Source organism: Leptospira kobayashii, from assembly GCF_003114835.2.
Classification (GTDB): domain Bacteria; phylum Spirochaetota; class Leptospiria; order Leptospirales; family Leptospiraceae; genus Leptospira_A; species Leptospira_A kobayashii.
Genome location: NZ_AP025028.1, coordinates 795,344 through 910,686, shown reverse-complemented (window position 1 = coordinate 910,686; position 115,343 = coordinate 795,344). Strand labels below are relative to the sequence as shown.

Annotated in this window: 85 protein-coding genes and 1 riboswitch (2 of these 86 running past the window's edge); of the genes, 26 read left to right on the top strand and 59 right to left on the bottom strand. The window is 41.6% G+C overall.

What is annotated here, in order from left to right; genetic code table 11:
• Together DI077_RS04025 and DI077_RS04020 are read right to left on the bottom strand one after the other, a co-directional pair.
• A protein-coding gene (locus DI077_RS04025) for an adenylate/guanylate cyclase domain-containing protein (RefSeq protein ID WP_109020683.1) crosses the window boundary here: on the bottom strand, positions 1-560 show its start. The gene continues 1,765 nt to the left of window position 1, outside the view; only the first 560 of its 2,325 coding nucleotides appear in the window; its start codon is at positions 558-560; its stop codon lies beyond the left edge, outside the window.
• 191 nt (positions 561-751) lie between these two features.
• Complete coding sequence (locus DI077_RS04020) at positions 752-1,513, bottom strand: Lp29 family lipoprotein (protein ID WP_135354897.1); 762 nt, start codon at positions 1,511-1,513, stop codon at positions 752-754.
• A gap of 428 nt (positions 1,514-1,941) precedes the next feature.
• Here DI077_RS04020 and DI077_RS04015 point away from each other — a divergent pair, with 428 nt between their 5' ends.
• Genes DI077_RS04015 through DI077_RS04005 form a run of 3 tightly spaced genes read left to right on the top strand, consistent with a single transcriptional unit; the run spans position 1,942 to position 5,640 of the window.
• Positions 1,942-2,226, top strand: a complete 285-nt coding sequence (locus DI077_RS04015) for a cysteine-rich CWC family protein (protein WP_242935346.1) — start codon at positions 1,942-1,944, stop codon at positions 2,224-2,226.
• Positions 2,227-3,198 (top strand): ribonucleotide-diphosphate reductase subunit beta, encoded by a 972-nt coding sequence (locus DI077_RS04010; protein WP_109020685.1) that lies wholly within the window; start codon positions 2,227-2,229, stop codon positions 3,196-3,198.
• A 42-nt stretch (positions 3,199-3,240) separates the two neighbouring features.
• Positions 3,241-5,640, top strand: a complete 2,400-nt coding sequence (locus DI077_RS04005) for a ribonucleoside-diphosphate reductase subunit alpha (RefSeq protein ID WP_109020686.1) — start codon at positions 3,241-3,243, stop codon at positions 5,638-5,640.
• A 764-nt stretch (positions 5,641-6,404) separates the two neighbouring features.
• Here DI077_RS04005 and DI077_RS04000 read toward each other — a convergent pair.
• The 15 genes from DI077_RS04000 to DI077_RS03930 all read right to left on the bottom strand — a co-directional run bounded on the left by DI077_RS04000 (position 6,405) and on the right by DI077_RS03930 (position 22,475).
• A complete protein-coding gene (locus DI077_RS04000) occupies positions 6,405-7,571 on the bottom strand; it encodes a hypothetical protein (protein ID WP_109020687.1) in 1,167 nt (388 codons plus the stop codon).
• Positions 7,571-9,730, bottom strand: coding sequence for a TonB-dependent receptor plug domain-containing protein (locus tag DI077_RS03995; protein ID WP_109020688.1), 2,160 nt, complete (start codon positions 9,728-9,730; stop codon positions 7,571-7,573). The genes DI077_RS04000 and DI077_RS03995 overlap by 1 nt, the downstream gene beginning before the upstream one ends.
• Positions 9,731-9,832: 102 nt before the next feature.
• Positions 9,833-10,009, bottom strand: a riboswitch (cobalamin riboswitch).
• Positions 10,010-10,066: 57 nt separating this feature from the next.
• The gene (locus DI077_RS03990; protein ID WP_109020689.1) at positions 10,067-10,732 is read right to left on the bottom strand and encodes a fatty acid desaturase CarF family protein; all 666 of its coding nucleotides are present in this window, start codon (positions 10,730-10,732) and stop codon (positions 10,067-10,069) included.
• A gap of 77 nt (positions 10,733-10,809) precedes the next feature.
• Positions 10,810-11,610: a tryptophan synthase subunit alpha gene (gene trpA / locus DI077_RS03985; RefSeq protein ID WP_109020690.1), complete on the bottom strand. Its 801-nt coding sequence runs from the start codon at positions 11,608-11,610 to the stop codon at positions 10,810-10,812.
• Positions 11,607-12,797, bottom strand: coding sequence for a tryptophan synthase subunit beta (gene trpB / locus DI077_RS03980; RefSeq protein ID WP_109020741.1), 1,191 nt, complete (start codon positions 12,795-12,797; stop codon positions 11,607-11,609). Before trpB ends, trpA begins: the two co-directional genes overlap by 4 nt.
• 394 nt (positions 12,798-13,191) lie before the next feature.
• Positions 13,192-14,937 carry a proline--tRNA ligase gene (locus DI077_RS03975; protein WP_109020692.1) on the bottom strand — a complete coding sequence of 582 codons (1,746 nt, stop codon included), beginning with the start codon at positions 14,935-14,937 and terminating at the stop codon, positions 13,192-13,194.
• Positions 14,938-14,963: 26 nt separating this feature from the next.
• A complete protein-coding gene (locus DI077_RS03970) occupies positions 14,964-16,673 on the bottom strand; it encodes a site-2 protease family protein (protein WP_167837159.1) in 1,710 nt (569 codons plus the stop codon).
• Positions 16,670-17,827 (bottom strand): 1-deoxy-D-xylulose-5-phosphate reductoisomerase, encoded by a 1,158-nt coding sequence (dxr, locus tag DI077_RS03965; RefSeq protein ID WP_109020693.1) that lies wholly within the window; start codon positions 17,825-17,827, stop codon positions 16,670-16,672. Before dxr ends, DI077_RS03970 begins: the two co-directional genes overlap by 4 nt.
• 17 nt (positions 17,828-17,844) lie before the next feature.
• Complete coding sequence (locus DI077_RS03960) at positions 17,845-18,756, bottom strand: CDP-archaeol synthase (protein WP_109020694.1); 912 nt, start codon at positions 18,754-18,756, stop codon at positions 17,845-17,847.
• The gene (locus DI077_RS03955) at positions 18,753-19,466 is read right to left on the bottom strand and encodes an isoprenyl transferase (RefSeq protein WP_109020695.1); all 714 of its coding nucleotides are present in this window, start codon (positions 19,464-19,466) and stop codon (positions 18,753-18,755) included. The genes DI077_RS03960 and DI077_RS03955 overlap by 4 nt, the downstream gene beginning before the upstream one ends.
• Positions 19,467-19,489: 23 nt before the next feature.
• Positions 19,490-20,038, bottom strand: coding sequence for a ribosome recycling factor (gene frr, locus DI077_RS03950; RefSeq protein ID WP_109020696.1), 549 nt, complete (start codon positions 20,036-20,038; stop codon positions 19,490-19,492).
• Positions 20,028-20,777: a UMP kinase gene (pyrH, locus tag DI077_RS03945; RefSeq protein ID WP_109020697.1), complete on the bottom strand. Its 750-nt coding sequence runs from the start codon at positions 20,775-20,777 to the stop codon at positions 20,028-20,030. The genes frr and pyrH overlap by 11 nt, the downstream gene beginning before the upstream one ends.
• The gene (tsf, locus tag DI077_RS03940) at positions 20,767-21,363 is read right to left on the bottom strand and encodes a translation elongation factor Ts (protein ID WP_109020698.1); all 597 of its coding nucleotides are present in this window, start codon (positions 21,361-21,363) and stop codon (positions 20,767-20,769) included. The genes pyrH and tsf overlap by 11 nt, the downstream gene beginning before the upstream one ends.
• Entirely contained in the window at positions 21,363-22,238 is an 876-nt protein-coding gene (gene rpsB, locus DI077_RS03935) for a 30S ribosomal protein S2 (RefSeq protein WP_109020699.1), read from the bottom strand. Before rpsB ends, tsf begins: the two co-directional genes overlap by 1 nt.
• A gap of 3 nt (positions 22,239-22,241) precedes the next feature.
• Positions 22,242-22,475, bottom strand: coding sequence for a hypothetical protein (locus DI077_RS03930; protein WP_109020700.1), 234 nt, complete (start codon positions 22,473-22,475; stop codon positions 22,242-22,244).
• Between the two features lie 122 nt (positions 22,476-22,597).
• Here DI077_RS03930 and DI077_RS03925 point away from each other — a divergent pair, with 122 nt between their 5' ends.
• Entirely contained in the window at positions 22,598-23,425 is an 828-nt protein-coding gene (locus tag DI077_RS03925) for an SGNH/GDSL hydrolase family protein (protein ID WP_109020701.1), read from the top strand.
• Positions 23,426-23,466: 41 nt separating this feature from the next.
• On the opposite strand, the gene vapC is transcribed toward DI077_RS03925, so the two are convergent.
• The 6 genes from vapC to DI077_RS03895 all read right to left on the bottom strand — a co-directional run bounded on the left by vapC (position 23,467) and on the right by DI077_RS03895 (position 27,899).
• Positions 23,467-23,868: a type II toxin-antitoxin system tRNA(fMet)-specific endonuclease VapC gene (gene vapC, locus DI077_RS03920; protein ID WP_109020702.1), complete on the bottom strand. Its 402-nt coding sequence runs from the start codon at positions 23,866-23,868 to the stop codon at positions 23,467-23,469.
• Positions 23,865-24,095 (bottom strand): toxin-antitoxin system, antitoxin component, encoded by a 231-nt coding sequence (locus tag DI077_RS03915; RefSeq protein WP_109020703.1) that lies wholly within the window; start codon positions 24,093-24,095, stop codon positions 23,865-23,867. The genes vapC and DI077_RS03915 overlap by 4 nt, the downstream gene beginning before the upstream one ends.
• Positions 24,096-24,200: 105 nt before the next feature.
• Positions 24,201-24,950: an SDR family oxidoreductase gene (locus DI077_RS03910; RefSeq protein WP_109020704.1), complete on the bottom strand. Its 750-nt coding sequence runs from the start codon at positions 24,948-24,950 to the stop codon at positions 24,201-24,203.
• 52 nt (positions 24,951-25,002) lie between these two features.
• Complete coding sequence (locus DI077_RS03905) at positions 25,003-26,523, bottom strand: HDOD domain-containing protein (protein WP_109020705.1); 1,521 nt, start codon at positions 26,521-26,523, stop codon at positions 25,003-25,005.
• Between the two features lie 321 nt (positions 26,524-26,844).
• Complete coding sequence (locus DI077_RS03900) at positions 26,845-27,330, bottom strand: bleomycin resistance protein (RefSeq protein WP_109020706.1); 486 nt, start codon at positions 27,328-27,330, stop codon at positions 26,845-26,847.
• Positions 27,327-27,899: a MarR family winged helix-turn-helix transcriptional regulator gene (locus DI077_RS03895; RefSeq protein ID WP_217351562.1), complete on the bottom strand. Its 573-nt coding sequence runs from the start codon at positions 27,897-27,899 to the stop codon at positions 27,327-27,329. The genes DI077_RS03900 and DI077_RS03895 overlap by 4 nt, the downstream gene beginning before the upstream one ends.
• Positions 27,900-27,942: 43 nt before the next feature.
• Between DI077_RS03895 and DI077_RS03890 the strand changes: the two genes are divergently transcribed.
• Both DI077_RS03890 and DI077_RS03885 read left to right on the top strand, forming a co-directional pair.
• Positions 27,943-28,695, top strand: a complete 753-nt coding sequence (locus tag DI077_RS03890) for an EAL domain-containing protein (protein WP_109020707.1) — start codon at positions 27,943-27,945, stop codon at positions 28,693-28,695.
• Between the two features lie 43 nt (positions 28,696-28,738).
• Entirely contained in the window at positions 28,739-28,915 is a 177-nt protein-coding gene (locus DI077_RS03885; protein ID WP_167837160.1) for a hypothetical protein, read from the top strand.
• Positions 28,916-28,930: 15 nt separating this feature from the next.
• Here DI077_RS03885 and DI077_RS03880 read toward each other — a convergent pair whose 3' ends face one another.
• From DI077_RS03880 to DI077_RS03835, 10 genes are all read right to left on the bottom strand, one after another.
• Positions 28,931-29,377, bottom strand: coding sequence for a carboxymuconolactone decarboxylase family protein (locus DI077_RS03880; protein WP_109020708.1), 447 nt, complete (start codon positions 29,375-29,377; stop codon positions 28,931-28,933).
• 76 nt (positions 29,378-29,453) lie between these two features.
• Complete coding sequence (locus DI077_RS03875; RefSeq protein WP_109020709.1) at positions 29,454-30,515, bottom strand: SMP-30/gluconolactonase/LRE family protein; 1,062 nt, start codon at positions 30,513-30,515, stop codon at positions 29,454-29,456.
• 53 nt (positions 30,516-30,568) lie between these two features.
• On the bottom strand, positions 30,569-31,876 hold the full coding sequence (locus DI077_RS03870; RefSeq protein ID WP_109020710.1) for a PP2C family protein-serine/threonine phosphatase: 1,308 nt from the start codon (positions 31,874-31,876) through the stop codon (positions 30,569-30,571).
• A gap of 31 nt (positions 31,877-31,907) precedes the next feature.
• Positions 31,908-33,731 carry a methyl-accepting chemotaxis protein gene (locus DI077_RS03865; protein ID WP_109020711.1) on the bottom strand — a complete coding sequence of 608 codons (1,824 nt, stop codon included), beginning with the start codon at positions 33,729-33,731 and terminating at the stop codon, positions 31,908-31,910.
• The gene (locus DI077_RS03860) at positions 33,732-34,580 is read right to left on the bottom strand and encodes an SDR family oxidoreductase (RefSeq protein WP_109020712.1); all 849 of its coding nucleotides are present in this window, start codon (positions 34,578-34,580) and stop codon (positions 33,732-33,734) included.
• A 12-nt stretch (positions 34,581-34,592) separates the two neighbouring features.
• On the bottom strand, positions 34,593-36,383 hold the full coding sequence (locus DI077_RS03855) for a sensor histidine kinase (protein ID WP_109020713.1): 1,791 nt from the start codon (positions 36,381-36,383) through the stop codon (positions 34,593-34,595).
• 2 nt (positions 36,384-36,385) lie between these two features.
• A complete protein-coding gene (locus DI077_RS03850) occupies positions 36,386-36,754 on the bottom strand; it encodes a bactofilin family protein (RefSeq protein WP_109020714.1) in 369 nt (122 codons plus the stop codon).
• Between the two features lie 10 nt (positions 36,755-36,764).
• Positions 36,765-36,986, bottom strand: a complete 222-nt coding sequence (locus tag DI077_RS03845) for a tetratricopeptide repeat protein (protein WP_174705642.1) — start codon at positions 36,984-36,986, stop codon at positions 36,765-36,767.
• Positions 36,986-37,369 carry a holo-ACP synthase gene (acpS, locus tag DI077_RS03840; RefSeq protein ID WP_109020744.1) on the bottom strand — a complete coding sequence of 128 codons (384 nt, stop codon included), beginning with the start codon at positions 37,367-37,369 and terminating at the stop codon, positions 36,986-36,988. Before acpS ends, DI077_RS03845 begins: the two co-directional genes overlap by 1 nt.
• Before the next feature lie 160 nt (positions 37,370-37,529).
• Positions 37,530-37,727 carry a hypothetical protein gene (locus DI077_RS03835; RefSeq protein WP_109020716.1) on the bottom strand — a complete coding sequence of 66 codons (198 nt, stop codon included), beginning with the start codon at positions 37,725-37,727 and terminating at the stop codon, positions 37,530-37,532.
• A gap of 306 nt (positions 37,728-38,033) precedes the next feature.
• Here DI077_RS03835 and DI077_RS03830 point away from each other — a divergent pair, with 306 nt between their 5' ends.
• Positions 38,034-38,471, top strand: a complete 438-nt coding sequence (locus tag DI077_RS03830; protein WP_135354899.1) for a hypothetical protein — start codon at positions 38,034-38,036, stop codon at positions 38,469-38,471.
• A 330-nt stretch (positions 38,472-38,801) separates the two neighbouring features.
• Complete coding sequence (locus DI077_RS03825; RefSeq protein ID WP_109020718.1) at positions 38,802-39,386, top strand: tetratricopeptide repeat protein; 585 nt, start codon at positions 38,802-38,804, stop codon at positions 39,384-39,386.
• 22 nt (positions 39,387-39,408) lie between these two features.
• Here the strand turns inward: DI077_RS03825 and DI077_RS03820 are convergent, their stop codons facing one another.
• The 8 genes from DI077_RS03820 to DI077_RS03785 are packed head-to-tail and all read right to left on the bottom strand — an operon-like array spanning position 39,409 to position 54,376.
• Positions 39,409-40,122, bottom strand: a complete 714-nt coding sequence (locus tag DI077_RS03820) for a hypothetical protein (RefSeq protein ID WP_109020719.1) — start codon at positions 40,120-40,122, stop codon at positions 39,409-39,411.
• A gap of 6 nt (positions 40,123-40,128) precedes the next feature.
• Positions 40,129-43,224: an efflux RND transporter permease subunit gene (locus DI077_RS03815; RefSeq protein WP_109020720.1), complete on the bottom strand. Its 3,096-nt coding sequence runs from the start codon at positions 43,222-43,224 to the stop codon at positions 40,129-40,131.
• Positions 43,194-46,283 carry an efflux RND transporter permease subunit gene (locus tag DI077_RS03810; RefSeq protein WP_109020721.1) on the bottom strand — a complete coding sequence of 1,030 codons (3,090 nt, stop codon included), beginning with the start codon at positions 46,281-46,283 and terminating at the stop codon, positions 43,194-43,196. The genes DI077_RS03815 and DI077_RS03810 overlap by 31 nt, the downstream gene beginning before the upstream one ends.
• Before the next feature lie 2 nt (positions 46,284-46,285).
• On the bottom strand, positions 46,286-47,776 hold the full coding sequence (locus DI077_RS03805; protein WP_109020722.1) for an efflux RND transporter periplasmic adaptor subunit: 1,491 nt from the start codon (positions 47,774-47,776) through the stop codon (positions 46,286-46,288).
• 34 nt (positions 47,777-47,810) lie between these two features.
• Positions 47,811-48,401 carry a tetratricopeptide repeat protein gene (locus tag DI077_RS03800; protein ID WP_109020723.1) on the bottom strand — a complete coding sequence of 197 codons (591 nt, stop codon included), beginning with the start codon at positions 48,399-48,401 and terminating at the stop codon, positions 47,811-47,813.
• Positions 48,402-48,407: 6 nt separating this feature from the next.
• Positions 48,408-49,097 (bottom strand): lipoprotein, encoded by a 690-nt coding sequence (locus DI077_RS03795; RefSeq protein ID WP_109020724.1) that lies wholly within the window; start codon positions 49,095-49,097, stop codon positions 48,408-48,410.
• Positions 49,098-52,766, bottom strand: a complete 3,669-nt coding sequence (locus DI077_RS03790; RefSeq protein WP_109020725.1) for an Ig-like domain-containing domain — start codon at positions 52,764-52,766, stop codon at positions 49,098-49,100. It lies immediately after the preceding gene.
• Positions 52,763-54,376 carry a TolC family protein gene (locus DI077_RS03785; protein WP_109020726.1) on the bottom strand — a complete coding sequence of 538 codons (1,614 nt, stop codon included), beginning with the start codon at positions 54,374-54,376 and terminating at the stop codon, positions 52,763-52,765. Before DI077_RS03785 ends, DI077_RS03790 begins: the two co-directional genes overlap by 4 nt.
• 404 nt (positions 54,377-54,780) lie before the next feature.
• On the opposite strand from DI077_RS03785, the gene DI077_RS03780 reads away from it, so the two are divergent.
• Genes DI077_RS03780 through DI077_RS03770 form a run of 3 tightly spaced genes read left to right on the top strand, consistent with a single transcriptional unit; the run spans position 54,781 to position 62,775 of the window.
• Complete coding sequence (locus tag DI077_RS03780; RefSeq protein ID WP_109020727.1) at positions 54,781-55,377, top strand: hypothetical protein; 597 nt, start codon at positions 54,781-54,783, stop codon at positions 55,375-55,377.
• Positions 55,374-62,183, top strand: a complete 6,810-nt coding sequence (locus DI077_RS03775; protein ID WP_242935345.1) for a TIGR04388 family protein — start codon at positions 55,374-55,376, stop codon at positions 62,181-62,183. Before DI077_RS03780 ends, DI077_RS03775 begins: the two co-directional genes overlap by 4 nt.
• A gap of 28 nt (positions 62,184-62,211) precedes the next feature.
• The gene (locus DI077_RS03770) at positions 62,212-62,775 is read left to right on the top strand and encodes a tetratricopeptide repeat protein (protein WP_109020746.1); all 564 of its coding nucleotides are present in this window, start codon (positions 62,212-62,214) and stop codon (positions 62,773-62,775) included.
• Positions 62,776-62,800: 25 nt separating this feature from the next.
• On the opposite strand, the gene DI077_RS03765 is transcribed toward DI077_RS03770, so the two are convergent.
• Positions 62,801-63,445, bottom strand: a complete 645-nt coding sequence (locus DI077_RS03765) for an MORN repeat-containing protein (RefSeq protein WP_109020747.1) — start codon at positions 63,443-63,445, stop codon at positions 62,801-62,803.
• A 157-nt stretch (positions 63,446-63,602) separates the two neighbouring features.
• Here DI077_RS03765 and DI077_RS03760 point away from each other — a divergent pair, with 157 nt between their 5' ends.
• The 8 genes from DI077_RS03760 to DI077_RS03725 all read left to right on the top strand — a co-directional run bounded on the left by DI077_RS03760 (position 63,603) and on the right by DI077_RS03725 (position 82,662).
• Complete coding sequence (locus tag DI077_RS03760) at positions 63,603-64,490, top strand: class I SAM-dependent methyltransferase (RefSeq protein ID WP_109020748.1); 888 nt, start codon at positions 63,603-63,605, stop codon at positions 64,488-64,490.
• Between the two features lie 431 nt (positions 64,491-64,921).
• The gene (locus tag DI077_RS03755) at positions 64,922-65,518 is read left to right on the top strand and encodes a hypothetical protein (protein WP_135354901.1); all 597 of its coding nucleotides are present in this window, start codon (positions 64,922-64,924) and stop codon (positions 65,516-65,518) included.
• Positions 65,515-71,793 (top strand): TIGR04388 family protein, encoded by a 6,279-nt coding sequence (locus tag DI077_RS03750; protein ID WP_109020750.1) that lies wholly within the window; start codon positions 65,515-65,517, stop codon positions 71,791-71,793. The genes DI077_RS03755 and DI077_RS03750 overlap by 4 nt, the downstream gene beginning before the upstream one ends.
• Positions 71,786-72,223 carry a hypothetical protein gene (locus DI077_RS03745; protein ID WP_109020751.1) on the top strand — a complete coding sequence of 146 codons (438 nt, stop codon included), beginning with the start codon at positions 71,786-71,788 and terminating at the stop codon, positions 72,221-72,223. The genes DI077_RS03750 and DI077_RS03745 overlap by 8 nt, the downstream gene beginning before the upstream one ends.
• A gap of 426 nt (positions 72,224-72,649) precedes the next feature.
• The gene (locus tag DI077_RS03740) at positions 72,650-77,164 is read left to right on the top strand and encodes a peptidase M23 (protein ID WP_109020752.1); all 4,515 of its coding nucleotides are present in this window, start codon (positions 72,650-72,652) and stop codon (positions 77,162-77,164) included.
• Between the two features lie 9 nt (positions 77,165-77,173).
• Entirely contained in the window at positions 77,174-77,689 is a 516-nt protein-coding gene (locus tag DI077_RS03735) for a hypothetical protein (protein WP_109020753.1), read from the top strand.
• Between the two features lie 483 nt (positions 77,690-78,172).
• A complete protein-coding gene (locus tag DI077_RS03730) occupies positions 78,173-82,198 on the top strand; it encodes a peptidoglycan DD-metalloendopeptidase family protein (RefSeq protein WP_135354902.1) in 4,026 nt (1,341 codons plus the stop codon).
• Positions 82,195-82,662 carry a hypothetical protein gene (locus tag DI077_RS03725; RefSeq protein ID WP_109020755.1) on the top strand — a complete coding sequence of 156 codons (468 nt, stop codon included), beginning with the start codon at positions 82,195-82,197 and terminating at the stop codon, positions 82,660-82,662. Before DI077_RS03730 ends, DI077_RS03725 begins: the two co-directional genes overlap by 4 nt.
• 631 nt (positions 82,663-83,293) lie before the next feature.
• Here DI077_RS03725 and DI077_RS03720 read toward each other — a convergent pair.
• Entirely contained in the window at positions 83,294-84,376 is a 1,083-nt protein-coding gene (locus DI077_RS03720; protein ID WP_109020756.1) for an integrase core domain-containing protein, read from the bottom strand.
• A 497-nt stretch (positions 84,377-84,873) separates the two neighbouring features.
• Here DI077_RS03720 and DI077_RS03715 point away from each other — a divergent pair, with 497 nt between their 5' ends.
• Positions 84,874-86,040, top strand: a complete 1,167-nt coding sequence (locus DI077_RS03715) for a YheT family hydrolase (protein ID WP_423241758.1) — start codon at positions 84,874-84,876, stop codon at positions 86,038-86,040.
• A 201-nt stretch (positions 86,041-86,241) separates the two neighbouring features.
• Here DI077_RS03715 and DI077_RS03710 read toward each other — a convergent pair whose 3' ends face one another.
• Positions 86,242-87,630 carry an SBBP repeat-containing protein gene (locus DI077_RS03710; protein WP_109020758.1) on the bottom strand — a complete coding sequence of 463 codons (1,389 nt, stop codon included), beginning with the start codon at positions 87,628-87,630 and terminating at the stop codon, positions 86,242-86,244.
• 152 nt (positions 87,631-87,782) lie between these two features.
• Here DI077_RS03710 and DI077_RS03705 point away from each other — a divergent pair, with 152 nt between their 5' ends.
• Entirely contained in the window at positions 87,783-89,420 is a 1,638-nt protein-coding gene (locus DI077_RS03705; RefSeq protein WP_109020759.1) for a 7TM-DISM domain-containing protein, read from the top strand.
• A gap of 321 nt (positions 89,421-89,741) precedes the next feature.
• Here the strand turns inward: DI077_RS03705 and DI077_RS03700 are convergent, their stop codons facing one another.
• The 3 genes from DI077_RS03700 to DI077_RS03690 form a co-directional block, all read right to left on the bottom strand.
• Positions 89,742-95,384: an AAA family ATPase gene (locus tag DI077_RS03700; RefSeq protein ID WP_109020760.1), complete on the bottom strand. Its 5,643-nt coding sequence runs from the start codon at positions 95,382-95,384 to the stop codon at positions 89,742-89,744.
• Between the two features lie 97 nt (positions 95,385-95,481).
• On the bottom strand, positions 95,482-96,249 hold the full coding sequence (locus DI077_RS03695) for an SDR family NAD(P)-dependent oxidoreductase (protein WP_109020761.1): 768 nt from the start codon (positions 96,247-96,249) through the stop codon (positions 95,482-95,484).
• 87 nt (positions 96,250-96,336) lie between these two features.
• Positions 96,337-97,596, bottom strand: coding sequence for an AfsA-related hotdog domain-containing protein (locus DI077_RS03690; protein WP_109020762.1), 1,260 nt, complete (start codon positions 97,594-97,596; stop codon positions 96,337-96,339).
• Between the two features lie 194 nt (positions 97,597-97,790).
• Between DI077_RS03690 and rocD the strand changes: the two genes are divergently transcribed.
• Positions 97,791-98,984: an ornithine--oxo-acid transaminase gene (gene rocD / locus DI077_RS03685; protein WP_109020763.1), complete on the top strand. Its 1,194-nt coding sequence runs from the start codon at positions 97,791-97,793 to the stop codon at positions 98,982-98,984.
• A gap of 3 nt (positions 98,985-98,987) precedes the next feature.
• On the opposite strand, the gene DI077_RS03680 is transcribed toward rocD, so the two are convergent.
• The 4 genes from DI077_RS03680 to DI077_RS03665 are packed head-to-tail and all read right to left on the bottom strand — an operon-like array spanning position 98,988 to position 101,983.
• On the bottom strand, positions 98,988-99,707 hold the full coding sequence (locus tag DI077_RS03680; RefSeq protein WP_109020764.1) for a metallophosphoesterase: 720 nt from the start codon (positions 99,705-99,707) through the stop codon (positions 98,988-98,990).
• 10 nt (positions 99,708-99,717) lie between these two features.
• Positions 99,718-100,209 carry a DinB family protein gene (locus DI077_RS03675; protein ID WP_109020765.1) on the bottom strand — a complete coding sequence of 164 codons (492 nt, stop codon included), beginning with the start codon at positions 100,207-100,209 and terminating at the stop codon, positions 99,718-99,720.
• 22 nt (positions 100,210-100,231) lie between these two features.
• Complete coding sequence (locus DI077_RS03670; protein WP_109020766.1) at positions 100,232-100,780, bottom strand: LOG family protein; 549 nt, start codon at positions 100,778-100,780, stop codon at positions 100,232-100,234.
• A gap of 39 nt (positions 100,781-100,819) precedes the next feature.
• A complete protein-coding gene (locus DI077_RS03665; protein ID WP_109020767.1) occupies positions 100,820-101,983 on the bottom strand; it encodes an ABC transporter substrate-binding protein in 1,164 nt (387 codons plus the stop codon).
• A 122-nt stretch (positions 101,984-102,105) separates the two neighbouring features.
• Between DI077_RS03665 and DI077_RS03660 the strand changes: the two genes are divergently transcribed.
• Complete coding sequence (locus tag DI077_RS03660; RefSeq protein ID WP_109020768.1) at positions 102,106-103,563, top strand: NAD-dependent succinate-semialdehyde dehydrogenase; 1,458 nt, start codon at positions 102,106-102,108, stop codon at positions 103,561-103,563.
• A 30-nt stretch (positions 103,564-103,593) separates the two neighbouring features.
• On the opposite strand, the gene DI077_RS03655 is transcribed toward DI077_RS03660, so the two are convergent.
• From DI077_RS03655 to DI077_RS03635, 5 genes are all read right to left on the bottom strand, one after another.
• On the bottom strand, positions 103,594-104,124 hold the full coding sequence (locus DI077_RS03655; RefSeq protein WP_109020769.1) for a nucleoside 2-deoxyribosyltransferase: 531 nt from the start codon (positions 104,122-104,124) through the stop codon (positions 103,594-103,596).
• Positions 104,125-106,116: a methyl-accepting chemotaxis protein gene (locus DI077_RS03650; protein ID WP_109020770.1), complete on the bottom strand. Its 1,992-nt coding sequence runs from the start codon at positions 106,114-106,116 to the stop codon at positions 104,125-104,127.
• A 111-nt stretch (positions 106,117-106,227) separates the two neighbouring features.
• A complete protein-coding gene (locus tag DI077_RS03645; protein WP_135354903.1) occupies positions 106,228-106,914 on the bottom strand; it encodes a tetratricopeptide repeat protein in 687 nt (228 codons plus the stop codon).
• A gap of 96 nt (positions 106,915-107,010) precedes the next feature.
• Positions 107,011-108,444: an Lcl domain-containing protein gene (locus DI077_RS03640; RefSeq protein WP_135354904.1), complete on the bottom strand. Its 1,434-nt coding sequence runs from the start codon at positions 108,442-108,444 to the stop codon at positions 107,011-107,013.
• Between the two features lie 76 nt (positions 108,445-108,520).
• Positions 108,521-109,219: an LIC_11490 family protein gene (locus DI077_RS03635; RefSeq protein WP_109020773.1), complete on the bottom strand. Its 699-nt coding sequence runs from the start codon at positions 109,217-109,219 to the stop codon at positions 108,521-108,523.
• A gap of 66 nt (positions 109,220-109,285) precedes the next feature.
• Here DI077_RS03635 and DI077_RS03630 point away from each other — a divergent pair, with 66 nt between their 5' ends.
• Together DI077_RS03630 and DI077_RS03625 are read left to right on the top strand one after the other, a co-directional pair.
• Positions 109,286-110,557, top strand: a complete 1,272-nt coding sequence (locus DI077_RS03630; RefSeq protein ID WP_242935343.1) for a hypothetical protein — start codon at positions 109,286-109,288, stop codon at positions 110,555-110,557.
• Positions 110,557-111,021: a chemotaxis protein CheX gene (locus tag DI077_RS03625; RefSeq protein ID WP_109020775.1), complete on the top strand. Its 465-nt coding sequence runs from the start codon at positions 110,557-110,559 to the stop codon at positions 111,019-111,021. Before DI077_RS03630 ends, DI077_RS03625 begins: the two co-directional genes overlap by 1 nt.
• Here DI077_RS03625 and DI077_RS03620 read toward each other — a convergent pair.
• The 3 genes from DI077_RS03620 to DI077_RS03610 are packed head-to-tail and all read right to left on the bottom strand — an operon-like array spanning position 111,018 to position 114,740.
• Positions 111,018-112,031, bottom strand: coding sequence for a tetratricopeptide repeat protein (locus tag DI077_RS03620; RefSeq protein ID WP_109020776.1), 1,014 nt, complete (start codon positions 112,029-112,031; stop codon positions 111,018-111,020). The genes DI077_RS03625 and DI077_RS03620 overlap by 4 nt on opposite strands.
• 26 nt (positions 112,032-112,057) lie before the next feature.
• Positions 112,058-112,882, bottom strand: coding sequence for an LIC_11485 family protein (locus DI077_RS03615; RefSeq protein WP_109020777.1), 825 nt, complete (start codon positions 112,880-112,882; stop codon positions 112,058-112,060).
• A 1-nt stretch (position 112,883) separates the two neighbouring features.
• Positions 112,884-114,740 (bottom strand): OmpA family protein, encoded by a 1,857-nt coding sequence (locus tag DI077_RS03610; RefSeq protein ID WP_109020778.1) that lies wholly within the window; start codon positions 114,738-114,740, stop codon positions 112,884-112,886.
• A gap of 51 nt (positions 114,741-114,791) precedes the next feature.
• On the opposite strand from DI077_RS03610, the gene DI077_RS03605 reads away from it, so the two are divergent.
• Positions 114,792-115,343 carry the 5' portion of an ABC-F family ATPase gene (locus tag DI077_RS03605; RefSeq protein ID WP_109020779.1) on the top strand. The gene runs 1,089 nt beyond the window's last position, so 552 of the gene's 1,641 nt are visible here — the first part of the coding sequence; the start codon lies at positions 114,792-114,794; its stop codon lies off the right edge, out of view.

Genomic DNA, 115,343 nt, shown 5'->3' with positions numbered 1-115,343 from the left:
TAGTCGACGAAGAAAATATCGAACATCAGAATGTTGTTCGTGTCTTTGAAAGTTTCAATGATATTTGCATAGTATTTCCAAGGGAGAGGCCAAGTACCTTGCAATCTCTCCAAAGATTCGGTAGTAATACCGATGATATTGATATCCTTACGCGCCTTAGCTGGTGGTTGGTAAGCGATGTATTCGATCCTTCCCGTATCGCCTTCTTTTTCAGACTTTGTAGTGGAACCTCGCAAGAACTGAAAACGAGTGGAGATCGAATTTTCCTCCAAATCCTTCAACGGTTGAAATGTATTGACCAATGTATACATAAACATGGCAATCACATAGGACAACCAAAGTGCGCCTGACTTTTGCTTGTCGGAAGAAACCTTGTCAATGGTTTTGTAAACGAAATAGGAACTGGCAAGGAGTATCGCCATTCCCCCCAAAAGGAAACTGTATTCGTATTCCCAGCCGGCAAGAATAACAGACGTTATCACTCCACCGGAACCGATTACAGCGAAAAATAAGATGATATAATCTAATATCGAGAGTGATTTAGATTCTTTGTTGGACATAGAGCCTCTTTTCCTAAAGGGAGAATTTCCTTGCCATCCTCCAATAAAAATTAATAAGACTCAAATGTTTTTGATACGGTTTTTGGAAAAAATTTGCTTTTTCCGAAGTTGCAAATATGAAAATCCTTCCCAACCGATTCCCGATCGAGCAAAACCGCCGGGAGGAAAGAAAAAGAACTTCCTACCTTTGCTTACGGCTTTTGAATCAAAGTCGGAAATTCCGCCGAAAAATCAATCACGTCCGGTTCGTACAAACGCGGCATAAATCCTGCCTCCGGGTTTCGGTTAAAAGCTCCCTGTTCCTTTTCTCCCCACCACCCTGCAATCACTTCATATTTGTTCCTAAACACGCGAGTGTTGATCAGATTCAACCCGTGATCATAGATATAAAATTTGGAATCGGCTTCCTGCACTTGCCAGAAAGGAAAAGTGCCCAGAGTCAGCATAAAGAGATGAGCTGTTAATAAAAATCGCGGATCGAAATCTTTGGGAAATGCGGGACCGTGAACACCCACCACATAATAATCCACGTCCCTTTTCTTGAGATACATTTTGCTTTCTTCGCCTTCTTTTTGAATCTCCACAACCTTAGTGATTTCATCGAACCCCGACCTTTTCACCTCATTCAAGTAGTTCATCACGAATTCCTTTACTTTTTCCGGAGGAACAGATGTGTCGATTCCGCTTGTGGGAAAAAACTCGGCAGGCTTTCCTATTTTTGAAGATGCTTGGATCCTGTTTTTATAATCTAACACGGCAGTGGTGGTGGTTCTGCGACCGGATGAGTAAGAAGAATACTGATAAGGATAAAATCCGATGAGCGCGACTTTCAGACCTTTGTCTGCAGGAAGGGCTAGCATGGATTGGGGTTTCGGTTTGCGTATAAAATGAATGTTGCAACTGACGAGGGAAATTAATAGAAGGAACAGAAAGAAAATTTTCATTTGACTCATAATGATTTTTATTTTTCGGACAAACTAACAGGAAAAATATGAAGATCGTCGTCCGCAACAAAAAAACAATCTTACCGAGTATCGTTCGTTTGTTGCAATGAAGTTCGGAAAAATATCCCTGCAGGCCAAGGGAATTTACCTACATTTGCTTATATCTTTCGGCAAAAGATTTTTGATTCAAAAAATCAAAATTTTGAAAATAGTTCCGGATAAAGTACATTGACATAATATGTCTCTTTAGGTTTACTTGGATTCATTCCGGGAGGAATTGGGGTGCAAATCCCCTGCTGACGGCGCAACCGTGATTTCAGACTGATTTTTTAGTCTGAATAAGTCGGATCTTCCCATGAAAGCATCGCCCGTTTCCCGAGCTTTCGTACCGAAAATTTTCTTTTCAGGGCCCCGGACAGTATTACCCGGAGATTGCCTTGGAAGACCTGACTCATCATCGTAAATTATTTCAATCTGCTGCTCGCAAAGAAGAAGGCTCATCAAAACACGAAATCAAGTTTTGCCCCAGATGCCTTGCAAAATTCGAATGCAAAGTCGGCTCAATCGCACTTTGCCAATGTTCCGGATTTTCCCTTTCTACTGAAGAAAAAGATTATATCTCTGCACAATTCGACGACTGCCTTTGCCGTGAATGCATACATATTACTATTTTAGAATATAATACTATTAAAATATACAAAACAATTACCTGGAGTTTCTAAATGTTGAAGGAAGAAGAAATACTACTGAGGGAAAACAAAGACAGATTTGTCATTTTTCCGATCAAATTTCCCCGTATTTGGGAAATGTATAAAAAACAAAAAGCATGTTTTTGGACTGCGGAAGAAATCGATTTGAGCGGCGATCTCGAAGACTGGAAAAATCTGGATTCCAATGAACGTCATTTTTTATCCCATGTTTTGGCTTTTTTCGCTGCAAGTGACGGAATCGTAAATGAAAACTTAGCGGTGAATTTTATGAACGAAGTGCAGATTCCGGAAGCACGTTGTTTTTACGGATTCCAGATCATGATGGAGAATATTCATTCGGAAACCTACTCCTTGTTAATTGATACTTATATTCGGGACGGAAAGGAAAAAACAAGATTGCTTCATGCTTTGGAGACAATACCTGCCGTTCGAAAGAAAGCGGACTGGGCATTCCGTTGGATTCAATCGGACAATTTTGCGGAACGACTCCTTGCATTCGCTGCGGTGGAAGGGATTTTTTTCAGCGGAAGTTTCTGTTCCATCTTTTGGATGAAAAAACGGGGACTACTTCCCGGTTTAAGTTTCAGTAACGAACTCATCAGCCGGGACGAAGGCCTCCATTGTCAATTCGCATGCCTACTTTACCAGATGATCCAAAACAAACCAAGCGCGGAAAGAGTGTATGAAATCTTCGGTGATGCGGTTGCCATCGAAAAGGAATTTATCACCGAGTCCCTTCCTGTGGATCTGATCGGAATGAATGCCAAACTCATGCAGCAATACATAGAATTTGTCGCCGATCGTTGGTTAATCGAGCTAGGGTATGAAAAACTTTTCTATGCTACGAATCCATTTGATTTTATGGAGTTGATCTCTCTGGAAGGGAAAACGAATTTCTTCGAAAAACGGGTGGGGGATTATCAAAAGGCGGGAGTTTTAACCGCGAAAGAATCCAATGCATTCTCTTTGGATGAGGATTTCTGATCATTCGAATTCATTTTGGCAATATATACAAAGGGGAAATAGATGTTTGTAATCAAAAGAAATAATAAAAAAGAAAGTGTTAAATTCGATAAAGTGACCGCTCGTATTGAAAAATTATCCTACGGACTCAGTCCTCTTGTAAGCCCTGTGGATGTGGCAAAACGAGTCATCGAAGGAATCTATGACGGAGTCACAACAACAGAGCTGGACAATTTGGCTGCGGAGACGGCAGCCTCTTTTACCACCAAACACCCGGACTACGCTCTTCTTGCCAGTAGAATCGCAGTGAGCAATCTTCATAAAAATACGGAAAAATCATTTTATCAGACGATGAATGCTCTTTTCCATTATATAGATCCGAAAACGGGAAAACGAATGCCCTTACTCGCAGATGATGTCTGGGAAGTGATCGAAAAAAATGCGGAACTTCTGGATAGCACAATCATTTATGATCGGGATTTCGGATTCGATTACTTCGGATTCAAAACTTTGGAAAAATCCTATTTGCTTCGTTTGGATGGCAAAATCGTAGAACGCCCCCAACATATGTACATGAGAGTTGCAGTAGGCATTCATAAACATGATCTGGAAAACGTAATCAAAACCTATAACCTAATGAGCGAAAGATGGTTCACTCATGCGACTCCTACTTTATTCAACGCAGGAACTCCCAAACCTCAGATGAGCAGCTGTTTTCTTTTGACTATGAAGGACGATAGCATCGACGGGATCTACGATACATTGAAACAAACCGCAAAAATTTCCCAAAGTGCGGGAGGGATAGGACTTGCCATTCACAATATCCGCGCTACAGGATCCTATATCGGTGGTACAAACGGAACTAGTAATGGAATCATTCCCATGTTACGCGTGTTTAATGATACTGCTAGGTATGTGGATCAGGGAGGAGGAAAAAGAAAGGGAGCTTTTGCAATTTATTTGGAGCCATGGCACGCGGATATTTATCCTTTCCTGGATTTAAAAAAGAACCATGGAAAAGAAGAAATGCGCGCTCGGGATTTATTTTATGCATTATGGATTTCCGATCTGTTCATGAAGAGGGTGGAAACAGATGCGGAATGGAGTTTGTTTTGTCCCAATGAAGCTCCCGGACTCAGTGAAACTTGGGGAAAAGAATTTGAAGAACTGTATGAAAGATATGAAAAAGAAGGCCGCGCGAGAACAAAGGTGAAGGCCCAAGATCTTTGGTTTACCATTCTGGAAGCACAGATCGAATCGGGTACTCCTTACCTTCTCTATAAAGACGCAGCGAATGGGAAAAGCAACCAACAAAACTTAGGTACGATCAAATCCAGCAATCTATGTACTGAAATTATGGAGTATACCAGCCCCGAGGAAGTTGCAGTCTGTAACCTGGCTTCTCTCGCCTTACCAAAGTATGTTGCGAACGGAGACTTCGATCATAATAAACTTTATGAGATCACATATCAAGTCACAAAAAATCTGAACAAAATCATTGATGGGAATTATTACCCTATCGAAGAAGCAAAAACTTCCAATTTACGCCATCGTCCTGTAGGAATCGGAGTGCAAGGACTCGCAGACGTATTCATTCTACTGAGATTGCCATTTGAAAGTGAAGAAGCAAAAGAACTCAATCGTGATATCTTCGAGACGATTTATTTTGCTGCAATGACTGCAAGTAAAGATCTGGCTATGGAAGAAGGCGCTTATGAAACCTTTGCAGGCTCACCTTTATCCGAAGGAAAGTTCCAATTCGATCTTTGGAATGTAAAACCATCGGAACGTTGGGATTGGGAAAGTTTACGCAAGGAAGTGATCAAACACGGAGCACGAAATTCCCTTCTTGTCGCACCGATGCCGACTGCATCGACTTCGCAGATACTGGGAAATAACGAATGTTTCGAACCTTACACCTCAAACATTTATTCCAGACGAGTACTAAGCGGCGAGTTCATAATAGTCAATAAACACTTGTTAAAAGATCTTGCGGAGCTCGGGCTTTGGTCGAATGAAATGAAAAACAAAATCGTTTCCGCAAACGGTTCGATTCAAAATATCCCGGAAATTCCGAAAGAAATTCAAGAGCTTTATAAAACTGTTTGGGAAATCAAACAAAGGAGTATCATTGATATGGCTGCAGATAGAGGAGCTTTTATCTGTCAGTCTCAATCATTGAATCTTTTTGTGGAAAATGCGACTCCTTCCAAACTGACTTCCATGCATTTTTATTCCTGGAAGAAAGGTTTAAAAACAGGAATGTATTATTTGAGAACCAAAGCAGCTGCGCAAGCGATTCAGTTTACGGTAGAGGCGGGCAAAGGAGAAGAACTTTTGTCCAAGCTTATTCCCGTAGCGAAACAAAGTCCAAAACAGGCAAATAATATCGATGATATCAATCCTGAATTCGTGGGGGAAACATGCACAATGGAGGAAGGCTGTATCGTTTGCGGAAGTTAAATTATTAATAGATTATAATATTCTTTTCCGGATTGATTGAGTTGCCAATAAAAACAACCGAGATATTATGGTATCAATTCCGGGAGGAATTGGGGTGCGATTCCCCAACTGACGGTGCAACCGTGATTTCGGACTGATTTTTCAGTCCGAATAAGTCGGATCTTCCCATGAAAGTATCGCCCGTTTATCGATCTTTCATACCGAAAATTTTCTTTTTCAGGGCCCCGGACAACTTTGTAATGGGATCGTGAATTATGAGACAAACTAACAATATTTTATACTTTCACCGACTCCCGCTCATTCTTTGGAGTTTAACGAGTAAAAAACCTAACAATCAAAACGATTATCATTGCAACTAGCATTTTATTTGCAAATTGCAGTCAACCACCTTCATTCGGAACGACAGATGCAATAACTTCCACAGATACGGCAACGGATGCACCCGCTCATACAGGCTCGGGTTTCCAGGACAAGGCGAAAGCGATCAACGGCGTGAAAGGTGCGGGACTCGGTGGCGTTAGTACCGAGTCCCGCACTCATTAGATAAACCACATCATTCGGGGGTCCCCTTACGATAGCGAAGACTATAGATAAGATATAAGAATCCTAAACCACGAGGAGTTTCTTATGGGAAGACCTGAATCACAAAACGCATGTTTTGCTTACAGTTGCGGGCCAGCATGGGATTTTCAGCCTACTTCCTCCCTGAAATGTAAGTTCAGAATATTATGATACTCTACTTTTATAATAAATTTTTAATCAGTTCAATCGGACAGTTCGATGAAATCAAAAGGTTGCAAATCCACCGAGATGGGAGTCGGAGAAAGCAGATTGCTATTGTTTTTCGTATCATACATACTTACTCCCGGTCTCTCAAACTCCTTATTGCCTACATATAAGATTCCATCCCGCGCAATCAAAAGAGAAGACAAGCTGGCATCCGTCGATGTCGGAATGGAAAGTAGTGTATTTAATTTTTGTCCGTTGGAAGGATTAAAAACCTGTAAAGTTTTGTTAAAGGAAGCGTCCAGCACACTCGCATAACCTAAATTATCATTTGCAATTTGAACGGCAAGTATATCTCCTCCTGCTGTCTTCTCATCATACAATATTCCAGGTAAAAAGGTTTTGGAAGAGAGACGAAATGCAGTCACTCCTCCGTCCATTGCACTTAAGAAACCCAATCTATTGGCCGTAGCAAAAACCAAATGATCTTCCCCGAATAATTTGACAAACTGAGGTTTTCCCAACGGATTGGGCACGGGAAACTCGTAAGTTCCGATCACTTGATCTGCGATCATATCAATCTCCACCAAAAGTGAACGGCCGTAAGGTGGAAAATATCCGCTAGGATCATTCCTATCCAATCTTTGCAAACAGACATAAAGACTATTTCCCACACTGATCATCCCTACCATCTCAGGCAATCGGTCTGGGGAGGGACTCGATTCCGAATAAGAACCCAGATCAATGTTGCCGATGATCGATCCTGTTTCCGAATGAAGGATTCTTAAAAACCGGGAACCGTACAAACTGACAAATGCTTTGGAATGGCTGACCGATAAAATGATGTCCTGGGGATTCGTAGCTTCACCTATTGACCATTCGGCGGTAGTTTGATAACTCAAGTTGGGATCCAATATCTGAATACTGTCTTTACCCAAACGATTGACTACATAGACCTTTCCGTTTTGAAAGCGTGCGACTGCATCCGAATGAATGGGGGTAAGGCCGGGATAGGAAGATTTTAATTCGGGGCTCATTACCTTAAACCTGCCTCCTCCGCCGAAATCCGTCGTCACAATACCGATATTAGTCGGAATGTTCGATACTAAAAACAAACTCCAAATAGGTGGTCTTTTTAAGTCGGAACAAAATAGGAAATTTCCGAAGAGAACAAGATAGAATCCGGAAAGAATACTTTTTTTCATCAGAATCTACCACTCAAAGTAACATGCCAATTTCTTCCAGGAAGTGGATAACCGACGATATCCTCCACTCTTTTGTCTCCGATATTTCTAAAATCGAAGCTTAAGAGCAGTTCCTGCATACCTGAGTTCTTTTTCGGATTTTGGATTCCATCTTGCAAAGAATCGGCTTCCTGTTGGTAAAGAACTTGGGTATAGTATAAATTCCAAATCTGTCTTGATGGCTGGTAATTCACATATTCATTGGTTCTATCTTTGAAAACCGCTCCTACGTATACGCCTTCCACACCTAACTCCCATTTGTCTGCTTTGTAAGCGATAGTACTTGCAAGTTCGTGCAAAGGACGAAGAGGAAGAGTTCTTCCGTTCAGATACAAAGCCTGAGATGTATTGATCGCTTTTTGATATGTATAATCAAACACCAATTTCCAATGTTTGTATTCCGTTTTTTGAGAGACTTCCACACCGTCGATCTTTGCGGAATCCACATTTTCGGGTCTTAAGGTAAATTGCGAATTCGGCAAAAACAGAATCATGTCCTGAATCCGCCTTCTAAAATAAGAAACGCTTGTTTGCGATTTCAAATCCTTTTGCGTGTAACGGAGTACGGCACCTCCGTCTATATTATGACTTTTTTCAGGTTTCAATTTTTCATTGGGAAGAATCGTTCCCACTTCACCGAATAATTCCAAAAAACTGGGAATCCGATTTTGTTTGGCGATATTTCCCTTTAGATCGAATCCCCAATTCGCATTGTCTATAATTTTGACGAGTAATCCTGCTTTCGGATTTGTAAAGGCAGTCTTTTTATCACCCGAGGCAAAGGGATTCTCTCTTCTATACCAAGGTTCATCCGATTGAAACCGGTCCAAATAATTTTCCCAGGCGATCCCCGGTGTAAGTATCAATCTATCCTTGAACAACCGAATCTCATCTTCAATCCGTAAGGTGGTATAATTTCGGAATTTTTCGGGTTCATATTTCAGATCTATGTTAGTGACTGTACTTCTGGATCTTTCAAAAGATTCCTTTTCTATCCCAGCGTGAATTCGAAGAATCTGAAAATAATCCAATAAATAAAAAGTAGGGATGATGTGACCGCCAAACTGGCGCATATTGGCAACAGAATTGGGTGTTCCGCTGGAAAATTCCGATTTCGGATCGTATAAATTATCGTCTGAAAAAGATCCGAACACTCTTGTTTCCAATTGCAAAATCCCACCGAGTAAACCCTTCGTATTGGTGGTGAGGGACGAAGTATTACGCAGATATTTTCTGTGTACTTGTCTCGTTTGATTGGAAGCAGCGCCGGGGATTCCATGCATTCTGTAATTGAGATCATTCCAAAATTTGATTTTTGTTTTTCCGATTTCTCCATCCAAACCGATCATACCGGAGGAACGTTCGTATTGTGCGTTTTTTCTTCTATCAATCGTATCATCCAAGGGATTGACAAGTATGGTTCCATGAGGATTCAAATAAGGAAAGTTTTGATCCGACTTTTCTCCCAGAAAAAACAAACTTGTTCCTATACCTCCGTAAGTGGCGGAATGTGCAATAGACGCCTTACCTGTGTTATAGCTTCCTCCTCCGAGATTGATCCTGGTTTTAGGAGGACCTCCCGGAGCGCGGGTTACCAAATTTACACTTCCTCCGATCACAGAGCCGGTAAAACCTACGGGCGCACCGCTTCTGTAAACTTCCACCGACTGAAGATTTTCAAAAGGCAAGTCGGCCAAATTCACTTCTCCTCCTTGGGTATTATTGAAAGGAACTCCATCTATATAGATTCTGGATTGATTCGGATTCGTTCCTCTTAAGGAAAGAGTGGAATAAGACCCAAGTCCTCCGTATCTTCTGATTCTTACGCCAGCTTCTCTTTCCAGTACATCAGGAAGACTCGTATAACGTGATTTATATTGGTCAAGGTCGATTGATGTTTGAAATCCGGTGGGATTTTTTCTGAAATTCTCGGGAGTGTTCTTGTTTTCCGTTTTCCCGATGACTTCGATAGGTTTGTCTTCTTTTTTTTCGGGAGAATTCGTTTGAGAAAATATTTCCGAGGAGATAAAAAGAAAAAATAAAACCGGGAAAATATGCAAAACACGGGCGTTTAACCGCTGTATTGTTTCATAGACCGTTTTTTCTTTTTTTAAAAACAAAACTCTCTCCCGAAACTTGGGAGAAACATCAGGAAAAACCGCCCTTTCGTTTATCAGGCAAATCGAATTTCCTGTCTGGTGCTAACTCCCGAAAACCTGACATCTAAGAACTGTTTGTGGGTAGGTATTCTGGCTTGCACCGAGTAAGACGCCTTCCCATCACGGACAGTGGCAATATGTCTTACTTTTTATAAAGGTGATTACAGCTGCGGGTACAGCTCCGGTTTTCCACCGGATTCCCTTTCCCAAAAGTTCTATACCCAGAATTTAGAAACTTATCTGGGACGCAAATACATTAGTTTGTAAGAAGATAGGGCTAAGCCGAATCGATCGGACCTATCTCTCTTTATTTACAATCAAAGCCGCTTCGATTGAAGTTTTCAATCTAGGAAAAAATTTTATAAATTCAAACAGAGGATTTAACCAACCGCAAGTGATACAATAATAGGAGGAAAAAGGAGGAGTGTGATGCATAGAATGCATCTTTTTCGGCAAGATCATACCTGAAGTCTGCAAAATCCGAATCCATCCGGGAGGATTTTCCAAATGAGCCCATTTGTGAAATTGATTGGTAAATACGATTGAAGTTATGGAAAAAAGAAAAGAAAAAGAAATCCAAACAGAAATACTATCGAAGACAAAATAATAGATTCCCATGACAGGCAATACCACCAAACAAGTGTTCCCGTTTGTTTCGAAAAAATCATGTTTCGTAATGTCAGTCGGATCAACGTGATGCATTCGAAAGGGTTGGATGAAAGCGGGGCCGAAATAAGCCGTATTTTCATCTCCGAAATTATCACATAGAAAATGAACCATCCCCGATAAAAAATCGGCTATAATATATCCTATGCCCAAGCTAAGGATCAGATAAACCGAAGACATCCAAGGCTCTCCCGAAAAGGAAGCAGCGAACAAAGGGAATGTCTTCTTTACGAGAAAAATCAAACCGATGAGAAAAAGGAATACGGAACCGATTTCTAATTTTCTATGAAGATTCATAATCTCATAAAAAGAGTTTTGATTTTTTTACCGCAATAAATTTCCTAAAAGAGAGTTACTATTTTTTAAATCCGAAACTAGCTAAAACTATTACGAATGGAAGAAGTGTAATCCCGCAGAGCTTTCACACACCCTGCCAGATTTTTTCCGTTTTCCTCGATGATTCTTTGCACCGCAGAACCAATAATGATTCCATCCGCATAATGGGCGATTTGCGAAGCTTGTTCGGGAGTGGAAATTCCGAATCCCGCGCAAATGGGAAGATTCAAAATATCCTTTAGAAATTTAATCCTTTCTTCCAAATCCACGGAAAACTCCCGCCTTTCCCCTGTTACACCAAAGGAAGTTACGTAATAAATGAATCCCGAAGAAGTTTTTTTCATCATCTGAATCCTGGACTTTACGGTTGCAGGTGTAATCAAATGAATCAAATCCATATCTCTTTTCGCAAGTTCACGAAAAAGAAATTCGCTTTCCTCCGTATCAAAAGGTAAGTCGGGAATGACTAATCCTTCGATACCGGATGCCTTCGCTTGATTTAAGAAAGATTCGATTCCGCATCTGTAGATCGGATTGAAATAAGTCAGATAAACCAAAGGAGTTTCGGGGCGATGTTCATGAATCGCCTTTGTGACCGAAAATATTTTTTCGAATGAAAAAGGATTTTTAAGAGCCCGCGCATCTGCCCTTTGAATCACAGGACCGTCCGCAACCGGATCGGAAAAAGGAATTCCCAATTCCAAAATATCGGCTCCCGATTCCAAGATGGCCTTTCCGTATTCAACGGACGCTTCGTAATCAGGGTCGCCTAAAGTAAAAAAAGGAATATAAACGGACCGAACCGATTTGGTCTCAAAATATGTTTTAATCTTACTCAAATCGTATCTCCTCCCAAAAGTCGCAAAACTTCCGTTACATCCTTGTCCCCTCTTCCCGAAAGGCAGATGATAATGTCTTTTTTCCTTCCTAGTTTTTTCGCCACGTCTTTTGCCACATGAAAGGCATGAGCCGTTTCCAAAGCGGGAATGATTCCTTCGATCCGGCTTACCTCCAAAAAGGAAGCTAACGCCTCTTCGTCGGTAACCTGACGGTATTCCACCCGATGAGTTTGCGCCAAATGAGCATGTTCCGGTCCGACACCGGGATAATCCAACCCTGCTGATACGGAATGCGCAGGAACTATTTGACCGAAATCATCCTGGATGATAAGAGTTTTTGTTCCGTGCAAAAATCCTGTTTTGCCGTAAGTAATCGTCGCAGAATGCTGCCCCGGCTTGGAACCGAGTCCGCCTGCCTCCGCGCCGAAAATTCTCACCGATTTGTCTTTTAAAAATGGTGCAAACATTCCAATCGCGTTGGAACCGCCGCCCACACAGGCAACGATAGCATCCGGTAAAGATTTGTTTTCTTTTTTGAATTGTTTGCGTGCTTCCGTTCCGATCACGGCTTGCAAGTCACGAACAATCGTAGGAAAAGGATGAGGCCCTATTGCCGAACCTACTATATAATGAGTTGTAGATACATTCAAAGCCCAGTCTCTCATCGCTTCGCTGGTCGCTTCTTTCAAAGTCGCTTCTCCCGAAGTGACAGGAAGAATTTTTGCACCTAACATTTGTATTTTTTTTGCGTTCAGGTTTTGTCTTTTGACATCGACCTCGCCCATATAAACGACGGTTTCCAGTCCGAACATAGCGCCTACGGTCGCAGTTGCCAAACCATGTTGGCCCGCCCCCGTTTCCGCGATGATTCTTTTTTTACCCATATAACGTGCGATAAGCGCCTGGCCGATAGCATTATTGATTTTATGTGCGCCTGTGTGATTCAGATCTTCCCGCTTCAACCATACTTTGGCACCACCCCAATGTTTTGTTAGGTGTTCAGCATAAGTTAGAGGGGAAGGTCTTCCTACGTAGTTTTTCAAATAGTAGGAAAGTTCCTTTTGGAATTTTTTATTTTTCCGAAGTTTCGAATAAGTCGCTTCCAGTTCTTCCAACGCTTCCGTCAAAATCTCCGGCGAGTAACGACCCCCAAATTCTCCGAAATAACCAACTTGATCACGTGCCATAATTTCCAAATGTACAGATTCGTTTCTAAGGGAAACTGCCTTTTGCAATTTAGAATTTTCGGCAAAAGTTGGGCGCCTCGTCCGGCTCTCCGCTCCAATCTTTCCCTTACGGGAAAGGATTTCCGCTGCGATCCGGGGCGCGGGAAAACCGGATTTCGTTGTTGGGGTGATTGGGTTGATTCCCGTCAGGGTGCTTCAATTCGGGAGGTATATAAGAAAAGGATGGATGATATAGTTGGAATAGGTAAGAAAGAATACCATCCCCGCCCTATCGACATTGGGTGGGGTTAACCACCCGCCACCCAATGGCTCCCGTCTATCACACTCATTCCGTAAGCGCGAGCCGATTTCAGGGTTTTGTCTTTTTTCTTTCGAAAAGTTCGCCTTTTTGCCCTTAAGGCAACTTAGCTGCCAGTTCTTTCCTTAAATTTCCCAAAAGAGTTTTCACTTCCGACACAAAGTTCTCTTCTGTTGTGAAATGATGAGTCGTCTCCTCCATCGTCTTCCGATTGAGTATTGTGATCTCATTTTTCTCAAGAAACCCTTTACCTACTGTTAGTCGAACAGGAAATCCGATCAATTCGGAATCTTTGAACTTGAAACCGGGACCAAGATCACGATCGTCCCAAAGCACCTCTACCCCGCTTGTTTTCAACGCGGAATAAATTTTTTCTATTTTTGCAATGTCTTCGGGATTTTTTGCAATACTTACCAAACATACTTCGAAAGGCGCGATGGAGATCGGCCAATAAATTCCTTTATCATCATTGCACTGCTCGATAACAGTCGCCATACAACGATTCACTCCAATTCCGTAACAACCCATGGTTGTAGTGGTCGCCTTCCCTTTATCATTCAAAACCGTGATATCAAATGCTTTGGAATATTTTTGTCCCAGTTTGAAAATATGACCTACTTCGATTCCCTTTTCCGCTTTAAGGGGAGAATTGCAATTCGGACAAGGATCACCCGGAAGACTTTGGGAAAGATCCAAAACTTGAACTTCTTCCGATTTAAAATATTTGGATAGAGTTACGCCTTTTCTATGTTTATCAAACTCATTTGCGCCTGCCACATAGGATTCATTCCAATCCACCAAACTATCCACAAGCACGAGTAAATCCTTCGACGGAGCCAATCCCGGTCCGATAAATCCCGCCACCAAACCTAACTGCGTGAGTTCCGACTGAGACATCGGCCGCAGCTCATTTGCATTCAAATGGTTTTTCAGTTTATTCTCATTTAACTCGCGCTCACCTCTAAGGAAAACCAAGACATATTTTCCGTCATAAGAGAGAGCAACCGCCTTCAAACAATTTTCAGGCTGAATCGAAAGAAAGTTCGCAACATCCGCAATGGATTTTTGTCCCGGAGTTTCAACGACCTTTTCCTCTTCATTTATAGGTTTAGGATTTTTTACAATAACAACGGGAGTCTTTTCTATATTACCGGAATAACCGCAAGAATCGCAAAGGGTAAGCGTTTCTTCTCCGATGGGGGACACCACCATAAATTCTTCCGACGCAGAACCACCCATATTTCCCGAGTCAGCTTGCACTGGAATCGTGCTAAGTCCCAACCTAGCGAATATTTTGCGGTAAGTCGCACGCATCTTTTGGTAAGTTTCATCCAAAGATTCATCGTCCAGATGAAAGGAATAAGCATCTTTCATAGTAAACTCACGAGAACGAATCACACCGAAACGGGGACGGATTTCATCTCTGAACTTAGTATGAATTTGATATACATTGATCGGTAGATCCTTATAGGAACGAACCATCGGTTTAACCAAAACACAAAACGATTCTTCATGGGTGGGCCCGAGGCAACTCTCGCTATCATGACGATCCCTCAACCGAAACATTTCTTTACCCATCTTATCCCAACGTCCCGACTCTTTCCAGATTTCACTCGGTGTCAAAATCGGAAGTTGAAATTCAAGTGCACCTGCATCGTTCATTTCTTCCCGAACAATGTTTTCGATTTTCTTCAAAATCCTTAAACCCAAAGGTAGATAACTATAAAGACCGGAAGAAGACTTACGCACAAGACCTGCGCGTAACATCAATTTATGGGAAGCGACGACCGCATCTTGGGGATCATCTTTGGTTGTGGGAATTAGATAAGAACTAGCCTTCATTTTTTAAGAATATACCTTTATACATATTAAAAGAAACGCATCACATCGTTGAACGAAACAAAGAGTCCGAGTCCGATGAGAAAGAAAAAACCTACCCTGAAAATCGCCTCAATCGCCTTGCGGGGAAGAGGTCTTCCCGTAATCGCTTCGTAGGCATAAAGTACGATATGTCCCCCATCCGCCATAGGAATAGGAAGAAGATTCATCACCATAAGTGCCAATGAAATTTTGGCAACAAAGTCCAAATAGGTCGCCCAACCGTATTCCAAACTGATACCTGCAAATTGAACGATACCTATGGGACCGGAAAGATTGTCCTTAGGGGACAGAAATCCGGAAAATAATAATTTAATTCCCGTTAGAGTCATCGCTACATAATCATAAACTTTTTCGGAAGAAGAAACAAAAGCAGTAACGATACCCGTTTCTCTTTCCATTTGTTCCGCCTGAAACTTCATGGAAGGACGAAATCCCAAAAGTCCGATCGGCTTGAGATGAAGTTCCGAAGAATATTTCATATTTCCAACCCAGACATTCTTCCGAACATCTCCTTCCTTTTGAAAATAAGCAATCAAGTCGTTCGCATGAGCGAAACTCTTATCTTCGATTTTCAAATTGGAAAGTCGGTTTTCAATTTCAGGATCATAACTGTCCAATCGCAAATAAGGAACGTTCAATTCCGGGAAACTGGGATGTCTCGTATCTATAAATTCAAATACTTGTGCTCCCAAAACGGGGATATTAACAGTGGTTAGTTCTGTGGCCCAAGGAGTGAGAAGAGGATATGTTTTCCGATCCACTAAAACAGGTATGGTTTCATTCTGATGTTTACCAAGCTCTGCCTGCAAATCCGGAATCGTATAAACATCCGTTCCGCCTACTTTTAAAATCACATCGCCGTCTTTCAAATATTTCAAGGCACGCTTGCGAAGACTTTGTTCCCTTTCCGCACGTTCCCTTTTTTTCAAATATTCTTCCGGAATCTCATCCTTTTTTTCCTCGATGATTCCTTGAAAATATTCGGAGGATTTGTCTTCATTATCCAATATGCTTGCAAGTGCATGACCTGCTTGTTCGGCATAAGTAAACGTAGCGACTACACGTCTTTCTCCGAACGGTTCCACTCCGATAGTAGGCCGCCCTCCCGCAGAATATAAGTTAGGTACGATTTCCAAATTACTTTTTTTGCCTTCTCTCTCGTATTCCAATTGAATAGGATCACCGGTGGTAAGGCTGATATTAGCAAAAATATCTTCAAAGTTTTCCGTCTTTTTACCGTTCACGGACAGGATACGATCTCCCGTACGAAGCCCTGCCAAATATGCGGGGGAATTGATCTGATTGGAAGCTTCGATGAAAATCCTATTGGAAGCAGGACTATCGCCGGAAAGATCGAGAATAAACAACAAAAGAAAACCTAACACTAGGTTAGCGAATGGTCCTCCGAGTACGGGGATCATACGTTTCAAAGGAGGGGTTCCTAAAAGTTCTCCCGGACGGCCGCGCAATTTTTTACCATAATCGTCTCCTCTGAAAAGCACATAACCGCCGATAGGGATCGCTGTGATTTGATAAATGGTTTTGCCGATTCTTTTTTTCCAAATTCCTTTTCCGTAACCGAGCGAAAAAATTCGCGCTTCTACTCCGACGAGTTTTCCACAGAGAAGATGCCCCAACTCATGAATAAAGATGGAAACAGCTAACATTAATACTGCGCCTAAAATTAGAATGATCATACATGTACTCCTTTTAGGTACTTTCCGTTTACAAACGATCTGGCTTCCCTATCCTTTTCGAAAAATCCATCCCAATCTTCGGGATATGTAATCACCAGTTCGTTCAAAGTTTCTTCAATAATTCGGGGGATCTGGACAAAAGGAATCTTTTCCTCTAAAAACAGAGACACCGCAGTTTCATTCGCTGCGTTAAAAATCGCAGGTGCCGCACCGCCTGTTCTACCGGCCTGGAATGCGAGTGCCAATGCAGGATACCGATTCGGATCGGGATTTCTGAAACTCAAATTTTTCCAGGAATGGGGCTTTCTATCAATCAAAAGTTTAGGTGTTTTATTTGGATAAAATAACGCATGTGCTACGGGATATATCATATCAGGATGGCTCGTATATTGTAAACAGGCGCCGTCCAGGGTTTCTATGATTCCGTGAGTCAATGATTCGGGATGAATTACCACTTCGATCTGATCATAGGAAAATCCGAATAGAAAATGCGCTTCAATCACTTCCAGACCTTTATTGACAAGACCTGCGGAATCCACAGTAATCTTCGGCCCCATAGACCAGGTAGGATGATTTAACGCCTGTTTAATGGAAACATTCGGCAGCTCCTCAATCGGTAGATCACGAAACGATCCGCCGGAAGCGGTAAGAGTGATGGCACGGATATTATTCCTTTCTTCTTTTTCCAAGAGTTGAAACAGTGCATTGTGTTCGGAATCCACAGGCACCATGCTCACTCCGTACTCTTTAACCAAACGATTGATATAAGGTCCGAAAGTGACCAAAGTTTCTTTATTTGCGATTGCGATTTTTTTCTTTGCTTTAATGGCAGTAATCGTCGGCAAAGCACCGGCAGCACCCACAATCGCGGTCACCACGGTATCGACTTCGGAAAGGGAAACAATTTCATCGAGTCCCGTTGGACCGTAAACAATTCGTGTTCCGTTTTTTTTGTCCCCAAAAACACCTATTTGTTTTTCATCGGTGATGCAAACGAAATCAGGACGAAACTCGTCTATCAATTCCAAAGCAAGTTTGGTATTGCTATGAACACTAAAAGATACAAGTCGAAAACTCTCGGGGAATTTCTTAAGAACCTTTAGAGTGGACGCTCCCACCGAACCAGAAATCCCAAGGACAGAAACACCAATCATTGGTAATTAGACTGATTTCAAACAGGGAATCCCAAGATTCCTTTGAATTGAAAATAATAATAAACTGCCGGAACGGTGAAGAGAAGTGCATCTGCCAAATCCAATAGCCCGCCATGTCCCGGAATTAAAGCGGAAGAATCTTTGATCTTGGCGTCACGTTTCATAGCTGACTCAGCAAGATCCCCCATCACGGAGAGAATGGAAACAAAGAACGCAAGTAGAACTGATTCGAGTGTGGTCACCGGAAGTTTCACTCCGGAAAAATGTTCCCAAAGGAAATTCAAGAGAAGCACACTCAAAACAGCTGTTATATTCCCGACGACATAACCTTCCCATGTTTTTTTCGGGGAAATTTTCAATCCTGCAGGATGTTTCCCGAACCAACGGCCGCCGAAATAAGCTCCCGCGTCACTGATGAAAGTGATCGTAGAAACAAGAAAGATATAATATGCTCCGAATGGGAACGCAAGTAATAATAAAAAATGGCCGATCGGCAGAGCAAGATAAACGGCACCGAAAATAGTAGCGCTAGCGGAAAAAAGTGCTCCGTCTAACGGGCGCTTAAAGATCTGTAGAATCCAGACTGTGATGGACAACGCGATGATAAGAAAAGGAACCGGATGAAAACTTTCTCTTAAATGTTTGGAAATCTCAACCGTCCAAGCAGGCGGACTGACATTGTATTGAAGACCCAAAAATTGAAAATAATATACAAGCAGGATCAATAGGGAAAAGAAAAGACCTGTTCCGAAAAACGGCTTCGAATCCTCTCTGGTGCAGAATGCATATAACTCGCGTAATCCGAAGAATACAACTGCGCTTCCAAAAAGCAAAAACTCCAAATAATACCAGCCGGAATGAAAGATCATGGTGACGTAAGCTGCAACGAGACCCGCCGCCGAAAGAATTCTTAATGTAGTTTCACTCATGAAAGACCACCAAATTTGCGTTTTCTAGATTCAAAAAAATGTAGGGCTTCTTCCAAAGAGTCCCGATCGAAATCAGGCCATAGAGTATTTGTGAAGAAAAACTCAGCATAGGCGATTTGCCATAAAAGAAAATTGGAAACCCTCTGTTCACCTGCTGTCCTGATCAATAAGTCTACCGGAGGAAGGGGGTATGTATACAAATATTTTTCAAATTCCTTAGGAGAAACAGGCTTATCCAAAGAGATTTTTTTATGAATGCGATCTTTTTGTAATCTTTGAAAAGAACTAAGAATCTCTTCTTGTCCGCCGTAATTCAGACAAAAATTGGCAGTTAGCTTTTTGTTCTTTTTTGTCGCCTCAACGGCAGTATTGATCTTTTGTTTTACTTTCGTCGAAAGCTTATTTAGATTTCCGGAGTGTTGGATACGAATTCCTTTTTTTTGGATGTCCTCCAAACGACTGTCTATAAATTCGATTAGCAAATTGAAGATCGCGTTGACTTCGGTGATCGGCCTTTTCCAATTTTCAGTGGAAAAGGCATATAAAGATACCGCTTTGATTTTATGTTCCAAGGCGACATCTAATAGACGATCGATGGCTTTCGCGCCTTCTCTATGACCTTCTGTTCTTTTTTTACCTTGTCTTTCCGCCCAACGACCATTGCCGTCCATAATGACACCAATATGTGCGGGAATGGTTTTAAATTTCATTATAAGAGTTAACTTCTGTTTATCTAAACAGTTGTGATTTCTTTCTCTTTTTCTTTTTCCAGGTCAGCGATCTTGGCGATATACGAGTCGGTAATTTTTTGGATTTTGTCCGTATGACCTTTCAATTCATCTTGAGAAAGTTCCGTCTTCTTTTTTAAATCGTCGTTTGCATCACGGCGAAGATTGCGGATGGCGACTTTTTTCTCTTCGGTTTTTTGTTTCAGGACTTTGACGAGTTCTTTTCGTCTTTCTCCTGTTAGCTCCGGAATGTTAATGCGAATGCCTATTCCATCATTGTTCGGAGTAAGTCCCAAACCGGAAGCAAGAATCGCCTTTTCAATATCTTTGAGAACGGATTTTTCGAAAGGGGTGATGACAATCATTCTCGGCTCGGGAACGGAAATCTTTCCCAGTTGGTTGAGGGGAGTTGAAGTTCCGTAATAATCAACTCTCACGTCTTCGACCATCAAAGGATTTGCTTTTCCGGTACGAATGGCTACAAAGTCTTTTTTAAGAGCGTCAATGGTTTTGTCCATCTTGGCTTGCATTGATTTAATGATTTCATCTACCATCTTCGATCACTTCCTCTGAATTGGAAATTAGAGTACCGATTGTTTCTCCGTCAATCAACCGTTTTAAATTGCCCGGTTTGAAGATATCGAACACAATGATCGGCATATTATTATCCATACATAAACTAAGAGCGGTCGAATCCATTACCTTTAATCTGTGTTTGATGGATTCCATAAAAGATACCTGGAGATATCTGTTTGCAGTAGGATCTTTTTTAGGATCAGCTGTATAGACTCCGTCCACTTTGGTGGCCTTGAGAATCACTTCGCAACCTACTTCCACTGCGCGAAGAGAAGCAGTCGTATCCGTTGTAAAATAAGGATTTCCGGTTCCGCCTGCAAAAATAATGACTCTGTTTTTTTCCAAATGGCGAACGGCACGTCTGCGGATATAAGGCTCTGCAACTGATTTCATTTCTATCGCAGAAAGAACTCTAGTAAACATTCCCTGTTTTTCACATGCGTCTTGTAAGGCGAGTGCATTCATAATGGTTCCGAGCATTCCCATATAATCCGCTGTAGCACGCTCCATTCCCGATTTCGCAAGAGTTTCCCCGCGAATCATATTTCCGCCGCCTACTACAAGAGCGATTTGAACGCCGGTGTTATGAATTTCTTTGATTTGTCCCGCAAGGGAAAAAGTTTTGTTGGTATCAATACCGAGTTCACCCTCCCCGGCAAGTGCTTCACCGGAGAGTTTGATCAGAATCCTTTTGTATTTGGCAGGATTACTGACCACCTACTTGAAACCTCGCGAAACGGCGAATCGTTATGTTCTCACCAAATTTGGCGATTGCTTCTTGGATTAGCTCGTGAATCGTTTTTGTATTATCACGAATCGAAGTTTGGTGAACTAAGCAGATTTCCGAGTAATATTTTTTCATCTTACCCGGAAGGATCTTTTCGATCTGTTCCGCTTTTTTGCCTTCTTTTTCAAGAAGTGCTTTTTGGATGCTTAATTCGTTCTCCATTTCTTCTTTCGGGATGGACTCTTCATTTACATAAAGAGGATTCATCGCAGTGATTTGAAGAGCGATTTCTTTTCCAAGAGCTTCGAAATCAGCGTTGTTTGCAACAAAGTCAGTTTCGCAATTAAGCTCTAGTATAACGCCGGTTTTACCAGTTCCGTGGATATAGGAAATGATCTTTCCTTCTCCGGTATCACGACCTGCACGTTTAGCGGCTTTCGCTAAACCTTTTTCCCGCAAATATGTTACCGCTTTTTCGATGTCTGCATTTGTCTCTTCGAGAGCTTTTTTGCAATCCATCATCCCCGCGCCGGTTCTTTCGCGGAGTTCTTTGATTTGTTCCGAACTAACAGCCATTACTCTTTTCCTTCTTCTTTGATGACTTCGATTGCTGCCGCTTTCACCGCTTCCGGATCTACGGGAACATCTTTATTAGGCGCCTCATCATCCATAATGAACTTACCGGACTCATCGTATTCACCTTGGTATTCAAGAGCGAGTTGATCCGCATCCATATCTTCGGAGAAATTGGTTTGAATCACTTCCCCGCCTGTTCCTTCGAGTACGGCATTTGCCATAGTATCAAGGAAAAGGGAAATCGCACGAATCGCATCATCGTTACCCGGAATAGGATAATCGATCGGTTCAGGATCACAGTTTGTATCGATCACAGCGAAAACTTTAAGGCCGAGTTTTTTCGCTTCTTTAACCGCAATTTCTTCCTTTTTAGGATCAATTACGAAAAGGATTTCAGGAACTACAGCCATATCCTTGATCCCACCCAATGTTTGGCGAAGTTTTTCCAATTCTCTCTTAAGAGAGAGTGCTTCTTTTTTAGTACGAGCTTCTTGTTCGAAAGAGTTGTTCTCTTCCATTTGCTCTAGTCTCTTTAAGCGAGCGATTGATTTTTTAACTGTGTTCCAGTTGGTAAGCAGTCCGCCTAACCAACGATTGGACACATAGTACATGTTACATGCAACTGCCGCTCTTTCGATAGCACCGCGAGCTTGTTTTTTAGTTCCTACGAAAAGAACTTTTTTGCCCTGACCGGTTAACTTTTTCAAAGCATCATATGCTTCTTTTGTTTTTTGAACGGTTTTTTGAAGGTCGATGATGTGGATTCCGTTACGAGCCGTATAAACATACGGACTCATTTTTGGATTCCAACGACGTGTTTGGTGACCGAAGTGTACGCCTGCCTCAAGCAAGCTCTTCATTGAAATTACGGACATATGTTACCCCTTTTTTAGTGCGAGATAACCAGATGCTACAAGGCCAATTAGACTTGCAGGGGTTAGCTGGATCTCGACTTTAACTATGTAAAGTTCAAAGTTAACCGGGCTTTCGAACAAAAACTTAGAAAGAAAAACCGTGCCAAGAAGTCGGTCAATGACCACCCCTGCCACAGCTCCCGCCATTAGTCCCAAAAAAAGGACCAAAAGTAGGTTTCCCGCTTGCGCTTTATTCATAGACTGGGCTTACCTTTGAGCTTCCCAGCCAGATTTTGGGATATGAGCGGATTGTCAAGGGAAATGGGGTGAGACGGATTCGGAAAGAACCCTTTTTACCCCTAAGGAAGGAAGATACAATCATGAAACATTTTTTGGCACTCGCTAGTCTTTTTTTACTTACCCGATGCGTGTTTTTTCAGGCAACCGCGGTTCCGGAAAATAACACAGTTTCTTATCTCTCTTCCGCAAATTCGCCCCATAAGGAATTTATCGTATTTTTGGGTGATAGCATCACACATGGCCGGGTGAGTTACGATTATGTGGATTCTTTGACCCGCCATCCTTATGCAAAAGACTATATTCTGGTTAACGAAGGAATCAATAGCAGACTCACCTATCAGATTTTGGAACAATTGGAAAATGTAGTCAAACTAAAGCCGAAATTCGTTTTCCTGCTGATCGGTACAAACGACCTGAAAGCATCTTTAAGCGAAGAAGAAGCCGGTTACTATTTTAAAAAATGGGATCTAAAAGAAACACCTACAAAAGAAAGTTTTACGAAAAATGTAAACACAATCGTTGACTATCTGAAAAAGAACTCTCAGGCAAAAATCATATTATTCTCCATACCCGTATTAGGCGAAGATCCGGAAAGCATTCCTTTTCAAAGATCAATCGAATATTCCAAACTGCTCAAAGAAATCGGATCTTCGAAAAAGGTAACTTACAAACCATTCAACGAACAATTAGTACAAGCAATTCTGACAAATAACAATCCGAATCCCAGCAGATACGAAATGAACAGATGGGGAATGTATTCGACCATCATCGGACACTATGTCTTCTACAAGTCCTGGGATGAACTCTCAGACAAAAAGGGTATGTTATTTCTCACAGACAATATTCATTTGAATGCAAGAGCGGGAAAAATACTGGAAAGTATGATTTTAGAAGAATTGAAGCCTTGATTTCACCTAATTCTTCGCCACACCCCAGCCGGGGAGAATTTTCATAAAAGCCAGTTTTCTATTTTTAAATTTGCAACTCGAGAAAACTCTTTTTCGTTATTTGTAACAAGAATACCATTTGAACTCAAGACTGTGGATGCGATAATAAGATCATTAGGTCCGATAGGTAATCCTTTGGATTCCAAGTCTGTACGGAGTTCTGCGTAAATTTCAGAATCCAAATCATTGAATCCTATAATTTCAAATGGGTCCAAAAAATTTAAAACAATATCTCTGTTTTTTCTCTTGTCAGAACTTTTAAGAACACCTAATAGCAATTCTGCTTTCACAATGGAAGGAATTTTGATTCTACTTGGATTGAGCTTTTTAATATTGCTTTCAATATTCTGACTTTTTCCTTTCAGGAAATAAATACAGATATTTGTATCAAGAAAATAATTCAAAGAGATTCTCTTCGAATGTCATTTATAAAGTCCGGAGACTTCGGCTGTCGAAAGGAATCGTCGGCAATTGCGCCGTATAACATAAAGTAATTTTCAGGCCATTTTGTTTCGAAAGAATTTTGCAATTTTCCCTTTACCCATTGCGATATAGAGATTTTTTCTTTTTTTGCAGCTGATTCTATTTTTTTTAGGGTTTCTTGGTCTATATAAAGTGACAACTGCGGCATTTCAAACTCCTGTAAACGATGCACCTACAAGTATATAGCCAAGTATATTTTTGTCAATATCACGTCCCAAAAAATTATAGCCTTTTCCGGGCTTTTTATTCCACCCTAACGCACCTTAATTCTTCTCCATACCCAGCCGGGGAGAATTTTCATAATCGTTCCTAGGATGATCCAAGGAAATACGGGAGCGCATACATCAAAAGCTTTTGACTCGATTTGTTTTGCAATGATGGCCGCACCCTTCTCTACAGTGATTACGAACGGACGTACCTTTCTTTTTTGATTGATCGGTGTATCAATGTATCCTGGGTTAATCGTTGTTATATGAATTCCGAATTCCTTCACATCGTTTCTTGCCGCTTCCAGATAAGTGGAAAGTGCCGCCTTCGATGCGGAATAACTTGCGGCTCCCGCAATTCCCCGAAATCCCGCCACGGAAGAAATCCCCACGATCTGACCTGATTTTGTTTTTTTCATGATCTGAACCCCTGCTTCCACAGTGGCAATGGCACCTAGAAGATTGGTTTCAATCGTAGCACGATCTCCTTCAAAATTCCCGGAACCCGTTGCTTGGGATGCAGACATTCCCGCATTCGCGACAAGTATCTCCAAACTTCCCAAAGCGTTTGTTAGTTTTTTAAGTACAACCGGTACTTTGGAATAATCCGTTACGTCCAAGGCTTGGATTTCGATTTGAATGCTCGGATATTGTTCTTTTATTTTTTTCTGAATGGATTTTAATACATTCAATCTTCTGGCAGTGAGCCCAAGCCCATAGCCTCGTTTGGCAAATTCGAATGCAAGCGCCTCTCCGATTCCGGAACTCGCTCCAGTAATAATGATATTCCTCTTCATAGTCAGAAATTGCCGACCATGCGAAAAAATATCCAGAGAATAAAATATAACTTCAGAGTTTTTGGTGGTGTTCTTTTAACTTAATCCGAGCGGAATCAAACTCACCTACTGTGGCAAATTTACAAAAGTTCAGCACCTCTTTGGGGATCTCGGAACTTTTGGCTTCCCTTTGATTGATCATAATCATCATATCACCCAAATAAATCGGATATACGATTTCTTTGTACATTTCTTCCACAAGCAAAGGACGGTGGTGGTATTCCATAGCGCTTGCATATACTTCAGGAAAGTTCCATTTTTCAGCAACAAGTGCACCCAACTTGGTATGTGTGATTCCGAAACTGGCTTCTTCCAAAGAGATGGCGGAAGCGATTTCCTTGGAAGTGGAATAAGATTTGATTTGGCCCATCTTTTCGGATTCGAAAGATACCAAAAGTATCTCACCAATATCATGAAGCAGAGATGCGGAAAGTAGATTGCTCATTGTATTCTTGGGCATCCCCATTTTTCCGGCGATCCATTTACAATAAAATGCGCATTCGTTCGACTTGTCCCAGATAGCCTGGAAAGCAGGGAACTTATCTTCTAATATCTGTTTGGTTCCAAGCGAATACAGTAAGGATTGTAATTCTTTCAGTCCGATCAATTGGATTGCACGATCCAAAGTTTCGACTCTACCTCCCCGGTTGAATGCGGCGGAATTGGAAAGTTTCAGAATATTTGCGGAAAGAGAAATATCTTTTTTAATCATCTCCGCAATCTGACCGATGCTGGAATTCGGTTTCTCAATGGCTGCTTGGATGTCTTGGATGGTTTTTGGGAATGTAGGCAACTGATCCAATTCAGAAATGATTTTATCCGCTTTTAATATCTTGGCGTTGTCTTTCGCCATTTGAGTGGGAACATCAATCATAAAGATCGTTTTGTTTCCGCTACTTTCGAATTTGAAAGCGGAGTCGCCCAAACCGTCGTTCTTCAACATCATAAGAGTCATGATAAGACCGAGTCCTGCCCCTTCCTGATCGCTGGAGACATCCATATAGGCTTCCGCCAAATCGTTGTAAGTTTTTGCTTTTTCGAGTCTGAGTTTGATTCGGCTGGATTCTTCTTCCGTCAGCTCGACATTATTCATAATTCTGATGCGCATCATCGTCTTATTATGAATAAACGATACAAATACTCCGTAATTGTATTTTAAGAGTCCTTCCTCGAATTCGTCCCGATTATCAAAATAGGACTTTTTAAAATCGATCATCTTGTTCTGATAATCGGCAGAGTTTTGAATGTCGGATTGAAGCGTATTGAAATAAACCCGCTTCACATTCGCCTTAACAGCGTTTGTCACGGTTTCCTTAACGGCAGCTAACACGGAGTCTCTGATAAAAACGATATCCAACTGTAAAAGGAATCGATCCAATGTCTGGTATAATGTGTTTTCTATATGTTCGTTGATATTGAAAAATTTGAAATGAAAAGGAAGGTTTTCCTGGATAGGATGATTGATGTCCGGGATATTACTATGCATCCCTAAACTGTCTTTGTATTCCAATGGCAAAGGTTTCGCAGCAGACATCCAATTCTCCCTTCTCGCAAATCTTATTTATTCCTTAGGGTTAAGCCTAAGAGCACGGACTTCATCAGATATGACGAAAATAATCCGTATCTTTGCAAGGATTGAGATGAATATATGCTTTAATCGTAAATAAATTTCCGAAAAAAAAAGAAAAGGAAGAGTACTAAATCTAAATTCATAATATATAAAAATATGTACGATTTTAAATCCTATTTGCGTGTTTTTACTAAGGAATCCGTAGCGTTTTCCGCAGACACTTCGCGCGATTTGTTCAGTTTTTCCTTCGCATATCGACTAATAAACGATAGGTGTAACTCATTATCAGAGATAAGGAAAAAATACCTTATCCAAACTTGCCTTACCCGAATTTTTAAAAACTGATTTTGCCGTCTTGGTAGGGGAAGAAGTCGTAACCGGATTTTTTTCCGTTTTCTGGCCGATCCGGATCCAATTTCCCGTCGGATCGACAATATCAAATCCGCGTTCTTCCGAAGAAAGATCTTTGATAGGAGTGAGTCTTGGAATTCCGGAAAAAGGAATTTTTCCCAAATTTCTTTTTAAAGAATCGGTAAAAGATTTGTACAATCCGTCCGCATCGGACGTAGAAACATAACAAGTGCCATACGATCCTTTCGAACCTGTTTGTTTCATTGAAAAAAAATGAATCTCTATTCCACCGAAACGGACACATACATACGGATTCGGGGCAGTCGGTTTGCGGGTGATTTCAAAACCGAGCGCTTGGTAAAATTTTATCACTTCCTTAACGGAAGAACAGGGCAACATAGGTATCGTGAATTCGCTCATGATTCTCTCTCCGAAATATCGAGTACGTCTTCTTCCAGACTTTCTTTGACTGCCAACAATTCCTTATGCAATGTTTGCAATTGACTCAAACTATGTTTTTCGGAAATTCGATTGGCCCAATCTTTTTGTTTTGATTGCACATAATCCAGGGCTTTACGGCCTTTAGGAGTTATGTTTAACAGTTTTGCGCGTATATGGTGCGGATTGTCCGTAAAATGGATCATTCCTTCTTCTTCCAGGCTATTTGCGGTTTGTTGAACCGCTTGTCGCGTAAGCCCCATCATACGAGCAATTTGAGGAACAGGCGCCGGGCCATGCTCAACAACGCCTAACACTTGCCATCTGGAACTACTCAACCCCACAGGTTCCGTGATTCTATCTCCGAAATCCAAAAGCAATCGGTTGATCCGAAAGACTTCCAAAATGATTTCGGAAAAAACCTTTCCGCTGGAGCTGATTTTAGACACGACAATCAGTTTCCACTTTGACAATACATTGTCAAATAAAATCACAGCACAAACGGGAAACAAGAAATGATTTTGAGAATCAATATCATTTCTCTTTGACAAATTCCCTCCCTAGTATTGCAATGGGAAAGCAAGGAGGACTTCGATGAATTACCTATTAGATCCGCAGAATGAAGCTCCAGACATAGAGGAAGATATTTCTCTTCTTAGAATTCTTCAAACGATGCTTTCCCGTCGTTCCTTACATACCGAATTTGAACCTATTGTTTCCGTTGAAACCAGCCAAACTTTCGGGTATGAGGCATTGGCCAGGTTTCGTTACGAAGGCAGAAATCTATCCCCCGATTTGGTTTTCCAAACCTTACATAAAGATCCCGATCTGTTTTATGAATGGGAACGTGCATTGAAATTCTTTCAAGTTGCCAATCGCCCGGAAGGTTATCCCCTCTTTTTGAATTTAGATCCTCATGTTTGTAAAAACGAAGAACAAGCCGGGTTTTGGAAATCATATCTAGGACCCAAAAAAGATATAGTTTGTGAAATGATAGAGAACACCGACTCGACTTTGATCGAAGAATCCGATTATTGCATCACCAAACTAAAAGAAGCCGGCATTACATTGGCATTGGATGATATAGGTGGAAAACGGAATCTTTTCTGTTTTGATTTTTTGGAAGATGTCAAATATCTGAAATTCGACAAGTATTGGTTCCAACTTTTCAGAGAAAGAGACTCTTATAAGGAAATTGTAAAGGGATTCCTAAACTTTGCAAATAAGTCGGATATCAAATGCATTCTGGAAGGAGTAGAGACAAAAGAACATTATCTTTTGGCCAAAACCCTCGGTTTTCCTTTATTACAAGGGTATTTGTTCAAATTCGGTAATTTGTACGTTTGATGACCTGATTTTATTTTAGAATATAATAATAAAGTGGTATATTATGTGCGTTAAAAACAGTGTCGGTTGCGGGAAAGGCGGCTTCTGCAATGGAGGAGGCGGTTGTGGAAAAAGAAACCAAAACATTCCCATCTCCAAGGAATGGGGAATTTTCTCTTCTGCGGAAGAAGAAAGAGAAAAGAAGCCTATGAAAGATCTTGAAATCCAAGACCTTTCATGACATCTTCATCTTCCCTCACTCCGTAGGCGGGTGAAACATATGAGTCGCTACAGCAATCCGATTCCATGTATTGATGATCGAAATCTGCATAATGATCTGCGCAATATTGTTATCATTGAAAATCTTTTTAGCCGCTTTGTATGTTTGTTCGGTCAATCCTTTTTCGGAAATTCGAGTGATTTCATCCGTCATTGCCAAAACTACTTTTTCCTGTTCCGTAAAAATAGGTGTCTCCCACCAAGCACTGAGAGCATAAATTCTTTGTTCCGTTTCTCCGGCCTTCCGTGCATCCGCTGCATGAAGTTGAATGCAATAAGCGCACCCGTTGATTTGCGAAGCACGGACTTTGATCAGCTCTTTTAGCTTTTTATCTATTCCTGTGGAATTTAGATAATTTTCCAAACCAAACATTGCCTTGTAAGCTTCCGGTTGTAAATCTCTGATACTGATTCGTTGCTGCATATTCGATTTACCTCGGGCATCATCCTAACTCAGTTCGGAAAAAATGCAAGTCCTTTGATTTCGATTTATACGCGAATTATTTATCTTTTAACTTCAGTTTGCCGACCCGATCCGAATACAAACTACCCAGATATAAAAATCCGTCTTTTTCCAATGCGGACGTGATCTCTTTTAATACTTCTCCTTCCGGATCTTGAACCGTAGAAAGCACCTTTCCGTTTTCATCCAGCCGAACCGCAAACCCGTAAGGTTCAGGCTTTGGCCAAAGAAACTTGGGTAGTTTGGATGTGAGCTTTTTCAGAAAAGGAGACGGATGCATTTTATCCATTCTATCATTTCTCACGGTAAATAAAGCGACCCAGAACTCCCCTTTTTCGTTGCGGGTGATATTATCGGGAAATCCGGGTAGGTTGGAAATAAATTCTTCCTTTGTTCCCGCCTTTTTGCCTTTCAGCCAGAAACGACTGACTTTGTACTGATAAGTTTCGTTGATCAATACAAAGTCTTCGTTTTTGGACAATGCCACTCCGTTGGCAAAGTACATCCCATCTAACAAAAGCTTGGTTGATTTTATTTTAGGATCATAAACAAAAAGTCGTCCGTAAGGCCTCGACTCCAATAAATCCAATAGATATTCTTTCTGTTCGTAAATGCTGGCGTCGGTAAAATAGATTTTACCGTCTTTTGCGATATCCAAATCATCCGTGAACCGAAAAGGAAGTCCTTCGAATTCGGAACTAAGAACTGTTAATTGCCCGTTTTTTCCCAAACTCAAAAGTCCCTTGTATGCGTCCGCAATGATCAGATTGCCCGAACCGTCGAATTGCAAGCCAAGAGGTCTACCTCCCGTATTCGCAACAACTTCCAAGTTACCTTTTGAATCGATACGAATGATATTTCCCTCTTTGTCTCCTCCGTATATATTTCCGGAAGAATCGACATCCAAAGATTCCAATCCTTTTACTTTGCTTTTGGCAATGAGTTCGGATTCCCGCAAACTCGTGTTAATTGAATAGACTCCTTCCAGGGTAGGTTTGCGGGGAGGTTCGTAAGGAAGAGGATCGAAAGAACGGCAGGAGTGAGAAAAAACGAGGTTTAATATAAAAATAGAATATAAAGAAAAAGAATTTAGTTTCACGGGAGATCACCTCTACGGATTAAATGATCCAGAGAATTTTCAAAAGAGAAGCTTTATTTTTTAGGAACTTCCATTCCGATGCAAAGTATGGTAACATCATCCATCATATCTTTCGTTCCCTTGAACCCATGAAATGTTTGGATTAGGTTTTCCACGGAAAGATCCAAGGATTGTTTTTCCGTCTTCAGAATTTCTTCTTTCAATCTGGCTTCTCCGAAGAATTCTCCTTTCACGTTTTCCTGTTCCATGATCCCGTCTGAAATCATATAGAGTCTATCTCCGGGGGAAAAAGGCAGATATTGGGTAGTAAGAATCGGATTTTTTTCCAAACCTAGCATGATACCATACTCATCCAACGGAATGATCTTGCCTTGTGACAAAATATAAGGTTCGTTATGTCCCGCGCAGGAATAGGAAATTTTCGATTCGGAAAGTAATATATCCACAACGACAGCTGTGAACTGAGTGGCTCTTTCCCCGTATCTTTCCAGAAAAACCTGATTCAAATGCAAAAGTAAATCGGAAGGGGTCTCTATTTCCTTTTTGATATGATCGAACTCGGCCTTGATTGCCATAGTGATAAGTGCGGCTTGAACTCCATGACCGATTGCATCCGCAAGAAAAAGACGGATCCGATCCGGCTTCATTCGAAACACATCGAAAACGTCACCGCCAACTTCACTCATCGGTTCGAATCGGGAACTAAACTGCAGTTCGGCGACCATCTTGGTATTCAAAGGTAAAATATTTCTTTGGATGGTTTTTGCGGTTTCCAAATCTTCCCGGATGATTTCCAAAGACTGTTGCAATTTCGCAGTCCTTTCTTTGACCATTTTCTCCAAATTTTCATTTTGTTTCTGCAACTCTTCCATAAGAGCCGCACGAACCGCTTCGTTCATACGAAGTTCATCCAGGGCAATTTCCAATTCCCTATTGGTTTGGAGGAGATTTTTGTTTTTTGTACTGAGAACCTGGTTTTCTCTTTGTTCCGAGTTTCTGATCCTTGCGGTAAGTATTTTCAACAAAAATACTGTCATTGAAGGATTAGAATATAATAATTCTCGAAAGCTGTCTCTCGTCATTTCCCAAAGAATCACATCATCATTTGCTGTGACGTTTACGGTTCGGGGAGCGGAGTCGATCAATGCGATTTCTCCGAAATAATCTCCGGGAAGAAGATCCCCTATATCCAATATATCTCCCTTCGTTTCATCAAGGAACTTCCATACATGAACGGAACCTTGGTCGATCAAATAGAAAGAACTTCCGTCGGAATCCTGCTCAATGACCAAGTCCCCTTTTTTGAAATGAACCTGAGTCATTTTTTCCCGTAAGAAACTTAAGTCTTCTGAATTTAACATATAATTAGAGTAGGTGCATAAATATTAAACTTTAGGAATGCCTTTGTTGATTATCGGGACGTCGACCTGAAATATTAAAAAAACTTAATGTTTTTTGCAACTGAGATGCCTGGTCTTGAAGTGAGTTCGCAAGTCCGTGATTGTCTTCTGAAATATTTACAAGATAACTTGTATTTTCCGCCACTTTATTCACTGCATTTGCAATCTCTTGAAACGTCATTGCCTGTTCCTGATTTGCAATCACGATCTCTTCGGTAATCTTAAAAAGATTTACCGAGTCCTCGCTTACCAGATCACTAATGTCCGATTGTTCCTTGCTTGTGATTTGAATGCCGCGAATATTCTGAATCGCATCTTCCACATAAGACAAAATACTTCCCATGGAACTTCCCAATTCTTTCATGGAATCGGTTCCCAGATTTACGATGGATACTGCCTTGTTTACCAAAGAATCGATATCTTTTGAATTTTTCTGAGTAGACTCACCTAACTTTGATATTTCTTGCGCAACCACTGCAAATCCTCTTCCCGCATCTCCCGCACGAGCCGCTTCAATCGACGCGTTCAAAGACAACAACCCTACCCGATCGGCAATTTCTCCCACAAGACCGGAGATTCCCTGAATCTTAAGAGTGATTTCCCGAATATCTTCCATCTGTCCGATATTCGTTTTGATTTTACTGCTTCCCGATTCCGCAACCTTTTCCATTTGTTCCGATTGAGAAACCGCCTTTTCACTGTTAGATTGAATTTCCTTGATCTTTTTGTTAAGGAGATTCAATGACATATTGGTTTTTTCCATTTGTTTCATCTGGAGATCCGTTTTGGAAAGAACTTGCTCCGATTTTGTGTGCAATTCCTGAGTAGCCGCAGACATCTCTTCCGCTGCTGCGGCTTGGTCCATCAATCTCTCCGTTGTAAGTTTAACGGAACCGAGGAGATTGTCCGAAAACTGGAATAATTTATCCGATTCCTTTCCGATTTCGGAAGTAACAGATTCCAATTGGGATGAGAATTGGTTGACCGAAATTGTGACAAACCCGATTTCATCGGAACTAATCATGGCATTTTGATCGCCGATATTTCCTTGAGCCAAATCTTGCAGCTTACGAACCAAATCATTTGTATTCTTTTTTGCGGAATAGGCAAACAAATAAGTAATCATTCCTACAATCAGGCATAACTGTATTCCTATCGTAGGAAGAAAATACCAGAAATTGTCCAGTATCGTTATCTTTTGGGTTTCCAAAAACAAAAGATAACCGAAAAGAAAAAAGCACAACCAAACAACGGATAACATGGAAAAGAATATCCTTGCGCGAAATGAAATCAGCCGGACATTTTGTACGGGAACTGCAATCCATTCTTCCGAAGAAAGCTCTCTTCCTATAATGATTTCGGTTGTAAAGAAATGAGATACATTGTTTACGAAAAATATGATAAAATAGGTAAATGCGAAACTAAACCATCCCCAAAAATTCATATCCACCAGATAGTCCGTAATGGAAGCAGCTATCGTTATACCTGTGATCCATTGGGTTTGAACAAACACGGTTTCCAATAAGGGAAAATTCAAAAGTTTGGCTTTTGCTAAAACGAGTAAGGAAGAATTTCCGGATCGTTTTCCATTCTCTGCATTCGTCACAATTCGTTTCAAATAAAGATAACGAAGAGAAGGGAAAACAATTCCTGTAAAAGAACTGGCGGCAGTCGCTCCACCGAGGAAATAAAGCGACTCTATCAGATCGAAGCCGTTCGCAAATATGATAAATACGCAAGCCATAGGAACGACAAGAATGTATGTGATAAATTCCAATCGAACTGTGAGGGTTCTGTAAAAATGAGAAGATATCATCTATTTAAGTATAGTCTTTGCTATTTGTTCCGATCTTTTCCAAAGTTCTTTTCTTGCGGCGAGATCGTAAGATTGTTTTGAACTTTTTTTTACTTTTGATTTTTCGAAGTACTGACCGGTTACATTTTTGACTTCATCGGAGGTAGCAAGAAAAACGGATGTTCTCGCGCCTTTGTCTTCACCAATGGCAAAAAGATTTTGTGCGAATTGAAGCAAGGACTTCGCAATACCGACGTTATTGTGACCAAACTTGGTTTTGACAAAACCGGGATGAAGGCAATTGACAGTGATTGATTTTTCCTTTAGCCTTTCATCCAATTCGTATGTGAAATACACATTCATCAATTTGGATCTTTGGTATTGTTTCCATCCTGAATATTTTGTTTCCCCTTGGAGATTGTCAAAATCCAGAGAAACTCCGAAATGAGCTCCCGAGGCAACGTTTACAATCCGACCTTCACCTGATGCATGTAAGGAGGGGATCAGTGTGTCGGCAAATATAAAATAATTCAAATGATTTAGAGCGAAAGTGGATTCCAATCCTTCCTGAGTTACAGACCTCTCCGAAAAAAAAGCACCGGCATTGTTGAGGAGCACATGAATCTTGGGAAAATCCTTTTTGATCTTTTCTGCGACTTTTTTCGTTTCTTTCAGCGAACTCAAATCCGCCTGGTAGAGAGAGATGGAATTTTTAACTGCGAAAGGTGCTAGTTCCGTATTCACCTGGTTGAGTTTCTCTTTGCTTCTCGCAACTAACGCAACGGAGTAACCTTTTTTCAAGATTTCCCTTGCCGCGACTTTTCCGATTCCATCCGTTGCACCCGTGATGATTACAATTTTTTCTGACATAAGCCCTCTCACCTATACGCTGGTATCTAATGGAAAAGCAGTCTTGCAAAGCGTAAAGGAAAATACCGAACCCTTCCCAATTTCGCTTTCCACCCGGATCTTGCCTTGATTTCGCTCAACAAATTCTTGACAAAGTAATAGCCCGATTCCATTTCCATTCTCTCCCTGGGTTCCGATGGATTTGATCACTTCCCCTACCTGAAAAAGTTTTTTCAAAATATCAGCGGAAATTCCCACTCCCGTATCTATCACTCTGATTCTCCACATCATTCCTTCTTCTTCCGCTTCAATCCGAATGGTGCTGCTATTATGACTGAACTTGATCGCATTGGAGAGAAAATTCCGAAGCACAGTCAAAATCATCCGATCGTCGCAAAAGACCGTGGCGTGTGTAGGAATGGATGTTTGGATTTGGATGGATTTTGTTTTTGCATTCAACTCGAAAAGATAAACCGTTTCGTTTACGATATCATTTACGTTTGTAAAATTGGGATGAAATTCCTCTTGGCCTCTTTGTAATTTGGACCATTCCAAAAGATTTTCCAAAAGGGAGAAAACGGACTCCGAAGCGTCTACAAGGGATTTTGTCATTTCATACATCTCCGTGTCTTCCGCTTTCACTTTCTCATTCAGGATTTTCAATAGAACTTTGATTCCCGCAAGCGGTCCCCGCAGATCGTGCGATATAATGGAAAGAAACCTGTCTTTGGTAGCATTCGCATAAGAAAGGGAACGATTTGCATCCACCATTTGGGACTCTATTTTTTTCTGATCGGTAATATCTCTAAACACTACCACCAAACCAATGCTAATACGGTATCTGTCTCTGACTCTTTTTACGCGAACATCCCAATCCCGGTTGGGATCTTTGGATTCCCATCTCCATTGAATCAGATTTCTTTTTTCGGAGAGGTTTTGTATTTTTTGGGAAAGTTCCGGATAAGATTGAAAAAAAACATCCGTGGAACTCAAAGTCAGATATTTTCTTCCATCAACAAACAACTGCTCAGCGACAATATTCCAATCCACAACCCTATTTCTTCCGTCCAGGATCACAACCGGGTCATCCAATTCGTCGACTATTTCCCCTCTCACCAAAGGAACCAGATCGAACATACGGTAATAACCGATCGCAAAAAAGAATATCAAAACCTGAACGGATAAGGAAACAGGAGCAAGTACCAATCCCGGAAAGGGACGAACTCCCACTATATGCAAAATGGTGGTAACCCATAGGACGATGAAGGAGAGCAGTATCACATAGAATTGGTTTCTTGCGGGGGGCCTCGTATTCAGGATACTTTTCAGAATGAGATAAGCGATGTAACACGACCAAATTGTGGAACCACCCAGTTCTACGATCTGTCCGGGAAGTGCGAGAGCTTGCACCCATTGGGTTCTTCCTTCGATGATTTCGATATGAGTTTCTTTTAAAAACGTACCGAACAAAGGATCGAATAATAGGATCGCCGCCATAAGAAGAGGTTGTATGGATAAAAGCACCCACATCCTGCGAGTCAGTATCTGTTTATCCTGAGTGAAGCCGATGGTGGAAAGAGTGCCACCTAACGTAGCAATGATGACACCGGTATGGATGGAATAAATCCGGAATCTATGCCAGTCTTTGTCGATGAGAAGAAAATCAAATCCGTAAAAGCCGGTCCAAAGCAGACAGCCTGCGATCATAACCAATAAATAACGGACGAGATTGAGTTGGATGGAACGGAGAACGAAAAGCCCCAATGTCAAATTGAGGCAAAATGCAAAACCTAAAAGTAAACTATAAGGATGGAACTGCCACAAGACTAAGTTTCTTCGCTGCTAATCATTTCGCAGTTTCCGTCGAATACCACTCCGTCTGCGATTTGTAATTTTGCAGTACGAATGTTTCCTTGGACTTTTCCGGATGATAACATTTCCAATCTTTGCGTAGCCGTCACATTTCCGATGATGGTTCCGCCGACGACAACGGTGCCTGCTTTTACATTCGCTTTGACTCTGGCGCCTTCGCTGACTACCAAATAACCGTCGGAAATGATCTCTCCGATAAAATCTCCGGATATCTGCAATGGTTTTTTAAACGCTAACGTTCCGTTAAACGCTGTTTCTTTACCGAGGATGGTAGCAATCACTCCATGTTCGGTGACAATCGGTTGTGTATTTTTTTTGGACATAAATCTCTAGTTATTTTGTTTTCATATTATAAACCCCATCCCAATCTTCAGGAGGAGGTTCTGCGATATAATCATCACATCTTTCTATATACAATTGCGAGGGACCGTCTTCCGGTTCGATTTGTAATGCTTTTTGAAATGTTGCTTTTGCTTCCGTGAACTTTCTTTCTTTGTAAAGGGCGAGTCCTTGGTTGTAGAGTGCTACAACTTGATGCATCTTTTCCGTAACGATCATAATTTCTCCTTATACAAAACAACCACTGCCGTCGAGTGGTTTCTCCCATGACTAATCGATACAGAACTATGGGTGAAACCTTTTGCTTGGAAAAATTTCTCCGTTTTCCCATGCATGACCAGCGTTTTTTTTCCGAAATTGGTTCCCGCAAGCTCGATTTCTTTCATGTCTGCGACTTCCCCCGGATCCAGGGACAACGCCTTGATCAAAGCTTCCTTACAGGCAAACCGGCCGGCAAGATAGGGAACCGGGTCTTTGTGTTTGTGGCAATATTCCACTTCACCGTCCGTAAATACCCGTTTCAAAAAACGATCTCCGTGTTTTTCCAATAAGTCCCGGATTCGGTCGTTTTCGACTATGTCATTGCCAACGGAAAGCATTCCATCACAAGAATTCCGCCCCATCATTCATAGGTCGAGTCCGTTTCAAAGGGTGCCAGGAAAACTTTGGGGCGAGTCCCGATGATTTTTGTCAGGAATTTCAAAGAATCAGGGACCAGGCTGCTCCGGGGTGGCCGTCGCCTAGCGACCGCTTCGTGCCCTACGCATCCTTCTCGCGGGGATTGATCTTGGATCTTGAATTGTGTTCGGAAAGAATGGCCGGTTTTCGGATGAGGGTTGGTTTATTTTTCCCCGCCCGATTTGGGTGGGGAACTAGACCCGCCACCCAATGGGTTCTACTTACCATATCGCCTTCCCTTTGTAAAGTGATAGGATGGTTTTCCGTAATTTTTTTCAAATAAGTTCGCCTTTTTGCCCTTCGAATTTTCCTAACCAGGTAAAATCATTTGTATTTCGCAGAAAACAGATCTTGTGTTTCAGTCAATGTCCGGCAATCCAAAGCGCCATTCGTATAATCGATTGCATAAACATTTTCGGAACCATCCCGATCAACAAATGCCGCGTAAGAGAAGCTTGTAAGTCGGCTACAGAAAGGAACAAATCGCAATCTGAGCTGGTATATCATAGAATAGAAAAAACGAAAAAAGAATTGAGCTGAAATTGCGTTTTCCTATTTTTGACAAGTAATTTAGGTTTGGCGGGAATGGCAAAAAAACAAACAAATTCACTGAAACCCTTACCTGAACCGAATGAAACAAACTCTGAAGGAATCGCTTCCCAATGTTTGCACATAGACTATCTTAGAAACGAAATCCTAAATCATGAAAAACTTCCACTGGTCATAACAAAACATATTGACGGTTGCAATCATTGCGTTCATTCCGTATTGAGCATAGTGGATGGGGATCACTATTTGTTAGCTCGGGTTGAAAAATCTTTTGGCGCACCCCTGGACAAATTGCAAAAAAGATGGTTTGGAGTAGATGTCAATCCGATAGCGGAAGATGATAGCGCTCCTACGGGTTTGCTGTCAAAATTGGTTTCATTCTTTAAAAAAAATTATAAGTTGTTTTTAATCATAGGCTACATAGCTTTGTTAGTACCTACCTTACAACTACTGTTATACCTCTTCCAAAATTAAGAAAATGAAAATCCAATCGATACTATCAAAAATAAAAAACTCAAAAAAACTTTCCTTAAGTTTTGGCATAGGCCTAGTCTTCGCTTTATCATTTCTTTCCTATTTTTATTTCCGTCCCAAATGTTACGGAAATTGCGAAAACGGGATGGGCACAAAAAAGTTTTGGAACGGCGAGATGTACATTGGCCAATGGAAGAATGGAAAAGAAGACGGATATGGACTACGATTATCCGGCGAGAAGAAAATACTATTTAATGGAAAATGGCAGGAAGGTATTTTGGTTCAAGACAACAAAAAACTACTGCCCAAAAACTTGATTAAGGAAAAAAAATGAAAACTACGCTATCTAAAAACAATTATGCAAACAAATGCATACGATTTTTAATTTTAGGTATATTTTTACTTGGAGTTAGTTGTGAATCAAAAGCGCAAGAGGAAAAATCGGAATTGAATACCGCTGCAGATTTAAACAAGAAAGGTGCGGAACTCATTGCTTCCAATCCCGAAGAGGCCGTTGGTTATTTTAAAGCGGCTCATGATTTGGATCCGAAACAACCGGACTATGTAAACAATATCGGTGTGGTTAGACTGAACGAAGGAAAGCTGGACGAAGCAATTAACCAATTCCTCAGGGCAACGGAAATTGCTCCCGATTATTATCGCGGGTATTATAATTTGGGAGTATGCTATCAAAAGCAAGGGAAACACCAAAAGGCGGTTGACTCTTATCTGAAAGGACAAAAAATCCTGGATACTCCCGAACTGAATTTCAACCTGGGTATCGTTTACACTCGATTAGGTGACAAAGCTTCCGCCGAAAAAAGTTATAAAAATTTCATCCGGATTGCCCCTAAAGGTCAAATGGCACAAGCGATCCACGATGCAGAACAAAAAATCAAAGAGTTACACAAATAAAAACTGATCTCAAACTTACTTTCTATGAATTTAAGTTTGCGAAAATAAAAAACAAAGAAATAAAAAAGTAACTCAGCAAAGAGGGAAATATCCAAACCATTATCCCTCTTCCTACTTCTTCCTTGCCAACGATCGAAATCCCTTTGGTAAAAATCAAAGCTTCCCAAATCCAAGTCAGTGCAAATACTGAAGCAATCACGATCACCCGGTTGTAAATTCCTTCCGTTGTTAACGAAAAAGAAGACAACGGAGTAAAACCATTATAAACCGAGGCCAGCCCAGAGATAAATAAAAGTGGGAAAAAACCAGCCAATGTAAGGCTAAATAAATCATAATACCCGATTTTGTTTTTAGCATTTAACAGTTTCAAAAACAGATATCTGATGACGGACCAAACCGCAGGAAAAAGAATCCAGAAAATAATAAACCTTAGCCTGGCTTGAAAAACGATCCACACTAACGATGGCTTGGCGGGAGGAGGACCGAATTGTTGTAGGATTTTTTTTTGATTTTCCGGATCAACTCTGATGGAAAGATCATTTACGATATAAGCGGAATATATATCGGTACCGGCAAGAACGATCGTAAGGCAAAATAGAACTAAAGCGTAAATGCTAAAGCCATTGCTTTTCAAAAAATCAATAAACGAATGATTTTCTTTGGAATTTTGAAAATAGTCGGTCGGTCGGAATAAAGCCTGAAAGAAACGATTGATGTATTGAAGTTGTTTATCCATACTGATTTATTTTCCTGGGAGTTTATTTTTTATATAATGATAGAATGGAAGAGCGTAATTTGTTTTCAATTCAGCTGCAATTTCCTTTGAAAAGTAATAAAATAAAGTATATGTAAGAGAGACAACAAGAATGGAAACAGTTCCGCAAATCAAAATGGTCAAAGACATCGCACGAAGTATCGAACTCCCGGTGCCCCAAAGAAGTAAAAACGGCAGATAAAAAGCGATTACAACAAACCAAATTCTAATAAATGAAACGGTGGTTTCGTGTAAAACGTGCGCAAGCTGTACGCGATGGGTGAAAATATCCGATCCATAAGCATTCGGATTTATTTTCAATAGAATAGTTTTTCTGATAATAAAGGTTTGAAGTATACCCAATGATCCAATCAGTAAAATACTAATGTACATTGGTATCGTTAAGGACATTCCGAATAGAGAAGCGGACAAGAATAAAACGGATACGGGAATGATCAAAAAAGACATAAAGATCAGAGGCATTTTCAAGGATTCCGAATAAGATGCCAAAATCATAAATAAAACCAAAATGGAAAATGCCAATAGACGGTTGATTTTATCTTGGTTTTTCAGCAAACTTTCAAACTGTTCGCTATATTCGATTCGATAATTTTCAGGCAATGCCGTCTTTTTTAATTTTTCCAGCTGGGATAATAATTCCGACGAATTGGTTTCCGACATACGAAGTGTAAACGACAGGACTCTTCTTTTGTTTTTACGATAGATTTTGACCGGTGTCTTCGATCTGACGAATCTTGAAATTTCAGGTAGCGGTATCAACCTTCCTTCGGCAGTTTGAATTATATACTGGTTTAAATCATCGAAACTTTTCCTAAATTGTTTTTGGTATTGTATCCGAACATCCAACTCTTTCTCATTATCGATGAACTTTGTAGCGACTCCTCCTTGAATTCCGAATCGCACAAGCCTTCCTATCATAGCGGAAGATACACCCAAGGATTCGCTTTTTGTTTTATCGATAATGATCTGCAATTCTTCTCTCGGAGGTTTGTATCTGAGCAGGACATGACGGACATTCGATACTGTTTCTTCCGCATTATTGGCAAGTTCCTTAGTCACTCTATCCAATTCCAACAAATCGTCACCTATGACATCTATGGTAACCTCTTTCAAAAGTGCTTCGTCGTTTGCTCCTTGAAAATATATGAATGCAGGTTTTATATCACCTATCAAATCTTCCAATTCTTTGTTGTACTTTTCAATCTCGGAAATACTGTCTTTGAATTTTACAGTAATGGATGCTTGGCCTCCGTCGACTCTTGTGCTGACTTCTTTGATTTCATTTTGTTCGGACAAGATGGCTTCGATTTTCTTTGAAGTGGTATTTATTTTTGTAAAGCTCGTACCGGAGGGAAACTCGACATGCCCCGTTAATTGTTTTTCCTCAATCGGACTTAAAAAATCCTGAGAAAGTTTGTAATAAGATACAAGTCCGATCAAAATGATACTGGTATAAATTATAAATACTTTGAAGGGTTCCTTGATCAGAAAATGAAGAACTTTGCCGTACTGATCGGAAATGATTTCGATTGTTTTTCCTATAACTTCAAATTTGTAATGATCCGAATCGGGTTTGATGATTCTTTTTTCTAAGATCGGAACAATCGTATTCGAAATGAAAAACGTGGAGGCTAGCGTAGATAGAATGACGATAGCCAGTCCGCTGTATATGGTTTGGTATTCTTTTGAAGCGAATAACAGAGGTAAAAATACCCCTCCAATCAATAGAATGGAAACAAAAACCTCAGTGTTAATGTTCAATCGGTCCGATTGATAACGGTTCCACCTGATCAAGTGAATCATAAGTATGGAGCAACCGAAACTTTGAATGAACCCGGTAGCGGTCATGATATTATAATCCAGATTCAAAAAATAAATTACAATCGATCCCGAAAGAAAAGACCCGAATAATGTGACAAATGTTACGAGAGGATAAAAAGGATTGCTGAAAAGTAGATATTCAACAATTGCAATCAATACAAATCCGCAAAAAGTGCCGATTAAAAAACTTCCCATAGTTTCGGAAACAGTCTCCGCTTGGTCATAGGTAATCAAAAAAGAAATTTGTTGGTTACCCAACTTTTGAAGTGTTTCTCTCAATTGACCTGATACCTCAAGTAAGTTGGAAGTTCCCGATCGATATACATAGATGCTAACAACTTCATTTCCGTTTCTTCTGGAAGCACTGTCCTCCTCCCGAAAAGAATAATCAATGTCCGCAACTTCCTTCAGTCTTACGACTCTTCCTGCAACGTTCGATGAATAAATGGGCAAGTTTCTAATTTGATCTATGTTCCGAAAACGTCCTTTCAAATAAACCGGAACTTTTTCGGAACCTTCCAGTACATCACCGATAGCGACGTTTATATTATTCTCTTGGAGAGAATTCAATATATGATTGAAATCAAGTCCTACGCTATTCAATCTCTCCGGATCACAAGCAACGATGATCTCTCTGGGTGATCCTCCTGCGACGATCACTTCACTCACACCGGCAATGCCTTCTATGATTTTTTTGACTTCCCGATCAGCAATGTCTCTTTGATCCGTTAAGTTCAAAACGGAACTGGATAATGTGATTATGAAAACAGGTTGTTGAGAAGGGTCAAATTGCAGAACAACAGGCTTCTGTGTTTCCCTGGGAAAGTAGATGGATGCTTGTTCGATTTTATCCCGTATCTCCAAAGATTTTGTATCCAGATCCGCATCCGATTCAAATTGAACGTGAACTTTGGATTTGCCTTCTTCCGAAATGGAAAATAATTGTTTGATTCCTCCGATTGTAGAGATCGATTCTTCAATCGGCTTTGTAATGATCTCTTCTATTTTTTCGGGGCCCACACCATGGTATTCCGTTTCGATCGTTAAACCGGGATTAACCGTATTTGGAAATAGAGATAAAGACAATCTGGATACGCATAATATTCCTATCAACAGAAGACAGAAAAATCCCATAATAACACCAACTTTGTGTTTCTCCGTAAATGAGATTTCATCCAATGGAGGAGAAAGGGCGGAAACAGGCAAAGGGTCTAATGGTGTTTCTTTCTTTTTTCTTGCCATGCGATTACATTATAGAAAACGATTGGGATCAAAAACAATGACAAGACAACGGAAGCAATTAGCCCACTAATCACTGTTACTGCCATCGGAGATTGGAACTCGGTACCTTCCCCTATTTCCAATGCTACGGGAATCAAACCGAGTAACGTAGTTCCATTGTTTAAAATGATCGGTCGAAGGACCACTTGCCCGCTGGAAACAATCGTTTCTTTCAAAGTGGCGTAATCGGGTCGGAGAATTTCCACGTATTCGTAAAATAATGCGGCATTATCCACGACGATTCCCACAAGAAGAATGATTCCCGTAAAAGAACTGATATTGAAACTATGGCCGGTCATCAAAAGTGCGGGAACAATACCCACAAAAATCGAAGGTATGGTAACCAACATGACAGCAGGAATTATAAATGATTCAAATTGACTCGCTAAAAGCATATAGATTAAAACGACTGCAAATACAAATGCGAAAAAAAGTTCTTTTGTGGATTTTTCTATGCTCTCTTTTTCCCCTCCGAAGTGTACTTTGTAACCTGTAGGTAGTTTGACTCTGGATAAATATTCTTCTATTTCTTCGATGGTAGTGCTTTGTTTCGTGCCATCTATGTTTCCATTGATTTTATTGACTCTTGATTGCCCGATCCTAAGAATGGATGCGTAACCTTTCCCTTCTTTAATCTCTGTTATCTGTCCAAGCCGTACGAATTGTCCTGAAGGCAACTCGATCATCATATTCCGAACATCTTCCTTGTTTTTTCTATCCGATTCTTTGTACCGCAATCTTACGTCGTATTCCTGGTCGGCAATGCGCAAACGAGTGATGACGGTTCCTCGAATCGCGGATTTAAGCACTCCGGCCAAATAAGAATGCGTTAAACCGAAAGTTGCAATCTTGTCTTCTTCGAAGACCACCTGGTACTCGCGGTTTTTCTCCTCCATACTTGTCTTCAAATCAACGATGCCCGGAATTTTCGATAATTCGGCTTTCAATACATTTCCGATATGATTCAGAGTGGATAAATCGTTTCCTTCGATTTCCAAATTGATCGCCTTCGATTCGGGAGATAGAATCTTTGCCAACATATCTTCTTCCGGTTGAAAGTTGACAATGATACCTTCTCTAAACTGCATCTTCCTACGAAGCCGGGAAATAAAATCTTTTGTCTTCTCGCTGCGAGGTGAGTTCAAGATAACCCTAATCTGTGCTTGGTGGGTACCGATTTCTCCGCCGGATCTGACGGAAATCTGATCTTCGTTATAACCGACAAGAGAAACTATATGTTTTACCGATTCTTCTTTTGCCAAAGCGGATTCAATCGACCTTACCAGTTCCGTAGTCGACTCGAGAGAAGAACCCTTCTCATTCAGAACTTCGATTTTAAATTCACCGGTATCGACTTTCGGAATAAATTCCCTATCTATGTTCGGAGTTATGACCAATACCAAAAGAATCAAAACTCCCAAGTATAAAAAAGCATATCCCGGTTGGTTCAGATATTTTAATAATAACTTTCCGTAACCAGCATCGATTCTATTTTCCAAATCTTCCGCTTTTGAAACCAGCTTGAACCGTTTCAGTTCTTCTCCTGGTTTTCTCAGAGCGGACAACATAGGTATCAATGTCAATGAGACGACCAAACTGACTAACAGTGAAAAGGTGATTGTCAGAGCCATTTCACCGAAAACAACTCCGATGATTCCTTTTAAAAATACGATCGGTAAAAATATAATGATAGTCGTTAAAACCGCCGAAGTGATCGATCCTGCGACTTCCTGTGCACCGATCAGAGATGCTTCTTTCGAAGGAATTCCTTTCTTTATATTTCTTTCAATGGCTGCCAATACCACGTTGCCGGAGTCAAACAACATCCCTATCCCGAGGGACAATCCTCCTAGGGTCATGACATTCAAAGTCAAACCTTTCAAATACATAAGTAGAAACGTAGTTATGATTGAAATAGGAAGCACGCTCAAAAGAATCAGCGGGCTTTGAATATTACGCAGAATGAATATTAAAGATAAAAATGCAAGAAAACCCCCGGAAACAAGTCCGCCGGAAATATTATCGATGGATTCTTTTACGAATCTAGCTTCGTCATATACTATATCGAATGTGACTTGATCGGAATATTGTTTTCTTAAACGTTCCAACTCGGCTTTCATCGAATCGGAGACCATCACAGTATTTTTTCCCGACTCTTTAAAAACGGAGACGATGACGGCTTCTTTACCGTTGTAAAGAGCGAGACCTTTTCTTTCTTTGTAGCCGTCCGTCACCTTCGCAAGTGAACTCAACTTAATAGGACCGCCTTTGGCTTGATTGATGATAGTGTCTCTGATTTGTGCGGGATTTGAATATTCCCCCATAGTTCTGATCAAAACATCCTGACTTCCTTCTTCTATATGCCCTGCCGGATAATTCAGGTTAGATGATTCTACCGCGTCCTGAATCGCTTTCAAAGAAATTCCGTGTGCATGCATCGATTGAGGATCTATTTCCACTTGAATTTCTCTTTGGAATCCTCCGGAAAATTGGGCAAGTGCGACTCCGTCCACACGATCAAGATAACCTTTGATTTCCCTTTTTAGAAAATCCCGCAGATCTTTTATATTTTCTTTGTCTTTTGGGAAAAATACGATTTGCTGAATGGGGGACTGACTCGGATCAAATTTGGATACGAGAGGTTTTGAAGCTTCCTCCGGCAGTACCCCTCGGATGAGATCCACCTTCTCCCTTACCTCCATTGCCGCAAAATCGATTTTAGTACTCCAGGAGAACTGCAATGTAACGAAAGAAATTCCTTCCAAAGACTCGGAAGTGACTTTCTCCAGACCTTTGATCGTTCCGACCGATTCGGTGATCGGCTTTGTGATCAAATTTTCAACTTCTTCCGGTGCGGCATTTTGGAAATGAGTAATAATTGTTAGTCGGGGAAACTCCATGTTCGGTAGCAAATTGATCTCTAAGTCCGATAATGAAACCAGACCGAGCAAGATCATCAGCAAATAGAACATGGATGTGGTAACCGGTCTTTCGACCGCAAATTTTTGTATGAATTTCAAGCTTAGTGAAGAGAACCCTCAAATTCAGGTTTAACAAGCATTCCGTCTTTAAGCTGAGTTAACTTTTCAATTGCTACCACGGAACCCGGATCCAATCCTTCCGATACTACGATATTTCCTTTTACCTCTTTTCCGATTTTTACATCGGAGCGGAATACTTTTCCATTTTTGATTTCAAAGATCCAGGCTCTTTCCTTCTCTTTCGGTACTAGAGCTTCCTGAGGAACAAGCAAAGCCATCTCCGGATCGCCGGTATAAATGGTTCCGCGAACAAACATTCCGGGACTAAATCTCCTGTTTAAGTTTTCTATCTTTACTTTAACATCGCGTGTGTGCGTCTTCGGATCGATCATAGGATTTACCACGTCGATTTTTCCTTTGAATACTTCCGTAGGATAAATATCCAAAGTGAAATCTACAGCATGTCCCTTTCTGATTTTTGACATTTCCGATTCCGGTACGCTAAACTTTGCATATACGGAATTGATTCCTATTAAATTCAAAATTGCCTGATCGGAACTACTCACTCCGCCCGGGTTTACGTATTCTCCGACATGTTTGTTTGCATAGGCAACTATACCATTGATAGGTGATCTGATCGTCGCCGCTCTCAAAAGTTCGTCTGTCGATTGTAAGGCGGCTTTTGCAGCCTCTACTTGGGATTGTGCAACTTCGACTTCCGCCTTATCGATTCTTGTATTGAAATCTATATAAGTATCTTTTAATTCTCTCGGATTGACCGGAACAGGATAACCGTTCTGAATCAAATCCTGGGGACGCAAGCCAACCTGGGACATTTCCCATTCCCGAAAACTGATCCGATATTTTGCTTCTGCGGAAATCAAAGTTGTCTGAGCTCGTTCGTATTCTTCCTTGCTGATCCCACCTTCCCTGAACAAAACTTCCTTACCTTCGAAAGTCGTCTTGGTTTTGTTAAGCTCCGCTTCGGATTCCTTAACGGAAGTTTTTCTTTTTTCCACTTCCAAGACGCGGATCTCCACCGCTTCTCTTGCTTTTGAATATTTTTCTCTCGCCAATTTAAGCGAAGATAAGGCGCTATTGTATCCCGATTCCTGCTTTCTACGCTCCAATTCCAATTGCAAAGTATCCATCTGAACAATCACTTGGTCTTTCGAAACAAGATCTCCTTCTTTTACGGAAATCGATTTTATGTTTCCGGCTGTTTTGGAAACTATATCTATTTTTTCCACAAAATCAATGGCACCCAAGATGGAAATACTCGGAGTGATTTTTTCTGGATGAATTTCCTTTGCTTTTACTATAACAGTATTTAAATCTATATCTTTCTTAACATTTCGATTCCAAAGCCAATCAAAGAACGAAGATGATTCTTTCTTTTTATTGCTTTCTATCCTGCTCGGAATCAGTAAATAAATGGAAAGTCCGATCATAAATAACAGAGCGATTTTTGCAAATCTAGTGCGGATAATCGGAGTGAGAAATTCCAAAATCGAATTAACTTTCTTTAACATATATTAACTCTTGTAGAAAAATGGCAAATTGAACTCATTGCCTTTCCTTATACTGTTCCATTTTTTTATTATACCTTTCCGCCATTTTTTTCATATCCGCCTTTTCGTATATTCTACCAAGTCTCATATAAATCAAAGATAACTTTGTTTCTTCGTTTACCGCTTCCTGATACAATTGAATCGCTTCCGCGATACGACCTTCTTCCTCAAGCATAGTTCCCAAAGTGTATACAACTTCCCAACGGTTCGGTAATTTTTTGGCAAGACCGCTCAATTTTTCAATTGCTGTTTTTCTTTCTTCCGCTTTCAATCCTTTGATCTTATACAGCCAATAAGAACCGGCGGAATGGCATTCGTCTTCATCGACAACAGCTTCAAAATTTTTTTCAGCGGATGGAAAATCCCGATTATAAAAGTCTATTTTTCCCAACATAAAGAGAGATGCTTCATGATCGGGATCCAAGTCAAGCGACTGAGAATACAATTCTTTTGCTTTGTTCAATTTTCTTTCCGTGAATTTTAAGGCGGCTTCTTCCCTAAGCTTACTTGCCTCTTCTTTCCTGGTTTTACAAGTTTGAGTCATGATAAGAGCGGCCATGAGGAATGAAATTTTTAATATTCTCATATTTTGTTATTTTTTCTTTTCTATAATTTCCGTTAAACGATCTGCTATTTTTTTACAAACTTCCCGTAACAAGTTCGCTTCCGCCAACGTGCGACCGCTAACGGAATAATTAACTACTCCTATCAACTGTCCGTCTGCATTGTATAATTTTGCAAATACCAGCGAGTTCTCATCCTCTTGCAGCAATGTTCCCGAATTATTATTCCCGACGGCACCTTGCAGAAAATAATTGAATTGGTGAACAGCGGCAAGAGCGCGAATTTCTTCACTGTTCAAGATACCGTTTCTCCTGTTTTTTTCTATATCATGAGAGTTACTAATGGCTGATTTCAGCAAAATGGCGTTCAGACCTTCCGATAGGGAAATAGGTTTGTTCTCTCCATCAACCGACACTACCGGTTCTTCCTTCTTCGGCTCATCGACATGGATTATATCAAAAATCTGAATCCCCGATTCTATGATTTGAGTTTGCAACATGTCTTTAAAGTTTTCCACAAGAAACGGAGTATATCTGGAATCACGATTTTCTATTTTACCGAAAAATAATAGATTTTTCTTGGATGAATTCGCAATGGCAGATTGATAAGTTCCCGAAGATTTAAAGTATTTTCCGAATAAACAACCGTTAAACATTAATATATTCAAAATCAAAAATATTTTAAATAGGTTAGGAAGAAAAAATTTGCGAAACACCATTTAGTTGCCCTCTAAGATGAAATTAAAAGCGGAAGATAAGGAAGTGCCCGAAGCATTTTTGGCAGTTTGATCCACTTGCACAAGATAAAACGGATAATTCGGTAATGTTACGTTCGTGATTGCCTGGAGATCGTTTCCGCATAAACTAACATCTGTAACTTGAATTGTAACTACATGAAAGGAATCGCTCCACTGCCAGCTGTTCTTTTTGATTCCCGAACCGCCGGAATTCGAAATATAAGACATGGAAATCGCATTGATAGTGGCGACAGGATCCATGGCCTGATTGAATACGATCCTGATATCATCCGTGAGAGAGTTGGAAGGACATGCGGGAGCAGTAGTAGTCGTAAGAGAGTATGCGGCAGGAGATAACATTTGCAAGCCGTCACTCCAGTAACATTGGGTCATACTTGAGTTGCCACCGGCAGGATTTCCCGCATATAGGTTCCCCGTATAACTGGAGCAATTCGTTTGACTTGCCACTCCTATGGCAACAACTCTGGGCGATGTATTTTCAGTTTTGAACCCCAAGGTGAAGGAAGATTGGAGCGCATTTCCCGCTAAATCCCTTGCTCCCGTCGAGATCGTAAAACTAAAATCCTCCCCGCTTGCAAACGTTGTCAATGGAGTGATGGTCATATCATTTCCCGTAAAGGAATAGTTTACATTGGCAAATGGGCTGAATGAAACGGCATTCATCGCAGAATTGGTATCCATCGGTTCACTAAAATGAACTACGATAGGTGTTCCGGCACAAACTTGGCTTAACACCGAACCGCTCGGTTGGTTTACAAAATCATTGGGGACTACCCCGCACCCGTCTCCGTCTCCATTGACTTCAAAATCGACACCGACTATGCTTGGGAAATTGGAATCCAAAGCCCCCACCACAAAACTTGAATAAATCGTATTTGCCATTCCCCTACCGGAGGTATTCGTAATGGATGTCGGGATAGTAATCGTATATCGTTTCCCGTATTGCAAGAGAGCGTCAGGGTTGAACAATGCCTGATATGCGGTTGGAAAACTGAAATAACCGGAAACAGAAGGAGAAATACTAAACCCGTTTACCAATGAAGATTGATTGATTGGCTGTGAAAAAGTGAGTAAGATCGGGTTTACAAAAGGATTTCCGGTACATGCATTATTTACTACCGCCGCCAAAATATTCGTAATCGATCCGGAACCTAACAAACAGTTTGCGACTGTTCCGGTAGACAAATCGATGGAGTTTAATGCCAGATAACCTCCGATCGAAGATGACATGAAATATTTCACATAAGAGGATTCGATACGGTTTCCATTCGAATCGGTTGCCCCTCCTCCGATCGTTACGATATACTGAGCATTCGGATTCAAAGATTGAGTGGCGACAAATCTCATAATCGTAGGAGAAATCCAAGTAATCACCCCTGAAACACTGGGACTGATGGAAAAAGCCTGAGCAGTTAAACTTTGTTCCATGTTTTTACTGAAAACAACTTGAAAGGCCGCCCCATTCCCCAAACCACTGTTATCCGTACAGACATTGGTGATAAAAGAAGCCGAGATGGAATCATCCATCCCTGCATTGCAACCGGCGGGACCGCCTTGAGTATCGGTTAGTACATCCGCAACCGTAGGCGGAAAATTGTTTCCCGCACCGCCGTCTCCGGTTGTAAAATAGGAAATGAAATCCGAGGCCAATCGGTTTCCCGCGATATCTGCGGCGGTGGAATTCAACGAAACACGGTATTGAGTGAATAAACTCATGTTCTGACTCGGAGTGAACAATAACTCTGTAGCAGTCGGCCAGCTAACAACACCATTAACGGAAGGAGTGATGGAAAAAGCGTTTGTCGTTTTACTTTGATCCATCGCTTCGTCAAAACGCAGTCGGATCCTACTTCCGCTAAACAAATGACAAACGCCGGTAGACATGGAAGGAATCACAGTTGTTCCGAGCGCTCCGCACGCAGGCGCCAAATCACCGAGCAAAGGCCCTGTAGCATAATCCAATTTAGGCGGTATCAGGTCGGTTCCTACGGTGAATGAAAACGAATAGGAAGTCCCTATCGTATTGCCGTCGGAATCCAAAGCGGAATTGCCCAAACTCACAGTATATGTTGTGTTTTGCCAATCCAATGTAGGAGTAAATGTAAGCAAACTACTCGTACCGCACGGACCCGTAGTTCCGCATAACGGGAGTGCACTCGCCGACCATGTTTTCACTCCGTTGACATTGGGATTGATAAAGAACCCGTTTTCAACGGACACTCTGTCCATATCTTCGCTGAAATGAATATAGATCGGAGTATTCAATGAACCCACACTCGCACCCGTACAACCGCCCGTTTTATTTCTTAATCCGTTTACCGGATCGATTGTGGAAGAAAGAGTTCCGGGAGTACATCCGAATCCGGTGTTAATGAATCCGTCCTGCATAGTGATTCTTGGAATTTGGAAATCGCTACCGATGGTAAAGGAAAAGGAATAATTGGTTCCCAGTAGATTTCCCGCCAAGTCCTTTAAATTGGAAGAGAACGTCACTGTATAAGTCACCGAATGCTGCCAAGGTTCGATCGGTGTGAATGTCAAACGACTACCTGCACCGCAAGAACCGGTCGAACCGCACAAAGGATGAGCACTGGTTGCCCATGATTTAACTCCGTTGATGTTAGGTGATATGGTAACCAAAGAATCGGCAGATGTCAAATCGAGACTTTCCGTAAAATCAATGATAACGGGAGAGTTTTGATAACCTTGTACGATGCTGGAACATATTCCTACCGCATTTCTAAGACCGGTGGGGTACAAAGTCGAAGCGAGTGTCCCCGGATTGCAACCGAGTCCGTTTCTAACATATCCGTCCTGCATGGCAATCTGCGGTTTCAATATTTCAGATCCCACGGTAAAGCTGGCAGTATAACTTTTCGGCAAAGGATTATCCGACAAATCCTGGGCTTGGTTTGAAACGGTAATGATATACGTGATTCCGGTAGCCAACAATTCATTCGGGGTGAATTCCAAGACGGTGTTATTGCCGCTCCAAACAAAGGCACCGATCAATTGAGGAACCGTTAAAAAATTGGACTCTACCGTTCCACGATCCATAGGCTTTGAAAAATTGATCAGAATGGATGAGTTGGGACATACATCCGTAGTACTATAAACATTGTTTTTAAAATTTACCACATCTACATAGGGACTTGCAGCGGAACAACCCTGGCTGTTTTTTTTGGCCTGGAAAGAAAGGATTGTAGGTTGTTGAACATCGGTGCTGACCGAAAAATCTATATTATACGATTGTTCCAAGTCACGGCCGTTTTTATCTTCACAACGGTTTGACAGATTCGCAACATAAGTGATCGCTCCGCTAAACTGTCTGGACGGTGTAAAAGTCATCACATTTCCGGTAACATCGAAGAGTCCGGTGGCGGGAGGCTGCATTGTAAAAGCAGCAATGCAAGACTGTTTATCCACTTCTTTGTTAAAAGTGATTATGATCTTTTGGTCTTTGGGTACGCCAGTTTGCCCCGGTGCGGGAAGAGATGCAATCACCTTAGGCGCAGCAGGTGAATTGTCGGTGGGAATAAAATTCTTAAAAGCATTTTCCGCACCGCTGCACTGAATGAGGAAAAGCATGATCCCTAAAATGATGATTCTGATAATTTTAATGAAATTCATTTGGAGTCCTGCTTTTTCTCTAGGTCGAATTTTTTGCGGTTCAATGAGTCTTTTTCTTCCGGGGTAGTATCGATATCTTTGTCGAAAAATTCATCCAGATCGGTAGGTCGCAAACCTTCCGGGATACCTTTTTTATCAATCGGCTTGTCCAATAACAAAAAAGGTAAAATGGTATTTCCGTTTTTGGGACTATATTCGAAAAGTTTCATAGTCTGGGGAACCATTCCGGATACCCATTCGAGTTCGTAAGAGGAAATCATGTATTTCCCGAGTGCTTCCACCAATTTCTCCTGTGCCTCAACTAACTCTGTTTCTGCGAAAAGAATATCGGCCCGTTTTGCTTCTCCCACCTGGGAACGGGTAGTCATAAGTTTCAAACTTTCATATCGGAAAAATACCGCACCGCTACCAATACGGATCAAATCATAGGCTTCCAATACGGAGTCGGCCGATTTTTCCACTTCGATGGCAATTCCCCTTTCCAAATGTTTTCTTTCGGAGATGGCGGCTCCCAATTTGATTTTGCTTTCCATCACCTTTCTCGAATAACCCATGTTATTCAAAAATTGGAAATCGTTATTGGTGGAACTATTGAAATTCGGATTGGTATTTCCACCAAACCCTGAATTGGCGAGGTTATTGTATCTTACTCCGGTATTTTCCGTAAGGGTATTTGTCGAACCGCCCAGAGGAAATGTTACTTTAAAATTTACGTTCCATGCATCGTTTCGGAGCGGGTATTCTATACCGGTTCTACCGTAAGCACCCCCTACCGAAATCTGAGGAATCCATGCATTTTCCGCCAAATCCTTCTCTTTTTCCACTTTATGATGATTTACCTTTGCACGCATGATTTCCGGTCTTTCGTTTCTGGCTCTTTCGATCAGAGTATTTTTGGTGATGGTGGGTTTGTTGATGAGAAAATCGCGCAAAAGATCCCCTTCCAGGATCAGATCCGCCTCATAACTGAGTCCCATGATCTGCTTGAGTTCGTTTTTCGCCTTTAAGAATTCATTTTTCGATTTTGTGAGAGCGAATTCGATCTCCTGTTGTCTGGACAATATGCTCATAACCTGAACATCCGTCGTAAAACCCAATTCAAGTTCCAATTTAACAAGACGAAGTTGCTCGCGGGCACGTTCCAAAGATTTTTTGTTCAATGCGATCTTTCCCGAAGCGATGAGAACGTTCATAAAGTTTTTTTCCACATCTAACTTTAACCTTGCGTATGTTATCTTAAATTCCTCTTTGGATAAAAGTTCTTCCAGCTTCGCAATGTCCAGATCCAGACCTTTCCGCCCCCCGTCATAAATCACCTGATCGGCGGTAAGCATGATTCCATTGTAGATATAGTCGTTGGAATCGGTAATAATGTACCTTTGGCGGATCACATTCACCCCTAATGTAGGCAAAAGATCACGCCACCTTTCAGTGATTAAATCTTTGATCGCTGAATTTTTATTTTTGATGGTTTGTAACAAATAATAATTGGTAGCCGCAATCTGTATCGCGGTATCCAAGTCGATGCGTAAGGGTTCGGAATTTGCGGAGAGACCACCTGAGCAAGTAAACAAAAAAATGATAACGAAACTCCGAAATTTTATAAACATTAACAAATTAGAATAAATTATATAATAAAATCAATTCAAGAGAGCCAAATAACAAAACTTCCACTTTGAGCTAACTCTTGTTTGATAATATTATCGACCTAACCGAAATTACCCTTTGAAAAATTTATCAAATTCCGTTGTTCTGCGAAAATATTTTTCCAAATAGGTGCCCCTAGAAAAAATACTAAGACTAACAGGCATTTTTTCCCTTTTTTTGCCACTCTTTCGCAATATTTCTAATTTTCTAATGTGACATAATTAAATTATGCGAGAATGCTAGTTAGCTGCTAGTGAATTTTGCCTAAAAAGTAAGCAATCGAAAAAAAAGAACTTGTTCCAGACCCAGATCCCCCGTTCTAATGACCTTTAGCGTGGGATTTCTTCATAATAAAACAAATACGCGAATGAGTAGCTATGCTCTTCTACTTGTCTTGTTATGCGCTACCCCCGGTTATTTATTCGCCGAATCAAATATAACCACTGCTAGTTTCGAATCGGAACTGGAAACTACTGTCTGGGAATCCGAGCTGAAGTCAAAAAATAGTTTCCCGGAAGATCCCGATTCCGATAAGATTTTTAGCCCAAATCAGACTCAAGCCGCTCTTCAAGCCTCCCTCCCCGCGCATCCAAAGACGGAAATCGATTGGGAAAACGAAGAAAGGGATCTGGTTTCGGAAATCATCACCTTACAAAAGCAGGTTCAATCCGATTTTCATAAGGAAATGGCTGGTTTGCAAACCGCCTCCTTCCGGTCAGAGTCCGATTCCGAAAACTTTCCCTACTTTTACTCATCCAAAGTTCTACTTATATCCGGTTCCGATAAATTTGAACCTTCCTTTGTTCGTATAACAAACACTAGAAAACCTTTTGATTCTCAAAATCAAACTCTTGGTTTTCACCTTATTTGTCCTAATCCCTCGATTCCCAATCGCTTTTTACAATTTTTAGCAATCAAACGGGGTTCGCCTCCTCCAGGTTTCCCAAAACAGGTTCGTACATGAAAAACTCTCTCTTCTCCCACTCTAACAAACGATACACTACTTTCAGCCTGGACTTCGGTTCCAGAATCGGATTCTCCGAAAGACTCACCTCTCTCTTACTACTCACTGTTTTTTTATTCACTATGGTTTTGCCCATAGAAGTTTTGGCGCAGAGTGTTCCTCAACTTACCAAAACAAAACCATTTAGAAATACGGACTTACAACCTTACGTTGAGTCTGCGGCGGCAAGCCAAACCAGCGAATCGGGTTTTATGAGCATCGTGAGAGGTGCGGAAGATGCAGTCGAAGCATCTTGGGAAGCGGAAGTAGAAGCGGAGATCAATACGATTCTTAGTTCAGTCACAACCACCGATCCTGTGAATGATGTAAACGTTTACAAACAAGCCGTTCAAGCGCAACTTACCTTACAAAAACAACAAGCAAAAGCCACCTGGATCGCAGATGCATCCAGCTATATCCAATCCGAATTGAATGCTTTTCTCAACACTCTTTCCGCTAAAAAAGACCAAGATATAGAAAACAGCAAACAAGGGTTACTTGCGACAATCAACCCGGCTGTTCAGGCGGTAACCGGCTTTGCGGAGGCTTCCCAAGAAGCGAACCCCGCGCAAGTCACGGACGGATACACGCAAGGTGCCGCTCTTTGGGATAGTAAGTGGCAGGATCTACTCACCAAACAAGAGAATTGGGAACAAGATTCCGTGGCCGCCATCCAAAACGGGATCTTACAATGGAATACTACAATCAGCAACCTAACCCAGGAAAAACAAGACTACTTGGATGGGATTGCCATGACAAAAGAACAGTGGCTCCAGAACAAAGCAATGATTGAAAACGCAGAGAATGCGCTTCGGTCTTCTTTGCAAGGAACTGTCAATAGCATCCAATCCCAAAGAACTCAACTTGCTTCCAGTTTTACTGGAAGTAAAGTGATGAGTGATTCCTTCGGAGATATAGACGCGCTTCTTTCCTCCATTCAACAACAATTAGACGATCATGCTTCCGTATCCGATATGGCGCAAACACTGGGAACTTTTTTTAGAAACCAGGAAGAATACGCCAAAGGAAAAGCGGACGAATGGAACGGACTCAAATGGGAAAATATTACCGTTTTACAAAACTTAACCTATAATCAAGTTGTAGGAACGACTAATGTCACATGTTCCCAGCATGGCGATGGATACAATGGTTGTGCCGGTCAACCAACATCTCTTAATATTTCCTACTTACAAGACGGTACTTACAGTGGACATTACGTCGCTACAAATGAGTATATTAAATCATACTATACATATAGAAGAGATGCTTCCATTATAGGAACGGCAGATCAAACTCTAATGAATTATTATTCTTCAGGCAGCGCTTCCTATGTTGATTATGAAGATAGATGCGGAAGTATCGGTTTTGGTGGTGTTTGTGTTGGCGGAACATATCGAGCTGTAAAAGCTGATTGGGGGGTAGATTTATCTCTCATCCGCAATATAGACAGCGCCCAATATACAGTCAACGATAACGTTCGCAATGCGATTTCTAAAAATTATAATGCAACATTCACTCCGAGCACCGCGCAAGGATACCTCGCTGGAAGCGAACAGGCAATTGCAGGTTCCACACAAGTATTTCTAGGTGCATCCAATATCACTGGCTCAGGAAGCTGGTATGACCAACTCGGTTGGTACAATACGGTCAGTATCTATACGGATTACAAATACATAGACAAAGACAAACAAGCGAACGAAGACACCTGGAGAGGGCACCAGGCAAATTACAAAAGCCTGGCGGATACATTCCTCGGACTAGTGAATCCTCTCAAAGATTGGGAAGATAGAAGCAAACAGTACACAGACGAATACGAAATCTCTCTCGCCAATCTGGAAGAAGCAAAAAACCTCGCAGTTCTCAACTTTGATACTCAAATCGCAAGCCTAACTACGCAAAGAGACAATTGGATCACTGATGTTTATGGTTATGAAGTCGCAGGAACGGGAGCCGTTAATAATCAGAACAGCAGGTTCCGCTCCGGGCAACAGGCTTGGCAGGATACAATCGTTACATTCAAATCGGTTGAGTTGAATTGGTTTTTAACCGCCAAAGAAGCACTGAACAAAGCGGTAGAAGACCCAGGCACAGGTGAGAAAAAATTCCAAGCCGATGCCATCTCGGTCGCTCAAAACCTACAATCCCAAATCGTAAACTCATACAACGCGACAGGCCAATTGTACGATAGCTCCCGTCAACTTTGGAACAATTACCAATACGACTATTCCAATCAGTTGTTAGACCAAGCAGTCGATGGAAAAGCAAATGAAATCCAACTGGGAGAAGCGGGTGCAGTCGTAAGTCAAAAACTAATCGATTCCTATGCCAGAACGGAAAGTTATACTTCCAGCGAAATGGATGCAACGATCCGAATCCAAAACATTCTAGGAATGTTTGGCGAAGCAGGGTATGGTGCAGAAGAATTCGAATCCGTACAAGCCAACATCGATGCTTCCCAGCAAGGACAAGTGGATTGGAACAATGAACTGAGTGGAGACGATGGTAAATTCGGATTTATCCCTCGTGCCGCCAGAGACAGGAACACCCTCGCGCTTTATCAAGATGTAAGGGACGATACTAAGAAAGCGAACACACTTCAAAAAGAAGTATTGGTAAAAGAAAACAAGATACTCTCGGACGTTGAGCAATACTTCAAGAAAGCAGATGACTTCCTCAAACTAGCGGAAGAATTCGAAGAAAAAGGCAAGTTCGACGAAGCAGCGTATTACACCCAACAGGCGGTAGCGAAAAAAGCAGAAGCTAGGTCGATCATCACGGATAATTATGATAAGCTCGGCGACTTTATGTTGCAAGAGGTTTCCTCCAGATCTCTTAGTTATACAAAGTCTTCGTTCTTAAATTACAAAGATTCACTCATTAGCAAGAGCTTCGACGACTCGGAAGCGATTGCCAAACAAATCAAACAAGGCCAGAATCAAATTGATGGAATCAGAGAATCAAGTGAGGCTTACGATAAAATCCAAGGTTTACTTGCCACATCCCAAAGTTTAGTCCAAAAAGGAACTGAATCCCAAAATCTAGTAAATCAACTACTCGCACAATCGGAACAACTGGCGAATAAAAACCTCAAAGGAGAATTGTTAGACGGTCTCGCAGAGATGATTGCCGCGATAGAAAGTGGTGCTCCTACCTCAGTATCCGATGGATCGGAAATTGCGGAAGCAATCAATGCATCGAACCAAGAACTCAAAGAAACGAGAGAGCAAGTAGACGGTCTACTCTCTCATATGAATTCCCTCGTCACAAACGAGAATGATATTAAAAACTTAGGCGCCCTACTCAACGGCTCCAGTCAGGCACTGAACTATGCAGCTAACAGCGCGATTGCAAAGTATTTGGATGAATACTCTCAACAATTTATAGAAGAGAATGAAGCTAGAAGTAAGACCCTCAGACAAGAACTGTTCCTCAAATATTCACAAGGCGATGAGTATGCCTACTTGAGAAAAGAAGGTTATGAGTTTCGTATCCAAGGTGACTTTATCGTAGGGTCAAGGACCATTCACAGCGGTGACTTCAAGATCGCAGGGAATGCGATGCAAGATTCCAGTTATTCTCCTCTCTTCATGGCTCAAAACATAGAGATCAATACCAAGTTTGATCCTGGCACATTACGTGTGGATACACTCGGAATCGATACTCTGATGAATACAGAGTTTGATGCGGATAAAGTATCCCAAGTGGCAGCATTCGTAGATAACATGGCCACTAACATGGATTCTATGTTTGCACAGTTCAGTGATAAGACGGAAGAGACAAAAGCCTATTATGCACAGAATGAAGATATCAAAGCTCAAAACATTGAGACATATAACAGAACCAGTAATTATTTCCTAACCAACTTCCAGGGATTGGAAGAAGGATTTAGTAAGAGTTACACACCAAATATGGGTGGACTTCGAGATAATTACAAGCAATCGAAGTACAATTTCCGACAAGGAACTCTTCCCAGTGATTCCAAAGGAGAGAATTGGGTATCTATTAAAGGAGTGCCTGTTTCCACACAACGTTATTTAGGTTCGAGGGAACTCAAAGGAACAGTCAATATCAAAGGGATTCCGATTGAGATGAGTTATGGAATGCAAGATCTGAACGTTCCTGCTGCATTCTCGCTGGGAGCCATGGGCCACAGCTTCGAGCTGAATGGCATGGGAACTACATATGCTACGAATGAAGTTGGCGCGGCAAATGGAGCGTTTACAAGATACTTAGATGGAACTATCAAGGACGTACAAGCTAAATCCAAAGCTAACGATGAAGAGAAAGAAAGCAAAGGATTTCTATTTGATGTTCTTTCGGGAACAGCTAGCGGACAAAACCTGTCCCAAAGCTTCAAGTCGGTAGTCACCGAACGAGTGAATGGTGCGATTACTTCTGCAATTGCAGAAGCGACTGGTCTTCCTGCAGGACTCATATCCGGTCTTGTAGGTGGTAAGTCGATGAAAGAAGCAATGAAAGACTATGTGAAACAAGAAGCTACCAGTGCAATTGCCGAAGCTACTGGCATACCTGCCTGGGCCATCTCACAACAGTTAGATAAAATGAGTAAACCTAAGGAGAAGTTCTACGAGACAAGTACCTTCAAAACAGTCATAGCAGTTGCCGCAGTCGTAGCAGCTCCATTTACGGGTGGCGCGTCACTAGTTGCACTTGCGGCAATCGGTGCAGCACAGGGAGCAGCTAGCGGTGGACTACAAGGTGCCATGGTTGGTGCAGTCGGCGGTGTGGTGAACGGACTCGTTGCAGGTGCAACAGGAGGGACTGTCAATGTTGGATTATCTTATGATTCTGAGAATGGATTTGGTGCAAGTGTAGGTCTACTAGGCGGAGCAGCAAGCCTCAGCGTTTCCGAGAATGGCGGTGTTGCCGCTAGTGTGGGAATTGCAGGTATTGCGAAAGTAGGAGTTTCCTACAGTAAAGATGAAGGATTCGGAGTCAGTGCCGGACTAGCTATCGGGGCTCTCCAAGCCGGGGTGAACTATACCCAGAAATCAGGGACTAGCATTGCCGTAGGAGTCAAGACAGAGAACGGACTCACTGCGGGAGTCACCTATTCCAAAGCGGATGGTTTCGGGGCAGCATTAGGAGCCACTACAGGAAATTACAGTGGTGGATTAACATATAACAAAGATGAAGGTTTTGGGGCATTCGTTACACAAAACAATTTTAACAGAGATGGAAGTATAGGAAGCAGCAACTCGCTTACATTCAATCAAAGAGACGGTGCTGGTCTAGAACGCACAAATAACAATGCAGATGGAAGTAGTGCTACAGTTGGGGTCACTCAAAACGGAGGGCTTACTGCGGAATATAGCAACAAAGACGGATACAGTGTATCTGCGGGATACAACTTCAACACAGGTGGATTTAACGTTGGTTATAATAATGGATACGGCCAAATCAACTACGATTCAGAATCTGGCATTTCCGCATCAGGCAATCCTGTAAATGATCCTAAAAATGCATGGAAACAAGGAATCGTTACAAGCCAATCAGATCTAAAAGGATCCCTACAAGAACAGGCAGTTGCAGTTAAAGCCAAATACCAAGAGTTGGATAATGCGAAGAAAGCATGGCTAGAAGCAAATGGTGGGGCAACGGAAGATTGGGATGATTTGTCCGATGATGAAAAGGAGAAACGAGTTCAGAACAAATCTGCGGAAGTAAATGGAGCAGAAAACCGTGATGAGCATACAACTAGAGATAATATCCTAGAACGAGCTTGGGGGAATGTGAAAGATTTCGCAGGTCAGATGGCTGGTAACTACTCAGACCATTCGGGCAGTATGACTTATGACCAAAATGGGAATGCAACCGGATTCAAAGATAGAACTTGCTTTGTAGCTGGAACCAAAGTTCACACGAAGGACGGACTCAAGAACATTGAAGAGATTCAAGTGGGAGATGAGGTTGCATCTTGGAATGAAACTACAAAAGAGGTAAGCTATAAATTAGTTACAGAACTATTTGTTCATGAGGTAGATCTACTCTTTGATATTCAAGTCGCGGAGGCTGCTTTGCAAACTACCTGGAACCACCCTTTCTGGGTTGTAGACAAACAAGCATGGGTGGAAGCGAAAGATCTTCAAGTGGGGGAAAACGTTCTCCTAAAAGATGGCAAACAAGTTCCTGTCACTGGAGTTCTACATAATGATGTAACGACAACTAAGGTTTATAACTTAGAAATAGAAAATAATCATACCTATTTCGTTGGGGAAGATGGGATCTTGGTACATAACTATGATTTAGGTTCTATGTTTAATCAAATAGTTGGATGGGAGTCATTAACATCAGGTTCGAATGACGCAACAGCGGTAGCAGCTAAAGCAAATGACTGTGCAAAAAATCCAGCCAAATGTACTGCTGAGGTTTATGGGAAGATCGGAGAGGCTGCGATGATAGGGTCAGGGGGGATTTCTGTACCAGGAAAATTAGGAGTCGGCGCAGCCCCCTATGTTTTTTCTACAATGCTAAGATTTCCTAAAGCTGCCTATCCTTTCTGGAAAGCAGCGACTGCTTTGGATTATAATGTTTCAATAAATGTCGATGACCAAAGAAGTAAATCTATAGAATTTGGCGCAGGAAAAGGACCTTTAAAAGCATCTTTTGCAGTAGGAGCAGATAAAAACTGGAACTTTTCGCCATCCTTAGGCTTGGGCCTTGAGGTAACAAAAACGCGACAGTTCAGTATTGACAGCGATGGCAATATTAAAACTAATAATAATACATTGTATAATAATAAATAACGATGAAAGGTAAAGATCAGTGTCAAAAATGTTTGCAAAAGTAGCAGTATTCTTCTTCCTAATTTTAGCTTTTTGTTTTTGTTTTCGTAAAGAAGAACAAAAAGCTGAAGATGGAAAACAATTAATGAGATTGCTTGATGAAAACAAATTTGATGAAGCAATTGATTTCAGTTTGAAACTTTCAAAAAAGTATCCAAAAGACAGCGGATACATTGCAACTACGTCCGCAATATATCATGGCTTAGGAAATGATGAAAAAGCAAGAGAGTATATTCTTCAAGCAATAGAAATTGAACCTAATTCTGGATCGAATCATGCTAATTTAGGATTTATTTATTATAAGAAGAAGGATTTCAAACGTGCATTACCACCTTTAAGCAAAGGATTGGAACTCGGAGGATATTCAGATCCATGTAAATTAACATATGCTATTGGAGCTTGCTCGTATGAACTTAATGACTTGGAAAATGCAGCAGGAACGCTATTGGCATTTATACAAAAATGCAATGAAATAAAAGGAAATGAAATTTACCTAACTGATGCGAAAGAAATTCTACTTGATATTGATAAGAAAATAAAAAAACGGAAATAAAAATCCTATAAATATTTGCTAAGTGCTACCTCTTCTTCAATATCTCTGGTGCATTGTTTTTCCATTGACCTGCCGCGATGACGATGCCTTTTTTATTAATCAACGTCCCGACTCCTTCCCGTTTTCCATTATGCCACCCGCCAATATAACGAGAGCCGTCATCGTAGATATAAATCCCTTGACCTTCAGCAACCAAACCTTTGTGGTAAATGCCTTTCAACTTGACCTGATTTGGTAGAGTGAGTGTTCCTTCACCTTCTGGTTCTCCATTTAAGAAAGTTACTTTCAAATTGGTTTGATCGGACCAAGTAAAACTGCCTTTGCCGTTCTTGTTATGATTGCGAAACTCACCATCATAGACAGATCCGTCTGCGTAGAAAAATTTTCCTTTTCCATGTCGTAGATCATTTTGCCAAAAACCTTCATAATGTTCTCCAGTAGGAAGTTTGAGAATCCCGTAACCTTCAAATCTTGCGTCTTTAAAATTGCCTGAATAAACGGCTCCCGTTTTGAATTCCAAAGAACCGAATCCGGTTTTGCAATTTCCATAAACACATTTGGGAGCATTTATATAATTGATGGTAAAAAAGGAAAAAAGGAGTATAAGTAAAAATGCTGAAGATGAATATATCAGAATTTGTTTTTTAGCAAGTCTATTTAAAAATCGCATCTATCTAACTTCACCTAACAGTTTTATTTAGTCAACAGGATTATGAAATCGAATTTCAATATAATCAAGTTTAAGTTAGGGGTATTTTTCTTGACATTGCCTAATTCTATTAGTGAGATAAGAATGAATTGTTGGACTTGGTTTAAAATCACCTACTATGAAACAAGAAGAGAAAATTTTTCGACACATAAACAAAAATGGCTATGGTATTGAAGTCGGTCCAAGCCACAACCCCCTCGCTCCCAAAAAGAAGGGCTATAAAGTACATGTTATTGATCATTTGAATAAAGAGCAGTTGATAAAAAAATATGAACACCACGGCGTAAATCTCGATAACATCGAAGAAGTGGATTTTGTATGGCAAGGAGAAGACTTCTCAGAACTAACGGGTAAAACCAAATATTATGATTGGATTATTGCCTCTCACCTAATCGAACATACTCCAGATTTCATTGGTTTTCTTAATAATTGCGATAAAGTCTTAAAAGACGATGGAGTCATTTCCCTCGTCGTTCCAGACAAGAGGTACTGTTTTGACCATTTTAGACCCGTTACAGGGTTATCAAAAATCATAGATAGCCATTCTCAAAAAAACAAAATACATACTCCTGGTACAGTGGCTGAGTATTTTCTTAATGTTGTAGCAAAAAACAAACAGATAGCTTGGTCCACTTATAATAGTGGGGACTATAATCTTATCCATTCATTAGAAGAAGCACAAGATGGTATGCATGCGGTAATTAATAACAAGACTTATATCGATATGCATTCTTGGTGCTTTGTCCCTCACTCGTTCAGATTGATCATCCACGATCTTTTTTCATTAGGGTTAATCCCTCTTCAAGAAGTAGATTTTTTCCCAACTGTGGGTTCTGAATTTTACATAACATTAAGCCGAAGTGGCAAAGGAATCAACAAATCTAGATTGGAGATGCTATCCATAATAGAATCGGAAATAAAAGAGGAAGCTTCATTTTTCACCAAAAATAAAAACTTCGCGAAACACCTGATTGGAAAATATTTATTAGCACCACTCCGACGTTGATTTAAAAGTAGAAAAGTTTAGCAAAAATTACAATGATGAACTAAATATTATAAAAAAGGAATTGCGATTTAGTCAAAACCTTACTCATCAAACTAAGAAAGCTTTGATTTTTAAGGTTAAAGCGAAGATCTCTAACAACAAATCAAACCCATCGCCCGGATCGACCGAGCGCCCGCGTCGAGGGAGAGCCGGAATTAGCGCCTGAATAGGAAGAAATAGCTTTCTATTCTACTCATAAAACTGAGTGAGGCACTTCTCGCGGTGGCGAGGCCAGGACGGCCGAAGCTCGTGCGTCGTAACAGGAGGTTACGCGCACAGGAGCGGGGAGTGCGGAATGACGACACTAAACAAAAAAGTTCTTCACCATTTTCAAGCCCATCCCTGTAATGACTGTTAACGTGGGATTCCAGCGCAAAAAAACAATTACGCGAATGAGTAGGTATTCATTTCTATTTGTATTGTTATGCGTAACTCCCGGCTATTTATTCGCAAAATCGGGCATAACTACCGCTGATTTCGAATCGGAATTGGAAACCGCTGTCTGGGAATCCGAGCTGAAATCAAAAAATAGTTTCCCGGAAAATCCCGATTCCGATAAGATTTTTAGCCCAAATCAGACTCAAGCCGCTCTTCAAGTCTCCCTCCCCACGCATTCAGAAATGGAAGCCGATTGGGAAAACGAAGAAAGGGATCTGGTTTCGGAAATCATCACCTTACAAAAGCAGGTCCAATCCGATTTTCATAAGGAAATGGCAGGTTTGCAAACCGCTTCCTTCCGATCAGAGTCCGATTCCGAAAGCTCTCCTTACTTTTACTTATCAAAAGTGTTGCTGATACCCGGTTCCAATCCGTTTCATTTTACTTTGGTTCGTATAACAAATACTATAGAATCTTTTGATTCTCAAAACCAAGCTCTTGGTTTTCACCTTATTTGTCCTAATCTCTCGATTCCCAATCGCTTTTTACAATTTTTAGCAATCAAACGGGGTTCGCCTCCTCCAGGTTTCCCAAAACAGGTTCGTACATGAAAAACTCTCTCTTCTCCCACTCTAACAAACGATACACTACTTTCAGCCTGGACTTCGGTTCCAGAATCGGATTCTCCGAAAGACTCACCTCCTTCTTACTACTTACCGTTTTTCTATTCACTATTGCTTTGCCCATAGAAGTTTTGGCGCAGAGTGTTCCTCAGCTTACCAAAACAAAACCATTTAGAAATACGGACTTACAACCTTACGTTGAGTCTGCGACCGCAAGCCAAACCAGCGAATCCGGTTTTATGAGCATCGTGAGAGGTGCGGAAGATGCAGTCGAAGCATCTTGGGAAGCGGAAGTAGAAGCGGAGATCAACACGATCCTGAGCTCAGTCACAACCACTGACCCTGTGAATGATGTAAACGTTTACAAACAAGCAGTTCAAGCACAGCTCACCTTACAAAAACAACAAGCAAAAGCCACCTGGATCGCAGATGCATCCAGCTATATCCAATCCGAATTGAATATTTTCCTGAATGCACTTTCCGCCAAAAAAGACCAGGACATAGAAACCAACAAACAAGGACTCATCGGAAGTATTGACCCGGCTGTTCAAGCGGTAACCGGCTTTGCAGAAGCTTCCCAAGAAGCGAACCCCGCGCAAGTCACCGACGGATACACACAAGGTGCCGCTCTTTGGGATAACAAATGGCAGGATCTACTCACCAAACAAGAGAATTGGGAACAAGATTCCGTGGCAGCCATCCAAAACGGGATCTTACAATGGAATACTACGATCAGCAACCTAACCCAGGAAAAACAAGACTACTTGGATGGGATTGCCATGACAAAAGAACAGTGGCTCCAAAACAAAGCAATGATCGAGAACGCAGAGAATGCGCTTCGGTCTTCCTTACAAGGAACCGTCAATAGCATCCAATCCCAAAGAACTCAGCTTGCTTCCAGTTTTACGGGAAGTAAAGTGATGAGCGATTCCTTCGGAGATATAGACGCACTCCTTTCCTCCATTCAACAACAATTAGACGATCATGCTTCCGTATCCGATATGGCACAGACTCTGGGAACTTTTTTCAGAAACCAGGAAGAATACGCCAAAGGAAAAGCGGACGAATGGAACGGACTCAAATGGGAAAATATTACCGTTTTACAGAACTTAACTTATACGCAAGACATTGGGGACGCGAACTTTCAGTGTTCCGCTTTCAACGGATCAGGTAACTGTGGCGGAGTTCCCAGTAAGGCGGAATTGACTTATGATGCCAACGGAGCCGTTTCCAAATACTATACTTACGGATATTCCGTCCAAAACGACAAAAACGGATATAACAACCTGGTAGGATGGGGGATCGGGGTAGATGGAAACCGTTCGGATGTAGCCTATTCCACTTGGGGAGATTATAAAAAATTTAAGTATGTTTGTAACGGAAATTGGATTGGCGATGTAGGAGGGACATGTAACGGAGGGGCTGGTCAATATACCAACGGAGGAGATTCCTGTAGCGGTTGGGCTTTCTGCGGTTACTCCAGAGCGACAGATGCGGAAAGTTCCTATGTTGTAACAATTAATAATAATTACAATTACGGTCAGTTGGCAATCAACGATAACGTTCGCAATGCGATTTCCAAAAATTATAATGCAACATTTACACCAAGTACCGCACAAGGATACCTGGCGGGAAGCGAACAGGCAATTGCAGGTTCCACACAAGTATTTCTAGGTGCATCCAATATCACCGGCTCAGGAAGCTGGTATGACCAACTCGGTTGGTACAATACGGTCAGTATCTATACGGATTACAGATACATAGACAAAGACAAACAAGCGAACGAAGACACTTGGAGAGGACATCAGGCAAATTACAAAAGCCTGGCGGATACATTCCTCGGTCTAGTAAACCCACTCAAAGATTGGGAAGATAGAAGCAAACAGTACGCAGACGAATACGAAATCTCTCTCGCCAATCTGGAAGAAGCAAAAAACCTCGCAGTTCTCAGTTTTGATACTCAAATTGCAAGCCTAACAACGCAAAGGGACAATTGGATCACTGATGTTTACGGTTATGAAGTAGCAGGAACAAGTGCCGTTAATAATCAGAACAGCCGATTCCGTTCCGGCCAACAAGCTTGGCAAGACACAATCGTTACATTCAAATCCGTGGAACTCAACTGGTTCCTTACCGCCAAAGAAGCGCTCAACAAAGCGGTAGAAGACCCAGGCACAGGCGAGAAAAAATTCCAAGCAGACGCCATCTCTGTCGCGCAAAACCTACAATCCCAAATTGTAAACTCATACAACGCGACCGGCCAATTGTACGATAATTCCCGCCAACTTTGGAACAATTACCAATACGACTATTCCAATCAGCTGTTAGACCAAGCAGTCGATGGAAAAGCAAATGAAATCCAACTGGGAGAAGCGGGTGCAGTCGTAAGTCAAAAACTAATCGATTCCTATGCCAGAACGGAAAGTTATACTTCCAGCGAAATGGATGCAACGATCCGAATCCAAAACATTCTAGGAATGTTTGGCGAAGCAGGGTATGGTGCAGAAGAATTCGAATCCGTACAAGCCAACATCGATGCTTCCCAGCAAGGACAAGTGGATTGGAACAATGAACTGAGTGGAGACGATGGTAAATTCGGATTTATCCCTCGTGCCGCCAGAGACAGGAACACCCTCGCGCTTTATCAAGACGTACGGGACGATACTAAGAAAGCAAATACACTTCAAAAAGAAGTATTGGCAAAAGAAAACAAAATACTCTCGGAAGTGGAACAATACTTCAAGAAAGCAGACGACTTCCTCAAACTAGCGGAAGAATTCGAAGAAAAAGGCAAGTTCGACGAAGCAGCGTATTACACCCAACAGGCGGTAGCTAAAAAAGCAGAAGCTAGGTCGATCATCACGGATAATTATGATAAGCTCGGAGACTTTATGTTGCAAGAGGTTTCTTCCAGATCTCTCAGCTATACTAAAACATCCTTCCTGAACTACAAAGATTCACTCATCAGCAAGAGTTTCGACGACTCGGAAGCAATTGCCAAACAAATCAAACAAGGTCAGAACCAAATTGATGGAATCAGAGAATCAAGTGAAGCTTATGATAAAATCCAAGGTCTACTTGCTACATCACAGAACTTAGTCCAAAAAGGAACTGAATCTCAAAATCTAGTAAACCAACTACTCGCACAATCGGAACAACTTGCCAATAAAAATCTCAAAGGCGAACTACTCGACGGACTGGCTGAGATGATTGCCGCGATAGAAAGTGGAGTGCCTACATCCGTATCCGATGGATCGGAAATTGCAGAAGCAATCAATGCATCGAACCAAGAACTCAAAGAGACAAGAGAACAAGTAGACGGACTACTCTCTCATATGAATTCCCTCGTTACAAACGAGAATGATATTAAGAACCTAGGTGCCCTACTCAACGGTTCGGGCCAAGCACTGAACTATGCAGCTAACAGTGCCATAGCCAAATACTTAGATGAATACTCCCAACAATTTATAGAAGAGAATGAAGCTAGAAGTAAGACTCTCAGACAAGAACTGTTCCTCAAATACTCTCAAGGCGACGAGTATGCCTACTTGAGAAAAGAAGGCTATGAATTCCGCATCCAAGGTGACTATATCGTAGGTTCCCGATCCATCCATAGTGGAGATTTTAAGATCGCAGGGAATGCGATGCAGGATTCCAGCTACTCTCCTCTGTTTATGGCTCAAAACATAGAGATCAATACAAAGTTTGATCCGGGAACATTGCGTGTGGATACACTCGGAATCGATACTCTGATGAATACAGAGTTTGATGCTGACAAAGTGTCCCAAGTGGCAGCATTCGTAGATAACATGGCCACTAACATGGACTCAATGTTTGCGCAGTTCAGTGATAAAACGGAAGAAACAAAAGCCTATTATGCACAGAATGAAGATATCAAAGCTCAGAACATCGAGACATATAATAGAACCAGCAAATATTTCCTAACCAACTTCCAGGGATTGGAAGAAGGATTTAGCAAGAGTTACAACCCGAATATGGGTGGACTCCGGGACAACTACAAACAATCGAAATACAACTTCACCCAAGGAACAGGAATGGGAGTTGGAGTGAGTAAGGGAGAGAGCTGGTCTTCTATCAAAGCGGTTCCGAATCCAATACAAAGAAACTTAGGTTCCAGAGAACTCAAAGGAACAGTCAATATCAAAGGGATTCCGATTGAGATGACTTATGGAATGCAGGATCTCAATGTTCCGGCTGCTTTCTCACTGGGAGCTATGGGTCATAGCTTTGAACTCAATGGTGTAGGTACCACATTTGCTAGTAACGAAATCACTGCCGCCACAGGAGCTTTCTCCAGATATTTAGAAGGAACAATAGAAGATATCCAAGCTAAGTTCAAAGCGAATGAAGCGGAGAAAGAGAGCAAAGGATTTCTATTTGATGTTCTCTCAGGGACATCCAGCGGACAAAGTATCGCACAGAGTTTTAAATCTGTTGTAACAGAGAAAGTAAACGGTGCCATCACTTCAGCGATCGCTGAGGCAACCGGTCTTCCTGCGGGACTCATATCCGGTCTTGTCGGCGGAAAGTCCATGAAGAACGCAGTCAAGGACTTCGTTAAACAAGAAGCTACCAATGCAATCGCGGAAGCAACAGGCATTCCTGCCTGGGCTATCTCACAACAACTCGACAAGATGACTAAGCCTAAGGAGAAGTTCTACGAGACTAAAGAATTCCAAATTGTAACGACTATCGCAGCAGTAGCACTTGCACCTTTTACGGGAGGAGCTTCTCTTTATGTAGCTGTGGCTGCAAGTGCTGCACTCGGTGCGGCACAAGGAGCTGCGTCCGGTGGACTACAAGGTGCGTTAGTTGGTGCTGCCGGTGGTGCTCTCGGTGCTGTTACTCGAAGTGTAACGGGGGGATCTGTCACTGTTGGACTATCTTATAGTGCTGACAATGGATTTGGTGCGAGTGTCGGTGTAGGTTACGGACCTGCAACTGTTACTGCGGGTATCTCCGAGAAAGGTGGGGCTACTGTAGGACTTGGATTCCAATCGGGTGGACTATCCGCAGGATTAAATTACTCACAGAATGACGGGTTTGGTGGTAACGTTGGGATAGCATCAGAAAATGGAAACAGCTTAGCGCTTAATTATAGTCAGTCGGCAGGTATGGGAGTAAACGTTGGTACAAGTATTGCCAATGGAGTCTCGGGAGGACTCAGTTATAGTCAGACTGCTGGGTTCGGAGTGAATGCCAATGTCTCTTATACGAATGCAGATAGTGCCCACAACGGTGCTGGGGGATTCCTTGAACTTACGCAAAACGGTGGTTTGACGGTAAATGCTAACGCAGCCGGAGGAACTACTGCCGGTGGATGGAATTCACAGACTGGATTCCAGGCGAATACTAATTTCTTAACTGATCAGTGGCAGAACGATTATCTAAACAAACAGATGAATCCTACTGGTAAAGACGCTGACGCGGAAGCTGCGGCTAAGCAGAAGGAAGCACAGGCCAATGAAGGTGCTGATGTCATCGCGGGTGCGGGTGTTAAAAAACGAGAAGGTGCTCCAGATTCTCCTGACGCACCGATGGATCGCAATGCGAATGATGGGGGACCTAGTCCTAGTCCTGAACCAAAGAAGGATGACAATAATACGCCTACGGTCAAAAAGAAAGATGCTTCTAGCGATGTAGTTTTAAACAAAACCGAAAAAACAAGATTCAATGAATTAGAAAAAAAATGGAGTTCAGGAAAGCTTGCAGATGGTGAATTAGCAGAACTAAATACCCTTAAACTCAAAAAACAAGGATTAACTCAAAGCTTCGAAGGGGATGACGGGGAAAGAATCGTGATTCGTGATAAAAATGGAAAAATCGTAAGCAATACTTTTACCGGTTCTATGAGTAGTAATAGTGGGCCTTTAGAATTCATTGGCTTAATTAAATCTTTTGGAAGTGGCCTGATTAAAGGTGTTATGAAAATGGCTCCTGAAGCGGGAGAGTGGCTTTCTAAGAAAGCTGCAAAGGAAGTTGCTAAAGAAGGCGCTGAGGAAGCCGCTGGAGCAATAAACAAAAAAATATATAGTCAGTTAGAAAAACAAATTGAAAAAGATGGGCCAAAGTCAATTGAAAAAGCATACAAGTCTGCGCAAGAAACCTTACAAAAACATCAAGAAAAGTTGCCAAATCTTCAATATAAATCCCAAGTTGAAGGAACAATAAAAAATGTACAAAAACAAATTGATACACTAAAGCAATTCATGAAAGACAAAGGGATCAAATATAATGACTAAACTAATAAACATCGGCAATTATTTAGATAGAGAAGTTTTATTCTTACGGGTTAATTCACTTCAAGACTTAGAATCACATGAGAAATATTCTGATTCAATGGTTGCGTTATTTTTGGGACAGCCCCTGAATGCAAAAAACATATCAGCAATTCTGAACTCCTTGGTAAAGAAGTCCCCACTAGGAATATTAATTATTGAGGAGAAGGATCAGATTTTCGATAACTTACTTGAAATTTTAAGTGTTAGTAATACAGAAAAACATATAATGACAGCTTCTGGAAATTATGATAATTGGCTAGATGTTTTCTTTCTTGGAACCTTTCCTTCCGAAGATAGATCTAATGAATGGAAAAGTTATCTTGTTGTTGAATATTTTGTAGACGACGAGGATTCGATACTAACCAAAGAGATTATAAAATATATTTCTTGAGTTGAGCCTCGCAAAAACTATAATCTTAAACAAAATGATCATTGAATTATTCAATAAAAGAGAGCTTGTTAATATAACCTCTATGAAGTAAGATAATTTTTGAGAAACGAGCTTGTTTCTTGACAAAAATAGCTCTGGGGCAACTCTTCACTCATTGAAGAGTTGGTTATCTCTCAAAAATCCTCTTTTATTTTTTTCTCTTCTTCCTTGAACTCAAAAACAATTTCCAACAACAACTAATAAGCCTATCGCCCCGGATCGACCGAGCGTTGTCGTCGAGGGAGAGCCGGAAATGGCGCCCGAATAACAAGAAATAGTTTTCTATTTTACTCTTAAAGGTGAGTGAAGCACTTCTCGCGGTGGCGGAGGCAGGGATGCCGGAGCTCGTGCGTCGTAACACGGAGGTTACGCGCACAGGAGCGTGGAGTGCGAAACGACGACAAAGACAAACAAGCGAACGAAGACACTTGGAGAGGACACCAGGCAAATTACAAAAGCCTGGCGGATACATTCCTCGGTCTAGTGAATCCTCTCAAAGATTGGGAAGATAGAAGCAAACAGTACACAGACGAATACGAAATCTCTCTTGCCAACCTGGAAGAAGCAAAAAACCTCGCGGTTCTCAGTTTTGATACTCAAATTGCAAGTCTAACAACGCAAAGAGACAATTGGATCACTGATGTTTACGGTTATGAAGTCGCAGGAACGGGAGCCGTTAATAATCAGAACAGCAGGTTCCGCTCAGGACAACAGGCTTGGCAAGATACAATCGTTACATTCAAATCCGTTGAGCTGAATTGGTTCCTCACCGCCAAAGAAGCACTGAACAAAGCGGTAGAAGATCCGGGCACAGGTGAGAAAAAATTCCAAGCAGACGCCATCTCGGTCGCGCAAAACCTACAATCCCAAATTGTAAACTCATACAACGCGACAGGCCAATTGTACGATAATTCCCGCCAACTTTGGAACAATTACCAATACGACTATTCCAATCAGCTGTTAGACCAAGCAGTCGATGGAAAAGCAAATGAAATCCAACTGGGAGAAGCGGGTGCAGTCGTAAGTCAAAAACTAATCGATTCCTATGCCAGAACGGAAAGTTATACTTCCAGCGAAATGGATGCAACGATCCGAATCCAAAACATTCTAGGAATGTTTGGCGAAGCAGGGTATGGTGCAGAAGAATTCGAATCCGTACAAGCCAACATCGATGCTTCCCAGCAAGGACAAGTGGATTGGAACAATGAACTGAGTGGAGACGATGGTAAATTCGGATTTATCCCTCGTGCCGCCAGAGACAGGAACACCCTCGCGCTTTATCAAGATGTAAGGGACGATACTAAGAAAGCGAACACACTTCAAAAAGAAGTATTGGTAAAAGAAAACAAGATACTCTCGGACGTTGAGCAATACTTCAAGAAAGCAGATGACTTCCTCAAACTAGCGGAAGAATTCGAAGAAAAAGGCAAGTTCGACGAAGCAGCGTATTACACCCAACAGGCGGTAGCGAAAAAAGCAGAAGCTAGGTCGATCATCACGGATAATTATGATAAGCTCGGCGACTTTATGTTGCAAGAGGTTTCTTCCAGATCTCTTAGCTATACAAAGTCTTCGTTCTTAAATTACAAAGATTCACTCATTAGCAAAAGTTTCGACGACTCGGAAGCGATTGCCAAACAAATCAAACAAGGTCAAAATCAAATTGATGGAATCAGGGAATCCAGTGAGGCTTACGATAAAATCCAAGGTCTACTTGCCACATCACAGAACTTAGTCCAAAAAGGAACTGAATCCCAAAATCTAGTCAATCAACTGCTCGCACAATCGGAACAGCTTGCTAATAAAAATCTCAAAGGGGAATTGTTAGACGGACTTGCTGAGATGATTGCCGCCATAGAAAGTGGTGCTCCTACATCCGTATCCGATGGAAGTGAAATTGCGGAAGCAATCAATGCATCCAACCAAGAACTCAAAGAAACGAGAGAACAAGTAGACGGACTACTCTCACATATGAATTCCCTCGTAACCAACGAGAATGATATTAAGAACTTAGGCGCCCTACTCAATGGTTCGGGCCAAGCACTGAACTACGCAGCTAACAGTGCCATAGCCAAATACCTGGACGAATACTCTCAGCAATTTATAGAAGAGAATGAGGCGAGAAGTAAGACTCTCAGACAAGAACTCTTCCTCAAATACTCTCAAGGCGAGGAATACGCTTACCTAAGAAAAGAAGGTTATGAGTTCCGTATCCAGGGTGACTATATCGTAGGTTCCCGATCCATCCATAGCGGAGATTTTAAGATCGCAGGGAACGCGATGCAGGATTCCAGCTACTCTCCTTTGTTTATGGCTCAAAACATAGAGATCAATACAAAGTTTGATCCGGGGACATTGCGTGTAGACACACTCGGAATTGATACTCTGATGAATACGGAGTTTGATGCTGACAAAGTATCCCAAGTGGCAGCATTCGTAGACAACATGGCCACTAACATGGAATCCATGTTCGCACAGTTCAGTGACAAAACGGAAGAAACAAAAGCCTATTATGCTCAGAATGAAGATATCAAAGCTGAGAACATAGAGACATATAATAGAACTAGTAATTATTTCCTAACCAACTTCCAAGGCCTAGAGGGAGATTTTAGCAAGAGTTACAACCCAAACATGGGTGGTTTAAGAGACAATTATAAACAATCGAAATACAACTTCACCCAAGGAACGGGAATGGGTGTTGGGGTGAGTAAGGGAGAAAGTTGGTCTTCCATCAAAGCAGTTCCGAATCCAATACAAAGAAATTTAGGTTCCAGAGAACTCAAAGGAACAGTCAACATTCAAGGAATTCCAATCGAGATGAGCTATGGAATGCAGGATCTCAACGTTCCGGCTGCTTTCTCACTGGGAGCAATGGGTCATAGCTTTGAACTCAATGGTGTAGGTACCACATTTGCATCGAATGAAGTTACTGCTGCAACAGGCGCTTTCTCCAGATATTTAGAAGGAACAATAGAAGATATCCAAGCTAAGTTCAAAGCGAATGAAGCGGAGAAAGAAAGCAAAGGATTTCTATTCGATGTTCTCTCAGGGACATCCAGTGGACAAAGTATCGCACAGAGTTTTAAATCTGTAGTAACAGAAAAAATCAATGGAGCCATCACTTCAGCGATCGCTGAGGCAACTGGACTACCAGCGGGACTCATATCCGGTCTTGTAGGTGGCAAGTCGATGAAGAACGCAGTCAAAGACTTCGTTAAACAAGAAGCTACCAATGCAATTGCGGAAGCAACAGGGATTCCTGCTTGGGCTATCTCACAACAGTTAGATAAGATGAGTAAGCCTAAGGAGAAATTTTACGAGACTAAAGAATTCCAAATCGTAACTACGATTGCAGCTGTTGCACTCGCACCTTTTACAGGAGGAGCATCTCTCGCCGTGGCAGTTGCTGCAAGTGCTGCACTTGGTGCGGCTCAAGGTGCTGCGTCTGGCGGACTACAAGGTGCGTTAGTTGGAGCTGCTGGTGGTGCTCTCGGTGCCGTTACTCGAAGTGTTTCCTTTGGAACTGTAACTGCTGGGTTGTCGTATAGCACAGAAAATGGGTTTGGTGCGAGTGTCGGTGTAGGTTATGGACCAGCAACTGTTACTGCGGGTATCTCGGAGAAAGGGGGAACTACTGTAGGACTTGGATTCCAAACTGCTGGTTTGTCCGCGGGACTAAGCTATTCACAGAATGACGGGTTCGGTGGTAATGTTGGAATCTCTTCAGAAAGCGGAAACAGTCTCGCACTTAACTACAGTCAGTCGGGTGGTATGGGAGTCAATGTCGGAACAAGTATTGCCAATGGAGTCTCAGGTGGACTCAGTTATAGTCAGGCCGCAGGGTTTGGGGTCAATGCAAACGTATCTTATACGAATGCAAATAGTGCCCACAACGGGGCTGGGGGATTCCTTGAACTCACGCAAAATGGCGGTTTGACGGTCAATGCTAATGCTGCGGGTGGGACTACTGCCGGCGGATGGAACTCACAGACTGGATTCCAAGCGAATACTAACTTCTTAACTGATCAGTGGCAGAACGATTATCTAAACAAACAAATGAATCCTACTGGTAAGGACGCTGATGCGGAAGCTGCGGCTAAGCAGAAAGAAGCGCAAACAAATGAAGGTGCTGATGTCATTGCAGGTGCGGGTAGAAGAGAAGATAGCTATGATGGAGAAATCGAAACCGGGGTTGCAAGTGTTCGTGCCCCTGACGCCGCCGGGGGAACAGGTAATGCACCGGATGCTCCTGACGCACCGATAGATCACAATGCAAACGGAGGTGATGCTAGACCTGATGCGCCTACTCCGCGCAATGCGAACGGGAAGCCTAGTCCGAGCCCTACTCCTGTTCCGGGAGAGGGAAGCCAACAACCAAAAACTAAACAGATTAATCCTGATGATGTAACAATAAAATTTGGTAAAAATGCAAATAAAGATGCTGTTCCAGAAAGAGCGGTGAAAATCATTAAAGATATCGCAGCTTCTGCAGGAGTTAAATCACTAACTATATCAAGCTCGGCAAGAGACTCAGAGAGCCAAGCACGAGTTATGTATAACAATTTAGAAGACACTTCCGTCAAAGCGCAAAAGAAATTATATGGAAAGGAAGGAGACAAAGTGATCGATACTTATTCAAGTTTAAAAAAAGAAGGTAAACTCGCTAATGAAATTAAGCTTGCAATGAAAAATAAAATAGATGATTTAGGAGTTGCCAAAGTTTCGAAGCATGGTGCTGACTCAAGCGTTGTGACAGTAGTTGATATTGCTCCAAGTTCCGTCCCGGCAAAAAAACACGAAGAACTCAAAAAAGCGATAAAAGCAAATGCAGAAGTAAATACAAAACGATTTTTTTATCCGCCAGGTGACCCTGGTTTTCATATCGAAATTCCGGTTAAATAGGAGCCATTTATGAAATTAGTAAGCATCTCTTTGCTATCACTATTACTACTCAACTGTTCATTAGAACCAGATAATGCTAAGTATGTAGGAATCTATCAATATATTCACGATCTAGAATCTGGTGAAGTTTCTCATATCAAGCTTGAGATACAAAACCAATTAATTATAGGGACTTATTATGGCATTTCAGATGATTTTGATCCAGCCCGAGAAGCATACCTTCCAGGATATTTTTATACTAAAATGGAAAACCTATCAATCAAGAATGGAAACATAAGCTATTCGATAAATTTACATGAGAATGAAATTTACAACAAAGAGATTCCAATTAGTTACAGGCTTAATGATAAGTTACCAGTGACTTATAAAAAATGGATAGAAAACTCGAATCCCGATAAATTAATAACGCAAAATTATAAAGGCGAAATTCTTGAAGACAGGATAAAATTGAAAATCATTGGAGAAGATGCAGGAATACAGGACGAGTTAGTGTTTCTAAAACAAAACTCCAAAGTCAGAAGATAAATATTGAGATACGTTGAGCTTCACAGACCAAGTGCAAATTACACTGAGTCTCGTAAAAACTATAATCTTAAACAAAATGATCATTGAGTTGTTCAATAAAAGAGAGCTTGTTAATATAAGACATAAGTTATAACTTCCATGAAGTAACATAAATTTTTGAGAAACGAGCTTGTTTCTTGACAAAAATAGCTCTGGGGCAACTCTTCACTCATTGAAGAGTTGGTTATCTCTCAAAAATCCTCTTTTATTTTTTTCTCTTCTTCCTTGAACTCAAAAACAATTTCCAACAACAACTAATAAGCCTATCGCCCCGGATCGACCGAGCGTTGTCGTCGAGGGAGAGCCGGAAATGGCGCCCGAATAACAAGAAATAGTTTTCTATTTTACTCTTAAAGGTGAGTGAAGCACTTCTCGCGGTGGCGGAGGCAGGGATGCCGGAGCTCGTGCGTCGTAACACGGAGGTTACGCGCACAGGAGCGGGGAGTGCGGAACGACGATAGCTCCCGCCAGCTTTGGAACAATTACCAATACGGCTATTCCAATCAGTTGTTAGACCAAGCAGTCGACGGGAAGGCGAATGAAATCCAACTGGGAGAAGCGGGTGCAGTCGTAAGCCAAAAACTCATCGATTCCTATGCCAGAACGGAAAGTTATACCTCTAGCGAAATGGACGCAACTCTACGAATCCAAAACATTCTAGGAATGTTTGGCGAAGCAGGGTATGGTGCAGAAGAATTCGAATCCGTACAAGCCAACATAGATGCTTCCAGGCAAGGGCAAGTGGATTGGAACAATGAGTTGAGTGGAGACGATGGCAAATTCGGATTTATCCCCAGAGCTGCCAGAGACAGGAACACTCTCGCGCTCTACCAAGACGTAAGGGACGATACGAAGAAAGCGAACACACTCCAAAAAGAAGTATTGGCAAAAGAAAACAAGATACTCTCGGACGTTGAGCAATACTTCAAGAAAGCAGATGACTTCCTCAAACTAGCGGAAGAATTCGAGGAGAAAGGCAAGTTCGACGAAGCAGCGTATTATACACAACAGGCGGTAGCTAAAAAAGCGGAAGCTAGGTCTATCATCACGGATAATTATGAGAAACTTGGGGATTTTATGCTACAAGAGGTTTCTTCCAGATCTCTTAGCTATACTAAAAATTCCTTCCTGAACTACAAAGATTCCCTTATCAGCAAAAGTTTCGATGACTCGGAATCCATTGCCAAACAAATCAAACAAGGTCAGAACCAAATTGATGGAATCAGAGAATCAAGTGAGGCTTACGATAAAATCCAAGGTCTACTTGCTACATCACAAAACTTAGTCCAAAAAGGAACTGAATCCCAAAATCTAGTAAACCAATTACTCGCACAATCCGAACAACTGGCGAATAAAAATCTCAAAGGCGAACTACTCGACGGTCTCGCTGAGATGATTGCTGCCATAGAGAGCGGTGCTCCTACATCCGTATCCGATGGAAGTGAGATCGCTGAAGCTATCAATGCATCCAACCAAGAACTCAAAGAAACCAGAGAGCAAGTAGACGGTCTACTCTCCCATATGAATTCTCTCGTAACCAACGAGAATGATATCAAGAACCTAGGTGCCCTACTAGGCGGTTCGGGCCAAGCACTGAACTACGCAGCCAACAGCGCCATAGCCAAATACTTAGACGAATACTCTCAACAATTTATTGAAGAGAATGAAGCTAGAAGTAAGACTCTCAGACAAGAACTGTTCCTCAAATATTCACAAGGCGACGAATACGCCTACTTAAGAAAAGAAGGCTATGAATTCCGCATCCAAGGTGACTATATCGTAGGTTCCCGATCCATCCACAGCGGAGATTTTAAGATCGCAGGGAACGCCATGCAGGATTCCAGCTACTCTCCTTTGTTTATGGCTCAAAACATAGAGATCAATACAAAGTTTGATCCGGGAACTCTAAGAGTAGATACACTCGGAATCGATACTCTGATGAATACAGAGTTTGATGCTGACAAAGTATCCCAAGTGGCAGCATTCGTAGACAACATGGCCACTAACATGGATTCTATGTTTGCACAGTTCAGTGATAAGACGGAAGAGACAAAAGCCTATTATGCGCAGAATGAAGATATCAAAGCTCAGAACATCGAGACATATAATAGAACCAGCAAATATTTCCTAACCAGCTTCCAGGGATTGGAGGGAGATTTTAGCAAGAGTTATAACCCGAATATGGGTGGACTCCGGGACAATTACAAACAATCGAAGTATACTTTTACCCAAGGAACAGGAATGGGTGTTGGGGTGAGCAAAGGAGAGAGTTGGTCTTCCATCAAAGCGGTTCCGAATCCAATACAAAGAAACTTAGGTTCCAGAGAACTCAAAGGAACAGTGAACATCAAAGGGATTCCGATTGAGATGAGTTATGGAACGCAAGATCTCAACGTTCCGGCAGCTTTCTCACTCGGTGCCATGGGTCATAGTTTTGAACTCAATGGTGTAGGTACCACATTTGCGAGTAACGAAGTTACCGCTGCAACGGGAGCTTTTAGCAGATACCTAGAAGGAACAATAGAAGACATCCAAGCTAAGTTCAAAGCAAATGAAGCGGAGAAAGAAAGCAAAGGATTCTTGTTTGATGTTCTCTCCGGGACATCCAGTGGGCAAAGTATAGCGCAGAGTTTTAAATCAGTCGTAACAGAGAAAGTAAACGGTGCCATCACTTCAGCGATCGCTGAGGCAACTGGTCTTCCTGCAGGACTCATATCCGGTCTTGTCGGCGGAAAGTCCATGAAGAACGCGGTGAAAGACTTCGTTAAACAAGAAGCTACCAATGCCATCGCGGAAGCAACCGGCATTCCAGCCTGGGCTATTTCACAACAACTCGACAAGATGAGTAAGCCTAAGGAGAAATTCTATGAGACTAAAGAATTCCAAATCGTAACTACGATTGCGGCTGTGGCCTTAGCACCTTTTACAGGTGGAGCATCTCTCTATGTAGCTGTTGCTGCAAGTGCTGCGCTCGGAGCGGCTCAAGGAGCAGCTAGCGGCGGACTACAAGGTGCGTTAGTCGGAGCTGCCGGTGGTGCTCTCGGGGCTGTTACTCGAAGTGTAACAGGCGGGTCTGTAACTGTTGGGTTGTCTTACAGTGCAGACAACGGATTTGGTGCTAGTGTTGGTGTGGGTTATGGTCCTGCGGCGGTCACTGCTGGTATCTCTGAGAAAGGAGGAGCTACAGTCGGACTGGCTCTTCAAACAGGCGCAATCTCCGCAGGACTCAATTATTCACAGAATGACGGGTTTGGCGGTAACGTTGGAATCGCATCAGAAAACGGAAACAGTCTAGCGTTAAACTATAGTCAGTCGGGAGGCATGGGAGTCAATGTGGGGACAAGTATTGCCAACGGAGTCTCGGGAGGACTCAGCTATAGTCAGACTGCGGGATTTGGGGTCAATGCAAACGTATCCTATACAAATGCAGATAGTGCCATGAATGGTTCTGGTGGATTCTTAGAACTCACACAAAACGGTGGCTTAACGGTAAATGCCAATGCTGCGGGTGGGACTACTGCCGGCGGATGGAACTCACAAACAGGATTCCAAGCGAATACTAACTTCTTAACTGATCAGTGGCAGAACGACTATCTCAACAAACAAATGAATCCTACCGGTAAGGACGCTGATGCGGAAGCTGCGGCTAAGCAGAAGGAAGCACAGGCTAATGAAGGCGCTGATGTCATTGCGGGAGCGGGAAGAAGGGAAGATAGCTATGATGGAGAAATCAAAACTGGAGTTGTAAGTGTTCGCGCCCCTGATGCAGCCGGGGGAACAAGTAGTGAGGGAGATACTGGATCTACAACTCCTAAATCAGGAAATGGAAGAAAAGATGATTTCTTAGATTCATTAGATAATTCAAGAAGTGAATTGAAGAAAGCTTTAGACTCTGGCCAAGTTACACCTGAAAATTATAAAAAAGCAATGGCGGGTCTTTCTCAATTGGAAGGAGATCATATAAAGAAAACTTCTGTAGTGGACTTGAACTCATCAACTGAAGTGAAAACTGGTAATCTTTCTGTCTATAGACTTGAGAATGGAACAATCATTCCGCTAAACGCTAAAGTTAGTTCTGAATACGGAAAGAGACCTGGCATTAACGGAGGATTTCATGCCGGAACAGATTTTAGCGTTCCTATAGGTACCCCAATTCCTAGCACAATCAGTGAAGGCACTGTTTCAAAGTTATTTTTAGATAAAAATAATAAACATGTTTGGGGCAATCATGTTATCATAAAGGATAAAAATGGCGTTGAAACTTTATTTGCGCATCTTTCTAAAATTAATGTTACTAAGCAGGATGAGAGCGTAAAAAGAGGTGATCAAATCGGGTTATCAGGGGATACTGGTGGCTATACAGATAAAAATGGAAATTGGACAAAAGTAAAACCGCATTTACATTATGGCGTTGGGAGCTTTACTAAATGGAACACTGTAAATCCAACTGGATCAGAGGGAATCAAATGAGAAGCAAAGTGTTTGCAGTTCTGTTAATTTTATTTGTGGGTAACTGCGATCAAAAATCCAATAGGAATTTTAATCAACTAGACGGAATCTGGATTCACAAAATTAATTCTGGCCTAGAAAGATTTGATCCTAATTCTTTCTCAGGACAATATTTAATCTTTTTTCCTAATAATGATAAAATAATCGTTTGGAATGCCTCTGGTGATTATTCACAGAAATATCTTTTCGATAGATTCTATTTTGAGAAAAATACGGCTAATTTATTCTCGAAGAATCCACAACAAGGAATACAAGAATTCCAAATACAGTTTACCGATAACGATACCCTGAGGGTAATTAAACCTAAGTCGTTTAGCGAAACTTGGCCTGAATCTTACTATATAAGAGCACCAATAGACGATTCCGAAAATTCCTATAAAGACATGTACAATTTTTTCAAAAAGGATGCGAGCAGCACGAACTAAGAATTAGATGAGCCTCGTAAAAACTATAATCTTAAACAAAATGATCATTGAATTATTCAATAAAAGAGAGCTTGTTAATATAACCTCTATGAAGTAAGATAATTTTTGAGAAACGAGCTTGTTTCTTGACAAAAATAGCTCTGGGGCAACTCTTCACTCATTGAAGAGTTGGTTATCTCTCAAAAATCCTCTTTTATTTTTTTCTCTTCTTCCTTGAACTCAAAAACAATTTCCAACAACAACTAATAAGCCTATCGCCCGGATCGACCGAGCGTTGTCGTCGAGGGAGAGCCGGAAACAGCGCCCGAATAACAAGAAGTAACTCACTACTCTACTCTTAAAAGTGAGTGAAGCACTTCTCGCGGTGGCGAGGCCAGGACGGCCGAAGCTCGTGCGTCGTAACACGGAGGTTACGCGCTGAGCCTCGTAAAAACTATAATAGCGGACAAAATGTCCGCTAAACTGGAGGAATTTTGGTTCAATGAAAGAGTTTGGGAGAAAAATATCAAAGTTCAACTGATTAGCTTGTGTTATTTTCATGAATCTTGACTCAAATAGGTATAGATGATCCTTCCCTTTGAAAGGATCTAAATTCCGAGATGACTGAACAGTCATAAGGCGATTTCTTGTGTTAGGCTGCTTCTTCCCACGAATAAGTATGATAAAGTCCGCCAAGGACCGGATGAGAAACGAGTTTGTAATCTCCGTCTCTAGGTTTGTGCAAAGTAAGTGAAGATATAGGCGTGTCCTTTTGCAAGGCAAGATGAGTTCTTTTGTGATTATAAAAATGTATGAATTCTTCCAACTTCACTCTAAGATGATATTCATTCAAAGGAATAAAATAATCCAAGAATTCTTCCTTACAAGTTTTCACAAATCTTTCCGCGTGACCATTTTGCCAAGGTGACCGAACGGCTGTTTTCTTATGTTTGATACCAAGTCTTTCGAGGTAGCGGGAGAATTTTCTACCAAATAAGGTGTCGTTATCCGTAAGGACATAAGAAGTATTCTTCAGACCTTTTTTTCTGAGTGCAACTTTAATAACTTTTCTGACCCATCTAGTTGAAGTTTTGACTGTTATGTCGAAATGAAGGATTTGTCTTGTTTCTAAATCCATAAAAAATATGACTTTATATATTTCCCTAAAGTTATACGAGAAAACCGTAAAGAGATCAGAAACGATCATAGAATCGGAATGTAGAGCGTAGAAGTTTTTCCAAGCAAGCCTTTTCCTAGGGTTAGGTGATTTGCGGAGGGTTTTGATATATTTGGAAACCGATTTTTCCGAGATCAAAAACCCTAGCTTAATCATTGTTCCATGAATTTTGGTCGCACCCCAGATGGGATTTTGTTTTGTAATTTTGCGGACAAGTTTGATTAGATCCCATTGAATGATAGGTCTTCCTGATCTTTTTGCCGAAGAAAGGAGATTCCAAAAGAGTTTCCATTTTCTCTTTCTCCAGGAAATGAGAGTATTTGGAGTAACGAGTATAAGAGAGGTCTTCCATTCTGAGCTTAGATAAGAAAGCATAACTAACTTACATCGTTCCCAAGGAGTAGTATGGAAGACTTTGTATTTCCTTTTGTAGGCGACAAGCTGGGTTCGAAGGAACATATTTTCTAGTAAGACGACTGTGGAAGAAAATTGCAGAAAGAGGTATAAGAGAGGAATCAATAAGAAAGTAGAAAAGATTATAATCACTTTGATCAGCATAAAAGATATCGTGTGTTAATGGTACACATAAATTTTATAAGATGAGCTTGTTTCTTGACAAAAATGGCTCTAGGGCAACTCTTCAATCATTGAAGAGTTGGTTATCTCTCAAAAACTCTCTTTTATTTTTTTTCCTTCCTTCAACTCCAAAACAATCTCCAACAACAAATAATAAGCCCATCGCCCGGATCGACCGAGCGTTGTCGTCGAGGGAGAGCCGGAAATGGCGCCCGAATAACAAGAAATAGGTCCCTATTCTACTCTTAAAAGTGAGTGAAGCACTTCTCGCGGTGGCGAGGCCAGGACGGCCGAAGCTCGATCGGAGATTAGATTCATCCCATATTTATCTAATACATCCGAGGTGCCCCAGCCCCCGGTATTCTTCAATGTAAGAATACGACACATATTTTTCTACGACCAAGAAAGGCCACAGGCAGGATAATATTATTATTCCCTAAAAAACTTTATCCAATATCCTTAGATTTTCGGAGTCATCTTTGGATCTTAATTTTCTAATCGTCATTCTACTCATTTTGTTTTTCGCAATTTTCATGGGATATTATCTTCTCGTCGTCATCCATATTCCTGAATTGTTTTTCGTAACTAACTCGTTTAATCAAAAAATCATTTCCGAGTGCAAAACTCTTTTGCAACCTTATCGTCCGACTTTCTGGTGTTTCAATCGGCATCTTATGTTGGTAGTATTGCTATTCCGGGAGTTCCGATCCAAAGAATACAAATACGATCTAATCGAACAAGTTCGAATGAAGGACGGAGGAATTACCGGCCTGGCCTGGTCCGGCATAACAAACATTAAATCTAAGGACCGGACTCCTATCGTTGTTATCTTCCATACGATTGCAGGCGATGAACAGGATGTAAAAAACACAGTTCGGTACATAACATCCGAATTGAACTGGATCGCCGTGGTATGCATCCGGAGAGGACACGGATCATTGCCTCTGACAAAACCTCAGATCAATACGATGGGTTCCACTTCCGATCTGAAAAAACAATTGGATCATATTCATAAAAAGTTTCCGAATGCACCTTTGTTTGGTGTAGGAATTTCCGCGGGCTCGGGACTACTCGCAAGATATCTGGGAGAATCGGGACTAAAAAGCAAATTCAAAGCGGCGGTTGCCATTTCACCTGCATACGATATAGAAAAGGCATTCCACAGAATCCATCCGATGTACAGCAAGATCATGGGACAAAGGCTCATTGATTATTTCTTGAAAAAACATTATGAAAGCCTGTCTCAGTTGAAAGGTTTCCCCGAAGTCATGAATACAAAAACAATGGGCGAATTCCAAGACAGACTTCATCATGTTGCGGGTTATAAATCGAAAGAAGAATACTATCTGAATTCGAATCCGATCAATGTTGCTAAAAACATCAAAACTCCCCTTTTGATTCTAAACTCGGAAGATGATCCCATATGCGTATATATGAATGTGATGGAAAATCTGCATTGGCTTACCACCTTACAACATTCCATACTGGTGAAGACAAAACGGGGAAGCCATGTTGCTTATTTCGAAGGTCTATTTGCAAACTCTTGGTCGGATTCGGTTCTGGGAGAATACTTCCAAGCGGTTCTGAAACAAACGGAAACAGTAAAAACGACGAGAAAGGTTGCGGGAAAAAAGAAAAAGAAGTAACTATCCCGTGAGATGCGACATAGTTCGTTTTGGAATTTTTAAATCCCCCGCCCTGTTTAGGGTTGGGGGGTGTGGCTCGTGGGCTGCCGCTTTCCACCTAACACAAAAACCCCATTTCGTCTAGCTGCTTTGCTGAACCTAAAAAAAAATTTCAAATAAGTTCGCCTTTTTGCCTTTAGAATTTTTTAAACCAGGTCAAAATCATTTGTATTTCACAACGAATAGATCTTGCGTTCCCGAAAGTGACCCATCCAAGCCTCCATCCGTATAACCGGAGGCATACGCATTACCGGAACCGTCCTTAGTGATTCCAAACCCATATGTATTTTTATTCGCGACTCCCAAGAGCCGAGTCCATTGTTTTGTGCCGATATTATTATAGGTCACAATGAATAGATCATTAGCCCCTGTTAAATTCTGACCGTCTAATGTTCCGTTTGTATAACCAGTCGCATATACATTACCTGAGCTATCCGTACTGATCCCTTGCCCGTTAGTAACTTTGCTTGCAACCCCTAATTGACGAGTCCACAATTTAGTGCCGCTACTACTGTATTTCACCAGGAACAGGTCTTGGATTCCAGTCAATGTCTGGCCATCCAAAGCGCCATTCGTATTACCGATTGCATAAACATTTCCGGAACCATCCGAACTGATTCCCCGCCCCTCACTGCTCTTACTCGCAGCTCCCGAAAGACGTGTCCATTGTTTCGTGCCGTTGCCGTCGTATTTTACCACGAACGCATCCTGTGTTCCCGCAAGTGTTTGCCCGTCCAGGGCGCCCGTTGTAAATCCGGTCACATAAAGATTGCCGGAACCGTCGTTTGTAATTCCGGTCGCATTGGTACTTCTGCCTGTAACTCCGAATTGGCGGGTCCATTGTTTGGTGCCGGTACTGTTGTATTTCGTTATGAATAGATCCATTGGCCCTATTTTCGTCTGCCCGTCCAAGGCATCATTTACGGAACCGGTCGCGTATACATTACCGGAGCTATCACTTGTAATCCCGCGCGCATTGACACTGTTACCTGACACACCTAATAGACGAGTCCATTGTTTCGTGCCGTTACCGTCGTACTTCGTTATAAATAGATCCGATGTCCCCGTAATGGTTTGTCCGTCAAGATTACCGTATGTTTCTCCGGTTATATAAAGGTTACCGGAACTATCGCTTGTGATCGCATACGCCATAGTAGTACTGCTTGCGACTCCCAACAAACGGGTCCATTGTTTATTTCCGCTACCGTCGTATTTCACAATAAGGAGATCGTTGAATCCGGCAGTTGTTAGAGTTTGACCGTCTAAACTCCCGTTCGTATAACCGGTAGTATATACATTACCGGAGCTATCGCTTGTGATTCCGGTCGCACTGGTGCTTCCTCCTGCCACTCCCAATTGTCGAATCCAATCTTTAGTACCGCTATTCGTAAGGGTAGATGGGGTGGTCTCCACCGGAGCTGCAGGAGTAATCGGTTGGTTTAAAAAAAAGAACACAAGGTAAAAAAGATTTTTATTTGTTTCCGCTGGCACGCAAAATGTAAACTGGCAGACTAATAATGCGAATATCATGATTTTGTTAATTGATTTCATCTAAATTCCTTTCTTATCACATACTCGATCATAAAACATCCGAGCGGTTCCGTCGTACCGGATCATGATTTGGAAAGAAAATTCGGACAAAATCGAATTGCGGCCACTAACAATACACGGTTTCCTAGTATCAATTCTTCGTACGAATCCCTATGCACGTTTTTTCGGTGAAATTTCAGTTCGCGTTCCTCTTCGCATTTTTTTTCCTTTTCAATTGTAGTACGGAACGTCCGGCAAGAGCACAAGACGGTAGAATTATATTAGAAGATCTCGGTTCGATTTTGAATGTTTCCCGGGAAGTTGAATACAAAGTTGCGCCTACAGAAGCAAATCTCTCGGAAATCCGAAATGATACAGCCGGTTGGGAACGAAATGGCAAGCCGGTATTCGACCAAGGGTTTTCCACAAATGTCTATTGGTTGCGACTCCATATCACGAATCCGACCCATCTTTCGAATTGGTACATTACATTGCGTAACAACCGTTTGGATTTCGTCGATTTTTTTTTGGTAACGAACGGCAATATTCAATCGCTTGCAACCGGAGATTATAGGCCATTGCCTCCGAACTCTAACACATCTTATCCTGCTTTCGAATTCGTACTATCGCCGCAGGAAACGGGGACTCTTTACATTCGGATTCAAGCCGATGTTCATCTGGCTTTCTTTGTCAGATTGTACGCACCGGAAGAATTCGGAGCGGAAAAAAATCTAACCGCAATGATCCATTTGATTTTCATCGGACTCTTTCTTATTTTTTTAATCTTTCAAGTTCGCTTCAATCCGACTCTCAGCGGTTTTATGGAAATTTATCTTAGCCTTGCGGTTTTGTTCATTTTCCTATGGGCTTTTTGTTTTTCAGGAGAAGCCTCCCGACTCCTGTGGCCGGACTCCGTTTGGTGCAAGAATAAAATGCAATTCGTATTCGCCTTACTCTTCGAAATATTCTTTGCACTTTTCCTAACAAATTATCTGCAATTGCGGGATTTTTCTCCTCGCTTGAACTTTGCTTTTCGTATTTTCATCTCTGTAGTAGGCCTTCTCAGCATATCTTTCTTTTTTCCATTACGCAACCATACAGTTGTTCAAGTAGCAAATGCAGTTATGATTGTAAGAAATCTCCTGATGACAGCAGGAGTCATTCAGTGTTTACGTTATAAACGTTTCTGGGTGCTTTATATTCTCGCTTCGTGGTTAGTCATCGCAGTCTCCAACTTTATCAATTTTTTTATGGTAATGAAATTATTACCGTATAATACATTCACATTATATTCCCACTTATTTGCATTCCCTATAGATATATTGGTCATTACGATTTCGCAGATCGTCCGTTATCGTAATTTGAGAAAGGAAAGAGATGATTTGCGGGAAAAAGTAAACGAACTCATGAAACTCCCTGCTTCGTCTGCAAGAGAAAAACGGGTACGTAGCCTGAATGTAACCCGGATCTTGGAAAATCTGGCCGAATACTTTGAACGGGAAAAACCTTATCTGGAAGAAAATTTGAGTCTTACCACCGTTGCACATACGTTAGGTATCAGATCCGACCAACTTTCCGCGATTCTCAATAAAGAGATGAATACTTCCTTTTCCCTATTGGTCAACGAATACCGCGTAAGAGAAGCTTGTAAGTTGATGAAAGAATCCTCCGATATGAATCTGCTTGAAATTGCTTTCGAGTGCGGCTTTGGCTCTCGCACAAATTTCAATCGGGTGTTCAAACAACTTACCGACCTTGCTCCAGTGGACTATAGAAAGGAACAAATCGCAATCAGAGAGGACATATCATAAAACAAAAGAAGAATTGAGCCTCTCAAAAACTATAATCTTAAACAAGATGATCATTAAATTATTCAATCAAAGAGAGCTTGTTAATATAACTTAACATAAATTTTGAGATATGAGCTTGTTTCTCGACGAAAATGTCTCTGTAGCAACCCTTCCATTTTTGAAGAGTTGGTTATCTACCAAAGATTCTCTTTTATTTTTTCTCCTTCCTTGAACCCCAGAAAAATCTCCAACAACAAATAATAAATCCATCACCCCGGATCGACCAGCAAAGCGAGCGTTGTCGTCAAGGGAGAGCCGGAAATGGCGCCCGAATAACAAGAATCAACTTTGAATTAATTTATCCGCCATCTCGAAATCCCCAACCTCTTTGTACATAAACAATAATTGTTTTAAATTATTCTCATGATCGGGAATTCTTAGCCTCAATCTTTCCGCATAATCAATTGCAAATGCCAATTGATTCAAATGAAGATAACAACTGGAAATTAGAAACAAACATTCTTCATTGGAAGGATTGAAATCGCTATAAGGAATCGCATAGAAAAGCGCTCTTTGGTAATCACCCGCTTCAAATTCAGCGACGGCTTTTTCATAAGCTGCATGAGTATGATTCGTTAATTCGTGATTCGATTGATCCGGCCGTCCTTTGAATTCCACTCGAATCAATGACAGGTCGTCAATCAATTGTCCGTTTGTTTTAATGGATTCCAAGATGCTTCGAATATTTCCTTTTTCCTCTTTAACCGTATTGAGAAATAATTCTTCATCTTCGTTTATTTTATCATAACCGTCTTCCGTTCCAAGATACAAATCGTCCCTACCGTCCGATCCTATGATCATAACATCGTTTTTCTGCAATTGGTAAGTGGAGATTTGCATTTTCTTTTTTCTTTTTTTGGTAAGCAACATCCCCAACTTCGCATAGAATAAGTTATGTGGTAGAAAACTTACATTCCCGTCCCGGAGAATGACAGGTCTGGGATGTTCCGCATTCATAAAATAAAGAAATCCCGTTTCTTCGTCAATCAGACAGAGAAAAATCGAAACTAACATGGATCCGTCAAATGTTGTAAACGTATGATGAAGTTCTATAAATGCGTTCTTAAGCCATCTTTCGGGGAATAAATTTCTATTTTCAGCGGTGTCCCTTCCTCTTTTTAAAATCGCTTCGAATACGGAACCAAGTACAAGTGCACCGCCCGCTCCTTGGATGGATTTACCCATCGCATCTCCGTTCAATACAACTGTGTATTTGCGATCTCTTAACTCCAAATTGGCGGCTACACAGAGATCTCCCCCGATTTCGGACTTCCAATCTTTAAATTGGAATTTTTTCTTTTGTTCTATCAAAAAGTCCACGTAAACCGCCTGCGAAGCGGTATGGTTTTGTGCCAAAGGTTCGATGAGAAGTGAAGTTAGGAAATAATCCCCGTCCTGCTGTTCCTTTAACCCACGAACTTCCGTTAAAGCATCATTCAAATCCTGAGTTCTTTCATTTACCTTTTCTTCCAAATTTGCATAAAGAATGGAGTTTTCGATGGAAACGGCAATTTGAGAAGATAGTAATTTCAAAATCTCGATCCGATCCGGTGTAAACGCATCGGTCGTCAAATTGTTTTCCAGATAAACGACTCCAACCAAGTTGCCATGATTGATAATCGGATAACAGAGAATTGATTTCGGTGATTTGGATTTTATATAAAAATCGGTTACAAACATACCTTCGTGAGAAGCATCGTTCAAAATCACAACCGATTTGGTTCGAATCACATAATTGACAATATTCGGAGAAAGTTCCAATTGCGAAACATCCGTCTGATTGGATTGCAACGAATCCAAGGTCTTTGCCTGCAGCACTTCCACTTGACCGGTACTGGATTTGCCTTCCGCTTGAATCAACCAGTTGGACTCATCCTTTAAAATGAAAAATCCCCTTTCCGCTCCCGCATTCTCCAAAAGAATCTTGATCATCTTTTCCAAAAGCCTACCCAATTGGATTTCTCCCGAGATGGTATGAGAGGCTTTGATTACCGTATGCAGGTCAAAATAACTATCGGAAGTGCTTGTTACCTCTTTGGTAGTACTTGTAAGTGTAAAGGTCTCCATCGGATCATTTATACTTCGTTTGGAATATTTTTTAAGAAAGGAATATTTCCCTTCCAGTTCCTTTACCTTGGGATCACAGCCCCATTTGCGATAAAGATGATGTGCTTCCACCAAATGTACGTTAGCATACATTGATTCGCCCTGACTGAGAAGAATGCGGGCGGAAAATTCGTTCGCGATCGCACCCTCCAAAGTATAATCATTTTCCTTTGCAAGCCCGATCGCCTTTTTCCAATAGGAAAGGGCCTTTTTTGCATTCCCTTCTATTTCGGCGACAAGTCCCTCGATAATATAAAATTTGTGCCCGTAGTTATAGGGGGAACTCTTCGCCCATTTTTTAAATCTTTTCTGATTTTTATCAATTTGTTTTCTATATTCTTTTTTCTTAGTTTGATTGCAGCCGGTTTTCAAAAGAGAAGCGGAAATCAACGAGCCGAAAAATACAAGTTCAGGGATAAACATCATTCCGAACATTGCGCCTTCAAACGGCTCGCCTAATAAATAATATTCGTATGCTTTTTCCAAATCCCCGAACAGATAGTCCAGTCTCGCCTTACATACGTAATAATCAAACAATGCATTTGCATTTTTTAAAGTTTGCCATTCCACAGCGATGACAGACTCGGAAAAATACTTACCATCTAACGAAAGTAAATTTTCAGAACTGCCTTTTAAAATGGAAACGATCTGACGATTCAATTGAAAAACCTGATAGGCGTTACTTTGTTTCAAAGAAAACAAGGAGGACTCGAATTTATCAAAACTACTTGCAAGTTCGTCCAGGTTCTGTCTTCGTAATAATGCCTGAAAATGAATATTATTCAAAGAGTAAGCGGCATATTGCAAATCACCGGTTTCCATGCCCGATTGAAAGGATTCTTGAAAGACAGAAACTCCTTCTTTGGCATGAAACTTCCAATGACTGATCATACATCCGAATAGAAATAAAGTTCTGCATTTGAACGCCTTTGCATCCAACTTATCGACTGAGGTTACCGCCAATTTTCCGAATTCATAACCTGCGTCGAAATCGCCCAACCCGAACCCTTGGATCATTCCGAAAGCGGCAAATCCGAATGGACTCAAAGGAGAAAGTCCGTGTTTTAAAGTCAACCGCACCATCTTAAGTACGATTACCGGAAAAAGAGCAGGTTGCGCGAGGAAAGATGCCGCAATGCATGCATTTAACAAGCGCATAATGGCTAGATAATTTCGATCTTCGGATACGGGAAGATTGGCGAGATCGGAAATGGATCGTTTGCCTAGTTTCAATTTAAAAAGTATGATATCCGGAAGAGGAGAGAGTTCGCCCGGACTTTTAGGTAAGTTCAAACCTAAAAGTTTCAAAGCTTGTTTTAGAATTTCAAGTACGTCCAACATTCTATTTTGGCTTACGTACATGGAAGATTTCAATTCGAAAATCTGTATCTTATCCAATGTGTCTTTTGCATTCGCGGATATGATATCGAAGGTTTTTTCCGCCGCGTCGTATTCTTTGGAAAGATACTCTGCTTGGGCACGATTCGTATACAATTTCAAAGTGGAATCGTATCGTGCTTCCCAGGAATTCTCAGGTAAAAATTCCACTGCCACCTGAAAAAAGCCGAGGGCAGCTTCATAAGCGGAAGATGCCAACGACTTGTTTCCCGCCATCACATTTAACTCTTGTAAGTGGATTCTTTCTTCGGCCGTATTGATTTTTGTGATACCTTGGTTCAATTGGTTGACAATCGTAAAGATATGATCTTCCAACCGGTATTCATCAATCATCTTCAGATAGGAATTTCCTATATGATAATGTATCCTTTCCCTTTCTTCTTCGGGAATTATGGAATAAGCGGCTTCCTGGATTTTGTCATGGACAAAGTTAACATCCGTTTCACTCAATAGAAGAAATTCATCGTTGGCAAGTTCGATCAAATCAGCTTTGACCTCTTCCAATGATTTTCCCACAATCGAAGCATAAACTTCCTGTTTGAACCAACTCCCGATACATGCGGCTAGCTTCAAAGTTTCGATTCTTGATTCGGGGAGTTCCTTGATCTTTTCTACGATTAGATCGATCACATTTCCGGAGATATTCACATCTCTGATTTTTTGAATATCCCAAACCCATTGATTGTTTTTATAAACAATCAAGTCCTTATCATAGAGGCTTTTGAATACCTCGTTCACATAAAAAGGATTTCCTTTTGTCTTTGAATGTAAAATTTCAGCAAGCCCCAAAGACTCTTCTTTGTTGCAAAAAAGAGTATCGCAAACAAGCGAATTGATATCTTGGATACTCAAAGGATTCAGATTTATTTTTTGATGATAAAATCCGGTTCCTTTCAAATCATCCAAAAGAATGGAGAATGGATCCGTAGGCAGAACTTCATTATCCCGGTAAGACAACATCAAAAACAGATGTTTCATTTCAGGATCAGACAATATAGCGCGTATTAGGTTAATGCTCGGAGTGTCCGCCCATTGTAAATCGTCCAAAAAGATGGCGATCGGATGTTCTTCTCTTGCACATGCCTTGATGAAATTTTGAAATACGAAATTAAACCTGTTCTGAGATTCCGATGCATCCAAGGAAGCGATCTCAGGTTGATCACCGATCAAAGTTCCCAATTCCGGAATCACTTCTATAATCACCCTTCCGTTAGGGCCTAGAGCTTTGAGAATATGTTCTTTCCAAATGGAAATCGAATCTTGGCTTTCCGCTAAGATCTGTTGGATTAATTTTTGAAAACTTTGAGTGATGGCCCGATAGGGAATGGAACGTTTTAATTGGTCGTACTTCCCGGACGAAAAATAACCTTTGTATTCCGCGATCGGTTTGTTCACTTCATTGATTAAAACCGATTTTCCTATCCCCGATCTTCCCGCAATCAGGATGAGTTCCAGATTGCCCCTTGCCACATTATGAAACGTATCAATGATTCGGGTGACTTCTTTTTCTCTTCCGTAAAGTTTTTTAGGAATTTGAAATTTACCGGAATGGTCTTTGGAAGCGACAACGATTTCCAGTTTTTGAACCGATCTGATTCCTTCATGTCTCAGAACTTTTTCAACTTGTTCCAAATCATAAACAAGCCCGGATACGGTTTGGTATCTGTCTTCCGGGTTTTTTTCCAACAATTTCATTATAATATTAGAAACTACTTTTGGACTTTGATTCTTCTCATAAGGAGAGACGGGGGTTTTTGCAATATGTGCATGAACCATTTCCATGGGATCCGCATACTGGAACGGTAGTTCGCCGGTCATCATCTGATAGAAAGTGATGCCCAAAGAATAAAAATCCGTCCGGTAATCGACAGTGCGATTCATCCTCCCCGTTTGTTCGGGAGAAATATGGGCAAGTGTTCCGTGAAAGGATTGATTCAAAGGAATAAACGAATTTCTTTGAGTCAAAAAAGTAGAGCTACCGAAATCGATAATACATAATTCGCCGGTCTTTTGGTTTATAACTATATTTTGCGCTTTGATATCGTTATGAACGATATTTGCCTTATGAATTCCTTCCAAAACCTTGCTTGCTTTCAAGGCGATATTCAAAAACTCCAGCAGACTATAACTATCGTTATCCTTATATGTGAAGGAAAGTGCCTCTCCTCCCATATCTTCCAAGATGAGAGCGACGGAATTGTTATATTTTTCAAATCCCAGCGGTCTGGGAATTCCGGGGACTTTTAGATTTTGTAAAATATCAAATTCGTGTTTGAAACGGTTTAATTCGTGAGGCTCGGGATAGTCCCGGTTTAAAATTTTGACGATTACAGGTTGGCTCGATCTTTCCCCTCGGTAAACAAGACTTTTTTTCCCCGAATGAATTTCCTTTAGAGCGGTATACCCTGCCAATTTTAGCATCAAAACTCTCCCAGAGCTTATGAAAGGAAATAATCGTAATTAGGCTTACAAAAATCAACTTCTAAAGATGGATTTGATTCAGAATTGACGCAGTGTTTTATCTTGCCGTTTTCCCTCCGTCAACAGGGATCGACGCGCCGGTAACAAAAGAGGAATCTTCGCTGCACAGCCAAGTGGCGACTCTTGCCACTTCGCTCGCTTCCGCCATTCTTCCCAATGCATAGGATTTCATCCTTTCCTTGCGAAGAGCTTCCGGATCGGGAGAATTTTTATAGAACAAATCGTCCATTTCCGTACGAATTCCCCCAGGACAGAGCGCATTGATTCTGATTCCAAAACGACCGTATTCAAAAGCGGCACTTTTGGTAAGTCCGATGATTCCGTGTTTTGTAGCGGAATAAGGGGAAATATTTTCCTTTCCCCGAAGCCCGATGGCGGATGATACGTTCACGATCACACCTGATTGATTCTTAAGCATAGCTTCCAATTCGTATTTCATACAAACGAATGTGCCTTTCAAGTTTACGTTCACTACATTGTCCCAAACATCAATCGGATATTCGGTGATCGGCTTCATCACTCCCGCGAAACCTGCATTATTAATCGCGAAATCGAGCCTTCCGTAACTCCTAACAGCCGTTTGAACAAGATATTCTACCTGTTCGGGAACGGAAATATCACAATTGACGAACTCCGCTTCCGCACCCAAAGAACGAACGAGAGCAAGAGTCTCATTTCCTTCTTTCTCTCTTCTTCCGCAGATTACAAGTTTTGCTTTTTCTCTCGCGAACTGAAGTGCGATTTCTTTTCCCAAACCGGAAGTTGCTCCGGTGACGATGACTACTTTTCCTTCGATCCCTTTCATTCCCATTCCTTATCTATTTTGATTCAAGTGCCGGTCTAAATGATTGAATCGTAAAATCCGTATTTTCCTATTTTAAAATCGATTGGTTTAAAAGATCTCTCTTTCTTCGATCAGTCTTCCGTAACGGGCGATACTTTCTTTCAGGTTTTCGGCATCCAGTTCCGAAATCTCCTCAATCCCGAATCCCGCAAAATACGTGTCTTCATTATGATCATCTTCTTTTACCCATAACAATTTGCATTTGCCATGAACAAAACCCGCGATATCAAAATGCATAAAAAATTCGAGATTGTCCCGATCACTCAGATCTCCGGGATGTTTTCCGGAAGCCTTCACCATAAAACCGTTCTGAGACATGTTTTCTATCGTACAAACGAACTTCTTACCGTTATCACGAATCGAAATATTGTTCTTAAACTTATCTATCAAACGGAACCTAGGATCGATTTCATATACTTCTTCCTGTCCCGATTTTAATCTTTTATAAACCTTCAAAGGAAGAATCGTAGCAGCCATACAGACTTTACTGATCTCTACGTTTTCCTGATAAACGGTGATCTCAAGCGAAGAAGAATTCCATTGTTTTTCCTTATTGTATTTCACATCCTTCAAAATGGTTCTCATCTTGATTGGCATGTTTAATTTCGCGTATTGGAAAAATTCAGCGTTCAAGTATTGGAGCAAAAAAGTTACTCCTTCAAAAGGAACACGACCGTAGATATGATGACACGCGATGCCGAACTGCCTTGCAGCTTCAGTGATCTGCATTCCCGATATATGTTTCAGATTGGGAGGAGCGAAGAACTTATGAGTAGGAGGAGTATAAAGATTGGCAAAGAAAGTATCTTTTTTGGGAACATCGGGTATTCTCTCTAAAATCTCTGAGATCATAGCCTTTTCCACATTTCTGATATGAAACGCTTTTTGTTTGAACATCTGCAGGATTTTTATTTCATCCGCTTCCGTTACTGTGCTTTTTAAGATATATTTCCCTTCTTCTTCGTTCAAGATATAGAGATTGAATAAGAATTTTTTCTGTTCCTCATCAATGTTCGCTTCCCCAAGAATCGTTTCCGCAGTCTCGATACTTATTTTCAAAGGAATGCTTTTCAAACTGTAAACAAGGCCGTTGACCCCGTTCCGTTTTTCATAGTAATTCGATAGAAAAATTCTTTCTTGGATGGTAATCGCGGGAATTACCTTGGATTCGAATATATCTACGGGAATTTCCCTTTGTAGAGCTCTACGAATATTGGATACGAGTGAATCTTCCTGAAAAAACGTTCTTGTGTAAATTTTGCTTAAAGGAATGGTGTTTGGAATTTCAATTTTGTTCGGACTTATCATTTTTATATAGGAGACGAAATATATTCTAAAAACTTAATATATTAATGGTTTTAAACGACCCTCCCTTGTCAATAAATTTCATATTTTACGATAAAAACGATTTAACATTTTATTTATTTTTTTCGTAATCAAACTTTCATATAAACTTTAAAATAAACATTTCCTATTATCGATTTAACAAATTATTTGTATCTATGACCGAATCTATTGCTCATTTTTTAGAATTGGAATCATCCTTCGGTGCTCCCAATTACCTTCCACTGGATATAGTTCTGGAAAAAGGCGAAGGAACATGGGTTTGGGATATACTGGGCAATAAATATCTGGATTGCCTTGCCTCCTACTCCGCTCTGAACCAGGGACACTGCCATCCCAAACTCATAAAGGTCGTAGAAACCCAGGCTAAAACACTGAGTTTAACGTCAAGAGCTTTCCGTAATACCAAATTACCGCTGTTATACGAAACATTACATCGATTTAGTGGAAAAGATATGTTTTTGCTGATGAATTCGGGTGCCGAAGCGGTAGAAACAGCGATTAAAATCGCAAGACGTTGGGGGTATCGCACCAAAGGAATCGAAAAGGATAAGGCGGAAATCATCGTTTGCGAAAATAATTTCCACGGCAGAACGACTACATTGATTTCCTTTTCTTCGGAAGAAGCCTATAAAAAAGATTTTGGCCCCTTTACTCCCGGATTTAAAATCATCCCTTTCGGTGATCCTTCCGCTTTGGAAAAAGCGATTACCAAAAATACAGTAGCTTTTCTTGTTGAACCCATCCAAGCGGAAGCAGGTGTTCTCATTCCACCCGACACTTATTTAAAATCAGTCGAGTCCATTTGCAAAAAAGCAAATATTCTGTTTATCGCAGATGAAATCCAAACGGGACTAGGAAGAACCGGGGAAAGATTCTGTTTTGAAAAGGAATCGGTAAGACCGGATTTGATCACAATCGGGAAAGCCCTCAGCGGAGGGTATTATCCCATCTCAGCTGTCCTAGGAGACAAACATATCCTGGAACTGATGGAACCGGGGAGCCACGGTAGCACATTCGGGGGAAATCCTTTCGGATGTGCTATCGCAAAACAAGCATTAGAGATATTACTCGAAGAAGATTTGATTTCCAAATCGAAAGAATTGGGGATTTATGCTTTGGAAAAGTTCAAAAAGATCAATTCACCTCTGATCAAAGATGTGCGGGGAATGGGGCTTTTGATCGGGATCGAACTGACTGTTTCCGCCCGCTCCATCTGCCTCAAACTTGCCGAAGAAGGAATCCTGTGCAAAGATACCCATGATACTGTGATCCGATTTACTCCTCCGCTTGTTATCACCAAAGAAGAGATTGATTTTGCTGTGGAAGGATTTGAAAAAGTTTTGAAATAAGAATCAAATCTCTATTTGATAAAATTTAGTTCTTCGGTCCAAACAATCGATGTGAGTGACGGAAGAATGCCCGTCCAAAGATCTGAGAGTTTCTATATCCGGAAGACGGGAATGACCGACGATTTGGTGGAATCCCGGCAAAAAAGCACCGTTTTCAGAATCCAAATTTTCCATATAATCGGACCAAAAAATACCGCCGTATCTCTCCCTACCCCCCCGAATGGGCCCGATCGAAGCCAATTCGTTGATAAATCCCTTTTCCCACATAACAGACAATACATTCGCACCGAAATTTTGAATGTTATTTTCCTTTTGAATCCCTTCTATAGTCTTTAGATTGGCTTCATACCAACCGCGATTCACTCCCGCATGGGTCCAAAGAAAATGATCGTATTGATATGCGATCTGAAATAAAGAAACCGAATTTAGAAATATCGACTGTAATGGTTTAGCATAACTATTTCTATACCCGCCCATAAAGAAATTGGGAACTTTCGGATATAAATACATCAGATCGTGATTCCCCAAAAGAAGAACCACCTTATCCAAGTTCGTCAATTTGAACCGAATGATTTCTTCCAGGTTCTGAATGATTTCTTCGTCCGAAAGATCGTAAGAATCAACGTAGTCACCTACAAATACGATTTTTTCAAACTCGGCAGGATTTATATTTTTCCAAACTGATCTGCCGTGAATATCGCCTATGGAAATGATGTTTGTCATGATATTTCGTTTAAGGCAACATAGGTAAATCGGTCACACCGTAATTCAGACCTATTTGATTCAATACGGAAGTTGCTTGGCTTCTATGATGTGTTTGGTGGTTAAACAAATGAGTCACAAGCAACCAAGCGGGTTTGACCAATTCCTTATTATAAGCATAACTGAAATAAGCCAAATCTTTCGCAAGCCAATCATTCGTAAGTCCGGAAATCCAAGTATGAATTTCTTCATCCAGCTTTTTTCTTGCTTCCGTCCAATCCGCGATTGATTCGGCAAGAATCACTTTCGGATCTTTTAAGCTGACTTCTTTTTTGTAAAAACGATCCAACCAGACACGATCACTGTATAGAAGATGATTTAAAGTGCCTTGCAAAGATTTGAAAAAAACACCATGATCTTTTTTCCATTCAGCTTCTTCCATAGAAGAAAGAATGGAATACAAATTCCGATTTTGCCAGATATTGTATCCGGATAAAGTAAGGCAGTATTCTCGGGTAATCATAAATATAATATGTAGTTTGCGTTTAGCCTTTTTCCGACAGCAACATTTTTTCAAGAAGAGCCGAGGGGTTCTTACTTACGATTAACTTCTCTTTTTGTATCGGGTTTAAAAATTTTTTAAGAACCATCTCGTCCAGAAAACGAAGCAGAGTATCATAATACCCGTTAGTATTCAAAAAAGCGCACGGCTTGTTGTGGTATTCCAATTGGCTCCAGGTAAATACTTCGACGATCTCTTCCAAAGTTCCTATGCCGCCCGCCATTGCGACAAAACCGTCGGACAATTCGGCCATTTTTGCTTTTCTTTCATGCATGGTCTCAACTACGAATAACTCTGTTAGGCGATTGTGCGCGATTTCCTTCTTTATCAGTTTATGAGGAATAACGCCGATCGCTTCCCCTCCCAATCTCAATACCTCGTCGGCAATCCTTCCCATCAGACCGCCGCTTCCCCCTCCGTAAACAAGTCCGATGTTTTTATCCACCATAACTCTTGCTAAATGGTCGGAAGCTTCTCCGAATTCGGGATCTGTTCCGAAATTTGATCCGCAAAACACCGCAATTCTCTTCATGATTTGACTATCCTTCGCCCGATCATCCGCAGATCCCGATTATCTACTTCCAATGATAGATATAAAATCTTCCGCCCATTTTTTATATGGGACACATTTCCTTCCGCCGGAACAATTTGATACGGGGGTTCGCCAGAAAGAAATCTTTTCGAAATTATTAAAGCCGTTGATCGAACAGCCGTTCTCACCTAACAAAGTGTTTCCTTTGCAAGCAGCCGGAACCGAAGGAACGGAACCGAACCAGGAAGCCAAGTCTCCTTGTAATTTCAAACTGATGGAATGTTCCAACCATTTGTAAGCGCAGTTTATATGTTTCGAATCTATATGAAGCATAGTTGTGTCCGCCCAACCTGTTGCACCTTCTACGGGAATCACGGAGGAAACAGGTTGTTTTTCACCGGCGAGCATATTTACCTGGAAAGGCCATGTGGAAGAAGCTACCAGATTTCCTTTTTTGAAATCATCCACTTGCACCATCGCATCATGCCAATATTTAGGAACAAGTTGTCTTTGTTTTTTCAGTAAATCAATCACTGCTCCGTATTGTTTTTCATCCAATTCATACGGATCGGTGATTCCCAGTTCCGGTTTCGTATGTTTCAAAAAGAGTGCGGCATCAGCGATATAAATTGGGCCGTCAAACGCTTGTATTCTGTTCTTATTGGATTTGCCATCGGGAAGTTTTTGTTCTTCAAATACCACAGTCCAGCTGGAAGGGGCCGTTTTAAAAATTTTGGTATTGTACATAAGAACGTTAGGTCCCCATTGATAGGGAACTCCGTAATGTTTTCCTTCCACAGTGTGCCAGGCTGCATTTTGCAAACGAGAATCCACCGATTTCCAACTGGGAACCAAGTCGATATTGATCTCTTGCACTTTTCCACTTGCCACCAAACGAAGAGAAGCATCTCCGGAAGCGGTAACCAAATCATAACCACCCTCATTCATAAGTGCGATCATTTCATCCGAAGTAGCTGCCGTTTTAATGTTCAACTTACATCCGGTTTCTTTTTCAAAACCGGTAACCCAATCATAAGATTTGTCGGTTTCTCCCCTTTCGATATAACCTGGCCAGGCAATAATGGAAACTTCTCCTTCCAAAGGTCCTATCTCGATCAGCTTGGATTCTTTTTTTCCACAAGCAGCCGTTAGGCCAAAAGCCAAAACCGCGACGGAAGATATGATAATATAATTTCTTTTCATGTCCTTTCTCTCCTGATGGTTCTATTTTTGTATGGAAACAAATCTAAGGCAAACTGTCCTTATTCCAAGCCTTTTAAAAAAAAGCTGTGAATTTTCCATGAAAAGTATAACAATCAATCTTTATGAAATCCATCCGGGACAAATCTCTCTTTAAAAACAAAAATTACATCGGCGGCGATTGGATAGATGCGGATTCGAAAGAAACTTTAACCGTAAAGAATCCCGCTTCTCTTGAAATCCTAGGAACCGTTCCCAAATCGGGAAAGAAGGAAACGGATCGCGCCATCCAAGCGGCCAAAGAAACCTTCCCTTCCTGGAGAAAAAAAACCGCAAAGGAAAGATCGAATATTTTATACGAATGGTTCCGGCTTATTTTGGAAAACAAAGAAGACCTTGCGGAAATCATGACTTTGGAACAAGGAAAGCCCATCGCAGAATCCAGAGGAGAAATCGTTTATGCGGCTTCGTATCTCGAATGGTTTTCGGAAGAGGCGAAACGTACTTACGGAGATATCATTCCTTCTCACAGAACGGACACCCGCGTTTTCGTTTCCAAAGGACCGATCGGAGTGGTGGCGACGATCACTCCTTGGAATTTTCCTACGGCAATGCTCGCACGAAAAATCGCACCGGCACTTGCCGCAGGCAACACTGTAGTATCCAAACCCTCGGAACTAACACCTTACTCAGCTTTGGCGCTTGCCGTATTGGGAGAAAGAGCAGGGATTCCCAAAGGAGTTTGGAATTTGGTGACAGGCGATCCCTTTGCCATCGGAGAATCCCTATTGCAAAATAAAGATGTTCGAAAGCTCAGTTTCACAGGTTCTACAAAAACGGGACAATATCTCATGGAAAAATCGGCACCCACTCTAAAAAAACTCTCACTTGAGTTAGGTGGGAATGCTCCTTTCATCGTATTTGAAGATGCGGATATGGATGAAGCTATCAAAGGAGCCATGTTATCAAAATATAGAAATACGGGACAAACTTGTATATGCGTGAACCGTTTCCTGGTTCAGGATTCGATTGCGGAAGAATTTGCGACCAGACTGTCCAAGGAAGCGGCCAAGTTAAAAGTCGGATCCGGTTTGGAGCCGGGTGTAGAGCAAGGTCCGTTGATCAGCGAAGCCGCATTAAAAAAAGTGGAAGCTCATGTACAGGATGCGGTTTCCCAAGGCGCAAAAATTCTCACGGGCGGCAAAAAACACCTGCTTGGCGGCAATTTTTACGAGCCGACCGTTTTATTTCCGATCAACAAAGATATGTTGGTTTTCAAAGAAGAAACGTTCGGTCCGGTATCTTCGATTATGACATTTTCTTCCGAAGAAGATGCAATCGCAAAAGCAAATGATACCGAATTCGGACTCGCTTCCTATGTTTATACGAGAGACATCTCCCGTATCTTCCGGATGACGGAAAACCTGGAATGCGGAATGGTGGGTGTCAACGAAGGAGTTATCTCCTCGGAGCAAGTTCCTTTCGGAGGAGTGAAGTTTTCAGGAATGGGCCGGGAAGGTTCCAAATACGGGATGGATGATTATACAGTAACAAAATATATTTGTTTGGGTGGAATTACATAATCGTAAACGTAAGTTCTGGACAGAGCGATCTTATGATCCAGCCAGTTCGTTCAGAACTTCCGTCAGTCCACCTAATATTAGTTTACCGCCAGACTGCGAGATGGAAAATTCCAGCATCAGATTGATCGCATTCCCGAAATCCTCATTGAGCAGATAACCGTTTGCATCCATTTTATAACCGGAATCATGATCCGTAGTGGGAATAATCTCCGCGGTAATTTGATGCAAAGGAACCAAACTGTTTCTGTATCCCCAGATCTTTTTTCCCAAGGAAAACCCGTATCCGATTTCGAATGCAGTTCCGTCATCCGTGCAAGCACCTCGAAAAAAATTGCAATTGGCAATGATGATATCCGATTTGCGGATCAATTCGCAATTCACTTCAAAGATCCGTTTTGCCATGGAAAGATCTCTTTTCATTTCGGGAGGTAGCTCTCCATCTAATGGAGTAAATGCGACAAACCCTCTCGATTCGCAAAGTCGTTTGTGATTTTGCAAAACTTGGTAACCATCCGGCAAAAATACTTCCGGACCTGCGAGATAGATGGAAAGGGATTTCACTTATATCTTGAACTTATCTGTTATACTTCTGAGTTTATCCGCATTATGAGAGAGCGTTTTTGCAGAAGCTGACATCTGTTCTGCGCCGGAGGCGGTACTAATCGTATGTTCGTTGATTTGGCTGATCACGTCATTGATTTCCATTACGGCTTTTTTCTGTTCATCCGTTGCCAATTTCACCGATTCAGCTTCGGAACTTACAGTTTGCACATTATCCGTTACAACACGATTGATATTTTGTTGAGAGCCGGTGATCGAATACAGTTTGTCCATGGCAACGGTGACTTGTTCCACATTTTTGATGATTGCATGAATCATTTCCGTCGAAGACTGAATCCCTTTCGCACCGGTATCCAACTCCCCTCTGTTTTTGGAAATCATTGCCGAAATGGATTTGATAGCGGATGCGGTTTTTTCCGAAAGTTTGGAAATCTCTTCCGCAACAACTGCAAATCCTCTTCCCGCGTCTCCTGCCCTTGCCGCTTCGATACTCGCGTTCAATGCCAATAAACTGGTTTGATCCGCAATATCATTGATGATTCCTACGATGGCTGTCATTTCGCCGGAAGACTTTAGAATATTGGAAATCATTTGATTCATCCCCGACAAAGACTCTTCTCCTTTTTTTGCCTGCTCGGAAATAGATTTGGCTTGGTCCAGAGTATTCTGGATTTCTCCTCCCACATAATTAATGCTAGATGAAAGTTCTTTTATTTTTTCCCTAAAGCCAGAAACATTTCTATACTGATTGTCCGTTGACCCGGAAATATTTTCCATTCCTGCGGAGATTTCTTCCAAAGTTGCCGACATCTCTTCCACGGAAGCTGCCGTCGATTGCGCAGTGGAAGAAAAACTTTCCGAACTGGAAGAGAGCTCTTCCGCCGAAGAGGCCAATTCATAAGAAATCTTTTGAATCTCATTTATGGAATGTCTCAAACTCTCCAGAAAAAGATTCGTATCTTTGCTTAAGCTTCCCACCTCATCGTTGTTATAAATCTTGAGTTCGGTAGTAAGATCGCCCGTAGACATGGACTTGAACAACTGACTCGCTTCCTGCAAAGGCAACAATCTGTGATTTAGTAATTTATAAATAATAAAAATCGAAATGATCAGAAAAACAAACGCGCAAGCCGCAATTTTAAATAACATCTGCCTTACTACATTCGTCACATCGTCTTTGGACATAACAGCCATTACGGATATCTGACGGTTTTCCAATCTATAGATCGAAGCGATTTTCGCTTTTTTGAAAAAATACTCCATGGACTCACCCGATTTCATAGCCAGAAGTTTTTTTCCCCAATCCGTATTACTCGCGTTAAATTTCAATATCAGGGATTTGTCCGGATGAGCAACCACTGTTCCGTCAAATCCGGTGATTGTGATAAATCCGTCGGTTCCGATTTTAACACGCGAAACAAGTTCTCCCGTAACCGAAGAAAGCGACAAGGAAAGCCCCAGGATGGCGATTACTTTGTCTCCTCTTTTGATCGGAACGGTAAGTAAAGCAACAGGCTCTCCCGTCACGGGAGAAGCTCCCACTTTGCTCAAGAACACATTCCCGGCTAACGTCTGTTTTATATTATCGTCGAAGTTTTGTCCCCCCCAACGAAATCCCAATGCTTTTCCCGTGGAATCGGCAAAGATCAAGGGATTGGATTCGGGAGTCGAAATGAAAACATTTTCGTACACCTTCATTTTCTGAAAAAGAACGGCAAGGATCTCATTCAGAGTTTTTGCAGTCCTGGTTTCAACGGCACTGATAACGACCGGATTGGAAGAAATAAATTCCGCCAAATCCTCCTGGTTTTTAAAAAACTGATCTACCCTGTCACCGGAAAGCCTTGCAATCTGCTTGATTTCGTCTACGTAGGCATCTTTTACATATTCCGTGGCGGTAGTATAGGCAAATGCCGAAATACAAACGGTAAGCAGAATCGCAGTTGCTGCAATTGTAATCAGTAGAATTGTTTTTAAGCTGGATCGATTCATATCGGATATTCCAAAGAGAAAACAGATATTAACCTGTTTTCATATGTTGTCAATAAAATTCCTCCGAAAACGGAGAATAAAACATAACAAACGTTACGTCATTTCGAGCATTCAGGCGGAACATCGATCGCTGCTATCTGAAAAAGAATGTTCAAAACCTTGTATTTCAAGTATTCCTTCAGAATACTTGACTCTCTGGAATTTTTGCTTTTGCGCCTCCCCGGATAGAGGTGATTTTTCTTTGAACTGAATTTGGAATTTACTATCGGTCTCCCAAGAATAACTTCCGCTATACGATTCTTGCGCAAGTGCTCCCTCATCAAATAATTTTTTCGTATAAACAAAAGTTCCATCCTCAAAAAACGAAAATTGGTCCAACGGGCCGTAAGCACCTGGACTCGGGCCGTACCAAGTAACCTTCGTTAAAATATTCCTTTTTGTTATACCTGCAATTTCATTGAATTTATATCTTCCTCGCAGTATTTCCAAATCCTGATCGTTCAAAAGTTTGTTTTTATAAGCGGGTTTGCTTTTAATCGCCTTTTGCAACAACTTATAAATTTCATTTTCATCTTTTACATCCTCGCATTGACTCAACAGGATCGAATATGTACAAGCCAAGTTATAATTGGCAAAAGCGTCCGTTGGAGAATGCTTAAGTGTTTCCGAAAAATACTCAATCGCCTTCGGGTAATCCTTTTTGTATAAGGCATCAATACCTTTTTTATTTGAGTTCGTGTTTGTTTGCGCGGAAAGGGCAAAACTTATCAAGGTGAATGAAACGATGATTCGAATCATGATCGAAGACTCTCCTGTGAGATGTTTAATTTTTAGAACGGAAGACGCGGGCTCGTGATTAAGCATATAATTAGAGTTTTGTTTTCCTCGGGACGATCACGGCCCGGTGGATACGCAGCGGACATTATAGGAGCTCGCTTTATTTGCGTCGTTTTTCAGAAGGTTTTCCGAACCCACATTCATATGAACCACCCAAGCTTCCGTTACGGAAGCCGATACCGTAGTGGAAGTCCAATATCCTGTCGTAGCGGTAACGCCGGGAAAATAAGTCGTATTGATCGGCACCGAAGTATTTGTAAAATTAACGATTGATTTGAGTTCGGATACGGAAGGAAGCCTCCAGATTCTATTGGATAGTGAAAGAGTGTTACAGGCATTTAATGCGGAACTCCATATCATGGAAGTGGAACTAACTACCGTTTGGCACACACTGCCGGAAAGGCCCATACCACATTTCTGCCACACGAGTCCCGTATTGATATCCGTTACAGTTTCATCTCCGTTGTCACGAAACATTTCCTGAGGTATATTTCCTCCTTGAACACAACGGGCCCGGTTCGTATTTGCTTGCGAAGTTCTTCCCGTAACACCCTCCGAAAGGGAAAGATACCATGCATCTGTTGAAGGAGACATCGCAAAAGAATCTCTTGTCCATTGCCCTCCCCCTGCAGCTCCGGGAAAAAAAGCGCTGTAGGTTGCGGGGATCGTAAAATAATTTACGATCGTACTGAGTTCCTTAACGGATGCAAGTTTCCATCCTTTTTTATTCGCATAACCGTTGCCGGAGTCCAAAGAGGCGCAGGAAGTGCCCGCGCCGACCCAGGTAAGATCGGCAGCACCGGAAGGAACATCACAGCTGGAGGCAATAAAAGGAACGTTTTCATTGCAGGTTTTCCACACAAAACCGGTGTTATTGTCTGTGGTGATATAATCCGAAGAGTTCACCAAAGTTGCGGAAGTGAAACTGGGAGTAGTTCCGTTTTGCAATTTTCCGTCCTGTCCGGAAGAGGAAGCCAGAGAACAATTGCTATCCGAAGTACCGCTTCCGTCCCAACATTGAGTCTGGCCCGTTTTCAGAGGGGGCTTTCCGAAAAAAGTCAAACTGAAACTATAACTCACACTCCCTCCCGAATTCGATGCCTTTACCGTATAAGTCTGAGCCAAACCCGCATAACTAGAGTAAGTTCCCGAGATAACACCGTTTCCCGTTCCGATGGAAACACCTTCCGGCAAAGCAGGTAGGATGGAAAATGTAAGCCCGTTTCCCGTAACGGAAGGAGAAAGCGAAATAACGCTACCATTTGCAAAAGAAGAAGGGGAACCGGGATAACGTAAGGCCGAGGGAGGTGTTTGCAGAAAAGTCTTTCCACAGAACGAATCACCGTTGTCCAATAGGGATTTTATGAAAACGAAATTCCTGTAACGTCCACCTATGGGGTCACAGATATTTTCCAAAGCAACGGGAGAACAATCGGCAAAATACAGTGCAACTAGAAATACGACTGCCTTTCTGCCGAGAGATGCTTCCATTTTCCAAAACTGTATTTCAAAACCGAATTCGGTCAATAAATTTCGGGACCTAAAAACCGGAAATGCCAAGTAAGTGTTAGATGGTTGTAGCTTGGGTGAGAAAGTCTTTGAACTGGTCCAAATGATTTGTAAAATAAACGGGCTTTGCCGCTTTTCCGTCTTTCAATAAAAATACAAATCCTTGGTCGTAAAATACAACTTGTTCCAGATCCTGGGATTGATATGTATAACTCGCATTACCCGAATAAAAAACGAATTTTCCGTCTTCTTCTTTTAAAATCGCAGAACCGACTCTTTTGAAATTACGCAGATCTTCTTCACTTGTATCGGAGTCACCCAAGTCCTTGGATCCGAAAGGAATTTTTCCGGAATGATCGAAATATAAAATTCCATCCATTTCGAATTGAACTATTTTGGCAGGCTCGGGCGGTAAAATCTCGGAAAGACCTTCTCCCGTTTCTTGCAAAATCGTGGCTTTTTCCACAACGGAAGGTTTGGGTTCGGGACTACGCGCATAACTCAGGCTTGGTTCTTCCCAGGCTGGCCTACGGTCTGCAATTTCCCTTTCTCTCCGAATTCTTTCATCCAATTGAGGGGAAACGGTAGAAGGAGGAGTTCTTCTATAGGCAGAACTGTACCCGCTCCCCGCAAAATCCCTTTGGTCCGGACGGGATCGTTTGGTATTTTGGTCATTTTTTTGCGATTTGGGGCTGAGAGATACGTACAGAAAACAAAGAACCCCAACCAAAATCATCCCGAAGGCTGCATACAACATATCAGTTTGATTATCTTCCCTTTTGCCGAATCTCTTAATTACATTTTTTCTTTACAAGCCTAAGCGATGGGAAACCCTTCCCTTATGTTCGAAGAAGAGCCTAGTTCCCTCAAAGACAAAGTCATTAGAGGACTTGTCGGTCTGTTTTTATTCATTCTGGTTGGTATGTTGATTGTTACGTTTCTGCCGGGCGACGCAGAACAAAGTTTTATAGGCGCACTTACCGGTCAGTCTTCTACAAAGGCCGGCTCGATTGCAGGCAGATCGGTTCCCATCGATTATTTCAATGCGGCACGAAGAGACTGTTATTATAGATACCAACAGTATTCCAAAGAAATGGCTTCCAATCCCGAAATGATTCAGTCCTGCGCGTTCTCCACCATACGAGAACTTTATGTGGCAAATGATATTGCAACTGCGGTAGGATACAAAGTTTCCGAAATCAGCATCAAACGGGAACTCTCCAACCAAGCCCGTCAAATTCACAAAGAATCATCTTCTCAAGCAGGATACGGAGAAGAAGACACAAGAAGTCTTTCTCAAATTTACCAACAGATCCTAAACTCCGCTCCTATGAACTACCGTGTGGATTCCGCTACAGGAATGTCCCTTTTCCCTGTATTCTTAGAACAAAAATGGAATCCTACTTCCGCTGAAAAACAAATCGATACGGAAGCAAAGTCGGCAAAAATTTCCTTTCGCATCCTTTCTTTTACGGAAGTCAATCTTCTGAACCAATTGGAATCCAAGATCCAAATCCCGGACGCAGATTTGCTCGCAGAGTATGAAAAGGAAAAAAAAGAGGGAAATCTCTCCAAAGATTCCTCAGGAAATATTCCTAGTTTCGAATCCAGAAAATCCATCCTGACTTCCAAGCTCAAATTTGATCGCAAAAGAAAAGAATTGGAAATTTGGAAAAAGCGCATTCAATCGCTGTCTAGTGCGGAAAACGCTCTGGAAACCATTTCTAAAGAAGTCGGTCAACCGATCGAAACCATCCCGGCGACCTTTCTGGGAGACTTAAAACAGGTAAAATCCTCGAAAGGAACGACCTATCATTTGGCAAGCGACCCTAAATTTTGGGAAGAACTTTCGTCCAATCCTTTCGGTAAGAAAAAAGTGACAGGCCCTTTTACAGACAACGACAAACAAATTTATGTAGAATTTGGGGATTTCACCCTCTCCAACACTCCGCAAGCTCCTCTTCCCCAAAAAGAAGAGAACCAGATGGCTGATTTTATAAAACAAAGACAACTTCTTAGCTTTTTTCTTGAAATAAACCAGTCCCTCTCAGGAGAATACAACATCGAGAAGCAAAAGGCACTCTCCGTAGAATAATGCAAATCAAAGCCGACTTTATCAATCCCTTCCTGGAAGCTGCCACCATCGTTTTTCGCGATGTACTGCAGCAAGATTTAATCCGAGGGAAGATCGCCATCAAGGATAGCCCTGCCCCCTCACATGAGTTAGCGATTGTGATCGGAGTTGTAGGTTCTTTCAGCGGTGAAGTCGTTTACAGCATGAATTACGATGCAGCGTATAAGATGTCCCGCAAATTGGTGCCAGGACTTTCCGATGAAGATGTGCAAAACGAATACAAAGACATCTTAGGTGAAATTGCGAACATGACAACCGGTAATGCGATGAATATATTCACATCCGCCGGTCAATCCGTAGAGATCACTACACCTAACATCCAGGAATCGAAAACCACTTCGGTTCGGTTCAATAAAAAACCGACTCTCTCCATCAACTTGTATTCCAAGTTCGGACGGATTGAAGTCAACGTAGCGATCGCTTAAATCCCAAGCGGAACTTCAATCAATCGTCTTCTTTCTTTGGCATCTTTTCTGAAATCGTTGCCCGGGACGAGTTCTTTATTTTCCGATTCCTGTAAATAGAGATCGTAGTATTTTTTAGCTCTTTCCAAATCCCTTTCGACCCAAGCGCTTTCATAGATCCGTCCCGCATAATAGTACGCAGTCGGTCTATCTTTCGAATCTTTGAATTCTTTGATCAACTTTACCAAATGGTGTAATGCCGGACGATATTCCTGTTTTCGGAAAAGTAAAACCGCAATGGCAAGATGAGTGCGAGGTGTAAGTTCGGGATGAACCGGAAATGAAGTAACTAACTTCAAATATTCTTTATAAGCTTTTTCTTCCGACTCAGGTTGGTTCATCCGATCCAAAGAGCGTGCTAATTCAAACTGAGATTTGATTTTTGCATCCGGGTCTTCTATTTTTTCTACGAGCCCCGTTCCCTCTTTGTCTTTGGAATCTAACCCGAATAAGTTGGTGTTTTCCGTTCGGGAAGGATCTACTTTTTTTCCTTCCTTGGAATAAGATTCGGTGAATTCGGTTTCCGCATTTTTCTTTTGGTTACGTGCAAGGAATGCCTTTCCTCTTTGGAAAGGGGCTTCCGACGGATCGGGAACATCGTCTTTTCCTTTTTTCTTTTTTTTGGGTTTTGCGGAAGTTTCGGAACCTGAATTGGTTGCAGAAACGGAGCTAACGCTCGAACCGGGAGGATTGTTTTTCACGGAAGCAGCCGTGGTGGTTCCGGTATTGGAACCTGTTTCTTTTCCGGTGCTTACAATGGTAGATGAGACGGAAGAAGATGTATTATCTCCCGTAGAATTGGAATTCGGTGAAGTCGTTTCGTTTATTTCAGAACCATCTAACTTGAGTTTTTCGGGAAAAGGAAGAAAGATCTCTCCGTTCGGATCCGGGCTTTGCGAAAAGACAGAAGGCACAAAAAAACCAAGAATCAAAAAGGAAACAATCAATGGAAACTTGGTCTTAAGGATCATTTTATTGAATCAAAATGCAGACGGATTTATTGTCTAGGAACTCTTTCCAATTCTCTGGGTTTGCGCCCTGTGGATTCGCTTGCGGGAGAAAGGGAAGGAGTCGTTGTAGTTTCTCTTTTCTTTTTTTCTGCGATTTTCTTTTCCAATTGATCCACCCGGTCCAACATTTTTTTGAACCTAAGATCCTCTGCCGTATCCAAATCCACATTGGATGGACTAGCAGTAGGAGAAACTCTTTGCGGTTTGGCAGACAGATCGGGATTTCCACGATCCAGTTCTTTCGGAGCTCCTTTCCCCATCTCTTGCAATTCGTCCGTATTTTGCCAAGCGCCTATCTTTTCCACGTCCACAGGAGAAGGAATCAACCCGTCTCCGGAAGGAGTGGCAAGAGGAGGAAGGGAAGTATCTTCCGCCTTCCTATTTCTAAAATCATATTCTTTTCCTAAAAAATCGGACTCTTCGGGATAAGTATTTTGCGTAGGATTTGTTCCTTCTCTCTCACTGATAAAATCAAACTGCATCTTACGATTGCTTTCATAAGAAAGATCTTCCGGATTCGTCATCTGTACGTCTTTTCTTTTGCGGTTATAATCCCTTTCCACTTCCATAAGAAAGAGAGATCGTGTATCCTGTGCTAGTTGGAGTCCCTGCGGTTTTGCGCCTTCCCAACCTTTGGACCAACCGGTATAAATCGCCATGATCAGAAAAAATATAAAAAGCCCGATCGCTATTTTTCGAAGCAAACTTTGGATTTGAGGAGGGATCTTGTCGACAAGAGAGTCGACGGCACCCAACATCTTTTTCGTATCTACATTGACTTTGGGAATGTTTATATTTTTAAGATCTACCATATTAATCTTCCACAATCTTAAAGACAACTCTTCTGTTCTGAGCCCGTCCCTCTTCCGTTTTGTTGTCCGCAACCGGAACGGAAGGGCCGAATCCTTTTGTAGTCAACCTTGCTTCGTCCATCTTATGTTTAGACTTCAGATAATTGGCAACGGAAACCGCGCGTTCCACCGAAAGTTTTTTATTGGCAACTTCACCGCCCACATTGTCCGTATGGCCTTCAATGACTACCTTCAGCCTTTCGTTTTTTTTCAGTAAGTTCGCCAAACGATCCAGCTCCGGTTCTGATTCTTTAACCAGTTCCACGGATCGGAAAGCAAAAAACAGGTTGTTGAGAACGATTTCGTTTCCTTTTTTAATTTTCGGCAAAACCAAAAGAACCGTTTTTTCATGTTCTTCCTTTTCCTTACCCACCAAATTTAGGTTTTGTGAAACGGGAAGGTATCCGTCTTTTTCTCCGTAAAATCCGTAATTTTCTTCATAAGGGAGGACAATGGAAAATTCGCCTGTTTTAGGATCGGATATGGTGGAACCGATTCCTTTCTTTTTGGTAAGGGATTCGTAAGTGACGGAAGCACTCAAAGGTTTTCCTTCTTCATCAACCACTTTCCCTTTGATCACTACCACAGGTTCCGGTTGGAAGGATCTTGGAATCGCAGCAAGATACAATTCTCCGTCACGCGATACATAAGCCCAGTTTCCTACGGCAGGAATGGAGAAAAAATTCACACCACGCAAGTTAGGTGACAATTCCTGAGGTTCCGACCAAAGGTTCCACTGATCGTTCAATCTGCGAGTAACGAAGATGGAAACTCCTTCCTTTCTCCCCGACGATGAAAAATACAATGTTTTGTCATCCGATCCGAGAAACGGTGCCATCTCTTCCTCGGCGGTATTGAGTGTCGGTCCTAAATTGATTCCTTCTTCGAACACACCCGTGTCGGATTGAAACGTAACGTACAAATCCAATTTTCCGTAATTTCTTTTTTGTTGTGCGGAGTAAACGATGGTTCTTCCCGTAGAAGAAAGCGCAGAACCGCCGAACACCTGTTGGTTTGGATTTTCCGGTTTTCTATACCAATTATAAAAGGACGGGAAACTTATAGTAACAGGATTCGACCAACCTGTTTCCGTTTTATAGGATTTATAAAGAGGGGCTCTGCTTTGGATTTTTTCGGTGCGTTCCCTGTATTCGTTTTCCAATTTTGCCAAACGAAAATGAAATTCTTTCGGATTGTTTGCTTCTCTGGAAGCCTCTTGAGATTTGAGAAGCATCTCTCTTTTCAGATTTTCCAACATTTCCTCTTCACCGAAATTCCCGAAAACAAATAATTCGTTTCCTCCGGGCAATGCGGAAATCACTGCAGACGGCAAACGGTTGTTTAATGGTGCCGCCATTTGTTCACCTGCCATCCAAAATCCGTATTGATCCCGTTTGGCGGCCCAGATCTTTTGAGTGGATCTTGCCCCTTCCCGAATGAGTGCCGTCCAAAATAAAACCTTACCGTCAGGAGTACATTGAGGGTTAAAGGAAAAATGTCCGCCTGTTACATATCTGGGTATTTTTTTCAAAGTCCAATCGGGAACTTTGGAAGTTTCCAAAGGATCGATTTCATAACGGATGGGGGAACAAGTCTCTCCGTTCACATCGCATAGGATTCGGATTTTTTTTCCGGTCAAGAGTGCGAGCTCTTCCTGCAAAGGACTCGGCTGAAGTCGGAGGATTTGTTTCTCCAGCTTCAGCAAATGGCCCGTATTGATCACTTCTCCGAACAGTACTTGCATACCGTTTTGAGTGCTTTGAGAGCTAATTAGCCCTCCCCCGAGGACAAAGAGTAGAATGATTACAATCCTGACCATATCATACGAAATGTCGGTTGAAAACACAGTTTCCCTTAGAAAATTGGCAGTATGATCTCTGCAACCAACGTAACCGTGTCTTTCGGCAAAAAACCCCTATTTGAGAACGTCTCCATTAAGTTCAAACCTGGGTGCCGGTACGGACTGATCGGAGCCAACGGATCCGGTAAATCGACCTTTATGAAGGTTCTGGCGGGGATTCTGCAACCTTCCAATGGCGCAGTTGCTGTGGACAAGGACATGAAGGTTGGTTACCTCAAACAAGATCATTACGAATTCGAGACCGAAACCGTTTTGGGAACAGTGCTCCGGGGAAACCCTGAACTTTGGGCTTTGATGCAGGAAAGAGATGCCATTTACTCCAAAGAGGAAATGACGGATGAGGAAGGAATCCGGATCTCGGAGATCGAAGAACAGTTTGCAGATCTAGGCGGGTACGAAGCGGAGTCCATCGCAGGAGAACTGCTCGAAGGACTTGCCATTCCCACAAGCACGCATACAAAACCTTTGAACTTTCTAACAGGCGGTTTCAAATTACGGGTGTTACTCGCCCAAGTGTTATTTTTAAAACCAGATATTTTGCTTTTGGACGAACCTACCAAC

What these genes read in the sequence shown, in the direction of transcription:
- DI077_RS03910 (WP_109020704.1), bottom strand. Translation starts at nt 24,950, where the DNA reads ATGAAGAGGAATATCATTATTACTGGAGCGAGTTCCGGAATCGGAGAG.
- DI077_RS03705 (WP_109020759.1), top strand. Translation starts at nt 87,783, where the DNA reads ATGCACGTTTTTTCGGTGAAATTTCAGTTCGCGTTCCTCTTCGCATTT.
- DI077_RS03790 (WP_109020725.1), bottom strand. Translation starts at nt 52,766, where the DNA reads ATGAATTTCATTAAAATTATCAGAATCATCATTTTAGGGATCATGCTT.
- DI077_RS03795 (WP_109020724.1), bottom strand. Translation starts at nt 49,097, where the DNA reads ATGGTGTTTCGCAAATTTTTTCTTCCTAACCTATTTAAAATATTTTTG.
- DI077_RS03675 (WP_109020765.1), bottom strand. Translation starts at nt 100,209, where the DNA reads ATGATTACCCGAGAATACTGCCTTACTTTATCCGGATACAATATCTGG.
- DI077_RS03695 (WP_109020761.1), bottom strand. Translation starts at nt 96,249, where the DNA reads ATGAAAGGGATCGAAGGAAAAGTAGTCATCGTCACCGGAGCAACTTCC.
- DI077_RS03645 (WP_135354903.1), bottom strand. Translation starts at nt 106,914, where the DNA reads ATGATTCGAATCATCGTTTCATTCACCTTGATAAGTTTTGCCCTTTCC.
- DI077_RS03970 (WP_167837159.1), bottom strand. Translation starts at nt 16,673, where the DNA reads ATGATCATTCTAATTTTAGGCGCAGTATTAATGTTAGCTGTTTCCATC.
- DI077_RS03720 (WP_109020756.1), bottom strand. Translation starts at nt 84,376, where the DNA reads ATGCTGATCAAAGTGATTATAATCTTTTCTACTTTCTTATTGATTCCT.
- rocD (WP_109020763.1), top strand. Translation starts at nt 97,791, where the DNA reads ATGACCGAATCTATTGCTCATTTTTTAGAATTGGAATCATCCTTCGGT.
- dxr (WP_109020693.1), bottom strand. Translation starts at nt 17,827, where the DNA reads ATGATTGGTGTTTCTGTCCTTGGGATTTCTGGTTCGGTGGGAGCGTCC.
- DI077_RS03890 (WP_109020707.1), top strand. Translation starts at nt 27,943, where the DNA reads ATGAATTACCTATTAGATCCGCAGAATGAAGCTCCAGACATAGAGGAA.
- DI077_RS03690 (WP_109020762.1), bottom strand. Translation starts at nt 97,596, where the DNA reads ATGATAAGTCCGAACAAAATTGAAATTCCAAACACCATTCCTTTAAGC.
- tsf (WP_109020698.1), bottom strand. Translation starts at nt 21,363, where the DNA reads ATGGCTGTTAGTTCGGAACAAATCAAAGAACTCCGCGAAAGAACCGGC.
- DI077_RS03610 (WP_109020778.1), bottom strand. Translation starts at nt 114,740, where the DNA reads ATGGTCAGGATTGTAATCATTCTACTCTTTGTCCTCGGGGGAGGGCTA.
- DI077_RS04005 (WP_109020686.1), top strand. Translation starts at nt 3,241, where the DNA reads ATGTTTGTAATCAAAAGAAATAATAAAAAAGAAAGTGTTAAATTCGAT.
- DI077_RS03825 (WP_109020718.1), top strand. Translation starts at nt 38,802, where the DNA reads ATGAAAACTACGCTATCTAAAAACAATTATGCAAACAAATGCATACGA.
- DI077_RS03870 (WP_109020710.1), bottom strand. Translation starts at nt 31,876, where the DNA reads ATGTTAAATTCAGAAGACTTAAGTTTCTTACGGGAAAAAATGACTCAG.
- DI077_RS03745 (WP_109020751.1), top strand. Translation starts at nt 71,786, where the DNA reads ATGACTAAACTAATAAACATCGGCAATTATTTAGATAGAGAAGTTTTA.
- DI077_RS03860 (WP_109020712.1), bottom strand. Translation starts at nt 34,580, where the DNA reads ATGTCAGAAAAAATTGTAATCATCACGGGTGCAACGGATGGAATCGGA.
- DI077_RS03830 (WP_135354899.1), top strand. Translation starts at nt 38,034, where the DNA reads ATGGCAAAAAAACAAACAAATTCACTGAAACCCTTACCTGAACCGAAT.
- DI077_RS03765 (WP_109020747.1), bottom strand. Translation starts at nt 63,445, where the DNA reads ATGCGATTTTTAAATAGACTTGCTAAAAAACAAATTCTGATATATTCA.
- DI077_RS03955 (WP_109020695.1), bottom strand. Translation starts at nt 19,466, where the DNA reads ATGAAATTTAAAACCATTCCCGCACATATTGGTGTCATTATGGACGGC.
- DI077_RS03660 (WP_109020768.1), top strand. Translation starts at nt 102,106, where the DNA reads ATGAAATCCATCCGGGACAAATCTCTCTTTAAAAACAAAAATTACATC.
- DI077_RS03630 (WP_242935343.1), top strand. Translation starts at nt 109,286, where the DNA reads ATGGGAAACCCTTCCCTTATGTTCGAAGAAGAGCCTAGTTCCCTCAAA.
- frr (WP_109020696.1), bottom strand. Translation starts at nt 20,038, where the DNA reads ATGGTAGATGAAATCATTAAATCAATGCAAGCCAAGATGGACAAAACC.
- DI077_RS03820 (WP_109020719.1), bottom strand. Translation starts at nt 40,122, where the DNA reads ATGGATAAACAACTTCAATACATCAATCGTTTCTTTCAGGCTTTATTC.
- DI077_RS03805 (WP_109020722.1), bottom strand. Translation starts at nt 47,776, where the DNA reads ATGTTAAAGAAAGTTAATTCGATTTTGGAATTTCTCACTCCGATTATC.
- DI077_RS03670 (WP_109020766.1), bottom strand. Translation starts at nt 100,780, where the DNA reads ATGAAGAGAATTGCGGTGTTTTGCGGATCAAATTTCGGAACAGATCCC.
- DI077_RS03640 (WP_135354904.1), bottom strand. Translation starts at nt 108,444, where the DNA reads ATGGAAGCATCTCTCGGCAGAAAGGCAGTCGTATTTCTAGTTGCACTG.
- rpsB (WP_109020699.1), bottom strand. Translation starts at nt 22,238, where the DNA reads ATGTCCGTAATTTCAATGAAGAGCTTGCTTGAGGCAGGCGTACACTTC.
- DI077_RS03755 (WP_135354901.1), top strand. Translation starts at nt 64,922, where the DNA reads ATGAGTAGGTATTCATTTCTATTTGTATTGTTATGCGTAACTCCCGGC.
- DI077_RS03885 (WP_167837160.1), top strand. Translation starts at nt 28,739, where the DNA reads ATGTGCGTTAAAAACAGTGTCGGTTGCGGGAAAGGCGGCTTCTGCAAT.
- DI077_RS03880 (WP_109020708.1), bottom strand. Translation starts at nt 29,377, where the DNA reads ATGCAGCAACGAATCAGTATCAGAGATTTACAACCGGAAGCTTACAAG.
- DI077_RS03930 (WP_109020700.1), bottom strand. Translation starts at nt 22,475, where the DNA reads ATGAATAAAGCGCAAGCGGGAAACCTACTTTTGGTCCTTTTTTTGGGA.
- DI077_RS03975 (WP_109020692.1), bottom strand. Translation starts at nt 14,937, where the DNA reads ATGAAGGCTAGTTCTTATCTAATTCCCACAACCAAAGATGATCCCCAA.
- DI077_RS03905 (WP_109020705.1), bottom strand. Translation starts at nt 26,523, where the DNA reads ATGTCTGCTGCGAAACCTTTGCCATTGGAATACAAAGACAGTTTAGGG.
- DI077_RS03865 (WP_109020711.1), bottom strand. Translation starts at nt 33,731, where the DNA reads ATGATATCTTCTCATTTTTACAGAACCCTCACAGTTCGATTGGAATTT.
- acpS (WP_109020744.1), bottom strand. Translation starts at nt 37,369, where the DNA reads ATGCTTTCCGTTGGCAATGACATAGTCGAAAACGACCGAATCCGGGAC.
- DI077_RS03775 (WP_242935345.1), top strand. Translation starts at nt 55,374, where the DNA reads ATGAAAAACTCTCTCTTCTCCCACTCTAACAAACGATACACTACTTTC.
- DI077_RS03785 (WP_109020726.1), bottom strand. Translation starts at nt 54,376, where the DNA reads ATGTTTATAAAATTTCGGAGTTTCGTTATCATTTTTTTGTTTACTTGC.
- DI077_RS03725 (WP_109020755.1), top strand. Translation starts at nt 82,195, where the DNA reads ATGAGAAGCAAAGTGTTTGCAGTTCTGTTAATTTTATTTGTGGGTAAC.
- DI077_RS03850 (WP_109020714.1), bottom strand. Translation starts at nt 36,754, where the DNA reads ATGTCCAAAAAAAATACACAACCGATTGTCACCGAACATGGAGTGATT.
- DI077_RS04000 (WP_109020687.1), bottom strand. Translation starts at nt 7,571, where the DNA reads ATGAAAAAAAGTATTCTTTCCGGATTCTATCTTGTTCTCTTCGGAAAT.
- DI077_RS03650 (WP_109020770.1), bottom strand. Translation starts at nt 106,116, where the DNA reads ATGAATCGATCCAGCTTAAAAACAATTCTACTGATTACAATTGCAGCA.
- DI077_RS03635 (WP_109020773.1), bottom strand. Translation starts at nt 109,219, where the DNA reads ATGTTGTATGCAGCCTTCGGGATGATTTTGGTTGGGGTTCTTTGTTTT.
- DI077_RS03620 (WP_109020776.1), bottom strand. Translation starts at nt 112,031, where the DNA reads ATGATCCTTAAGACCAAGTTTCCATTGATTGTTTCCTTTTTGATTCTT.
- DI077_RS03700 (WP_109020760.1), bottom strand. Translation starts at nt 95,384, where the DNA reads ATGCTAAAATTGGCAGGGTATACCGCTCTAAAGGAAATTCATTCGGGG.
- DI077_RS03750 (WP_109020750.1), top strand. Translation starts at nt 65,515, where the DNA reads ATGAAAAACTCTCTCTTCTCCCACTCTAACAAACGATACACTACTTTC.
- DI077_RS04010 (WP_109020685.1), top strand. Translation starts at nt 2,227, where the DNA reads ATGTTGAAGGAAGAAGAAATACTACTGAGGGAAAACAAAGACAGATTT.
- DI077_RS03680 (WP_109020764.1), bottom strand. Translation starts at nt 99,707, where the DNA reads ATGACAAACATCATTTCCATAGGCGATATTCACGGCAGATCAGTTTGG.
- trpB (WP_109020741.1), bottom strand. Translation starts at nt 12,797, where the DNA reads ATGGCACGTGATCAAGTTGGTTATTTCGGAGAATTTGGGGGTCGTTAC.
- DI077_RS04020 (WP_135354897.1), bottom strand. Translation starts at nt 1,513, where the DNA reads ATGAGTCAAATGAAAATTTTCTTTCTGTTCCTTCTATTAATTTCCCTC.
- DI077_RS03665 (WP_109020767.1), bottom strand. Translation starts at nt 101,983, where the DNA reads ATGAAAAGAAATTATATTATCATATCTTCCGTCGCGGTTTTGGCTTTT.
- DI077_RS03915 (WP_109020703.1), bottom strand. Translation starts at nt 24,095, where the DNA reads ATGCCGCAGTTGTCACTTTATATAGACCAAGAAACCCTAAAAAAAATA.
- DI077_RS03760 (WP_109020748.1), top strand. Translation starts at nt 63,603, where the DNA reads ATGAAACAAGAAGAGAAAATTTTTCGACACATAAACAAAAATGGCTAT.
- DI077_RS03625 (WP_109020775.1), top strand. Translation starts at nt 110,557, where the DNA reads ATGCAAATCAAAGCCGACTTTATCAATCCCTTCCTGGAAGCTGCCACC.
- DI077_RS03960 (WP_109020694.1), bottom strand. Translation starts at nt 18,756, where the DNA reads ATGAGTGAAACTACATTAAGAATTCTTTCGGCGGCGGGTCTCGTTGCA.
- DI077_RS03615 (WP_109020777.1), bottom strand. Translation starts at nt 112,882, where the DNA reads ATGGTAGATCTTAAAAATATAAACATTCCCAAAGTCAATGTAGATACG.
- DI077_RS03710 (WP_109020758.1), bottom strand. Translation starts at nt 87,630, where the DNA reads ATGAAATCAATTAACAAAATCATGATATTCGCATTATTAGTCTGCCAG.
- DI077_RS03900 (WP_109020706.1), bottom strand. Translation starts at nt 27,330, where the DNA reads ATGAGCGAATTCACGATACCTATGTTGCCCTGTTCTTCCGTTAAGGAA.
- DI077_RS03800 (WP_109020723.1), bottom strand. Translation starts at nt 48,401, where the DNA reads ATGAGAATATTAAAAATTTCATTCCTCATGGCCGCTCTTATCATGACT.
- DI077_RS03735 (WP_109020753.1), top strand. Translation starts at nt 77,174, where the DNA reads ATGAAATTAGTAAGCATCTCTTTGCTATCACTATTACTACTCAACTGT.
- DI077_RS03770 (WP_109020746.1), top strand. Translation starts at nt 62,212, where the DNA reads ATGTTTGCAAAAGTAGCAGTATTCTTCTTCCTAATTTTAGCTTTTTGT.
- DI077_RS03780 (WP_109020727.1), top strand. Translation starts at nt 54,781, where the DNA reads ATGAGTAGCTATGCTCTTCTACTTGTCTTGTTATGCGCTACCCCCGGT.
- DI077_RS03990 (WP_109020689.1), bottom strand. Translation starts at nt 10,732, where the DNA reads ATGAATCTTCATAGAAAATTAGAAATCGGTTCCGTATTCCTTTTTCTC.
- DI077_RS03815 (WP_109020720.1), bottom strand. Translation starts at nt 43,224, where the DNA reads ATGGCAAGAAAAAAGAAAGAAACACCATTAGACCCTTTGCCTGTTTCC.
- DI077_RS03925 (WP_109020701.1), top strand. Translation starts at nt 22,598, where the DNA reads ATGAAACATTTTTTGGCACTCGCTAGTCTTTTTTTACTTACCCGATGC.